Genomic DNA, 113426 nt, shown 5'->3' on the forward strand with positions numbered 1-113426 from the left:
AGTCAAAACCTCCATCTGCCGCTTTATAGAAATGAAAGAACAACAAACAGTTTTAGCTGATAAAGCCAATGATGTGAACCGAAAAGTCGAGGAACTGCTAGGCTTGACGATCGATGATTTCACAAGAGCTGTCGTTTTGCCGCAAGGAAAATTCGCCGAGTTTCTTTCCTTAAAAGGGGCAGACCGCAGACAGATGCTTCAGCGCCTTTTCAACCTTGAGCAATACGGTGATCGGCTGGTGAAAAAGCTCAAAAAACAGGCTCAAAAAGCATATGCGAAAAAAAACGAAATGCTCGCCGAACAGGCGGGGCTGGGCGAGGCCGGAGCAGAAGCGCTAAAACGCGCGGAAAAGCATCTTGAAGAAGCCGAACAGTCATTGCAAATGAAACAGCGTGAACGTGATATGCAAATCCAGTACTTTGAAGAATGCCAGGAAATCTGGAATCTGCAAAAGGAAAAAGAGAGCTATTCAAAAGATGAGGCAGAGCTTTTCAAGAAAAAGGATATGATTGCAGAAAAAGAGACTCGTCTGCACCTTGCCGAAACAGCAGGCATGCTGAAGCCGTATGCCGATGGCTTTCTTGAAGCTCAGCAAGATGCCGCACGGGCAGAGCATGAAGAAAAACAGGCCCGAGGGGAATTGGAAAAATATGAAGTTTTGCATGAAAAAGCGCAGCAAGGTTATGAAAACTTCAGAAAACTGAAGAACGAAAAAGAACCTGAGCTTCTGAAGCAGGAGGAACAGCTCACCGCTTTGAAAGAGATTGAGAAAAAGCGGGCTGCCGTTCAAAAAGAAGCCGATGCAAAACAGGAAGAAAAAAGAGTAAAAGAAGAAGAGATCAAACATGCGACTGATGAATTGGCTAAGGTGAAAAATCTGCTGGAGAGGGGCGCAAGCAGACAGAATCAGCTGAAGGCAGAACTGAAATCCGTTCAGGTGTCGAGTGAAGAACGAAAAAACTGCCGGCATGCCGGCCAGCTTGCCTTTCAGATTCAGCAGCTTCAAAGCGAGGCTGCGGCGGAAGAGGAACGATTGGACAAACACCAAGCCGTGATCAGAGAGCTTCAGCAAGAACAGCAAAAGCTGGACCGTATGATGAAAAGCGAGGAAGAGAATATTCAATCTGCGTTTGCCGCAGTCGAACGCGCTTATGCGATGGTTTGTGAAACGGATAGATCCCTCGCTGAGACTGTTCATCAAGCAGTCCAAAAGAGGGATGGCATTCTGGCAAATCGTGAACAGGCAAAAATGGATCAACTGACGAGAGAGCTTTCAAAAAAGCTTAAAAAAGGAGAGCCTTGCCCGGTTTGCGGTTCTACACATCATGAAAAACCCGCTCACAGCAATGTGCAAAGCATCTTATTCGAAGAAACGGAGGCTGATTTAAAGGACGCTGAAACTGTCATAGCAGAAGCATCCGCGTTAGCTCAGGAATTACTTTCTGCCAAAGTGACTCTTGAACAGCAGTCAGATCATTTCATCAGCGAGTGTCCGTTTTTAAGCAAAAGCGAACCAGAAATGGCAGAAACCGCTGCATCATTAGAACAAGAATCGATTCCGGAACGATTCAGGCAAATCGGCTTCGAATGGAAGGGGGTCAGGCAGGACCTCAATGAAATAAAAAGCCGTATGTCCAAGCTGCTTCACGCCTACAAAGAAGCATCCAAAAAACGCGAACAGATTCGCGAACGGATCAGCTATGAACGAAAAGAGCAAGAACGGCTGGAACAGCGTGTCCGCGGGCTGAACGATTCGCTAAACGAGCAGCAAAAGAGCTTTGCCGAACAATTTGAGGGCCTGTCTCACGAACAGGCTGAAAAATGGCAGAAATCAATTGAAGAAAAGGATCTTGCCGCAGAAGAATATGAAAAAAGGATTGAAACAAGCATCCATTTTCTAGAGGAGCATGAACAGCAGAAAGACAAGCTGACTGAGCGTCTGTTTACGCTCGATAAAGAAAAACTGGATCTCCATTATATGATTGAAAGCCTGAAAAAAGAAATAAGCGATTATCAAAAAGAGCTTAAGGATTATCCTGATACAGCTGCCATAGAAGAACGGCTGCAAGATGTGAAATCACAATTGGCAAAGCTGAATGATGAGGAGAAGGCGCTGTATGAACAGCTGAAGGAAACGGAGTCGCGCATCAGCCAATTAAGAGCCCAGACAAAAGGCTGTGAGCTTGCTTTGCGGGAAGCATCGGCAAGGCTGGAAAAAGCGGCAGACGTCTGGAGGGAAAAAGCCGGAGATACAATGTTTGAGCAGGCCGCTGAAGTCAAAAAACTTCTGCTAGACGCCGAAGAGCTCGCCCGGCTGAAACATGACATTCAATCATATTGGGATCAAACAAAACAGTTTGAATCAAATCTAAAACGGATTGCGGAAAAGCTTGGCGGCAGATCGATTTCTGCGGAAGAATGGGAAAAAGCAGCCGTGTTAAAAGAACAGGCGGAAGAAGCGTTCAGTAGTGCCTTAGAGGAAAGGGGGGCAGCAGGAAAAGCGCTGGCTGTCATCCGTGAAAACCATAAACGATTTAAAGAGCTTGAAGCATCCTTGAAAGAATGGCAGACTTACATCGATCGTCTCGATAAACTTCAAGCAGTATTTAAAGGGAACAGTTTTGTTGAATATTTGGCGGAAGAACAGCTTGAGAGCGTGACGAGAGACGCGTCAGCAAGACTCGGAGGGCTGACAAGACAGAGATATGCGATTGAAGTCGATTCAGAAGGCGGATTCGTGATGAGGGATGATGCCAATGGCGGAGTCAAACGTCCTGTGACAAGCTTGTCAGGGGGAGAGACTTTCCTGACATCCCTGGCGCTCGCGCTTGCCCTTTCAGCACAGATCCAGCTTCGGGGGGAATACCCGCTTCAATTCTTCTTTTTGGATGAAGGCTTCGGTACGCTTGATCAGGATTTGCTGGATACGGTCGTCACGGCTTTGGAAAAACTCCAGTCGGACAATCTGTCGGTCGGCGTCATCAGCCATGTTCAAGAGCTTCGTGCAAGACTGCCGAAAAAGCTGATTGTACACCCGGCAGAGCCGAGCGGAAAAGGAACATCTGTATCGCTTGAGATGATTTGATTTTCACAAGGATGTGATTGCCGGCGGTGCACAGGCAGCCGTTCCTTTGTACGGAGCTGATGCGTTTCCAAGCAAGCTCAGGAAAGCAGCCTCCTTCTTAACCGAAGAGGCTGCTTTATGCATTTCCGACAACATTCTGGTCGCTTACATCCGGGTCTATATAATTTGTCGCATTTATACCGCTGTTGACGATAAGGAAATCTCCTGTATTACCAGCACCAGAACCGAGTGCAGATTTTGAAGTGCTTTTTGGAGAAAGGTAAAAGGAATCACCGAAATTCACTACTCCTCCTGAGATCTCGTTGATCTTAATAGGTCCGACAATGGCTGGCATGATTGACCGACATCCTTTTTAGAAGTCTCGGAAACAGTATATGTCGGCCGTCATGCTATTGTGAGTTCATTGAAGGAAGCTTTCTGATATGCTTGACTCTCACATCGGAAATGATGCGGCGCGTCGAGCCTACCTGGACAACTGAAGAAGTGGAGATACCTGTAACCTTGACCGCCCTGACGCGAATAGCCGGGATTTCATTGAAAAAAGCTGAAGAGACGCCGGTTTCGGGAAGCAATTGGGGAATAGGCTGCCGATAAAGCTGAAAGTCTTCCTGATTCAATGAGCCTTCATTTCCGAAAAAAAGTGAAAGGTATCGTTGAACAGCGAGAATTTTTCCCTTGAGAACAAGCTCTTCGGCATCCCCGATTTGCAGTGTGCTGGTGATCCCGACTGACTGCACTTTTAAAAATTTAACTTTTGACGTTCTGATCATGGTGATTCAGGGGCCAGCGGTACAAAAGGACCGACAATAAGAGATTCAGGCGGCGTATCAAAAATCGATGACAGGGAGATGCACTCTGTATCTCCGATTAAAAACACAGAGGAGCTCGAAACCCCTGTGATGTTAATGCTGCCAACATCAAAACAGCGGTTCACAACGGTAAAATTCATTCGTTCTCATCCCCTTTCATTTCATCAGGTATCGATTGTAGAAAATGTTCGATTGCCCGGGCGATATCCTGCTTCACATAGTCAGCCAACCGTTCAGCATGCTCCCTCGGAGAAATAGAATCATTCGGCTTTACATGTTTGACATAATAGCGGATGCGGCTGTCGATCTGCTTTCGTATGTCTTCGATGATATGCTGTCGGTTTGTATCATCAAGTTTGCTGTCGTACCGATCTTCCAGCTGTTCCAGCAGAAGAGGGGTTTCTTCATTTAAGTAAGCGTCAACGATTTGTCTCGTTTGCTGCATCAGCTGGCTGCCAAGCTCCTGCTGAAGGGTCCCGATATCCGGCTGTTGCTGTGCGATTTCAAAGTTTTCCACATTATCCGGGTCTGCCGGATTGAGACCGATATTGAGCGTTCCGTCCAGCCGTTCGATCTTTAATTGATCAAATTTATATTCGATCCGGTCGATCCGGGTTCCGGGATTTTCTTTCAATTGGTTCAATTCCGACTGCAATATGGCAATCTGCCTTTCGAGCCGCTGAATCTGTGTAGCCTGCTGCTGCAAATACCCATACCAGTTCTGTGGATTGCTTTGCTTCATAAGATTATACACCCCCGTTTATCCTGTTGTAACAGAAGGAGCCTGAAGTGGAACGAAGATCGGTGAATCCCCATCTTCAAAAGCACCATCAAAAACCTCTCCGGTCACTGGCGGAGCGGCTTCTGTGTAGCTTCCGGTATTGTACAGGTTGGCAAGCGTTTTGATTGAACCGGCGCTCCCTATTTGCAAGACGGAAGAATTGCTGATTCCTTCCACTCTTAAATAGTTGATTTGTATCGTTTGATTGATATAAAAGTTCATGCCTTCACCCCTTACAGATTACCTGCGACCGGCTGATCGATCATATCATTGTCGTATGTGTTGGTGATGCTGTTTTGGTTGTATACGCTGACTCCGTCACCGGTATTAAAGCTTCCGGCACCCGCAAATGTTTTAACCTCAGCATAAGGAGAAATCGTGATGCAATCCCCGACATGAACAACTCCGCTCGTACCGACGGCATTTACTTTAAAAGCTCCGACAATGGCTGGCATTAAGGCACACCCTTTACAGTGATAAAACATTTTTTAATGGGCTATACACCATATCCTATGTGGAATAGGCGCATTTGTGATTAAAAAAGAAATCCTTTTGTCTTCTATTGAATCAACAAATGAAACGTTTTCAGGGAGAGAAACGTACGAAGTAAAAGAAGTTCAGCAATGGGGGAAGTCATATGTATTTTGAAGGTCATGTTCAATCAATAGCTGCGGCTCTGCTGTTTTTTTTCGCAGCTTATGCAGTGGGAATCAAAAAACAGACTTGGATTTTAAGAGGCTTTCGCCAGGAAAGAATCAGGGATAAAGATAAGCTGGCTAAAATCGCTGGATATTTCTTTTTGAACAGCGGATTTTTATTGCTGCTGAACGGCTTTGTTCATATCCCGTATCAAGAATCATTTACCCCTTCCGCCATCCTGGCTTACGGCGTTTGTACGATCATCTATGTTCAAAAAACATTGGTTGATTAGATCGCAATAGTCCACTGATGCAGGCTGATGTCAGCCCCGAAAAAAAACGGGAGGCGCCGTTGATCAGGATGTGGAACTGGCTGTCATGAAGTATGGCGGTTGCCGCTTTCGAAAGCTTTTTCTCTATGCAGGCTGTTTTCATGTGTCTGCATTCTTTGATTCAGCAAGTTGTCCAATTCCTGACTGCATTGAATGGCCTCTTTGGAATTGATTCCGAATTTTTGGGCGGTTTCAATTAAGGCCAGTCTTTTTGCTTCAATTTTATTGTTCATCATGGCAGTCTCCAACTTTCAATTATATTTTGAGCCGGGATTCAGCTTTGGATTTTTATGTTTCTTGATATTGATAGTATACCCTATTTTGTGTTAAAAGGATTTTTTTCGTCAATATGACAAAAAATGTGACATTTTTTTTGGTGTTTGCCGAGAAGATTAAAACCTGGAAAGCTCTAAAAGCAAAAAGCGTTTTCTCTTTTCAATATATTGAAAAATCTGTTTCTCCTCTTCTTCCAGCTGATGAAAAGTAGTATTTGTATATGGATCTTGTTCAAGAAATGGAGCAATGTCGGCATGCCATGTTGTAAGCGGGGGAGAAAGCCTGCTGATGGTGAATTCATGCTGCAATATGTTTTTCATTAACATAAAGTATTGAGATTTAAAGGCTGGAATGTCAAGGATTCTGGCAGATAATGTATTAAAGCCTGTCGCCGGAATGCGGTCATGTTCCATTTCCTCTCCGTGAATATTCCACCCCCATGTCGCATCATAATCCCAAGGAATGATTTGAAATGTCTTTGTCCGCTCATTTAAATAAAGAGCATAATTATGGACGAATCCGTCGAAGTTCTGGGTGCAGACGGCTCCGATGAGCCACAGCAAATATTGTTTGACATCCAAGTAGCGCTTGATTTCTTTTTCAAACATGTCATCTTTTGCAGTATTGATAAAGTAGATAAACTCTTGCAAGTAGCTGTCATGACGGTTCGAACCCAATTTTTTTTCATAGCCCTGCTGAAGGTTTTGTTTCGGCTGTTTGTCAAAAGAACTCAGAAGGGAAAAATTGGCATCGTCATCAACGGCATAATAAATAGCCCCTCCTTCTAAATGTCTCCTCTTTAAGAAAAGATCGTCAACAGATTCGATTTTTAAATAGATGCCTTCTTTTTTTTCATTTAAATAGAGAAAAACATGAGAAGCTGATGGTGAAAGAACGCCGATTTTTTCAAAAAAATAAAAGGAAAGTCTGTTGCGGATGAAAGAAGGATCGTAGAATTCGGCGTTTAAATGAAATTCTGTCTCCGATTTTTTTTCTGCCTGATTTCGATATTGAATAAAGTAAGATTTCTTTGGCAGCTTGCGGGTGTGCGCACCTCTGTATGAAATGGAGACCGGTGCTTTTCCTGAACCGGTTTGAAGCATCCCCGGAACCGCTTCATCATTCCAGACGTCTCTGTTTAAACCGAGCAGATTCTTCGGATGAATGTGCAGCCTGAAGGCCGGCAAGGCAGTGGCACTCATCATCATTTCCTCCTTTTTCAGCTGACTTATCATATGTGAAAAAAGCCTGTCCCGGAAGCGGCCTGCCTAGTTTTGAACAAAAACAGTCATTTGCCTCAGTACCCCTGTCTTTAGCTTGCGTATGATAAATCAGGACATAAAAATGTAAGAACAGGAGGTAAACTGATGAGCGATGTCCATGATCATGATATTAAAAAAGCTGTAGACCAGCTTAGGAGCGAAGGTAGAGACCATTATTTAGACCGTGAACCTGAATCCGCCGGCTCCAGCAATAGCAGGCGTTCACATAATATTTGGGATATGTGGTGGGGAATAAAACCAGACAGAAGCAAGAAACATGATAAAAGCGAGAAGCCGGATGACTGTGAAAAGCCGGATAAAAGCAAGAAGCCGGATGACTGTGAAAAGCCGGATAGAAGCAAGAAGCCGGATGACTGTGAAAAGCCGGATAAAAGCAAGAAGCCGGACGACTGCAAAAAACCGGACAGATGCAAAAAATCTGATAAATGCTGCCGCAAACGGCACGAGCATCGTCATTGCAAGAAAACTCACCACCACAGAAGAAGCAAAAGCGGCTATGAAACCATTACAAAATGGTCTGATGGAAATTTAGAAGAAATCAGACACAGAAAGCGATAATAAGAGCGGCTTGCTGCATGGTGAGCCGTTTTTTTTCGGGCGGACATAACCGGGACTTTAGAAGCGGTTTGCAGAAATCAGAAAGGGATTTTAAAATTTTTAGAGAATATGTGAAAAGGGGAAAAAGCTGAAATCATAACTGCGGGGGAATTTTTATGAAGTTTGCGACAGCCGAGCTGCACAGCCGTATATTTATTGGACTTGTCATGGATGATAGAATAATGGATTTGCAGAAGGCGGAAAAAAAGCTGTTTGAGCTTGAGACGATACCTGAAACACTCATCGAATGCGTCAGCGAGGGGGAGCGGTTTGTCCGTCATGTCAGACAGCTTGTTGAGTGGTCAGAGAAGAAAAACAATGAGGAAAGCGGTTCATTTATTTATCCGCTCTCAGACGTCAAATTGCTTGCACCTATTCCCGCGCCGCGGAAAAACGTGATTTGCATCGGAAAAAATTATCGGGATCATGCGATTGAAATGGGAAGTGAGGCGGATATTCCCGAACATATCATGGTTTTTACCAAAGCGCCGACTTCGGTGATCGGGCATTTGGAAGAAGTGGACGCCCACAAAGGCGTGACAGAAGCGCTTGATTATGAAGGGGAGCTTGCGGTCGTGATCGGAAAAACCGGGAAAAACATTCCGGAAGCTGAAGCGCTTGACTATGTGTTCGGCTACACGATCATCAATGATGTGACGGCGCGCGATCTGCAGAAGCGGCATAAACAATTTTTCATCGGCAAAAGTTTGGACGCAACCTGTCCGATGGGGCCTTATCTTGTACATAAATCAATGATCGAAGATCCTCAAAATCTAAAAGTGGAGACCCGGGTAAATGGCGAGCTCCGCCAGTCCGGCCTTACGAAAGACATGATATTTTCGGTAGCGGAAATGATTGAAACACTGTCCAAAGGAATGACGCTGGAAGCGGGTGACATCATTGCCACAGGAACGCCGTCGGGAGTGGGAAAGGGATTTCATCCGCCGAAGTTTCTTCATGAAGGGGATCAAGTTGATATCACAATAGAACCGGTCGGGACGCTTTCGAATAAAGTAAAATAAAACCTTGTGAAAAAATAGTTAATCATATATAATCAAGCTGTAAATTTTGAAGAAATGAGGGATGTGTGATGAGAAAGGATATTGTAATGTTTGTCGGACAATTGATCATTGCACAGCCCATGTAGCATATTAAACGGTTATCTTCAGATTGATCTGGTGATGTTCCATGGGCTGTATGCACGGCTCATGGAATTTTTTTGCTTGCACATGAAGCGCAAAAAAAGAGCCTTGTTTTCAGGCTCTTTTTTATTTTAAAGCATCAACAGATCATGAGGAGGAAATCGCATTGAATTTATCAGCATTAGGCATAAACTATATAAGCGGAGATGTAAAGGATGTAAAAGGAGCGGGACTAGTTTTAGGAAGAGTGGCTCTTGAGCATAAGAGGCTTTATCGGATATGGACGGAAGAAGGAGAATGGCTTGCCGAAATTTCCGGTAAACTCAGGTTTGAAGCGGAAAGCCGTGAAGATTATCCCGCTGTCGGCGATTGGGTGTATATGCGCCCGCGGGAGGATGAAAAGAAAGGACTGATCGTTGAGATTGCCCCCCGTTTCAGCAAATTTTCGCGAAAGGCGGCGGGTGATCCGGCAGAGGAGCAGATCACGGCCGCTAACATCAACACGATCTTTCTCGTGAATGCCCTCAACCAGGATTTTAACATTAGAAGAATTGAACGCTATTTGCTCCTCGCCTGGGAGAGCGGAGCAAATCCTGTCATCATTCTGAGCAAAGCCGACATCGGCAGTCAGATAGAAGAAAAAATAAGGCAGGCCGAATCAGCTGCAATCGGTGTGCCGATCCATGTCATCAGCGCCCATGAAGGAAAAGGGATGGATGAGCTAAAAGCGTATGTCAAAGAGGGAGAAACCGTTGCGCTTTTAGGCTCATCAGGCGTTGGAAAGTCAACAATGATCAACTTCTTTCTGGAGGAAGACAGGCAAGCCGTCCAGGAAGTCCGCGAAGATGATGATAAAGGGCGGCATACGACGACCCACAGGGAGATGTTTCTGCTGCCAGGAGGGGGCCTTTTAATCGATACGCCAGGAATGAGGGCCCTGGAACTGTGGGAATCAGAAGAAGGGTTCCGGCAGGGGTTTAGCGACATTGAACAGCTGGCGCAAACCTGTAAATTTTCCGACTGCCGCCATGATGAAGAGCCTGGCTGTGCGGTGCAGGCGGCACTTTCTTCCGGAAAGCTGGATGCCGGCAGATTTCGAAGCTACCTGAAGCTGAAAAAAGAGCTCGAATACCTTGCCAGAAAAACGGATAAACGAGCGATGCAGCAGGAAAAAAACCGCTGGAAACAGATTTCGAAAAACATGAAAAAACACAAAAAAAGATAAAATCGGAAAAGACGCTGATGTTTCATTTAAGCGTCTTTTTGACGTGAAAATGACAGCGTTCACATGCTTTGTTTAATGGACAGGTTCATGATAATATAAAAACGATACCTGATCTGATAGGGGGAAAAACGAATATGACGCATATGCATATTACAACTTGGGTCATCGCGCTCATTTTAGTAATCGTTTCTTACGGGCTTTATTCTGCCGGAAATCGCAAAGGCGCAAAAATCGCACATATGATTCTCCGCTTATTCTACATTTTGATTATCTTAACCGGAGCAGAGCTTTTGTTCAGGTTTACGGTATGGAATGGAGAATACATAGCAAAGGCCGTGCTTGGCCTTGTTACAGTCGGATTGATGGAGATGCTGCTGATTCGCAGGAAAAAGGAAAAATCGATCACCGGGATCTGGGTCGGCTTCATTGTCGTCCTGCTCTTAACGATCGCACTCGGACTCCGTCTTCCGCTAGGTTTTAAAGTGTTTTAATGACGGACACCAGTTCTCGCGTTTAAAGGACTGGTGTTTTTTTATGAAGGCGGTTTTGACGCTGAAATCGTTACGATCCGCTCGCCGTTGGAAGTCGTCCATTCAAATCTGTCCTTTCTCTCATCCTTTCGTTCATAATGGTGCTGAAGGGCGCAATGCTTCACATCGTTTGAAAACTGATAAAATGAAACACCTTCTGCATCCTTTTTCTCCGCTGAAAAGCATAAGCTGTTATAGGCGTAGACGCAATCAAACACGGAAAAACCAAGGTCGTTCAGCTGATCCAAAAAAGAGTAAAACTGTCCGTCTTCTAAATCATTTAAAAACGCTAAGAACGCCTGTTTTACGATTTTGAGGTAGCGGATCGGTTCACCGCCGCTTAATTTAACGGTCTCTGATCTTTCTATGATGGCAAACCGGTCGAACAGTTCCGCTTTCAGCCATTCGCCGTCTATGCTAATGAAGACGCCCGGGCTTTTTAAACTTTCAACTAAAAATAAATCTCCTTCTTCATTTTCGATCAGGCAGATCCCATCCTCCATTAAAATGTTGCCGTAAATCCATTTGCGCTTCTCTCTGTAGATTCGTTTTTCGCGTTCGATGTCCATGGCGGGTCTCCTTTCTTTCTTCGTTTTTTCCAAAACGGGCTTGTCTCATACAAGGATCTGATGGACAATTCAACTATTGTTTTTAAGTGCATAAAATAAGTAAAGTGACAAAGGAAGTGAAGCCTAAAAAGAGACAGATTATTAGAATTGGAGCTGATCGACAATGTGTGGAATTACGGGGTGGGTGGATTTTAAAAAACCGCTTGTCCGAGAACAGTCTGTCATGGAGAAAATGACTGAAACACTGTCAAAAAGAGGACCTGATGATACAAATATTTGGGGGAAGCACCATGTTTTATTCGGACATAAGCGTTTGGCCGTTGTGGATATAAAAGGCGGCAGACAGCCGATGACCCGCACACATCAAGGAAGCTGCTATACGATTTGCTATAACGGAGAGCTTTATAATACGGAGGATTTGCGAAAAGAGCTTCAAAAGCGGGGCCATCGATTCAAGGGCCATTCCGACACAGAGGTTTTGCTTCATTCATACATGGAATGGAAGGAAGAGTGCATCCACAGGCTGAACGGAATATTTGCCTTTGCAGTGTGGGATGAAGAGCGTGATCTTCTGTTTGCCGCTCGCGACCGGCTCGGAGTCAAACCGCTGTTTTATTCTGAGCAGGGCACGTCATTTCTGTTCGGATCGGAAATCAAAGCGATTCTTGCCCACCCTGAAGTAAAGGCGAGGGTGGACCGCCAAGGCTTGGCTGAGATTTTCGGACTCGGTCCGTCAAGGACGCCGGGGAACGGAGTCTTTAAAGGAATTAAGGAAGTGCGTCCAGGGCACGCCATGCGGTTCTCGAAAGACGGCTTAACGATTTGGCGCTATTGGAATGTCAAAAGTGAAGAGCACACGGACACCTTTGACGAAACGGTAGAGAATGTACGGTTCCTTTTTGAAGATGCTGTCACAAGGCAGCTAGTTTCCGATGTTCCCGTCTGTACGTTCCTGTCTGGCGGGGTCGATTCGAGCGCGATTACGGCGACAGCAGCCAAACATTTCGAAAAAGAAGGAAAAGCGCCGCTCCATACGTTTTCGATCGATTACGAAGACAATGAGCAATACTTTACATCAAGCTCGTTTCAGCCGAACGCCGACGGCCCGTGGATCAAAAAAATGTCCGAAGCATTCGGAACCGTCCATCATCATTGTGTCATTTCCCAAAAAGATCTGGCCGCCCACTTAGCGGAAGCTGTGATTGTCAGGGATTTGCCCGGGATGGCTGATGTTGATTCGTCACTGCTTTGGTTTTGCAGGGAAATCAAAAAGGATTTTGTCGTCAGTCTGTCCGGGGAATGTGCCGACGAAATTTTTGGCGGATATCCTTGGTTCCATTCGACTGAGGATGTGAAAGGTTTCCCATGGATGAGGTCGATGGAAGAACGGATCGGTCTTTTGCAGGATACTTGGCAGGAAAAGCTGAACCTCAAGGAATATGTGATGTCCAAGTATGAGGAAACGGTTCATGAAACACCGCTTCTCGACGGGGAAACAGGCGAGGAAAAAAGAAGGAGAGAGCTGTTTTACTTAAATATGCTCTGGTTTATGACGACGCTCTTAGACCGGAAAGACAGGATGAGCATGGGCGCAAGCCTCGAAGTCCGGGTTCCGTTTGCCGACCACAGGCTGGTTGAATATGTATGGAACATTCCATGGGATTTCAAAATGCACGAAAACCGCGAAAAAGGCGTCTTCCGCAAAGCGTTGGAAGGGATTTTGCCGAATGAGGTTTTATACCGCAAAAAAAGTCCATATCCGAAAACGCATCACCCTGGATATACAAAAGCCGTGAAACAATGGCTGGAATCTTTGCTGAATCAAAAAGACTCGGCGCTGCACGTCTTTTTAGACAAGAAAAAACTCGATCAGCTGATCGAGACAGAAGGTGCATCATTTCAAGTTCCTTGGTACGGACAATTGATGAAAGGACCGCAGCTCATCGCACATCTTGCTCAAATTCATACTTGGTTTGAAACATACAGGATTGATATTGAAGAATAGAACACCCGGCGGCTGCCGGGTGTTTTTGATTAGATCTGTTCCGTTTTGGATGATGGGCCAGGCTTTAAGTTGTTTAGCCGTGAGACGAGATCCGTTCCGAAATCAGAGCTGATTTCCGTGTCGCCCTGGTCGAGGTAGCTCTCTTTATACTCATAAGCAGAAGAGCCGTGCTCAGCGTAATCGAGTCCGGAAATTTCTTCTTCTTTGGAAACCCGGATTGGAGCAGCAGCTTTCATCACCGCGGCGACGACCGAAGTCGCTGCAAGGGTCCAGCCGGCAATGGCCAATACACCGACGGCTTGAATCCCGAGCTGGGAGATTCCGCCTCCGTAAAAGAGTCCGCTCGATGTATTGAAGAGCCCGACCGCAAGCGTTCCCCAAATACCGCATACACCGTGGACGGCAATGGCGCCGACTGGATCATCAAGCTTCAGAATCTGGTCGATGAACTGGACACCTGCCACTAAAATGACACCTGCGATTAGGCCGATCAAAATGGAACCTGTAAATGATACACCATCAGCCCCGGCCGTGATGCCGACAAGTCCGCCGAGCGCCCCGTTTAAAGTCAAGGAAGGATCGATCCTGCCGTAGCGGAAATAAGTGAACAGCGCTGAGCTGACAACTCCGCCTGAGGCGGCTAAAAGGGTTGTCGTAATGACGTGCGGCACTGCTGCGGGATCGGCCGCGAGCGTGCTGCCGCCGTTGAATCCGAACCAGCCGAACCAAAGGATAAAAACGCCGAGGGCGCCGAGCGGAATACTGTGGCCCGGTATGGCGTTCACTTTTCCGTTTGCATATTTGCCAATACGAGGACCGAGAAAGATGACGGCGGCGACCGCACCGGCAGCACCTGTCAAATGAACGATTGCAGACCCTGCAAAATCGATGAAACCAAGGTCATAAAGCCAGCCTTCCCCCCAAGTCCAATGGCCGACGACCGGATAGATGATGCCGGTCATAAACAGTGTTAAAATCATGTAGCTGCCAAGTTTCATCCTTTCGGCAACAGCTCCTGAAATAATCGTCGCGCACGTAGCGGCAAACACGGCCTGGAAAACGAAAAATCCGATATCTTGGTCACCCGCCAAAGCAAATCCGTTTGTGCCGATGAATCCGCCGGCGCTGTCTCCGAACATAAAAGCATAGCCGGCAAAGAAATATAGGATCGAGCCGATCGAGATCGTCAGGAAATTTTTCATCAAAATGTTTAAGGTGTTTTTCGCTCTTGTAAAACCTGACTCGACCATCGCGAAGCCGGCGTGCATAAAAAAGACGAGCAGGGTGCCGATCGCCACCCAGGCCATATGAACAGAGTCGTTGACCGACTGTACCGTCGGCTCTGCGGCGAATGCCGATGCTGTAAGAAAAAAGCTTAGAAAAAGTACGAAAGATATCTTTTTCTTCAAAAAAATCATCCTTTCTTAAAGTATTGACAGAGAAGCAGACGAGGCAGCTGTTTCTTGCTTTAGAACCGGTGTTTAAACGATCGCTTCTTTTCCGGATTCCCCTGTGCGGATCCGAATCGCGTTTTCTATAGGAAGCACAAATATTTTTCCGTCGCCGACCGTATTTGTTGAACATGTGCTTTCAATAATTTGGATGATTTCATCGACGTTTTCAGATTCAATGACCATTTCAACTTTTACTTTTGGCAGCAGTTTGATTTCATAGGCGGTGCCGCGGAAGAGCGCTTGTTTACCTCTCTGTTGGCCGCAGCCGGCGACTTCTGAAACCGTTAATCCGTTTATGCCAACCTCTTCAAGCTTTTTTCGGAGGCGAGGAAACTGTTCAGGACGTATAATCGTTTCGATTTTTTTCAAAATGTATATCCCCCTTTTTATTAATGTAAGGTTTTATCACGTGTATTGTTATGTTTATTATCATACGTAAAAATAAAGTGAAAATCAATATGAATTTTCAAAAAAATTAATCTATTAGACCTATTCATCATCAGGGATATTCTCATAGACTCATATTCGTGTTAACTTTTATAACAAGAAAACCGGCTTTCATTGAAAGCCGGTTAAGCTGCAAACCCTTTTTGAAGCCATATCTTTGATCTCCATCTTCTGTACATGAAAATCCCTCTGACCCATTCATCCGCAATAAATGAAAACCAAATGCCCGCCAGGCCGAAGCCAAGCTGAATTCCGAAAATATAAGCGATGGGAAGCCCGATCCCCCACATTGACACAATCGCCATATAGACGGGATACTTTGCGTCGCCGGCTGCTCTTAATGAGTTGATAATGACGACATTAAATGAGCGGCCTGGTTCCAGAATGATTGTCAAAACAATCAGTGCGCTGGCCGTGGCGATGATATCAGGGTTGCTGCTGAAGATGCCGATGAGCGGCTTTGAAAAAACGGCGAAAAGAACCGAAGTGATGGTCGTGATTGCCAGTGCCCACCACAGGCTTTTCAAGCAGCGGCTGTAGGCTTCGTCAAATTGCTTCGCCCCGATATGGCGTCCGATCAAAATTTGCGTTCCCTGGCTGATCGCAGTTCCAAAAAGCATGATAAACATCATCAAGTTTTGCGTATATACTTTTGTCGTCAGCGCCTGAGCGCCCATCAGCGTGATAAAATAGGTAACGATCATCTGTGACGCGTTATAGGAAAGCTGTTCACCGGCGGAAGGGATGCCGATTTTCAGCAGCTTCTTTAAATGGCTTTTTTGCATGAAAAACAGGCGTTTTGATAAAAGCGGCATACCGATTCGCTTTTTGACGAGCAAAGCGATCGCTAAAAGCCCGATGATGCGCGCCGCCGACGTAGACAGCGCAACACCTGCAACACCCAAGACCGGAAAGCCGAACGGTCCGAAAATCACAAGATAGTTGCCGGCGATGTTTAAAATATTCATCCCGATCGTTACGGCCATCGTATCTTTTGTATAGCCGTAACTTTTTAAAATGGCGCTGAACGTCATAATGAGCGCCTGGATAAAGGAAAGACCGCCGACGATCTGCAGAAAGATGCCAGCTTCGGCAAGCAGCTCAGCTGACAGCCCCATCATCAATAAAAGCGGTTTGGCAAAAAGATACATCACGGCACTGATGAACAGACTGATCATAAAATTGGTACTGATGGAAACATATCCGACTTCCATCGCTTCTGTTTTTTGCCGCGACCCTAGAAATTGTGAAATAATCACCGTTGTGCCTGTCGCAATGAAACCGAACATGACAATGACCAAGTTCAGCATTTGGTTGCTGACGCCGACGGCTGCCACGCTGTCATCGGAGTATTGGCTGAGCATCAGGGTATCAGCGTTTCCCATCAGCATATATAATGAAACCTCTATAAAAATAGGCCAAGTTAAAGAGAATAAGGAGAGGTTTTGAGTATTTGTTTTTTTCATGGCGCCTGACCACCTTTCTTTTCAAAAATCCGTTTAATAGTGTACCGTCATTTTTCTATAATAAGAAGAGACGAAACCGATACTTTTTGGAGAAATCCGACCAAATCAAAAGGGGGAGAGAACATGGAACATATCATCTTCACGATCCCGCCGCTCCCCGTTTTGATCGTCTGCGGCGAAGGGGTGTTCAAAAGAGGGGAAAAGCATGTGAAGCGCGAATACCCCGTCTTTGACCTCTTATATGTGATCAAAGGGGAATTGTTTTTGACAGAGGACGGCGTGCCTCACCGCGTTCGGCAGGGGGAATACATTATCCTCGTCCCCGGTCTCGACCATTACGGACATCAGGGCTGTGATGAGGAAACCCATTATTTTTGGCTCCACTTTCAAGAGGCATCCTATGAATTGGGGCAGAGCGGAGGAGAGAACTGGACAGAGCTCAAGCTTAAGCAGGGAACGTTTGAAACGCCGCCTCTATATCATTTGAAGCTTCCGAGGAAGGGGAAGGTCGATCAAAAGGCGTTCATTGAAAAGCAGTTTCGAAGTTTAATTGATGACACCGCCGAAAATTCAGATCTGCCCCTCAGAAAGCAGCTGCTGTTTGAAGAGCTGCTGATTCATTTGCAGAAGGAGGCGTTTCATATTCCTTCCGCAAATGAACGGGTCGCATCAGAGGCCCAGCGCTATATTGACCGGCATTTTAAAGAAAAGCTGAGCATGGATCAGCTTTCAGCGGCCCTTCATTACCACCAGGACTATATCACCCGCTGCATGCATAAAGTGTTTGGTATCACACCGGGGCAATACGCCAATAAAGCGCGGATTCTTGAAGCGAAACGGCTTCTTTCTGTGACAAACGACAAGCTGTCATCCATCGCAGAACAAGTCGGAATCGATGATCCAACCTATTTTTCCAAGCTTTTTAAACAAATAGAAGGAATTTCGCCGATTGAATACCGAAAGATGATAAAGAGGAATATTGAATAAAGCCTTTCATATCGACCATAGCCTAAAAGCGGATCGGAGGAGAAAAATTTGGCGTCCATCTATGGTGATAAAGTAACACTGCGGCCGATAATAATGGATGACCTGCCTGTATTATGGAAGATGATTTACGGAGTGAAAAAACCTGAGTGGAAAAAGTGGGATGCGCCTTATTTTCCGCTTCAGCCTGAGCCTTATCAATATTTCGCCGACTCATTTTTGCCGGCTTTAAAAGACAAGCCGCCGCGCTATGCGGCGATCGAGATCGGGGGAGAACTGAAAGGAACGGTTTCTTATTATTGGGAATGCCGGCCGACACGCTGGCTTGAATGCGGGATCGTCATCTATGATCCGCGATTTTGGAACGGAGGATACGGTACTGAAGCCGTTTCATTATGGGTCGGCTTCTTATTTGAAAACATCGATGTGCCAAGAATTGGGATGACGACGTGGTCCGGGAATCAGCGGATGATGAAATGCGCCGAAAAAGCCGGGTTTACGATGGAGGGGCGCATCCGCAAAGTCAGATATTATGACGGAATCTATTATGATTCAATCAGATACGGCATTTTAAGGGAAGAGTGGGAGCGGATTTGCTGCTCAAGCTGAGACGCTCTATAATATGATATTAGAAATCTTCCTAGTGGAATTAGATGAGGGGACGAAATGAAAAAAACCATTTATGATGTGGCAGAAGCGGCGGGGTTTCCATTTCCACTGTCTCACGGGTGATCAACAATACGGGGAGAATCAGCAAGACAAAAAGTATTTGCCGTCATGATCGTGACACCGACGAGCACGCATGCTGAAGTGATCAAAAAAGCGGCAGACCATGGAAAAAGCCGATCGTGACTGAAGTAGCCGCGGCGGATAATTTGGAGATCGCGATTGCGGCAACCGAATCTTCCTTAACCGGCAAGCCTGTAAAGCTTCAGTATCAAACAGGGCAGATTTAGAAAACGATGGGGGAATATGGATTAGGAGGCTCGGTTCTCTTCATGCGCAAGTCGGCTTTCAAAACATAAAGGTGAAAAAATGCTGCGCAGCATCGAAACAGGTTTTGATCGAATTTCCAACATCGCATCCTTCACGAGCCAAAGGAAACCGCCGCCTCCTGCGGACTCACAATATCATCTGCCAAATTGATTTTAGCTCCGGCTTAGCATAGAAGCGATGCCGAGATTGAAAGCAGTGGCATTGGCAAATCGCTGTATAGAAAAACGTTGGATGTGATCAAGCCCTTCCTTCTGCTCAAAGACTGGATCAGAAAATGCTTGCAGCAAACTGATAAACATAGCAAGGACTGCCAGTCATCCAGCTTGGCATCGAGCCGGTCCGCTTGGCCGATGATATTCTTAAACCTGTCCATTTGAACAGATCGTCTTGAGACATGTATGAATTTGTTCAGTATGTGTAAGTTCCAAGATGCAAAAAACGCCGGCTTCCTAACGTCTCTCAAGGTTCTTAAGGGGAGCTTCTTCTTTTTGATATACGTCAGGCACCCCCGGAGGAAACATCAAGGTTCAGCCGGGATAGACCGGCTTCCTGCTCATTCTTCGCAGCCGATGATCCAAGTTCAGTGCAATGTGCCGCGGAATTGTCCTTCAGCCATCCTTACCGCGAATTGACAACAGGCCTGAGATTCAGTTGATAATCGACATTAACGTCCATGTTCTCCCAATGCTTCAGCCAGTCTTTGTTGCTCATCGGCTTTGTAAACGGGAACAGGGCTTCACCGCCGATTTCAAGAGGATCAGCTTTGATCTCTTGGATTTCTTTAAGAAGCTCTGTTGTCTGTTTCTCCAATTCAGCTTCTACATCTTTGATGAGCGTTCGAAACTCCCTTTGATTTTGCAGATCTTTATCCCCGGTGTACTCTTCAATTCCGGCATCCACTTTCACTTTCATGGATAGCGACGTATTTTTTTTGTTCAAGTCCATATAGACCTTTGAACGAGCCTGACCGAGAACGACAGAAAGCCGGGGAAGCTCCAGAATTTTGAGGTACTTGTTATTGTGGATCAGCTGAAATATTTGATCATTCATCCCGGCAAGAATTTTCACCAGTTTGTCATCCTTAAAAAGGGCCGTGCCTTCGTATGTGAAATGATTTTCATTCGTTTGGAAAACGGGAACATAAGGATCGGAAAAAAGAGTGTACAGCTGGTTTTTGAATTGATGCAGGTTGACAATGCTCATTTCTCCTTGATTTGCTTTTTCGAAATGCCTTAATGTCTGATATAGATAGAAATCAAACTTTTCGCTTTGCTTCAGTTCGCTGAGCATGTATTTTTCAAAGTCACCCTTGACGATCATCAGGTAAAGGCGCTGAGGGGTTTTTGGATCGTTCAGCAGTGTGTTAATGATCGAAACGACCCCTTTTCTGGCCAGTTGTTCTTCAATCATCACCATCCGGAGCTGCCCGTTTTCCAGCTCATTGTAATAATTTAAATTAAAATGCTTGCCGGCTTGTTTGATCATGTTAACCTCTTTATTGAATATTCGTTTCTTCTCAAGTCCCACCGGCGGGACTAATGTGCTCATTGACAGTTTTTCTTTTTTCCCTTCCTGTATATACCAAAATGTAACAGGAGAAATCTCTTCAATCTCATGATTTTCAACAAATGGAGAACAGCCTTGTGCTATAAAAAGGCTGATCATTAGAGAGCATAGTAAAGATCGTTTTCCTTTCGTCATGATATACGCCTCTTTCGTTTAGCCGCTGCTGCAAGCAATGAAGGAACAAGGGCATAAGTAATGGCTCCTATCGAAACTTCCAGCAAAAACCACATGTCCTTCTGTTCACCGGATTCCCAAAACCATGTGCTTAATATGAGGGAGCATGCCAGAAGCAAGAGAAAACTGATGAGAAATCCTTTTCGGGTCACCGGTTTCGAGACTTTTTTGAAAAGGATCCGGACACCGCCGTACAAACATAATAGAAAGATGGCGATGACAAAAATAAAATGAAACATATGGGCAGACAGCAAAAAGGTGTCGATCCGCTCAAGTATCGGTGATTGCAAATAGCGGAGCATATTCAAGACCGGGAAAATGGTTTCACGCAAATAAGAGGAGCCGTAAAAGAATAACGAAGACACAAACAGAAACAGATATTCAAAAAGAGAAATCGAATTTCCGATTGATAAGTATTTCAGAACATGATCATGTTTTTTGAACCAGGGAGCCAGGCAAATCAGGTACTCGGGACCGGAAAATGCAGACCAAGTGACAAGCAGCGTTTTCCATGATTGTTTCGTCCACTCAAAAGGAATAAGCGGATATAAATCATTCAGTGAAGCGATCGGGGGAAAGTAAAACCGGATAAATAGAAAAACGATCCAAAACGAGGATAAAAACGCGATAATTGCAAACCTCATCGTATTTTCCATTCCGCGGGAAGCCGCATAGCCGCTGATCAAGACGACAAATAATACAAGCCAGTTTATATTGATGGCGGGAAAGATAAAATGGCGGACCGTTTCCGCATAACTCACGATCATAATAGCGGTTTTTATAAACAGCTGTATCAAGCTGATCAAAACGAAAAAACGGAGTTTACCTTCACCGATAAGTTCTTTGAAGCCCTCATATCCTTTGGCGGCATAAGGAGAGGAAAGCCATTTGGATAATATCAACAAGTTCAGCTGTGACAGTATGCCAATGACAAAAATTCCGAAAATCATATACGGATGAACCAAGTACATCGGCAGAACCAGGATGAAAAACAGAACCTGTGTGCGATTAAGGATAATGATCATGTATAAACCGTCAAGAGGTCTTGTTTTTTGAAATAACGTAAAAGGACTCACTTGATCATCTCCTTTTGCTGTACCGCCATTTTTGAAGAGGATGTAAAAATTCCGGGCGTTTTTTCAGCCATATTAACGGGCTCCGAATGACAAGATCGAGCCAATCCCGCAAATAAAAAGGGGTTAACGGGGCCAAATAAGGCTGTTTTAAAGAAGTAAGCCCATTTAAATGGACGAATAACCCAATGAACCCGAGCATCAAACCAAAAAAGCCTAGACAAGCTGAAAACAGAAGAAACGTAAAATGCATTAACGTATATCCTTTCGCCACAATGTAATTAGGAACCAAAAATGAAGTCACTGTTGAGATGCCGACTAAGACAATTAAAACTTTGCTGACAAAACCTGCTTGTACTGCCGCTTCCCCGATGACAATTCCGGAGATGACCCCCAAGGTTGAACTTGATTTTGTCGGCATTCGAACGCTTGCTTCCTTTATAAATTCGATAACGATAAGCATGAGAGCAGCTTCCCAAAACGGGTTAAACGGCACTTGGCTCCTTGACTGGATCAAAACAAAGAGTATCTGCAAAGGAATCATATGATAATGATGAGTCGATAGCGCTACATATATTGGTATCAAAGTGATTGACAGAAAAAAACTGAGGTAGCGAAGGCATCTGAAAAAACTCGATATCGGCCAGCGGATGGTATAGTCTTCAGATGAATGAAACAGATGAAAAAATGTAATAGGCGCATTCAGTGCAAATGGCGTATTATCGACCAAGATGGTGAGCTTGCCGATGCTCAAATTATAGACGCAAATATCAGGGCGCTCTGTCTGTTGAAATTGAGGGAAGATGGTATGCTGATGATCTTCCATCAATTCTGCAAGCTGAGAAGAATCAAACATCATATCAAAATTGATTTCAGCTATTCTTTTTTTCGCCTGCTCAACAAATTCAGGGTTGATCAGTCCGTCAATATAGACGAGGACAACCGATGTCTTACTTAATGCTCCGATCTCTAATCTTTCTGTTTTCAAGTTTGTTAAAGGAAGCCGTCTTCGTATTAAAGAGATATTGATGCCGATCTGTTCTGTAAAGCTGTCCTTTGGGCCGTACATAATCGTTTCCGTATCAGATGATTCAATCTGCCGTCCCAATTGATTTTCGAGCGGGATCGCATACCAGTGCTGGCGAATCGGGTCGTGGATGAGAACCGATCCGGACATTAACAGGTCTTTCGCTGTATCTAAAGATGTGAGATGCCAAACGTTTAAGATCAAACTTTTTAAATAGTCGTACACCGTATCTTCCGCACAGCTGACCATGGGCTTGATAATCAAATCTTGGAGGATTCCTTCATCAATAATCGTATTGATGTAATAAAACACAGCCTTTTGTCCGTTCTTCGTTTCATATTCTTCGGCTTTGGCATCACTCATCCCGGCAATCGTTTCTTTAATGGCTTCAGGATTAATATCCGCTATTGCGGTAGTGGTTGGTGATTGATCTTTCTTTCGAAACATGGACATCCCTCATCAACAAATAATCAAACCGGTTTTCCGGCGATTTACAGATGAGTTTATTGTGCACGCCCGCGCTTAATTTATGCAGAATGACAAAAACGCCCAAAAAGTGAGGCGGACGTTTTTTCAGGTGAAAAATGAGGCGCCGAGATAGATGGCAAGGCACCACATCACGGCTGCAGATCCTTTGTTGAACAAGACAAGCGTGACCCCTCCAGAATCGACCCGTTTCACGGCCCGTCCCGCCGCTGCCAGTCCTGTGAACCATACCCATGAGACAAAGATGCATGATCCGGTAAACAGCCATTTTTCCGGCCCGTCATATGCTAACGAGTTGGTGCCGATCACTCCGACAATATCGAGTATGGCATGCGGGTTCAATAATGATACAGCGGCAGCAATAACGATTTGTTTTTTGACCGTCATCGCATCTTGTTTTTCTTCTTCTTTGGGCTTGCTGTGCCATGTGATCCATCCCATATAAATCAAAAAACAAAAGCCGCCGATCAATAATATGATTTTCACCGCAGGGAGGCCGGCGACGGCTGCAGAAACACCTGTAACAGCCAATATGATGAGAAGCGAATCACATATCGCTGCGGAAATCACAAGCGGCAGAACCCGCCAAAAGCTGGGCAGTGCGGCTCCTTGCTGAAAGATCAAGACGTTTTGCGCACCCAGCGGCAGAATCAGTCCAAAAGCAAGCATCACCCCGTGTATTGCTGCGTTCATTGCTATTAAAACCCCTTTCATCAAAAACATCTGTTTTATTGTAGGGCAAGAGGCGGCCGATGTCTCCGGCCATTTGGCTGGCTTAAGAAACCAGCCAAATGCTATCCTTTTAAAAAAGGAGCTGAAACAAAAGTTGAAGATACGGCTGGAACGAAGCTCAGGGGTACCGCTATATCAGCAAATCGAACAAATCATTAAAGAGAAAATCTCACAGGGCGAATGGCCGCCCGGAACCAAAATTCCGTCCCAGCGGAAACTGGCAGACATTTTTGAAGTGAACAGAAGTACGGTGACCGCTGCACTTGACGAATTGACAGCCCAAGGACTTCTCGAAGGGAAACGGGGCGGCGGGACAATCGTGACAAATCTTACATGGAGCGGGCTGACTGAATGGCCTGTGCTCGACTGGACAGGCTATGTACGCTCAGGAATCCACCGCCCGAATTCGTTGACGATTCAGGAGATCAACCGGCAGGAATTTAAGAAGGACATCATCAGGCTCGGGACAGGTGAACTTGCGCCAGAGCTTTTGCCATATCAGCAGATGAAAAAGATTCTTCAAGATGCTGAAGCCGGAAAGCTGATGCTCGGATATGAAGAGCCGAAAGGAAATCGATATACAAGAGAAGTGCTGGCAGCACATTTGAAGGAAAAAGGCATACATGTTTCGCCTGATTCCATTCTGATCGTCTCCGGCGCTCTTCAAGCATTGCAGCTCATCTCGATCGGCCTTTTAAAACGGAAAGCCGCCGTTCTTACGGAAAAGCCGTCATATTTATACTCGCTGCACATTTTTCAATCGATGGAGATGAGGCTTTATGGGCTTCCGCTTGATAAAAGGGGATTAGACCCGGCTGTCATTTCCGCCTGCAAAAAACAGCATGGCGCCGATCTTTTGTATACGATTCCGTCCTTTCACAATCCGACGGGCTTTCAGATGGCGGAAGATAGAAGAAAAGAGCTGATTCAAGTCAGTAAACGCTTATCTCTCCCGATTATTGAAGATGATGCATATGGCGACTTATGGCTTGATATGCCGCCGCCGTCTCCGCTAAAAGCCTTGGACCAAGACGGAAACGTGCTTTATGTCGGTACATTGTCAAAAACGGTCAGTCCAGGACTTCGCATCGGCTGGGTGGCCGGTCCGGAACCCGTGATCGACAGGCTGGCAGATATCAAAATGCAGACGGACTATGGCTCAAGCTCCCTTTCTCAATGGGCTGCCGCGAAATGGATTTCGAGCGGACTTTATGCAGAAAACCTCAAGCTGATCAGAAATGAACTGAAAAAAAGGCGCGACACAGCGCTTCGCTGTCTAGAAGCCTATTTTGGCGGGATCGCCCGCTGGGAAAAACCGCGCGGCGGGTTTTACATATGGGTGACTTTTCTAAAGCCTCTAGCGATCAGCGCCTTGTTTGAAAAAGCACTAAAAAAGAACATCCTCATCAATCCCGGAACCCTTTACGATAAAGAGGCAAAGCAAAGCATCAGGCTGTCTTATTCTTACGCTTCTCGATCAGCCCTCGAAAACGGGATTCGAATCGTCGCTGAACTTGCCCGGGAACTCATGTAAATATCCGCGTAGGCTGAAACCTCACCTCGGTTTCAGCCTTATTTTTGCGTGACTCATGCCTCAGGACACTTAAAAACAAACCATTAAATTCCAACAATGCACACTTCAACAAACTATTGATTCATATTAAGAACTTTATAGACCGCGAAAAAGGGCGGTATTTTACCGATTGTGAGAAACGTCTCATTTTTCCGAATCTTATTGACATATACGCGTCACAAAATATACACTTTTTTTGTCATTGAAAATGATAATCTTTATCAATTGGAGGAATGCTTTCTATGTCTGTACAAACCCGTTCTAAAAATCAAGCGTTTTTGGAGCAGCAAAATAGAAGAGAATCAAATGCGCGTTCTTATCCGCGGAGGTTTCCGCTCGCCATGCAAACGGCGGAAGGCATCTTGGTAAAGGATGCGGATGGAAAGCAATATTATGACTGTCTGGCCGGAGCAGGTACGCTGGCGCTTGGTCATAATCATCCAGTTGTGATTGAAGCCATTCAAAAAATGATCGATGAAAAACGCCCGCTGCATACGCTTGATATCACATCAGAAATAAAAGAAGAGTTTATCAGCGAAGTGTTTGCAAGTCTTCCTGAAGCATTTGCCAAACGGGCGAAAATTCAGTTTTGCGGCCCTACCGGCGGTGATGCGATCGAAGCCGCGCTCAAACTTGTGAAAACGGCCACCGGCAAGAGAAGCATCCTTTCTTTCCACGGTGCATATCACGGAGCTACGCACGGAACGATGTCTCTAAGCGGCAATTTGTCTCCGAAAGAAAATGTCCAAGGGTTAATGCCTGACGTCCACTTCCTGCCGTACCCATATGAATACCGCTGTCCGTTCGGCATCGGTGGAGAAGACAGCCACCGACTGTCAAGCGCATATATTGAACATATGCTGGATGATCCGGAAAGCGGAATTTTGCAGCCGGCCGGAATGATCTTTGAAGCTGTTCAAGGTGAAGGAGGATCGGTCCCGGCGCGGGCAGACTGGATCAGGGAAATGAGAAGAATCACAAAAGAACGCGGAATTCCTTTGATTATTGATGAGGTGCAGACTGGAATCGGAAGAACCGGAAAAATGTTTGCGTTTGAACACGCCGGCATTATACCGGATGTCATCGTGCTCTCAAAAGCGATTGGCGGAAGCCTGCCATTGTCTGTCGTCATCTATGATCAAGATCTTGATAAATGGGGGCCTGGCGCGCATATCGGCACATTCAGGGGAAACCAGATGGCGATGGCGGCCGGAACCGCGACATTAAAATATATAAAAGACCATGATGTTCTTTCACACGTGGAAGTAGTCGGTGCGAAGCTTATGCGGGAATTAAAAGACATTCAGCAGCATGTTCCCGAAATCGGCGATGTCAGAGGGCGCGGGCTGATGGTCGGTGTTGAGATTGTCGCGCCACACCAAAAACAAAGCGGAAGCGGCAGTTTTCCGGCCGATCCCGAACTTGCAAGCCTGATTCAAAGAAAATGCTTTGAAAAAGGGCTGATTGTCGAAACGGGCGGCCGCCATGGAAGTGTTATCCGTTTCTTGCCGCCGCTTATCGTAACAGAAGCGCAAATCGACGATATCATCACCCTTTTCAAAGAGGCTGTCTATGAAGCTGTCAAGTAAACAGAAAAACGTTGATTCCCTGTTCATGCACAACGGTGAACAGGGGATCGAAGCCTACCGGAAAGCGGTGCATACCGTTGTTGAAACATTGTGGGCTGAATGGAAGGAAAAAACAAAGCCCTACAGCGGGAAGATGCCGCATGAATTAGACAAACACATCAAAAACTTGTTTTCATTTCAGGAAACAGGTGAGCCGCTTGAAGATGTTCTTGAAGAGCTGAAAGACACATATTTGCCGCACCGCATTCATGTCGAAGATCCAACATGCGCCGCTCATCTGCATTGCCCGCCGCTGATCCCCGCGCTTGCGGCAGACATGCTGATCAGCGTGCTGAATCAGTCGATGGATTCCTTTGATCAAAGCGGGGCCGCATCTTTAATCGAGGAAGAAATGGTCGAATGGCTCTGCCGGAAATTTGATTACGGCGAAAAAGCGGACGGCACTTTTACGAGCGGAGGTACACAATCAAATTATATGGGTCTTCTATTGGCGCGCGATGCATTTTGCGAAAAACAGTGGAATTGCAATGTGCAAAAAGACGGCCTTCCGTCTGAAGCGCGCCGTTTGCGGATTCTTTGTTCGAAGGATGCTCATTTTACCGTGAAAAAATCGGCTTCCCAGCTTGGATTGGGCGAGCGTTCTGTCGTCCTCGTCGACACGGATGAGCATAAGCGGATGTGCCTGTACGACTTAAAGAAAAAAACCGCCATGCTGAAAGAGTCGGGGTTTTATCCGTTTGCGATTGTCGCAACGTGCGGCACGACGGATTTTGGAAGCATTGACCCGCTTTCCGAACTTGCAGATGTCGCGCAAGCCGAGGGACTGTGGCTCCACGTGGATGCCGCTTATGGCGGGGCATTGATTTTGAGCAAAACCCGGCGCTATAAACTGGCCGGCATCCACAGGGCGGACTCGATCAGCGTTGATTTTCATAAGCAGTTTTATCAGCCGATCAGCTGCGGCGCTTTTCTTGTGAAAGACGGGCGGAATTTCCGCTTCATTGATTATCATGCCGATTATTTAAATCCCGAAGAAGATGAAGCGGACGGCATCGTCCATCTCGTCAATAAATCGATTCAGACGACGAGGCGTTTTGACGCTTTAAAGCTGTTTGTTTCACTGCGTGTGATCGGTGAAGATATATTCGCCGAGATGATTGACTGGACATTTTCCTTGGCTGAAGCAGCGGCGCAAACCATTTCTGAAAGCGGCCGGTTCGAGCTGCTGAACCCGCACCCGGAGCTGAATGCTGTCGTCTTCCGCTGTCTCGGCGGGGAAGATGATGCGGAAAATGACGGCTTGAATAAATACATTCACAGAGAACTGTTTCGAACAGGCCGGGCTGTCATCGCAAAGACCGCAGCCGATGGAAAAACATATTTAAAATTCACGCTGCTCAATCCGAGAACGACTCTTTCAGATCTTGAAGGAGTTCTCAGCGAGATTCAAAAGCTGGCAAGCCTTTATTTGAATAGCAGGAGGGTAACACGATGACTTCATTTAAAGAGATAGCAGAAAATGCTACGATTCAAAGCTTTTTAAATTGCTATTTGCGGGAAACCGGCATGAAAACATATGAGCTCACGGCCGGTTCAGAGAAAACGCTGGTTGCACCGCTCGACCGCCAGCAAATCGAGCTGATCATTCCGGTCAAATATTGGTCGAAAACGGGGAGGCATCTCTTTTCATTTCCGCTTTACTACAAAACAAAACAAGATGGAAAACAGCTTCCGCTCGACTATGTCACACTCGTCTCCCTCGCTTCAAAAGAACTGCTGCTTCAGCAGAACAACCGGGGTGCAGAAGATGAATTTATGCTCAGGGTCATTTTAAGCTGCCGCAATATCCGCCGCTATGTCGAAGAAAGGGCGGGGGATCAGACAGAGCTGAATACGGCCGACTTTACGTTTATCGAAGCGGAGCAGTCGCTGCTTTTGGGTCACCTGTTGCATCCGACGCCAAAAAGCAGGCAGGGAATGAAGGAGGAAGAGGAGAAAATCTTCTCTCCCGAATTAAAGGGAGAGTTTCAGCTTCACTATTTTAAAGCCCATGCGTCACTCGTGCTTCATGACTCGTGCACAGGGACAAAAGCGCCTTTTTTGATTGAAGAAGAGCTGAAAAACGACCCGATGATTGACAAAGAATGGCTTGCCAAAGAAACGGCCGATTCGGCATTTGTTCTGCTTCCTTCACACCCCCTTCAAGCGAAGGCGCTGCTTGAGGAGCCGTATGTCAAAAAGCTGATCGAAGAAGGTTTGCTTACATATCTAGGCGCAAAAGGTCAGAAGTTTACGGCGACTTCCTCGGTCCGTACGGTCTACAGCAAACGGTCGCGGTATATGTACAAATTCTCGGTTCCGATCAAAATCACGAATTCCCTCCGCGTGAACAAACAAAAAGAGCTTGACCGAGGAGTTGAAATGGCGCGGCTTCTTGAATCAGAGCTTGGCGAAAACTTAAAAGCCGCATTCCCGGGCTTTCGTGTGATCAAAGACCCGGCTTACATTTCGCTTAAAGGAGAAAACGGAGAGTCGGGATTTGAAGTCGTCATCAGGGAGAATCCGTTTTATGACGATGACCGTTCGGCAAGCCTGATCGCCGGTTTGTGCCAGGATCACGCCTATGGAAAAGAATCAAGACTGTCGGTCATCATCAAATCATTGGCATTAAAAGAGGGACGCTCAACAGAAGAAGTAAGCGCTGATTGGTTTGACAAGTATTTGTCACTATCGCTTGAGCCTGTATTGTGGCTGTTTGAAACATACGGGCTGGCGATCGAAGCGCACCAGCAAAACGCCGTTATTCAGCTGAAAAACGGCTATCCCGCCACTTTTTATTACAGGGATAACCAAGGCTATTATTACTGTGAATCAAAAGCGGATGTCCTGTCCAATCTGATCGAAGGCTTAAGCGAAAAAAGCGAAACGATCTGCTCCGACGGGGTGGCTGTCGAAAGGCTGCGCTATTATTTCTTCTTCAATCACTTGTTTGGACTTGTGGGCGCCTTCGGGTGTGAAGAGCTGATCAAAGAAGAGGCGCTGCTCGGGATGATCAGGGACAGACTTGAGAAGGCGGAGAAAAAGTATGGCATTACCGAACTGACGGACAGCCTGCTTCGTTTTCCGGCGCTTCCGTGCAAAGCCAATCTCTTGACGCGGTTTTATGACATGGATGAACTGACAGGCTCGCTTGAAACCCAATCGCGCTACACATCCGTGGAAAACCCTTTGCTGAAGGAGGCGGCCGTCGTCCATGAATGATCGGATCACATTTCAAAAGGCTGATTATGAAAGAGATGTGTCTCTCGTATACCGCTGGATGCAGGAAGAGCATGTCATCCCGTTCTGGCATTTGAATATGCCGTTCGCAAAATTTGAAGCCCATTTTCAGAAGGCGATCACAGACCCTCATCAGACGCTGTACATCGGTTTTATCAATGATGTGCCGATGAGCTACTGGGAATCGTACTGGGTCAAGGGGGACATCATCGAACACCATTATGGCAATGTGCCGTATGACCAGGGCATTCATCTGTTGATCGGCGAGAAAACTTTTTTGGGGAAAGGTCTGGCCCTTCCGCTTTTAAAAGCGATGGTCAGGATGCAATTTGAGACGCCAGAAACGGAAAAAGTCATTGCTGAGCCGGATATCCGCAATAAAAAAATGATTCACATCTTTGAAAAATGCGGATTCCGCCCCATCAAACCGGTGGCGCTTCCTGATAAAACCGGCTTATTGATGTTTTGCGAAAGAGAACGTTTTTTTAAAAAGGAGAAAAAAGATGAACTCACAGAGCAAACAAACTGAAATATATGATGTCATCGGCATCGGTATCGGTCCTTTCAATCTCGGTCTGGCTGCTTTGTCTGATGCGGTGCCTGAGATCAATGCGCTGTTTTTTGAACGAAACCGAAGCTTTAATTGGCACCCCGGGATGCTGATTGAAGGAACCACACTGCAGGTGCCGTTTTTGGCCGATTTGGTCAGTATGGCGGATGTGACAAGCAAATACAGCTTTCTAAACTACCTTCAGCAGCATAACCGTTTGTATTCGTTTTACTTTTTGGAAGATTTTCATATTCCGAGAAAAGAATATAACCATTATTGCCAATGGGTCGCCGAAAGCCTTGACTCCTGCCGCTTCGGAATGAATGTTGAAAGCATTTCGCTCCTTGAAACGGCAGAAGGCGCTCTATATGAAGTACGGGTTGCCGATCAAGAAGACGGTACAGAATCGGTCTATTTCAGCAGGCACATCGTTCTCGGCATCGGCACCGGCCCTTATGTTCCCGAGCCGTTGCGCGATGCGCTCGGTGACACGGTTTTCCATTCAGCCGAGTATGTCATGAAAAAGCCCTGCGGCTTTAAAGGAAAAACGGTTGCTGTGATCGGCTCGGGACAAAGCGCAGCTGAAGTGTTTTATGACTTAGTCGGCGGGAAGGAAGCGGAGCATGTCAGCTGGCTGACCCGCTCGAAAGGCTTCTTCCCGATGGAATATTCCAATCTCGGGCTCGAGTATTTCTCACCTGATTATATCGACTTTTTTTATCAGCTTCCGCAATGGAGAAAGGATGAACTGCTCGCACAGCAGGATTTGCTGTATAAAGGGATAAGCGCGAAGACGATCAGCGATATTTATCATTTGCTGTATGAACGGACAGCAGGAGGACAAGAAGCGGCATTCAACCTGCAGTCCATGACAGAAGTAGAGCAGATCGAACAAAATGCCGGAAAATGGATTCTTCATTGCGCGCAACGTGTGAATGAAGAACGGTTCGAACGGCAGGCTGATGTGGTCGTTCTGGCGACGGGCTATAAAGCAAGACTGCCTGAATGCCTCGCTACTCTAAACAGCCTGATTGAAAAAGATGACAGCGGGCGCTTCTTCATCACGCGCGATTACCGTCTGATGACGGCAGCAAACAAAGAGAACCATATTTTTGTTCAAAACGGAGAACTGCATACACACGGCGTGGGAGCGCCCGACTTAGGACTCGGCGCTTACCGCAATTCAGTGATCATCAATCAGCTTGCGGCAAGGGACGTATATCGTGTCAGCCATCAAACGGTCTTCCAGACGTTCGGTTCAGGGATCAAGGAAAAAACGGCCGTGCCAAACGGCTGATAGAGGAGGCATTTTCATGTTGTTTAAAGACGAATTGAAGCGGGTGCTCACCCATGACAGATGGAGAAAAGTCAATCAGCGGCTGCTGGCGAAGATGCTGTCTGAATATATGTATGAGGATATCATCCAGCCTGAACTTGTTGAGAAAGCAGATGGGATTATGCGATATGAGCTTTTTACGTCAGAGCATAAGGGATATCGGTTTGCAGCAAAGCCCCGCATGTTTGACAGCTTTGACACGGTGCCGGAGACCATCGAAGTGTTAAAAGACGGACAATGGACGAAAAATGCAAGTGCGATTGAATTTCTTCTCGATATTCAGCCGAACATTCCGATGAGCCCTGAAACAGCGGGGCATTTGATTAAAGAATTCAATCATACCATGCTTGCAGACGCTCACCTTTTAGCAAAGGATGCGCTCACAGCGGATGAACTGACAGAGGCGGATTATGCGGTAATTGAAGGCGAGATGACCGGCCATCCGTGGATTGTATACAACAAAGGGAGAATCGGCTTCAGCTATAATGACTATCTCCGCTTTGCGCCTGAACACCAGAAAACTGTACGGCTGCTGTGGATTGCCGTTCACAAGGAAAACGCGACATTCCACTCGGTTGAAGGTCTTGAATATGAAGCCCTGATCAATCAAGAGCTTGATGAGCTGACGTTAAGGCATTTTGCCAGAATGATAGAAAAACATGGCGGCACACAGGCGGATTATTACTACTTGCCTGTTCATGAATGGCAGTGGACAAATACGATCATTCAGCAATTTCCTGAAGAACTTGCTGCAAAGGCGATCATTCCTTTGGGAGAAGGAAGCGATCAGTATTTGCCGCAGCAATCCATCAGAACCTTTACAAATATCACAAATAAACAAAAGCATCATATTAAACTGCCGATGAGCATTTTAAATACGCTTGTATACAGAGGATTGCCTTCCGAACGGACGGTGATCGCGCCGGAAATCACCGAGCATATAAAAGGAATTGCCCGCGGGGACGCATTTTTAAAAGACAAATGCCGCGTGATTCTGCCTGGTGAAAATGCCAGTCTAAACGTCAATCATCCATACTATCACTCTCTTGAAAAAGCGCCATATCAATATCTTGAAATGCTCGGCGTCATTTTCAGAGAAAGCATTTACACGTACCTTGAGGACGGGGAGCATCCTGTAACACTTGCATCGTTAACTTATATTGATCAAAACGGTGTACCGTTGATTAGACGCCTTATTGAAAAGTCGGGACTGACGGCGGAGGAATGGATCGGGCAGCTGTTTAAAACGGTGATGCCGCCTCTGCTTCACTTCATGTACCAGTACGGCACCGTCTTCTCGCCGCACGGGCAAAATACGATTCTCGTATTAAAGAATCATCAGCCGCACAGGCTGGCGATCAAAGATTTCGTTGATGACGTCAATATCAGCGACCAGCCGCTCCCTGAATTGAGCGGTTTAACGGAGGATTTAAAAGCCGTTTTAAGAAGCGAGCCGCCGGAAGGACTTGTGCAGTTCATTTTTACAGGGCTGTTCATCTGTCATTTGCGATATGTGGCAAACATTTTGGAAAACGATGATCTCCTTTCTGAAAAGCGCTTTTGGAAAGCTCTAGCCGATGCCATTTTGGATTATCAGCAGTCATTTCCTGAGCTGCGGGAGCGTTTCGAGCTGTTTGATTTATTTAAACCAGAATTGACTAAGCTGTGCCTGAACAGGAACCGTATGGTTGACTATGGATACAAGGACGGCGATGACCGTCCGCATGCATCTGAATTCGGAAAGGTGGCAAATGCGCTCACCCAATTTAAAACAGAGGCCGCAAAGCTGTAAAGCTAATGCGGCCTCGAGCTCCCGCTTTTTTTGCGGGGGTGTTTTTTTATGTTAATTTTTTAAACATCAAGAGATGTGGTCCGATCGGCGGAATCTCATATACACCGCCTTTTTCTTGGAAGCCGAGTTTTTGATAATAGCCGTGTACTGATGTCCGTGCATTGCACCATAAAAGATCTGCGCCTTTTTTCCGGAGCATCTCTTCGGCGTGACGGATTAGCGTGCTTCCCGCATTTTGCCCGCGGTCAGGTGTCGCCATTCCTCTTAATTGATACTGAAGCTCACCCTCAAGATCGGGATGTGCCGCTTTGTGAAAAGAAGCGATGCTGGTTAAGGCGTCTTGAAAAAAACCGCCGAGGTGAAACGTTCCTTCCAGCAAATCTGTTTCATAACGGCAAGCTTCGATCGGCTGATTCGGCCTCAGAATGCGATGTCTGATCTCGTGTGTATCTTCTGCCTTGATCTGTTTCACTTCGATCATATGCCTGCCTCCTTTTGCTGCTGTCAATGGTTTTGTAAATCACCAAGAGTTCCTTAATGGACGTTGAAATACCTTGCTTCAGGATGTGAGACGACAATCGCGGATACGGATGCTTCAGGCTCCATCATAAAACCGTCTGTCAAATGGATGCCGATCCCCTCGGGCTGAATGAGTCTGAAAAGCTTTTCCTGGTCTTCGAGGTTCGGACAAGCCGGATATCCAAAAGAATAGCGCTGCCCCTGGTATTTTGCTTGAAAACGCTGCTCCATCGTAAAGTCAGGTGCATCCGGAAAGCCCCAGCGGTCGCGGATGATTTGGTGCGTCCGTTCGGCGAGCCCTTCCGCAAGTTCAAGGGCAAGTGCTTGTACCGCGTGGCTTTTTAAATAGTCGCCTTCGGCTTTAAAGCGGTTTGCCACTTCCCGCACATGTCTGCCTGCTGTGACGGCGAAGAATGATACATAATCGAGTTCTCCCTTCGGCCGAATGTAGTCAGAGATGCAGCGGAACGGAAGTTTTTCTTGTCTTGGAAAAACAAACGTTTCAAGAATGCTGTCCCTGTTTTGCGGGTCTAGAATATGGAGCGAATCTCCGTCGCTATAGGCCGGGAAAAATTGATAGACGACAGCAGGGTCGAACCAGCCGTGTTTTTTACCGTCTCTGAGTAATTCGTCGACTAAGCCTTTCAGTTCAAGCGCTTTCGCGTTTTTTTCGGCCAAAAGCTTTTTAACTTTTCCTTTTAAGCCGAGGTGATGGCCGAGCAGCATTTGCTGATTTACATATGGCACAATATAGGCAAGGTCAATGTTTTTTAAGTAATGCCGTTTTAAATCTTCCGGAAGGAAGACGGGAGCTTTCGGGATGTGCACCCGTTTTTCAAGCATTTCAACAACCGCGGCTGACGGTTTTTTTGCAGCGGCGACTGCGGGTGCGTCCTGTTCTTTTTGGACAAGAAACTGTCCGGGGTCCGTCCTCAGCTGATTCGCGAGCGCTAAGCCATCCATCGCGTCTTTGGCGTATAGTACGGCTCCTTTATATTCAGGCGAAATTTTCATGTTCGTGAATTTTCTCGAAAGCGCCGCACCGCCGACCATAATCGGTACAGAAATATCGGCTTTATCCAGGTCCTGCGCTGTGACGACCATTTGCTGCGCCGATTTGACAAGCAGTCCAGATAAACCGATAATGTCTGGATTTTCTTTGCGGATCGCTTCAATCAATTCCTGAGGTGTCACTTTAATCCCGAGATCGACGACTTTGTAGCCGTTGTTGCTTAAAATGATATCGACCAGGTTTTTTCCGATATCATGCACATCGCCTTTAACGGTCGCCAAAATGATTTTGCCTTTGCCGCTGTCGTCTTTTTTCTCCATATAATTTTCGAGGAAGGAAACAGCAGCTTTCATGACTTCAGCAGACTGGAGCACTTCGGCGACGATCAGCTCATTATTATTGAAAAGCCGTCCGACCTCTGCCATGCCGTCCATCAGCGGACCGTTGATCACGTCAAGCGGTGTGTCATATTTTTTCAAGGCTTCTTCCAGATCAGGGATCAGTCCTTCTTTTGTGCCTTCTATGACATACTCGGCAAGGCGTTCATCAAGCGGAAGCGATGTCTTCGGCTGTTTGTCCGTTTTTTTCTTTCCGCGGTAAAAGCCGGTAAATACCGCAAGCGTTTTGTCATCTGTATGAAACAGCAGCTTTTCAGCCATCTCGATTTCTTCTTTTGGAATGGAAGCGAACCGTTCAAGCTTTTCCGTATTCACGATGGCATAATCAAGTCCGGCCTGTGTTGCATGGTATAAAAAGACGGCGTTCAAAATTTCCCTGCCGACGGGAGGGAGGCCGAAGGAAACGTTGCTGACGCCGAGAATCGTCAAACATTCCGGGAGTCTCTCTTTAATGAGGCGTATGCCTTCAATCGTTTCCTTTGCAGAGCCGATATACTGTTCATCACCCGTTCCGACGGGGAAGACAAGCGGGTCAAAGATGATGTCGCATGCCGGAATCCCGTATTTTTCGGTGAGCAGTTGGTGCGAACGGACTGCTATGTCAAGCTTCTTTTCAGCGGTGACGGCCATTCCTTCTTCATCGATCGTTCCGACGACGAGTGCGCCGCCGAATCGTTTGACGAGAGGGAGAATGTCCGCAAACCGCTCTTCGCCGTCTTCCAAGTTGATCGAGTTGATGATCGCTTTTCCCTGCGAATATTGAAGCGCCTTTTCGATCACCGTTTTGTCCGTCGAATCGATGACAAAAGGGGCTTTTACTTTTTTCATCGCTTCCTTCAAGAAGCCTTCCATATCTTCAGCTTCATCTCGGTCAGGATCGGCGAGGCAGATATCGATGACATGGGCGCCGTTTTTCACTTGAGCTCTCGCGATTTCGGCGGCTTCTTCAAATTTCTGCTCGGCAATCAGCCGCTTGAATTTTCGCGATCCGATCACATTTGTCCGTTCGCCGACAAAAAGAGGACGCATCGTTTCTTCATAAATCAATCCGTCAATCCCTGAGACGGTGTGCGGTCTTGCTCCCGAAGGGACAGGCCGCGGCTGCAGTGAAGCCACTTCATCGGCTAATGCTTTAATATGGACGGGCGTCGTTCCGCAGCAGCCCCCGACAATGTTCAGCCAGCCTTCTTCAGCAAAAGCCTTGATTTTTTTCGCCAATGACTGTGGAGATTCGTGATATTGTCCTTCTTCATCAGGAAGTCCGGCATTTGGATAACAGCTCACGGCCGTCTGGGCAAGCGAAGAAAGGGTCCTGATGTGATCCGTCATAAATTCAGGGCCTGTCGCGCAATTTAAGCCGACGCTGATCGGCTTCATATGTTCAAGGGAGATGTAAAAGGATTCGATATCCTGACCGGCAAGCGTCGTGCCCATAGGTTCTATCGTTCCCGACACCATAAGGGGAAGGGGGGTGCCGGTCTTTTCAAAGGCTTGCCGGATGCCGATAAAACCGGCTTTTACATTCAGCATATCCTGGCTCGTTTCAAGCAGCAAAAGGTCCGCTCCGCCCGTAATCAGCGCTCTCGCCTGTTCCTCGTAATTGGCGATCAGCTCGTCAAATGTCGTACCGCCTGTGACGGACAGGGTTTTCGTCGTCGGACCCATTGCGCCTGCGACGAACCTTGGCCATTCAGGTGTCGAATATTTTTCAGCGGCGGCTTTTGCGAGCCTGACAGAGGCGAGGTTTACCTCATAGGCGAGATGTCCGAGATCATACTCATCCAAAACAAGCCGGGTCGCTCCGAATGTATTGGTCTCAATGATATCGGCTTTAGCGGCGAGATACGCTTCATGGATTCCCTGGATGATGTGGGGCGCCGTTATGCTCAAGTGTTCATTACATCCTTCATAGGCCTCGCCTCCGAAGTCTGCGGCGGACAGATTGGCGTTTTGAATCATCGTTCCCATCGCCCCGTCAAGGACGAGGATTTTTTTCTTCAGCTGGTCATTGATGTTAGGCATTTGTCGTCTCCTTTTCTTTCTTGTGAATATAAGCCGTCAGTTCTGCGGTTAAATCAGATCGTAAAAACGGTGTGATCAAATAAATGCCGTTAAACAAATCGCATGCTGTATCAAGCAGAGAGCGCGCGATCGCAAGCCCTTCCTCAGCCTGTTTTTGCTTATCATTTCCCGCAAGCGCCATTTTTTCGCGGATCGCGTCTGACAGCTTGATGCCGGGAATTTCATTATGGATAAACTCCGCATTTCGGCTGCTTGTCAAAGGCATAACGCCGATATAGATCGGGGTTTTGAGATGCTTTGTTTCTTCATGAATCTTGATGAGCTGCTCCTCTGAGTAGACAGGCTGGGAAATAAAATAGTCAGCCCCGCAGTCGATTTTCTTCTCGATCCGTTTGACCGCTTTGTCAATATGTCTGACGTTCGGATTGAAGGCGGCCGCCACAGAAAAGTTCGTTTTCTTGCCGAGCGGTTTTCCCGAATAGGACAATCCTTCATTAAACTGTTTAATCAGGCTGATCAAATCGAATGATGTCAAGTCATAGACGGAGGTGGCTCCCGGGAAATCGCCGATCTTCGACGGATCTCCGGTAATCGCCAGTACATCTGACAGTCCGAGCGTATCAAGACCCATTAAATGAGACTGAAGGCCGATCAGGTTGCGGTCCCTGCATGTAATATGCACGAGCGATCTCATATCAAGCTGCTGTTTTAAAAGCGAGCCACAGGCAACATTGCTGATTCTCGGGGTGGCGAGAGAATTGTCCGCCAAAGTCAGGGCATCGATGCCGGCTGACTTCAATTCTTGGGCGGAGCGTAAAAACTTTTCAAAGTTTAATTGTTTAGGAGGGTCCAATTCGACGATGATGGACCGTTTTTCTTTTGCCAGCTCGTCTAAAGCAGGCTCTGTTCTTTCATGTCGGACGGCGGCCGCTGCTTTCTTTCTCGTTTTCACATGTTTTTCGGTGACCGGCGGAAGTCCTTTGACCGCTTCAGCCATCGCTCTGATGTGGTTCGGCGTCGTTCCGCAGCAGCCCCCGATGATGCGCGCGCCTTGATTGCGAAATTCCATCGCACTGTCTCTGAAATATTGATCATCTGTTTCATAGACGAGGCGCCCTTCGACTAGGGATGGGAGGCTGCTGTTTGGATAGACGGAAAGGTAGGCGTCTTCTAAAAGCGGCACTTCCTCAAGCGCATTGATCATGTGATATGGGCCGAGGCGGCAGTTGATGCCGACCACATCTGCTCCGAGGTCTGCCAAAAGCTTCAGGCCCTCGCTGAGCGAGGTTCCGTCTTGAAGAACGCCCTCTTCATGCATCGAAACGTTCAGAACGATCGGGAGTTCCGTTTCTTTTCTGGCAATCTTCAATACTTCGCGCGCTTCTTCAAGATCATAATAGGTTTCAAGAAGAAGACCGTCTGGCTGTTCATTTAGTAGAAGATAAAGCTGTTCGCGAAAGCTTCTTTTAATGTCTTCGAGTGAATACGCGTTTTTATTAAACGTCCGGATGCCGCCGAGCGTTCCGAGAACATGAGCGGAGCCCGCGGCAGAACGGGCGATGCGGACGGCTTTTTCATTGATTTGTTTCGTTTCGTCTTCAAGTCCGTATCTGGACAGCTTAATGAAGTTTGCACCATACGTGTTCGTTTGGATGATGTCGGCGCCTGCCTGCACGTACGCTTCATGGATGCGTTTCACCTCATCGGGCTTTGAGATATTCAATTCTTCAAAACAGCGGTCGATTCCGTAAGAATAGAGCAGCGTACCCATGGCGCCGTCAGCGATTAAAATTTTGCTTTTTATATCTTCAAATAAACCCATTGTTTTCCCCCTTGAAAATTTTGATAAATAAAAAAGTCTTCTGAAGAAGAAGACTTTTAAGCGACAAATGTCCGTCTTCTTATCTTCCAAGCAGTCTGCTTGCTGGATTTAGCACCTTGGTCATGAATATTCATTCACCGGTTGCTGAGGCTTCATAGGGCCAGTCCCTCTGCCTCTCTTGATAAGAACAGCTATTCAATTTGTATTGTTTACTTTTACTCAATTTACCGAAAATCGGGGGAATAATCAACAGTAAATTAAGAATTTATCGAAAATTTATAAATTGGACGTCAATCGGAAGGTCGGCTTCTCTGACAAGGCCGATGATTTGCTGGAGCTCGTCTTTATTTTTTCCGGTTACACGGATTTGATCATCCTGCACTTGGGATTTGACCTTAAGCCCCGATTTTTTGATCAAATTGTTGATTTTCTTTGCGTTTTCTTTATCGATGCCCTGCACCAATTTGCCGCGCTGTCTGACGGTGCCGCCGGAAGCGTTTTCCAGTTTGGCGTATTCGATGTTTTTTGTCGGGACATTGCGCTTGATCAGTTTGCCGACAAGGACGTCTTTGAGCTGGTTCATTTTAAATTCGTCGTCTGAGACAAGCACAAGCTCGTCACCGTCAAGTGTGATGTTGCTTTTTGATCCTTTGAAATCATAGCGTGTGCCGATTTCTTTAAGAGCGGTTTGAATTGCGTTTTGAACTTCAGGCATCTCAACCTTTGACACGATGTCAAATGAGCTTTCTTTTGCCATGTGAAAACCTCCATCCATTTTACTTATGAGTCAATTATAGTAGAATAAGGTGAAACTTCCAATATGGTACGGTTTTGCCTGGCCGTTATCTGGCAATAATTTGAACATTGGAGGAATACATCAATAGGACAGGTGCATGAAGAAAGGAAGAATCAATATGAGACCGGGACAGCAATTAACTTTGCAAATAGATCACAAAGCCGACTACGGGTACTTTTTGACGGACGGAGATGAATCGATTCTCCTCCATCACAGCGAGATCATTGAGGATATAGATGGTCTGGAAGAAGTCGACGTCTTTGTGTATGTCGATCATGAGGGGCGCTTGGCGGCTACGATGAGAAAACCGATCATCAGCGCTGATCACTACGATTGGGTAGAAGTCGTGGATGCCGTCAGCGGCATGGGGGTGTTCGTCGATGTCGGGCTCACAAAGGATGCGCTTGTCGCCATCGAGCATCTACCGCCTTATGAATCAGTCTGGCCTAAAAAAGGGGACAGGCTGTACTGCATGCTGAAAATCACGAGCCATGGACGGATGTTTGCCAAGCCGGCTCCGGAGGATAAGATCAGCGAGCTTTTTCACGATGCTTCGCCTGATTTCATGAATAAAGAGCTTTCAGGAACTGTATACCGTCTCATCGCTTCGGGATCTTTTATGATTTCCGACGGCGGCATCAGGGGGTTTATCCATTCATCGGAAAGAAAAGAAGAGCCGAGGCTGGGTGAGAAGCTGACGGCAAGGGTGATTAAAGTCAAAGAAGACGGTTCGGTTAATTTGTCGCTTCTGCCGAGAAAGCAGGATGCCTTGTCTGTAGATGCCGAAGAAATTCTGTCCTATATAAGATCGAGAAACGGCGCGATGCCGTACTGGGATAAGAGCGATCCTGAAGACATCAAAACGCGGTTCAATATGAGCAAAGCGGCGTTTAAAAGGGCGCTCGGCCACCTGATGAAACAGGATAAGGTCTATCAGGAAGAAGGCTGGACATACGAGAAAAAATAGAGGAAGCGGCGGCGTTCTGTTTGGACGCCGCCAATTTTTTATAGATGATGCGGTTTTTTCGAATCTTGGTGTTTTCCGGCTTGTCTGTTCTTTTCGGCGAGCCGGTTTTTTTGCTGGTTGACGGCGTTGTTGTCAACCGGTTTTTTATCGTCATCTTTCATGAGGCGGCACCTCCCGTCAAAATGTTGCTTTTAGAATGCTCACCTAGGATGGAAACTATGTACTCTCTTTAGCCTGATGTTTTTTTGCCGGGAAGTTTATGCCTTCTAGTATCAACAGCATAAATATATTTATATGACCCAAAAAAAGGAGAAATGGTATGAAACATTGCTGTTCGGTTTACATTCATCATGTTGGAGACGGAGGAATTGTGAATTTTGGCGGGGCGTACAGGATTAGTCCGATCACGATGGAGAAAGTCGTCGAGGGTGCCGGAGGTCCAAATATCGGCCTTGCGGCTGCCGACTTTTTTGGCAGCCAGCTTTCACCGGCAGTCGGCGAAGAAACAATTACCGAAGAAAGCTGAATGATGAAGGCCTGCTTTTATAAAAGCAGGCCTGACTTCATTATCTTTTTTCTTTCCCTGGGAAAAAGATGGCCAAGGTTCCCGGACCCGCATGGGCGCCGACGGCTGAACCGATCATGTTGACGACGATCTCTTTCGGCTGAAATTCAGCTTCTATCAGCCCTTTGATTTCTTCGGCTGTTTCGGCGTCATCCCCATGGCTGATGCCGATCGTCTGATCGCTTAAATCCAGGCTTCTTTCTTTCATCAGCTCAATGATTCGTCTCAGCAATTTCTTTTTGCCTCTGATTTTTTCCAAGGGGACAAGCTTTCCGTCTTCAACATGCAGAAGCGGCTTAATATTCAAAAGCCCCCCGACAAATGCCGATGCTTTGCTGATTCTGCCGCCTCTGGCCAAGTAGGTCAAATCGTCGACGGTAAAAATATGTTCAAGATGTTCGCAAAAGTTCTTTACAGACGGCTCAATTTCTTGTATTGTATTGCCGTTAGTTGCGAGCGTGAGAGCGTGCTTTACAGCAAGCCCATAGCCTAATGAAGCGCATTTCGAATCAATGATTCGCAAATCGAAGTCCGGGAATTCTTCCTTGACCTCGTTTGCTGCCATTACAGCCGTCTGATATGTTCCCGAAAGCTCTGAGGAAAAGGCGATATATAAAGCGGGTTTGTTTTGTTCCGCCAGTTCACTGAAGGTGTCTTTCAAAAGCTTGAGAGACGGCTGGGAGGTTTTTGGCGCTTTGCCATTGCGCATCGCTTCATAGACGTCTAGAGGCTGAATCGTCAGGAGATCATCATATTCTTTTTCATCGAGAAGCACTCGTAAAGGAATGAACGAGATGTGATGCTCATCATAAAATGATTTAGGCAAATCAGCCGCACTGTCGGCTAAAAGGTGAACGGTCATTTGAACCCCTTCTTTCTGAAAATGGTTGATATAAAAAGGTTGCCGGCCTTCGGAGGCTTGGTTTCGTTTCAGATCAACTATATCATATATTTTAATATTGACGTTTTCAAAATATTGTTTTATGGGTAAACCAAATATATACGGAATAAGCGGAGGAACTCAAAAAATGGTCATAGCTGAAGCAAAAAAATTGTTCATTGTCATCATCGGCGCCTTGCTGAATGCCATCGGCTTAAATTTATTTCTCATTCCAGCAGATGTCTATGCCAGCGGATTTACAGGTGTAGCGCAGCTTTTATCGAGTGCGCTTGACCAGTACAGCCCCATCTATTTTTCAACGGGAACGCTGTTGTTTATTTTGAATATTCCAGTCGGCATTTTAGGCTGGCTGAAGGTCGGGCGTTCTTTTACGATTTACAGCATTTTAAGCGTTGCACTGACAACGGTGTTTCTAGGAATGCTTCCTGAAACCAGTCTGTCAAACGATATTTTGCTGAACGCCGTTTTTGGCGGGGTGATCGCTGCGATCGGCATCGGTCTGACGCTGAAATACGGGGCTTCAACGGGCGGTTTGGATATCATCGCCATGATACTGGCGAAATGGAAAGATAAACCGATCGGAACCTATTTCTTTATTTTAAACGGAGCGATCATTTTAACAGCAGGATTATTGAACGGTTGGGAGAAAGCATTATATACGCTCGTTACACTATATGTGACAACAAGGGTGATTGATGCGATTCACACCCGCCATGCCAAACTTACCGTCATGATCGTCACAAAGAAAGCGGAGGAGATCAAGGAAGCAATCTACGGAAAAATGGTCCGCGGCATTACAACCGTACCGGCAAAAGGCGCTTTTACCAATGAGCAAAAAGATATGATGGTCATTGTCATCACCAGGTATGAATTATACGATTTAGAAAAAATTATTAATGAAGTTGATCCAAACGCTTTTACAAATGTCGTACAAACAACTCAGGTTTTAGGGTTTTTCCGCAAAGATTAATGAAAGGGTTGAATGAATGCGGCTGATTTCAATGATTGTGATGCTGCTGTTTGTCGGTGGATGCGGTCAAAACGGGGAATACGGCCCTGACAAGGAGGTATCTGGAGAAGTGGAGAACAGGAGTGTTGCGTTAACGGTCGAACCGGTGCAAAAACCGGGGGAAATCGAATTTAAAATGTCAGTTGTGAACAATACGGACGAAGCGGTTGATTTTGAATTCAGCAGCGGTCAGAAATTCGAGCTAGTCGTTACAGATCAGGAAGGAAATGAGAGGTACCGCTATTCAAAAGGAAAGATGTTTACCCAGGCTTTTCAGACGATGACATTGAATCCAAAAGAGACATACGATTTGACAGATGTCTGGAAAGAAGTGCCCGAACCGGGTCAATATGAAGTGAACGTTATGTTCAAGGGAAGGACGGAACAGCTTGCTTCAGCATTGAGGGCAAGCAAAACATTTGAAGTGAAGTGAGAAGAAGCTGGTCTGGCCGATGAGATGACAGCATACAGCTGGGAGACTGGAACCTGATGAATGGTATTGAAAAGAGGCATCTTCACCAGATGCCTCTTTTGCATTTTTAATATTGATCTCCATTAAAGATGGAATTTTTGACGACTACATAATCTACATTACGGATCGCGTCAAGTTTTTTTCCTCCCGCATAGGAGATAGAGGATTGAAGATCCTGTTCCATTTCAGTCAGCGTATCCATCATCGCACCTTTATGTTCGACATACATCTTCTTGCCTTCTACGTTTTTCTTTTCGCCTTTTTGAAATTCTGAAGCTGAGCCAAAGTACTCTTTATAGAGCTTTCCGTCCTTTTCAATCGTTTGCCCTGGGGACTCTTCGTGTCCGGCAAATAATGAGCCGATCATCACCATGGTTGCGCCGAATCTGATTGACTTTGCAATGTCTCCATGGGTGCGGATGCCTCCATCGGCGATGATCGGTTTGCTTGCGGCTTTGGCGCACCAGCGCAGCGCAGCCAATTGCCAACCGCCGGTTCCAAAACCCGTTTTAATTTTAGTGATGCATACTTTTCCGGGTCCGATCCCGACCTTTGTCGCGTCCGCTCCGGCGTTTTCGAGCTCTCTCACCGCTTCCGGCGTTCCGACATTTCCGGCGATAACAAAACTATTCGGCAAATGTTTCTTAATATGCTGGATCATTTGAATGACGGCATTAGAATGTCCGTGTGCGATGTCAATCGTTATATATTCAGGTGTTATATTTTCTTCTGACAACTGTTGTACAAATTGATATTCCTCATCTTTGACCCCTACGCTGATGGAAGAAAATAAGCCGCGCGAGCGCATGTCCTTTATAAAACCGAGCCGTTTCTCGGGTTCAAAGCGGTGCATCACATAAAAGTAACCGTTTTCGGCCAATGAAACCGCCAGTTTCTCATCGATAATGGTCTGCATATTGGCCGGCACTACAGGCAGCTTAAATGTCCGTCCGCCAAGACTGACGGATGTATCGCATTCAGAACGGCTGCTGACAATGCATTTTGCAGGAATTAATTGAATGTCTTCATAATCAAACACGTTTTCCATGATATTCACCTCTAAAAACGAATAATAATTTTAATTTTATATAAAATGTTCGCCTTTTATAATGTACTCTCTTTTGCTTCAGATGTCAAATTTTTTGTATAACGATGAGGGGTGCTAAAGACAAAATCTTGATTTCATGATGAAAAAAAGAGTCTGTGCCGCCGGCACAGACTCTTTTTAGCTTGCAAGGACATGGTTTTCCTGCAAGTCTGTTTTTATGATAGTTTGTCTAGCTGTTCCTGAAGAGTGTGAAGCTCGCGGCGCTCTGCATCAGTGGAATTGGCATATGCGGAAGAAACGGCATTTTTCGCTCTTTCAATCGCTTTCATTTGTTCGCTCGCTTCCGCTGTGTTTGCCAATGTTTCAGCTTCCTGAACGGCTGTCTTTGCCATTTGAAACAATTCGTTTCTCATGTTACAGTCCTCCGCATTCCGTCGGACCGGTGCGCTGTTCAGCTTCTTCTAATGTGGAACGATAAGGGAACCTTTCGGCATGCTGTTTAAGCGAGTCTTTGCCTTGCTGAATAAACCGTTTCGATTTGCTTCGTTTACCCATCTTGACTGCCCCCTTAAAAAGAGTTGGACGGTCTTTTACGACCGTCTTCTCCTAGTATTGCCGTTTTAAAAACCTGTTTATGAATGGCAAATTATAAAATTATAAAGCGAAGTAATCCTTCAAAAAGTGAGCGATGCCGTCTTCTTCATTCGATTTTGCAACCTGGTCGGCAATGCTTTTGACACCTGTGATTCCATTGCCCATCGCCACGCCGCAGCCTGCGAATTCAAGCATTTCGAGGTCGTTGTCTTCATCACCGAAGGCGATGACGCGCTCAGGCGGAATACCGTAGTAATCCGTAATCTTTTGCAGGCCGACCGCTTTATTAATGCCGCTTTTGATCAGTTCGATGACATGCCATGGAGCGGCCCATCTTCTGTGGTCGACCATTTCCGCATGAACGTCTGACAGATAGGAACGGATCGCTGGAACATCCTCTTCTTTGGCATGGATGAGAACGCTTGTTACATCTTGGCCGAGATTTGTTCTTAAATCACCGACTGTGATATTCGGGCTTCCCATTGTAAAGACGTCAATCAATTTTTCATCATGGTAGTGGAAGTACACATCATCAACGATTTCAGCAAGTATATTATGTACGTTGTATGACTCGCTGACTTCAACTATTCGTTTGACCACATCGAGATCGAGCGATGTGTGAAATCTTCCCCAGCTCTCATCCTTCGGGTGATGGACGAACGCTCCGTTGAAATTGACGATCGGCGTATCGAGCTGAAGCTGATCATAATACAATGAGCTTGCCCGAAACGGCCTGCCCGTAGAGATGCACACTTTATGGCCGTCTTCCCGAAGCTGGCGAATGACTTGGGCAGAGCCTTCAGATATGGTCTTGTCATCTTTTAATAATGTACCGTCTAAGTCTAATGCGATTAAATATGGTTTTGTTTCCATAAGTGCTCCTTTAACCGTAAATTTAAAAGTTCTGACTTATCTATAGTGTATCTTTTTACCTTCTTTATTGTCTACATGTTAAACTGATGATGATGGACATCCTAAAGGAGGAAGAAACAATCGTGATCATAATCGAAAATCAAAATATGTCAAACATCCCTTTTTTACATATCGTAAAAGAGGATCAAAAAGATAAGGCTCTTCCTCTTGTTTTTTTTATACACGGTTTTACAAGCGCGAAAGAACATAATCTTCATTATGCATACCTGCTTGCTGAAAAAGGAATGCGCGTCATTTTGCCTGAGGCGGCCTACCATGGCGAGAGAGAGGGACAGCTTGCCCAAGAAGACCTAGCTTCCAGGTTTTGGGGTATTGTCGTGAATGAAATTAAAGAGCTGGACGTGCTGAAAAACCATTTTGAACAGGAGAACCTGATCGAAAACGGCCGCATTGGTGTAGCAGGAACCTCGATGGGCGGAATCGTCACACTGGGCGCTCTGACCCAATACGATTGGATCACCGCTGCTGTCAGTTTGATGGGCTGTCCTTCTTATGTAGAATTCTTCGACAAACAGCTCGAATTTATCCGTAAAAAACAAATTGAACTCCCTGTATCTAAAGAGAAAATTGAACAGCAGCGCGATGAATTGAAGCAGTTTGACCTCGCACTTCAGCCGGAAAAACTTAAAGGCAGACCGCTTCTTTTTTGGCACGGCAAGCAGGATAGCACAGTTCCGTTTGCACCGGCGCACCGATTCTATGAATCGGTCATTGACCAATATGAATCAAAGCCCGGACGGCTTCACTTTATTGCAGATGAACGCGCCGGCCATAAAGTGTCAAGGGAAGGCCTTTTGAAGACGGTTGAATGGTTTGACAAGCATCTCTAGAAGTACTTTCGTTTTAGAAAATATCCAAAGTGCGTTATACTGATGAAAAAAGGAGTGAAGAACTGTGGATGAAGCATTAAAAGAAAACATCATGGGCGCTCTTGAACAGGTCGTGGACCCTGAGCTGGGCGTCGATATCGTGAACCTCGGCCTCGTTTACGACGTCGATATGGATGAGGATGGAAAAACCGATGTCACCATGACTTTGACATCTATGGGCTGCCCGCTGGCGCCGGTTATCGTAGATGAAGTCAAAAAAGCGCTGGCAGATATTCCTGAAGTCAAAGAGGTTGATGTTAACATTGTCTGGAACCCGCCTTGGACACGGGATAAAATGTCTCGCTATGCGAAAATTGCACTTGGAATACAGTAAACACCTAAGAGCCTGCTCAACCTTTGACAGGCTCTTTTTGATGAAAGGGTGATGAGGATGACAAAGGTTACGCCATTTTTAATGTTTCAAGGACATGCAGAAAAAGTCATGAACACATACATATCTTTAATCGAGGATTCGGAAATGAAGAGTCTGGTTCGCTATGGTGCAGATGAACAAGGGAAAAAGGGGAGTGTTAAGCATGGTGTCTTTTCCTTGAAAGGACAGGAATTTATGTGTATTGACAGTCCTGTAGAACACGATTTTACGTTTACCCCTTCATTTTCGATGTTTTTGACATGTGATACAGAAGCGGAAATCGACAGGTTTTATCAGGAGCTGGCTCGCGGCGGAGAAGTGCTGATGCCGCTCGGCGATTACGGCTTCAGCCAAAAGTTCGGCTGGATTGTCGATCAGTTCGGCATATCATGGCAGATTGACCTTTCATCATCGAGATCAAAAAAGAACGCTTGAAAAAGCGTTCTTTTTTTCGCTGAAAAATGGGGGCCGCACTTTCCTCGGTTTTGAAAAGTGATAGATCGGGAAGTTAAACTTACGATTCGCTTTTTTAACCGCAAAATTGGGGTGAGCAAATTGTCAAATATGCTGTATGGAAATACTCCGTGCTTTTTGGGCGCGCGAAACGCGAGCCATCTGGCTGGAAATAGGCAATGCTGACGTGGTTTTCTGCGGAGAGTTCCAAGAGAAGGAGCGGTGGGATCATTCTCCAAGATGAATAAAAAAATATTAAATATACAATTGAATTAATTTTTATTCATGTTATAATGTTAAATAATTTCACAAAGACCAAGAAGGTGAACTTGTTTTGAAAATAGGTATTATAGGTGCTACTGGCTATGGGGGAGCAGAGATTACAAGAATCATCAGGTCGCATCCTCATGTGGGCGAATGTATATTATATTCATCGAGTGATGAAGGACTTCCATACCATCAGTCATATCCGCATCTTGTAAAACTGACGAATCAAATCCTTAAACCGATTGAGATTGAGCAGATTGCAGATGAGATCGATTTTTTGTTTATGGCGGCCCCTCCGGGTGTATCAAGCCGTCTGACGCCTCAGCTTGATTCATATGACATACCGGTTATTGACCTGTCCGGCGATCTAAGAATCAAAGATCCGTCTGTATATGAAAGCTGGTATAAAAGGGAGCCGGCTCCGGAACACGTGCTTGAAAAAGCGGTATATGGACTGTCCGAACTTCATCGGGAGGAAATCAAAACGGCGAAGTACATAGCCAACCCCGGCTGTTTTCCGACAGCGGTTCTTCTCGGTTTGGCTCCGCTCGTCAAAAACGGATTAATCGGCGAATCGTTTGTCATCGTTGATGCCAAAACAGGGGTATCGGGAGCCGGCAGAAAAGCTTCAATGGGAACTCATTTTTCAGAGATCAATGACAATTTTAAAATATATAAGGTCAATGAGCATCAGCATACACCTGAAATAGAACAGGCTGCAATGCGGTGGAACCCCGCTTTTAAACCGATCACGTTCAGCACGCATTTAGCGCCGATGACAAGGGGAATTATGGCAACCATTTATACAGAGCTGAAAGAAAGCCTGTCAGGTGATGAGCTGCAGCGATTTTTTTCTGATTTTTACCAAGATTCTTATTTTGTCAGAATGAGAGAATCGGGACAATTTCCGGCTACAAAAGAAGTATACGGCAGCAATTTCTGTGATATCGGTGTTGCTTTAGATGAACGGACGAACAGGGTCACGATCGTATCAGTGATTGATAATTTAATGAAGGGAGCCGCAGGGCAGGCGGTTCAGAACTTTAACATCATGAACGGCTGGAGCGAAACGGCAGGACTCGATTTTACGCCAATTTATCCATAAGACGGGAGAGAACAAATCATGATTCAGGTGAGTCAAGACAGCATAAAAAAAATAGATGGAAGCATAGCTTCTCCTAAGGGCTACGAGGCAAAAGGGATTCACTGCGGACTCCGCTATTCAAAAAAGGATTTGGGGCTGCTCATCAGCTCGGTTCCGGCGGTGAGCGCCGCGGTTTATACACAAAGCTACTTCCAGGCTGCACCGATCAAGGTGACGCAAGACAGCCTCAAAAAGGGTGCACACTTGCAAGCAGTGATTGTTAATAGTGCCAATGCCAACGCATGTACAGGTGAACAGGGGCTCTTGGATGCATATGAGATGCGTCAGAAAACAGCTGAAATCCTCGGCATTGAACCGGCGCTTGTGGCCGTTTCCTCAACAGGCGTCATCGGCGAATACCTCGACATGGAGAAGATTCAGAAAGGAATCGTCCTTCTCGGCGATACAAAGCCCGGCGAAGGTGATTTCGAGGAAGCGATTTTGACGACGGACACGGTGACAAAACAAACCTGTTATCAACTGATGATCGGCGGTAAACAAGTGACGATCGGCGGAGCTGCCAAAGGCTCTGGCATGATCCACCCGAATATGGCGACAATGCTCGGATTTGTCACAACAGATGCATGTATTGAAGAAGGTGCGCTGGAAAGGGCTTTAAGAGAGATCACAGATGTTTCATTCAACCAGATTACGGTCGACGGTGATACATCCACAAACGATATGGTTCTCGTCATGGCGAACGGCTGCGCCGAAAATGAATGCCTCCACGAAGGGCATGAAGAATGGCCGGTATTTAAAAAAGGCCTGCAGCTGGTTTGCACGGATCTCGCCAAAAAAATCGCGAAAGATGGTGAAGGGGCGACAAAATTAATCGAAGCCCAAGTCAAAGGGGCAAAAACCAATCTTGAAGCGCAAATCATCGCAAAGAAAATCGTCGGCTCCAATCTTGTTAAAACAGCGGTGTACGGGACGGATGCCAACTGGGGCAGAATCATCGCCGCGATCGGAGACAGCATGGCTTCTGTTACACCTGAAAAGGTGGAAATCTATCTCGGCGGACAGTGCCTCTTTAAAAACAATGAACCACAGCCGTTTTCCGAAGAGCATGCGAAGCAATATTTAGAAAATAGCGAAGTGGAAATCGCCGTTTATATGAATGAAAGCGAAGGAACAGGAACGGCCTGGGGCTGTGATTTAACTTATGAATACGTCAAAATTAACGCGAGCTATCGTACGTAAAGGGGAAAACAATGAGCAAAACAATCGTTTTTAAATGCGGCGGAAGCGTCATTCGTGAACTTTCTGACGAGTTTTTTCAAAATCTAAAAGAGCTGTTTGAAGAGGGATGGAAAATCGCAGTCGTCCATGGAGGCGGACCTGATATTACAAGGATGCTGGAAAAATTAAATATCCAAACAGAGTTTGTCAACGGACAGCGGAAAACGACTAAACCGGTATTGGAAGTCGCAGAGATGGTGCTGTCCGGTTCAATCAATAAGTATTTCGTTTCAGAGCTTGCCAAACATGGGCTTCCGGCGGTCGGAGTTTCGGGAAAAGACGGAGGGCTTCTCCTTGCTGATTATTTAAACGAAAAGGAATACGGCCAAGTCGGGCGCATAAAAAAGGTAAACGGACAGATGGCGGAAACGCTCATGGAAAAAGGATTCATTCCGGTCATTGCACCGCTGTCAATGACAGATGGCTGTGAGACGCTGAATGTAAACGCCGATTTGGCGGCATCCGCTGTAGCCGGGGCTTTACATGCCGATCAATTGATGTTTGTGACAGATGTAAAAGGGATCATGAAAAACGACGAAATGCTTTCAGCATTAACACCTGAAGAGATAGAGGACCTTATTGCAGAAGGCGTGATTTCCGGCGGAATGATACCGAAGGTGAACTCTGCGGCAGCCGCTCTTATAGGTCAAGTCAATGAAGTGATGATCGTCAGCGGAAAAGGTTCCTTTCTGCGGGAAGATGCATTTATCGGCACAAAAATTATGAAACAAAAGGAGGCCGTATTGTGAGTCATTTATTTCAGACGTACAGCCGCTGGAATATCAATATAAAAAAAGCGAAAGGCACCATCGCCGAAGATGAAAACGGAAAAACCTATCTGGATTTCGTTCAGGGAATCGCAGTCTGCAATCTCGGGCACTGTCCGGATGCGGTGGCAGACGCCATCAAAAAACAGCTCGATGATGTCTGGCATGTTTCAAATTTATTCAAAAACGACCTTCAGGAAAAAGTAGCAGAGCAATTGACAAACCACAGTGCCGGCGATCTTGTCTTTTTCTGTAACAGCGGAGCTGAAGCAAATGAAGCGGCTGTTAAGCTGGCGCGAAAATATACGCAGAAAACGAAAATCATAACGTTCAAGCAATCTTTTCACGGCCGGACATATGCTGGAATGGCGGCGACCGGACAGGAAAAAATTAAACACGGATTCGGACCGATGCTGACCGGATTTCATTACCTTCCTTATAATGAGCCGGAGGCATTCCAAACATTAAGCGGCCAAGATGACATTGCCGCGGTTATGCTTGAGACCATCCAAGGAGAAGGCGGCGTCATTCCGGCGGACAGAGAGTTTTTGCAAGAAGTTCAGGCTTTTTGCCGAGAAAAACAAGCTCTTCTCATTGTTGACGAAGTCCAGACGGGTATCGGCCGGACGGGAAAAGCCTTCGGATACGAGCATGGAGGGCTTTCTCCAGATATTATCACCGTCGCAAAAGGGCTCGGCAGCGGATTTCCGGTCGGAGCGGTTATCGGAAAAAAAGAGCTTTCAGAAGCGTTCTCACCTGGTTCACACGGTACGACCTTTGGCGGAAATATGCTGGCCATGGCTGCGGCCAACGCGACATTGAACATTATTTTTGAAAAAAGCTTTCTTGAAGAAGTCAGTGCAAAAGGAGAATTTTTGCAGAAAGAGCTTAAAGAAAAACTCCAATTTCCATGTATTAAAGAAATCAGAGGAAAAGGCCTGATCGCCGGCATCGAATGCGAAGCCCCCGTTCAGCCGCTGATCGAAGACCTTCAGAAAGAAGGGCTCCTCGTGCTTCCTGCAGGTCTGAACGTGATCAGGCTGCTGCCGCCGCTTTCGGTCGCGAAAAATGAAATCAGTGAAGCTGTCGAGAAGCTGAACCGTGTTTTTGCACATCATTCGTCGGTAAAACAGTAATTTTTTTTCGGATAAAAGGTATAAAAATTCATAAATATTATTATTTATTCATCAGAGGTGGGCATAAAATGGAAGGATACTTAGTTCTTGAAGATGGAACATCCTTCAGCGGAGAATTAGACGGTTTTGAAGGCTGTACCGGTGAAGTCGTCTTTTTTACAGGCATGACCGGCTATCAGGAAGTATTGACAGATCCTTCATATAAAGGCCAGATCATTGTCTTCACATATCCGCTGATCGGAAACTACGGCATCAATGAAAGCGATGATGAAAGCAAGCGTCCGCAAGTGAAAGGGGTTGTCGTCTATGAAGCGTGCGACCGATTTTCCCACCATCAGGCGACTAAAAGCCTGCGGGAGTACTTGGAAAAATGGGAAGTTCCGCTGCTGTCACACGTTGATACAAGATCGGTCGTCCAGCATATCAGGGCCAAAGGGACGCTCAATGCCAAACTGACCAATCAAAAAGACAGCCGGCCTGCTCCGCGCGAATCGGAAAATTTCGCGGCACAGGTGGCCGGACAAAATGAGAACGGCACATTTGGAGAGGGAGCGACACATATCGTCCTGATAGATTTCGGCTATAAAAAATCGATCGCTGCATCCCTCGCGAAACAAGGCTGTAAAGTCACGGTTGTTCCATATCAAGAGATGGACGGCATCTCCAAGCTGAATCCGGATGGGATCGTTCTTTCAAACGGTCCGGGGGACCCGAAAGCCATCCTTTCGTATATGGAAACGCTTCGGGAATTGATCAAATCTTACCCGACCCTCGGCATTTGTCTTGGACATCAGCTCATCGCCCTCGCCTTTGGCGGTGACACGTATAAACTTCCATTCGGCCACAGGGGAGCCAATCATCCGGTGATTGACAGAGAAACCGGACGCGTTTTCATGACGAGCCAAAATCATAGCTATGTCGTTGATGAAACGACGATCAGCACAAAGGAATTCTCAGTCAGGTTTCATCATGTAAATGACGGTTCGGTAGAAGGGCTGATGCATAAAACATTGCCTGTCATATCTGTGCAGTTTCATCCTGAAGCCCATCCGGGACCGGTCGAAAGCGAGTGGATTTTCAACGAATATTTGCAGAAATTGAACGAAGCAAGGAGAGAAGTCATCCATGCCTAAAGATCACAGCATAGAAAACATACTGGTTATCGGATCAGGACCGATTATCATCGGGCAGGCCGCAGAATTTGACTACTCGGGAACCCAAGGATGCATGGCGCTGAAAAGCGAAGGCTTTCGGGTCATTCTCGTCAACAACAATCCGGCGACGATCATGACAGATGAATCGTTTGCCGATGAGATCTATTTTGAACCATTGACGCTGGAAAGTCTCACTCAAATCATCAAGCGGGAAAAACCTGACGGCCTGCTGGCAAATTTGGGCGGCCAAACAGCGCTGAATTTGGCTGTCGAGCTTGAAAAAGCCGGCATTCTAAACAAATACGGGGTGAAGCTGCTCGGGACATCTGTAGATACGATTGAAAAGGGCGAGGACAGAGAAAAATTCCGCGCATTGATGAAAGAACTGAATGAACCGGTGCCGGATTCAGAAATCGTCGATAACAAAGAAGATGCGCTTCGTTTTGCGCTTTCCATCGGTTTTCCGATCATCGTACGGCCGGCCTACACATTGGGCGGAAAAGGAGGCGGCATTGCGAAGACAAAGGAGGAGTTTATGCCTTTGATCGAAAGTGCTCTTCTGGCAAGTCCGATTCACCAATGTCTTGTCGAAAAAAGCATTGCCGGCTTTAAAGAAATCGAATATGAAGTCATGCGTGACAACAACAATACATGCATCACCGTCTGCAACATGGAAAACATTGATCCCGTTGGCATTCACACAGGGGACTCGATCGTGGTCGCCCCTTCGCAGACATTAACAGATACAGACTATCAAATGCTGCGTTCGGCAAGCTTGAAGATTATTTCCGCGCTGGATGTGGTCGGCGGCTGCAATATTCAATTTGCGTTAGACCCCGAAAGCAAAAACTATTACGTGATCGAAGTGAATCCGAGGGTCAGCCGATCTTCCGCCCTCGCTTCAAAAGCGACCGGCTATCCGATTGCGAAAATGGCTGCCAAACTTGCTGTCGGCTATACGCTTGACGAGCTGAAAAACCCGCTGACAGATTCGACATATGCCAGCTTTGAGCCAGCGCTTGATTATGTTGTCGTTAAATTTCCGCGCTGGCCGTTTGACAAGTTTAAACATGCCGACCGTAAGCTCGGCACGAAAATGAAAGCGACAGGGGAAGTCATGGCGATCGATCGCAATCTTGAAGCGGCTCTGCAAAAAGCGGTCGCATCCCTTGAGCTGAAAACGGCCGGAACCCATTTACCGGAGCTTGGCGGCGTCTCTTCAGATGCTTTATGGAAGCTGCTTGAGACGCCTGATGACCGCCGCTTCTTTGCGGTCATGGAACTGTTAAGCCGCGGAATTTCAATCGAAGACATCCATGAGAAAACGAAGATTGACTACTATTTCCTTTATGTGTTTTCAAACATGATTCAACTTGAAAACACGCTGATGGAAGAGGGCTGCGTCCTTTCTTGCGATCTTTTGAAAAAGGCGAAGGAAAAGGGATTCACCGACTCGACGATCGCTTCTTTAATCGGAAAAACGGAGGAAGAAGTCCGCGCGCTCCGCAAGCAAAAAGGCATAACGGCTTCCTTTAAAATCGTCGATACGTGCGCCGCGGAATTTGATGCGAAGACGAATTATTTTTACTCAACCTATTTTGGAGCAAGCGATGGAGACTTCTCCAAAAAAACGAAAAAGCGGGTGTTGATCATCGGCTCCGGACCGATTCGGATCGGCCAGGGAGTGGAGTTTGACTACAGCGCCGTGCACGGCGTCATGACGATGAAAAGCCTCGGGTTTGAAACGATCATGCTGAACAACAACCCGGAAACGGTCAGCACGGACTATGAAATGGCAGACCGCCTGTACTTTGAACCGATTACGCCCGAACATATTTTAAATGTGGCTGAAGCTGAAGACATTGATTTTGCAATTGTTCAATTCGGCGGCCAATCCGCCATCAATGTGGCGGAAGCGATCGAAAAAGCGGGCGTCACTCTTTTGGGAACCTCTTCAGACACACTTGATGTCCTTGAAGACCGCGATCAATTTTATCAGCTGCTTGATGATCTTGGCATCACTCATGCCAAAGGGGAAACGGCATCGTCAAAAACAGAAGCGGTGCAAAAAGCAAATGAGATCGGCTATCCGGTCCTGATCAGACCGTCCTATGTCATCGGCGGGATGGGCATGATGATCGTTCATTCTGAAGATGGGCTCCTCGAGCTGCTTGAAGGTGCAGCGGCGATGCCATATCCGATTCTGATCGATCAATACATTTCCGGAAAGGAATTTGAAATCGACCTTGTCAGCGACGGACAGGACATTTATATCCCAACCTATATCGAACATATTGAAAAGGCCGGTGTGCATTCTGGCGACAGTTATGCGATCCTGCCGGGGCCGTCCGTGACAGATAAGATGAAGCGCTCTGCAGAATCGGCAGCGGCAAAAATCGTCCGCAAGCTCGACTTTAAAGGGATTATGAATATTCAATTCATCGCTGATGCAGATGAGCTGCTCATCCTCGAAGTCAACCCGAGAGCAAGCCGGACTGTACCCGTCGTCAGCAAAGTGATGGGTGTACCGCTGATTCCGCTGGCATCTAAGCTTTTGGCCGGTTTGACATTAAAAGAGCTGAAACCAGATTCACAAAACAGCCGCGGTGTAGCCGTGAAGTTTCCGGTTTTTTCATCACATGCCATTCAGGATGTCGATTTGAAGCTCGGACCTGAAATGAAGTCGACCGGGGAAGGCATGTATGTCGGGTACAGTCCTGAAAGCGCCCTGAAGAAAATTTTTGCGGGCGTCTGGAAGACGAAAGGCTGCATCTACCTTGAAGAAGCCGGCGACCTGAAGTCTCTCGCAGAGCAAGCGGGATTCACCGTTCAGTCTGCCGATTTTGCAAGCTGGATCAAAAGGGAGGACAAAGCGCTTCACATCAATTTGACCGATTCGAACGAGGCGAAACTGCAGCGGATGGAAGCCATTACCCACGGTGTGGCGGTAATGACGGAAGAAGAGACGGTGCGGGCATTTTTAGCAAGCGGAAATGGATCGACACAATCGGTCTCACTAAAAGACTTATATAAAAAGGAAGTGGAAACATGTCTACAGTAAACATCGGGGTGTCCCCGCAGACCAATTTGTCCGGCAAGGATTTTTTAAGCCTGAAGGACTTTACAAAAGAAGAGATCCTTTATTTGCTGCAGGAAGCAGCCGCCATGAAACAAAAGAAAATTCAAAACGTCTTTAAAGGAAAGACATTGGCGATGATTTTTGAAAAATCATCGACGAGAACGCGTGTCTCGTTTGAAGCGGGAATGGCTCAGCTTGGCGGAAGCGCCTTATTTTTAAGCAGCAAAGACATGCAGCTCGGCAGAGGCGAAACAATCGCTGATACGGCAAAAGTGCTGTCAGGCTATGTTGATGCGATCATGATCCGCACATTTGAACACGAAAAAGTTGAAGAGCTTGCACTGCACGCGGAAGTCCCAGTTATCAACGGTTTGACCGACCTTTTTCATCCGTGCCAGGCGCTCGCAGATCTTTTGACAATTCAAGAAACGAAAGGAACCTTGGACGGACTGAAAGCCGTCTATGTGGGAGATGGAAACAATGTCGCGCATTCGCTTTTAATCGCCTGTGCAAAAGTCGGCTGCAGCATTACGATTGCATCGCCTAAAGGCTATGAACCGGATCAGGAAGTTGTTCAGCTTGCCAAGACATTTGCCGAAGAATCAGGTGCGGAAGTGAACATTACACATGATCCCGAATCAGCTGTCAAGAATGCTGATGTCATTTATTCCGATGTTTTCACAAGCATGGGACAGGAAGCAGAGGCAAACGAACGGCTGAATGTCTTTAAACCATATCAAGTCAACGGCTCACTCGTCTCCCACGCCAAACCAGATTACATCTTTCTGCACTGTCTTCCGGCGCACCGGGAAGAAGAAGTCACGGCGGAGATCATTGACGGGCCGAATTCAGCCGTATTCCAGCAGGCTGAAAACCGTCTTCATGTGCAAAAAGCCTTGCTGAAAGCATTGCTTGCTTAAACGAAAAACTGCTGATCAAAAAGATCAGCAGTTTTATTTATGCGAAGATGAATACCGCGATACCGATGATAAAGCAGTAGATTGAGAAATAAATCAAATTCCCTTTCGCCATAATATTCATGAACCAGCGCAATGAAAAATATGTGGCAATAATGGATGCGATGAACGCAAACAAATAAGGAAGGAAAAGCTCTGATAAACGCGGATCTTGAAAAATGTCGGTAATGCTTAAAATGGTTCCGCCCAGACTGATTGGTATGTACAATAAAAATGAAAAGCGCAGCGCAGTATCTGATTTGAGTCCGAGCGCCATGGCCGGTACAATCGTCGCTCCTGAACGGCTGATGCCGGGTACGAGTGCAATCATTTGCGAAAGTCCGATGATCACGGCGTCTTTCAATCTCATTTCCCCATCGTTTTTCCGTCCGCGCAGATTTCGAATCAAAAACAATGCCAAACCTGTGATCAGCAGTGTGACAGCGGTGATCCGCACACCGTCTTTGAAGAAAGCGGAAATTTCGTCGTCAAATAAAACGCCGACGACACCTGCGGGAATCGTTGCAATGATCAAATAAACGATAAATCTGAAATCGGCTTTTCCTTTTTCATTTTTTGCCGCCACATAGGACAATCCGTTTGTTGCCAGTCGAATGATATCATTTTTATAAACGAGCAAAACGGCAATCAAAGAGCCTGCATTCATCAAAAGTTCAAAGCTGAACCCTTCAATTTCCAAGCCTAAAAAATGCTGTGCCAGCACGAGGTGTCCGCTTGATGAGACTGGGATCGGTTCGGTAAACCCCTGCAGCAGCCCCAAAAGGATATACTTTATCATCATTAAAAAATCCATTTTTCTCCTCCGTTTCTAAAGTGAATCTGACGCCCTTTTAACAGACGGTAAGAAAAGGCGGTTAGTTTCAATATTCAAGCGCTTTTTACATTAAACTACATAAAACAAATGAATGTAAAGATAAAATAAACATGTTTTTCTCCGGAACAGGGCAATCTAATCTCTAAAAAGGGGTGAAACATATGGGACAGCAGCATCAATTCCGCCCGGGCCAAAAAGCGCCTAACAATGGTGTATATGTTGAAATCGGAGAAACAGGGAGCATGGTGAAAAATCCGCAGCAAATCAAATTGTCAGCCGGTGAATTTTTCCCTGAGAACTCCAACCATAACCGACTTTGGACATATAAAAGAAAGCCTTAAAAAACAGCCGTCCTTTTTTGGACGGCTGTACATCAAAGTTCGAGAAAACAAAAACCCCGCTTTAAAGCAGGGTTTTTAATGTTGACTCGCATCCTGTTTAACAGGCATAATTTCTCCAAGAACAATAACGGCTACAGTGATGATCACGCCCATAATTGAACTGGTCTGAAAGTCATATGCAGCACCGTTCATGGCGCCGACAATGTAGCAGGCCATTTGCGTCAAAACAAATGTCCAAATAAAAGTCATGACAAAACGCACGTTTCACACCTCGTCCTTCGCATTCAATTCTAAAACTTATCATACCACACATAAAGTAAACGAGAAAGGGCATTTTAGTGAACAAGATAAGGCTTTCAACACTTTTTTTCAGAAATATCAGAATGGGAGATTTATTAAAAATTCATTTTCATCTTGCGACTGGGACTTTTCCTTATTCGTTTGATCCGTTCTCTACATAAAATAATGAGCAGATTACGGCAGGAAGGAGGCAGGCAAGCGATGAAAATAACTGAACGTTTTTTCAAAGTCGGCTCAGAATGGAACGTGATTCATCTTCCATACAGACCAAACGGTTTTGCGGTTTTTATTTTCGGCGACCGCAACCATTTCGTCGGGGAAGAATCGAGCTTTTGGATGCAGCATCACGGCAGAAATCAGCTTCTGACAAGTTTAAGAAACCAGGGCTACACGCTTGTGAACAGCAATTTATTCGGCAGGCACTGGGGCTCAGAAAAAGCGGTTCATTACGCGAAGCAGCTGATTCACTATGTGTTCAGGCAGGAGATTTTAAATGAAAAAATTCATCTGCTGGCAGAGGGAACAGGCGCTCTCGTAGCTGATGAACTTCTCCGCTCGATTCCGGATCAAATACGTTCTGCAGCGATGCTTAATCCTTGCCTCGATCTTCAGGCTCAACATCAAAGGGAAAAAGACAATAAATTTTTTTATAAGCAGTTTATTAAAGAGATTGCAGACAGCTACGGTATTTCTGAACGAGAGGCCGCCGATTACCCGTTCAAAAGCATATCCCCTTATCACAATCTTGTGCCTGTCCATATTTGGCAAAGGCTGAACGGTTCTTCATATCCGTATATGATCCATGCAAAAACGTTTGAGGAGCGTCAGAAAAAAGGCGATTATCAAGTGGGGCTGACCCTGCACTTATTTGATCATCCGCAGCGCATCTATTCAGCGATCGCTCATTTTTTCAAAAGGCATGAAAAAGTATTATAGAGAATAGAATGATAGCAGCCCGTTTTTGATCAGGGCTGTTTTTACTTGGCAGAACAGCTGAATCGAAAGGTGGTCTGGCACATGAAATCCGCGCTGGTGTATGGAGCAGATGAATTCTTCGGCCTTTCATTTTGCGAATGTCTTCTTGAAGAGGGCGTAGACATTGGGGTCAAATTAGATGATCCGAGTGATGAAACCAAACGGCTTTACCTTGAAGAGCGGCTGATGTGGCTGGTGAGAAACCAACATTTCCGCATGATTGAAAAAGAGCCTGAAACCGAGTATGATAAGGTTTTTATCCAATATACAGGCTGCATGCTTGATGAAGAGCTCGATGACTTGATTCAAAACAAGCCTGTTTTTCTATTTGTCTATGAGCATCAAATGGTAGAGGATTTAAGAGAGCGTTTTGAACAAAAAGGCGCGGACATCATCGTTCTCCCGGACATGTACGGTCCGTGGGACGTCCGGGAAGATGACGGTGTACAAAGGGAATCGTGTTTTTTTGTGGATGACATAGCAGCTCAGCTCGCCGTTTACACAGCTCAAAACGATCCTTCGGGGTTGCAGTTCAAACAGCAAACGACAGCAGAAGAGGCGGATGCCATAATTGAGGAATGGAAAAGACAAATGTCTACATTTTTCGACAAAAAATAAGAAAGATCTTCCTTATTTGCACTTGAAAGGATACAATAAAGATAGATTAGATTTGCTTGTTTGTTTTGAAAGGGAGTTGAACATGGCATGGTGTACAGGCTTGGCGTGATTTTTTTGATTCTCTTTGTTCTGGGCGGCTGCGGATCATCGCCGCTGACAGGGAAAATTGAAAAAGTCGGGTTGCTTGTCCCTGATACAATAAGTGATCAAGTATGGGGAACGAAAGGATATAAAGGCTTATTAAGAATACAGTCTGTTTTCAATGTCGATGTCTACTATAAAGAAGGGATTGACAATGAAGCAGCAATCAAAATGGCTGTGGAGGATTTTCGTAAAAAAGGCGTCAATTTAATCTATGGACATGGAAGCGAATATGAAAAAATATTTAATGACATATGCAAGGACTATCCCGATATTCATTTTGTCTTAATGAACAGCAAGGCTGAGCATGACAATGTGACAAGCATCTCCCTTGAAGGAAAAGCGATGGGGTTTTTCGGCGGAATGACGGCCGCCCACGAATCAAAGTCAAAGAAAATCGGCGTGCTTGCGACGCAAAAGTGGCAGCCTGAAGTGAAAGGATTCATTGAAGGCGCGCAATACGTTGATCCGAACATCGAGGTTATCACAGAGTATGTAGGACAGTGGGATGATGCTGAAAAAGCCGTGGAACTGTATGAAAAAATGAAAAAGACCGGCGCGGATGTTGTGTATCCCGCCGGAGACGGGTATAATGTCCCTGTCATTGAACAAATCAAAAAAGACGGTTTGTACGCCATAGGCTATGTAAGCGACCAGTCGGAGTTGGGGGAAAACGTCGTTTTGACAAGCACCATCCAGCATGTTGACGAGGCTTACGAACTCACCGCCGACGAATTTAATAGAGGAGCGCTTAAAGGAGGCCAGCGAACCTTCGACATGCAGGAGGGCGTCATAGAAATGGGCGCGTTCAGCCCGGTCGTCGATCCATCATTTCAAGAAGAGATCAAAGGGCTGATCGAACAATACAAAAACACAAACAAACTGCCAAATGAATAATGAGGTGATTCAGATGCACGAAAAATCAATGGAATTTTTACAAATTGCCATGAAATACATTCCAGAAGCGAAAGAAGAAATGGAGAAGGCGGGAATTGAGCTTTCACCGGAGATGCTTCAGCCGTTTATGGATTTATTTACAAAAGTCATGGCGGAAGCATATGAACTCGGGAAAGCAGATGCTGGGTCAGACGCTTAAAACAGACTAAAAAACACATGGGTGAAAAGCCACTTTTTATGGGAAGTGGCTTTTCACATGGAGATCTTATTTTTTATAGCGCTGACCACTGATCCGATTTCTTTAAAAAACGGTTTCAGCTCATCAATCGAATCCATAATTTGTCCGACCTGGTTCATGACATGCATGTAATCATGCTGTGCGGATTCAGCTTCTTCATCAGCTGTCACGCCATCCTGTGTCGCGTCATCCTGTTCTTCACGGCTGTTTGGCACATTTGTGCCGAACATCATCTTCGTGAAAAAATCGTCATTCGCCATCCTTCAAAGCCTCCTTTACTCTATATACCACTACTATATGAAGGTCTTGGTCTAATAGATTAGACGGATATATTGCCAACAGAAAAAAAATAGGGTAGGATTAGTACCAGATACTAATAATTACTCATAACATTAGTTGGAAAAAATCATGAATAAAGGAGTCTTTCCTATGAAAGCTGGAATTATTGGAATTGGCCGGTATATCCCTGAAAAAGTGCTGACTAATTTCGACTTGGAAAAAATGGTTGAAACTTCTGACGAGTGGATTCGTACAAGAACAGGAATAGAAGAAAGAAGAATCGCAGCCGAAGACGAAATGACGTCTGATATGGCTGTCGCCGCCGCAAAAAAAGCGATGGAAGATGCACGCATTGAGGCGGAAGATCTTGATATGATTCTCGTCGCCACCGTTACTCCTGATCAGGCATTTCCGACAGTGTCCTGCATGATTCAAGAAAAGCTCGGCGCATTCAACGCGTGTGCGATGGATATCAGTGCAGCCTGCGCCGGTTTTATGTACGGCCTTGTCACTGGAAAACAGTTTATTGAGGCCGAAACATATAAGCATGTGCTTGTCATCGGGGTCGAAAAGCTCTCAAGCATTACGGACTGGGATGACCGCAACACGGCCGTTTTATTCGGAGACGGAGCGGGAGCAGCGGTTGTCGGGCCTGTCAGCGACGACAAAGGCATTCTTTCTTTTGAGCTTGGTGCAGACGGTAGAGGCGGAAAGCACTTGTACTTGGATGAAAAAGATCATACAATCATGCATGGCAGAGAAGTGTTCAAATTTGCCGTCCGCCAAATGGGAGAATCCAGTGTAAACGTCATTGAAAAAGCGGGTTTGTTAAAAGAGGATGTCGACTTTTTGGTGCCCCATCAGGCCAACATCCGGATCATGGAGGCGGCGCGCGAACGTTTAGAGCTTCCGATTGAAAAAATGTCTAAAACGGTTCATAAATATGGAAACACATCAGCTGCTTCGATTCCGATTTCACTTGTGGAAGAGCTGGAAGCTGGTAAAATTAAAGACGGTGACGTCATTGTTATGGTCGGTTTCGGCGGAGGCTTGACATGGGGAGCCATTGCCATGCGCTGGGGCCGCTAGAAGAAAGGTGAGGTGCAACTTATGAATAGTAAAAGAGTAGTCATTACCGGATTAGGAGCTTTATCACCTCTTGGTAATGACGTCAAGACGAGCTGGAACAATGCGGTTGACGGAGTTTCCGGCGTCGGGCCGATTACACGGGTAAATGCGGATGAGTATCCTGCCAAAGTGGCCGCAGAATTGAAAGATTTTAAAATAGAAGATTACATGGATAAAAAAGAAGCAAGAAAAATGGACCGGTTCACGCAATATGCCGTGGTGTCAGCAAAAATGGCTGTCGAAGACGCCAAGCTTGACATCAACGATAAAATTGCCGACAGAGTCGGCGTCTGGGTCGGTTCCGGCATCGGCGGCCTTGAAACGCTTGAACAGCAGTTTGAAACATTTTTAACAAAAGGGCCGAGACGGGTCAGCCCGTTTTTTGTACCGATGATGATTCCTGATATGGCAACAGGCCAAATTTCAATCGCACTCGGTGCAAAAGGCGTCAACTCATGTACGGTTACGGCGTGCGCGACAGGTACGAATTCCATTGGAGATGCTTTCAAAGTGATCCAGCGCGGCGACGCTGATGTGATGATCTCGGGCGGAACGGAAGCACCGCTGACAAGAATGTCATTCGCAGGCTTTTCCGCCAATAAAGCGCTCTCTACCAATCCAGATCCGAAAACGGCAAGCCGTCCATTTGACAAAAACCGCGATGGCTTCGTCATGGGAGAAGGTGCGGGAATCGTTGTTCTTGAGGAACTTGAGCATGCATTAAACAGGGGCGCCCACATTTATGCGGAAGTGGTCGGCTACGGTTCAACCGGAGATGCATATCATATCACCGCGCCTGCGCCAAACGGAGAAGGCGGCGTCAGAGCCATGAAAGAGGCAATTAAAGATTCGGGTCTGGCTCCTGAAGCGGTAGATTATATCAATGCGCACGGAACAAGTACGCCGTACAACGATAAATTTGAAACGATCGCCATTAAAGAAGTTTTTGGAGAGCACGCGTACAAGCTTGCCGTCAGCTCGACAAAATCGATGACAGGCCATCTGCTCGGCGCTGCGGGAGGAATCGAAGCGATTTTCTCAGTGCTCGCCATTAAAGAAGGAATCATACCTCCGACAATCAATATTGAAACGCCTGATGAAGATTGTGATTTGGATTATGTTCCCGATCAAGCACGCCGTCAGGACGTAAATGTTGTGCTCAGCAATTCGCTTGGTTTCGGCGGGCACAATGCAACACTGATCTTTAAAAAATACGAATAGCTCTTTGAAAGCGGCTGCCACATAGTTGGTAGCCGTTTTTTTGCGCCTGCATATCATACAGGTGAATGAAAAGGAGTGATCTGAGATGAGCGTCGAAAAGACATATGAGTGGCTGGAAAAAGCATCATCAATGCAGGAGTTATCCAGCTGTCTTCTTCCGTATTTTAAGGAAGCGCTAAAAGCGGATATCATGTCTCTCGTCAGCCATCTGCAAGCCCACGGCATGTTTCGTTCTTGGGCGGAAGGCCGGCGTACGATGAAAGAGCTCAAAAAAAAGGGGATATTTCATCATGTAAAACGGGAAGAGCGGCTGCTGCGAAAAAGATGGAACGGCCCCGACGTTCCGATTATCGTTTTTCCCGTCAATGAAAGAAACCGGAGAATTCGCGTCGATTTCGGATCTAAATCAGGCCTTGCTTTCCAAGATAAACTGTTCTTATTTCTTTCCTCCCATATTTCTCAAGCTGCCATTTCTGCCATCATGACGCATGAATATAATCATGTTTGCCGGTTAGAAAATATGCCGAAAGAGGAAAAAGATATGACGCTTCTTGATACAATCATACTCGAAGGACTTGCAGAAAATGCTGTTTATGAACGTTTCGGAGAGTCAGAAATCGCCGGATGGACGTCAATTTATTCAGAAAAACAGCTCGACCATTTTCAGAACCGCCTGATCAAGCCGCATTTCGAGCTGAAACGACACGAAGGAAGACTATTCTCCAATATTTTATTCGGAAAAGGTTATTATCCAGATATGCTCGGATATGCTGTCGGTTACAATATTGTGAAAAAATATTTGTCGAAAAAAAAATTAAAAGTTTCCGATGTCATATCCCTTCCATCAGAAGCCTTTATAGAGCCAGTGCTTTAAAACATTAAAATTATGGTATTAAATTAATATTATTACAGTAAATCTAAAAATTCCTTGCTTTTGTAATGATTATGTAATAATATACAACTATAAAATTTTAAGATAATTCAGTCTTATTATATGATTCTTTAATAATATTTAACTTCTGGTCTATGGAAGGGGAATCTGGATGAGCGCATTGCTGGAAATCAATGATCTAAAAACTTATTTTTTCAGAAAAAAACAGCCGATACCTGCAGTTGACGGAGTTGATTTTTCGATTAAAAAAGGAGAGACCGTTGCATTGGTAGGAGAATCAGGATCGGGAAAAAGCATCACATCCCTCTCGATCATGGGACTTGTCGAGGGCTCCGGCGGCAGGATCATCAATGGTTCTATTAAACTGGAAGGCCGGGACCTCGTTACATACAAGGAACAAGATTTATGCAAGATCCGCGGAAATGATATCTCTATGATTTTTCAGGAGCCGATGACATCGCTCAATCCGGTTTTAACGATCGGCGAACAAATCACAGAGGTATTGATCTATCATAAAAAGCTTTCGAAAAAAGAAGCCGGAAAGAAAGCGGTCGAGCTGCTGAAGCTTGTCGGCTTTTCAAGAGCTGAACAGCTGATGAAGGACTTCCCGCACCGTTTGTCAGGCGGCATGAGACAAAGGGTGATGATCGCGATCGCCCTCAGCTGCAATCCGAAGCTGCTCATCGCCGATGAACCGACGACAGCGCTTGATGTTACGATTCAAGCCCAAGTATTAGAGCTGATGAAAGACTTGTGCGACAAATTGGATACATCGATTCTTCTCATTACCCATGATCTTGGCGTAGTGTCTGAAATCGCAGACCGCGTGATCGTCATGTATTGCGGACAAGTTGTTGAAAACGCGGCAGTAGATGAACTATTTGATGAACCCCTGCATCCGTACACAAAAGGACTGCTGAATTCCATTCCGGTAATAGACGGCTCGATTGAAACATTAACTGCCATTAAAGGAAACGTGCCCACGCCTGACAATCTTCCGGCGGGCTGCCGTTTTGCTCCGAGATGTCCGAGCGCAATCGATAAATGCTGGGGGTCGCAGCCGAGCCTTAAAACATTGCCGGACGGCCGGTCTGTCAGATGTTTCTTATATAAGGAGGGGGAGTAAAGCGATGGCATCATCAGCAGAACAATTACAATCTGCACAGCAGATCAACCATGACGGGCCCCTTCTGGAGCTGAAAGAGGTCAAAAAATACTTTCCGATCCGTTCAGGGATTTTTCAGAAAAAGATCGGCGATGTCAAAGCGGTTGACGGCCTCAGCTTTTCATTAAAGCGCGGCGAAACGCTCGGAATCGTCGGAGAATCGGGCTGCGGAAAATCAACTGCAGGCCGGACGATGATCAGACTGTATAAGCCGACGTCAGGACAAATTCTTTTCAAAGGCCGGGATATTTCCGATTTGCCGGAAGAAGCTTTGAGAAAAACCGTCCGCAAAAATATCCAAATGGTTTTTCAAGACCCGTTTGCCTCACTGAATCCGAGAAAAACTTTGCGTTCCATCATCAAAGAGCCCTTCACCACACACCATATGTACAATTTCAAAGAGAGAAATGAAAAAGCCGAAGAACTTTTGGAAAGGGTCGGACTGCATCCGTCCTTTGCCAACCGCTATCCTCATGAATTTTCCGGAGGACAGCGCCAGCGGATCGGCATCGCCCGTGCGCTTGCCCTGAATCCTGAGCTGATCATCGCCGATGAACCGGTTTCTGCATTGGATGTTTCGATTCAGGCTCAAGTCATCAATTTGATGGAAGAGCTTCAGGAAGAATTTAATCTGACGTATCTGTTTATCTCCCATGATTTGAGTGTCGTCCGCCATATCAGCGACAGAGTGGGCGTCATGTATCTCGGCAAAATGATGGAGCTGACAGATAAGCATGAGCTGTATGACAATCCGCTTCATCCATATACACAGGCGCTGCTTTCCGCTGTCCCTGTCACAAGAAAAAAAGGCCGGGCAAAACGGGAAAGGATCGTTTTGAAAGGAGAGCTGCCGAACCCTGCCAATCCTCCGAAAGGCTGTGTCTTCCATACGAGGTGTCCGGCCGCAAAAGCGATATGCGGGGAAAAAGCGCCAGCTTTCAGGGAAGTGGAAACAAACCATTTTGTGGCATGCCACCTTTACGAATAAAGGGTGAGGCCGTCACATATTAAATCCTTGAGAGGGGGAATGTCTTCTTAAAAAACGGGGGTCAATTAGGCAGAAAGAAGGACAACAGTTTAATAAGGGGGAATTCGTAAAAATGAACATTCGCAAAACGGGATTTTCAATTTTAAGCTTGCTGCTGATCTTATCGATTTTTCTTACGGCCTGTAACAGCGGTGAAGTCGGAGGGGACGAAAAAGAAAGCAAATCCGACGGGAAGCCGCAGCAAGGCGGGGATTTGATCGCCGGTTCCACAGGTGAGCCGACACTGTTTAACTCGCTGTATTCAACAGATACGGCAAGTTCAGATATTGAAAGGCTCATCTACAATACCCTTTTGGATGTCAATGAAAAGCTTGAAGTGGAAAATCAGCTCGCCGAAGATGTGAAAGAGTCTGAGGACGGCAAGACATTCAACGTGAAGCTCAAAGAAGGCGTCAAGTTTCATGACGGCGAAGAAATGACCGCTGATGACGTTGTGTTTACGTACAGCATTCCGATGAGCGACGACTATGTCGGAGAGCGCGGCTCAAACTTTGAAGTCATTGAATCCGTCACGAAAAAAAGCAAATATGAAGTGGAATTTAAATTGAAGAATCCCGATCCTTACTTTTATAATGTCACGCTTACAAGCTACGGCATCCTGCCGAAGCATATTTTAAAGGACGTTCCGATCAGCGAGCTCGGTGAACACGAATTCAACCGCAAAAATCCGATCGGAACCGGACCGTTTAAGTTTAAAGAGTGGAAAGAAGGACAATACGTCAAAGTGGAGGCGTTTGACGATTATTTCGCAGAACGCGCCCGCTTGGATTCGATTACGTATAAAATCATTCCGGATTCAAATGCGGCGATGTCACAGCTTCAAGCCGGAGATATTGATTATTTAGTCGTTACGCCTGGTCCGGATAACAAAACAGCGGAGAAATTTAACAATGTGAAAATGGAAACAGATTTGGGCTTGAACTATACGTACATCGGCTGGAATGAAAGGAATGAGCTCTTCAAAGACAAAAAGGTGCGACAGGCGCTGACATATGCGCTTGATCGCCAGGCCATGGTTGACCAGGTTCTTGACGGGGACGGCGAAATCGCAAACATTCCAGAGAGCCCGCTGTCATGGAACTACCCGGAAAACAAGGATGACATCAAAACGTTCAGCCATGATCCTGAAAAAGCGAAGAAAATGCTGAAGGAAGCCGGATGGGATGACACAGACGGTGACGGCATTTTAGACAAAGACGGCAAGAAATTCTCTTTCGTGATCAAAACAAACCAAGGCAATAAAACGAGAGAAGATCTGGCTGTCGTCGTTCAGCAGCAATTAAAAGAAGTCGGCATTGAGGCGAAACCGCAAATCGTCGAATGGAGCGCTTTAATCGAACAGATGAACCCGCCGAATTGGGATTTTGATGCGATGATCATGGGTTGGAGCCTGGCTACGTTCCCTGATCAGAGCAACATTTTCCACTCAAAAGAAGCGGAAAAAGGGCTTAACTATGTATGGTATCAAAATAAAGAGCTCGATAAATTATTGGACAAAGCAAAAACACTGAAAGATCGGGAAGATTATAAAAAGGCCTATGAAGACATCTATGAAATATTGGCGGAAGATCAGCCGTATACGTTCCTGTATTATACGAATTACCACAGAGCGATGCCGACCAATATGAAAGGCTACGTATTCCATCCGAAAGAGGACTTTTACAAAGCCGAAAACTGGTGGTTAGATCAAAAATAAAGGAAATTCCCTTGAGGGGAGGGAAGTTTTCAACTTGAGCTTCCTTCCCCTTCATTCTTAAGAATTTGATAAAAAAGGGGATAAAAAAATGATTACATATATCATTCGCAGGACGCTCATGTCTATTCCGATTTTATTTGGCATTACCATTTTGTCATTTGCGATTATGAAAGCCGCACCGGGAGATCCAATGGCATTGATGATGGACCCGACCATCAGTGCGGGAGACCGCGAAAAATTCATTGAAAAATACGGATTGAATGAACCCGAGCATATTCAATATTTAAAGTGGCTCGGCAATATGGTTCAGGGTGACTTCGGAACGTCAATCGTCAGAAAAGGAACACCGGTGACCGACCTGATTGTTGCAAGACTGCCGAACACGCTCTTATTGATGCTCGTTTCAACCATATTGGCGCTTCTTATATCGATTCCGCTCGGGGTGCTTTCGGCAAGGCGGCCTTATTCAAAATTGGACTACGGCATCACGTTTACCTCGTTTATCGGCCTTGCCGTTCCGAATTTTTGGCTGGGATTGATTCTGATCATGTTTCTTGCGGTCAATTTAGGCTGGTTTCCAACCGGCGGGGTGATGACGCTCAATGCCGGTTTTAGTTTATGGGACCGCATCCATCACTTGATTTTGCCTGCTTTTGTACTTGCCACCGCGGATATGGCGGGGCTCACGCGTTATACGAGGTCAAGCATGCTTGATGTGCTCAGACAGGATTACATGCGGACGGCGCGGGCGAAGGGTTTTAAAGAAAATCGGGTTGTGTACAAGCATGGCCTTCGAAACGGCCTGCTGCCGGTCATTACGATTTTCGGATTGATGATTCCTTCTTTTATCGGCGGGGCTGTCGTGACCGAACAGATCTTCAGCTGGCCTGGGCTTGGAAAACTGTTTGTCGATTCCGCTTTTCAAAGGGACTATCCCGTTATTATGGCCATGACCGTCATCTCTGCGACTCTTGTTGTCATTGGGAATTTAATTGCGGATATTCTCTATGCGATGGTCGATCCGCGGATTGAGTATTAATGAAGGAGGGAGATTATTCATGACACAGCCAAATCCATCGACACCTTCGCCGGAGATCACACTGCAGGAAAATATCGGGCCAAAGCCCGAAACAATGACAAAAATCTTTTTTGAGAAGTTTTTCAAAAATAAGCTGGCGGTCATCGGAGGCATCCTATTATCTATCATTATACTGTCAGCCATTTTTGCACCGGTGATCGCTCCGTATCCGCCTGAACAGCAAAACCTGCTCAATAAATTAAAGCCTCCCAGCGCTGAGCATCTGATGGGGACGGACAAATTCGGCCGCGATATTTTCAGCCGGCTGCTGTATGGCGCACGTGTTTCTTTGCTTGTCGGTTTCGCTTCAGTACTCGGCTCGATCACGATCGGAACTGTGATCGGAGCTGTTGCCGGCTATTTCGGCGGAATGATCGACGCCATCATGATGCGGTTGGTTGATATCGTGTTATCCATACCCGACATTTTCCTTTTGATTACACTCGTCACCATTTTCCAGCCCGGCGTTGACAAGCTGATTTTAATTTTCGCTTTGACAAGGTGGACGACAACGGCACGGCTCGTGCGAAGCGAGTTTTTATCTTTGAGGTCGCGGGAATTCGTATTAGCCGCGAAAACGATCGGCACAAGAAGCCACAAGATTATTTTTTCGCATATTCTGCCGAATGCGATGGGACCGATCATCGTGGCGGCAACGCTGTCTGTCGGGACGGTGATCCTCGCGGAATCTGCCTTAAGCTATCTCGGCTTCGGCGTTCAGCCGCCGATGGCAAGCTGGGGCAACATGCTTCAAGACGCGCAGAACTTTACGATCATGATTCAGGCGTGGTGGTATCCGCTGTTTCCTGGATTGATGATTTTACTCACCGTTTTGTGTTTTAACTTTGTCGGAGACGGGCTTCGTGATGCGCTTGATCCGAAAAATATTAAATAAAAAAGCCGGGGCGCCGCCGCCCTTGGCTTTTTTTGAGGAAGCACTGCCATAATCTTTGTCAGATGGAATAAATTCCTTTCCCCTTGCCTATACTGTGGACAACAGTTTTTATAAAAGTGAGGGGTTAGAAATGTTATTTCTTCATGATGTGTGGGTGAATTGGTTTGAGGGAGAAGAAAATGGCTATAATGTCTGCCACTTTCATGAATGGCGGAAGGAAGACAGTGTTGAACTGCTCGATCAGGTGCCTTTACTAAGGGTTCCGTCCGTTTTATTTCACTACATAGAAAATGATTTATCAGAGCTTCCGTCCGAATTATTAAAGGATGTTCATCAAAAAGCGTATATTCGAAAAAATCATGAACGTACACAGCTTGATCATTGCTTTGTCGTAACGGACGGGATCGGAATTCTTGCGGTCGATACGGCCGGATACTCGATCCCTGTCAGAAAAAGCCGCCTCATTCCAAGACAGGAACAGCTTGTTTATGAAATGGTAAAGGACGTTGAGGCAGAAGAATATGAATTTTCACCAGAAAAGCTGCAGTCTTCCAAAGAATACCACATTTTGTCATTATCACCGGAGCATGTCAGAGGATTAACAAGAAAAGAACGTCAGCTGAAACAGCTGCTGTTCATGGCGCTTGATCAGCTGAAAGGGCTCAAAAATCGCGCAGAGATCACTTATTGGTACACGGAATGGAACCCATATATGTATGAGCAGATTAAACGGATGACATTTGAGGAAATCTGGGACATGCTTTTCAATGAAACAATTGACGGCTGGTCGGACAAACACCGGGACTTTTGCGAAAATTTAATTAAAGGACAGCCGTTTTTTGAGAAGCTTTGGGAAATCGAAAATGAGTCAAAAGTAAACTAAATTCAGCATGAAGGCTGTCGATCTAGTCGACGGCCTTTTTTTATCGGCTTCCTGAAAAATCCAAAACTCTATATTAAAAAAGAAAAAAACAGAGATATTCATATGACCAAACGGCTAATTCAGGACCAGAGCTATATTTTTCAAAGCGTTCATTATAGGAATATCGCGTCTTGCAAGTGCGGCAGATTCGGTGAATACTTGTTCTTTATGAAAAACACCTTCTGATTGTCAACAGACCATCGAGAAGGTGTTTTTGTTTATCGTCTTTTTTTCCGGCCGAGGCCCATCGCATTCTCCATTTTTTTCAGCATCTTGCCGGCTGTCTGGTTTGCCCGTTCGGCGCCTTCGTCCAAAATCCGGTCCAGCTCATCTGATTCGATTAATTCGTGATACCGGTCTTGAATCGGCTTCAGCGCGCCAATGACGACTTCGGCAAGATCGCTTTTAAATTCGCCGTAGCCTTTGCCTTCGTATTTCTCCTCAAGCTCATCGATTGAGACTTGTCCGAGAATCGAATAGATGGTCAGGAGGTTGGATACGCCCGGCTTGTTTTCTTTATCATACTTAACGATTCCGTCAGAATCTGTGACGGCGCTTTTGATTTTTTTCTCGAGCTGTTTTGGTTCGTCAAGCAAGGTGATGAACGCTTTTTGGTTCGGATCCGATTTGCTCATTTTTTTGAGCGGATCAGCAAGCGACATAATGCGGGCGCCGACCTTGGGAATTTTTACTTCGGGCACGGTGAAGATGTCATTGTATTTTTTGTTGAAGCGCTCAGCCAAATTTCTGGTCAATTCAAGATGCTGCTTCTGATCTTCCCCGACAGGGACGACATCTGTTCCATAAAGCAGGATATCTGCCGCCATTAAAGGAGGATATGTCAATAATCCCGAGACGACAGCTTCGTTCCCGGCGGATTTATCCTTGTACTGCGTCATGCGCTCAAGTTCGCCGATATAGGCGACACACTGAAGCATCCATCCCGCCTGGGCGTGCGCGGGCACTTCAGATTGGATAAAGAGCGTCGCTTTTTCCGGATCAAGGCCGATGGCCAAATAAAGCGCGGCCAGGTTTCGGATGTTTTTTCTCAGCGCAAGGCGGTCCTGCGGGACGGTGATCGCATGCTGGTCAACGATGCAGAAATAGCAGTTGTAGTCATTCTGTAATTCAACAAATTGTTTCATGGCTCCGATATAGTTGCCAAGCGTAACAGAGCCGCTCGGCTGAATGCCGGAAAATATTGTTTTCTTCATTTAGAATCCCTCTTTTCATATCAAAATAAAAAGGCCCACTCTTCCCTTAAAGAAAAGGGACGAATGAACCGTGGTGCCACCCTGATTATTTCATTATGGTCAAAATGAAATCACTCTAGACGTTTTTAACGAAGTCTTCTCCGGCTGAGCCTACTTATACGAGTTCGGTCAGCTGCTCCAAAGCCCATTCCACATTCGCCATTATCCGCTCCCAGCACCGCGGACTCTCTTTAAATGGGGAGAAATGTGTACTCTTCTTTTTCAAAGCATTTTATTCATAATTTTATTATATATAAATTTAAAATGAATGTCACGAGTCTCCAAAAAAGAAAGCTCAGATCAGGTTGACCAAAGTTTGCTGGACAGCGGAATGTTCTTTATAAAGAATGACTATTGTTATATGTGTAAAACGTTTTGCACAGTTGGACATCAACTTTCATTTTAACGTAGTCATGCTTTAAAAGAGAGAAGGATATTCGTTTATTTGGCAGAAAACCTGACAAACCTAAATAGTTTGAATAAAAAAATAATTGAAAATTAATATTGCAATAAATTATTCTATTAATTATAATGAATTTGTTCACCTTGGTGTTACAGGTTCTTTACATAATAAATATTCAGAAAAGACGAAACAGAGAAAAAAGTGTGGCAAGTAGGCCTATTACTTTTTTATGATAAATCTGAATATTCAGGAGTAAGGGACTAAAAAAATATGAAACAGGGGGGTTTCTCTTTGAAGAAGCGTTGGTCATTAATCAGTTTACTGCTCATTTTTACTCTCGTCCTCAGCGCCTGCGGTTTTGGCTCAAGCTCTGGTGACGGCGGTAAAAAAGACAGTAAAGGGAAAGACACAGTGAACGTCAATATTAAAACTGAGCCGTTTTCACTCCATCCAGGACTTGCAAACGATTCAGTTTCCTCAAACGTGCTTCGCCAGACTTTCGAAGGGTTGACGACAATCGGCAAAGACGGAAAGCCGGTTGAAGCGACAGCCTCAAAAATCGAAGTCAGCGACGACCAGAAGACATACACATTTACAATTCGCGATGGTGTGAAATGGTCAAACGGAGATCCTGTAACAGCAGAGGATTTTGAATACGCCTGGAAATGGGCGCTTGATCCGAAAAATGAATCACAATATGCCTACCAGCTTTACTACTTAAAAGGCGGTGAAGCGGCGAACACAGGCAAAGGAAAACTTGAAGACGTCGGCGTTAAAGCGGTGAATGACAAGACTTTGAAAGTCGAGCTTGAAAAACCGACACCGTATTTTACTGAACTTACGGCATTCTACACCTATTTACCTGTGAATAAAAAGGTCGCTGAGAAAAATCCGAAATGGTATACAAAAGCTGATGAGAACTACGTATCCAACGGACCTTTCAAAATGACGAAATGGAAGCACAACGGAAGCATCGTGCTGGAGAAAAACGACCAGTACTGGGATAAAGATGCTGTCAAACTGAAGAAAATCAATATGGCGATGGTCAACGACGCCAACACCGGCCTCAATATGTATAAAAAAGGTGAGCTTGATTATGTAGGACTTCCTCTTGACGAGATTCCGACGGATGCAATCCCAACCTTGAAAAAAGAAGGGTTGAATGTTGATCCGTTCGCAGCCGTTTATCTCTACAAATTCAATACAGAAGCGGCTCCGCTGAACAACGTCAACATTCGCAAAGCTTTGACATACGCGATCAACCGCGAAGCGATCGTCAAAAACATCACGCAAGCGGAACAGATTCCTGCGATGGGATTAGTGCCGCCGGCAGTCCATGGGTTTGAGTCCAACGAAGGATATTTCAAAGATCATGATGTTGAGAAAGCGAAAGAATATTTGCAAAAAGGCTTGAAAGAACTCGGTTTGAAAAAAGCGTCAGATCTTCCGAAAATCACGCTTTCTTACAATACCGATGAAGGCCACCAAAAAATCGCCCAGGCCGTCCAGGAAATGTGGAGCAGAGATCTAGGCGTTGATGTTGAATTAGGCAATGAAGAATGGAACGTATACATTGATAAGCTCCATACCGGAAACTATCAAATCGGCCGCTTGGGCTGGATTGCCGATTTTAACGACGCGATGAACTTCCTTGAAACATACCGTGACAAAGAAGGCGGAAACAACGATACAAACTGGGAGAATGCAAAATATAAAGAATTGCTTTCAAAAGCTGCTACAGAAGCGGATGCCGATAAACGCGTCGAGCTGATGAAAGAAGCCGAAGGCATCATCATGGATGAACTGCCAATCGCTCCGATTTACTTCTACACAATGCCTTATCTTCAGGATGAAAGCTTAAAAGGCGTTGTTCTGACAGGTACTGGAGAGATCTATTTTAAAACTGCGTATTTTGAATAAAACTGCAGAAAAAGTATATGGGGCTTTTGAGTTTCCCCCCATATACTTTTATTTATGATAAGAAGTTAATAGACTGAATATTCGGAGGTGTGTAAGATTGATTAAATTTTTAGGCCGTCGTCTTGTATATATGCTGATTTCTCTCTGGGTTATTGTCACAGCTACCTTCTTCCTGATGAGAGCAATTCCTGGCGGACCCTTTTCAGGCGAGAAGAAACTTCCTCCTGCAATTGAAGCCAGCCTCAATTCTTACTATGGTTTAGACCAGCCCCTATTTAAACAATATCTCGATTACTTGGTATCGGTTATGAAGTGGGATTTTGGGCCTTCATTTAAATATAAGGGACAAACTGTGAATGACTTAATCGGCTCCGGTTTTCCGATTTCTTTTACACTTGGATTGGAAGCGATTTGTCTCGCCCTGGCATTTGGCGTGTTATTCGGCGTCATTGCAGCCTTGAAGAGGAACAGCTGGCAGGATTATTCTGCGATGATGATCGCTGTTGTCGGCATTTCTGTGCCGAACTTCATCATGGCCGCGCTTCTGCAGTATGTGCTCGCGATGAAGCTTGGCTTGTTCCCTGTCGCACAATGGGAGTCTTGGGGACATACCGTGCTGCCGGCAATCGCCGTTGCCTCAATGCCGATGGCGTTTATCGCCCGTCTGACCCGTTCAAGCATGCTTGAAGTGTTAAGCAGCGACTACATCCGCACGGCGCGTGCGAAAGGTTTAAGCACGTCAGCTGTTACGTTTAAGCATGCGATACGAAATGCAATCATGCCCGTTGTTACATATATGGGGCCGATGGCGGCATCTATTTTAACAGGAACGTTTGTCGTTGAGAAAATCTTCGGCATACCTGGACTCGGCATGCACTTTGTCACGAGCATTACGAACCGCGACTATACGGTTATCATGGGTGTTACCGTGTTTTTCGGGGCGATCTTATTACTTTGCGTCTTGATTGTTGATCTTTTGTACGGCTTAATTGATCCGCGCATTAAACTGTTTGGCGCTAAGAAAGGGGAGTAAAAGGATGCAGCAAATACCTAAAGACATGTTTGAACCTGCAGCTGTTGACCATAGCGAAGCCGAAAAGATCTCTAAGAAAAACCTTTCTTTTTGGACGGATGTATTCTTAAGATTTAAAGAAAACAAGCTGGCGCTGTTCGGCCTGGTGCTTCTGATCCTGATTGCTCTAATGGCTATCTTTGCGCCTATGTTTTCAAGCTTTCAATACGAAGAGACCGATTTAACGAATACGAATCAGCCGCCAAGTGCTGAGCACTGGTTTGGTACAGACGACCTTGGAAGAGACGTGTTTGTCCGGACATGGGTCGGCGCTCGTATCTCGCTGACTATCGGCCTCGCCGCGGCGCTGATCGACGTTTTGATCGGTGTGATATGGGGAGCGATTTCCGGTATCAAAGGCGGACGCACAGATGAAATCATGATGAGAGTTGCAGATGTTTTATGGGCGATTCCTTCACTATTAATGACGATTCTGCTCCTCGTTGTCATGGGCAAAGGTTTGATCACGATGATCGTTGCGATGGTCATTACAGGCTGGATCAATATGGCGAGAATTGTGCGCGGACAAGTGCTGCAGCTTAAAAATCAGGAATTCGTCCTTGCATCGAGAACATTAGGGGCGAAAAACTCACGCATTATCAGAAAACACCTGCTTCCAAACATTATGAGCCCGATTTTGGTGACGATGACATTAACCGTCCCTACGGCGATTTTCTATGAAGCATTTTTAAGCTATCTAGGTCTTGGCGTGCCGCAGCCGCTGGCAAGCTGGGGAACGATGGCAACCGACGGTGTGCAGGGCATGGAATATTACCCTTGGCGCTTGTTCTTCCCGGCTACATTTATCTGCCTGACCATGTTTGCATTTAACGTTATCGGCGACGGATTGCGCGATGCTTTAGATCCGAAGCTTCGTAAATAAAGGAGTGAGAAAGATGAAACACTTACTGGAAGTGAAAGATTTAGCCATTTCTTTTAAAACTTACGCCGGAGAAGTTCAGGCTATCCGCGGCGTCAATTTTCACGTTGACAAAGGGGAAACGCTTGCGATCGTCGGCGAATCCGGATCAGGCAAAAGCGTCACTTCACAGGCGATTATGAAACTGATTCCAATGCCGCCGGGCTACTTTAAGAACGGACAAATTTTATTTGACGGACAAGACTTGGTGCCGAAAACGGAAAAAGAAATGCAGTCGATTCGCGGCAAAGATATCGGCATGATATTTCAAGATCCGATGACTTCTTTGAACCCGACAATGAAAGTCGGCCGCCAAATCACAGAAGTGTTGTTTAAGCATGAGAAAATTTCAAAAGAAGACGCCCATAAGCGGGCGGTTGAGCTGCTAAGCCTGGTAGGGATTCCGATGCCTGAACGGCGCGTCAATCAATATCCTCATGAATTCAGCGGAGGAATGAGACAGCGGGTGGTCATCGCGATGGCGCTTGCCGCCAATCCAAAGCTCTTGATCGCCGATGAACCGACAACGGCTCTTGATGTGACGATCCAGGCGCAGATTTTGGAACTGATGAAAGATTTGCAGAAAAAGATTGAAACATCGATTATTTTTATCACGCACGATCTCGGCGTCGTCGCCAATGTGGCGGACAGAGTCGCCGTGATGTACGCCGGACAGATTGTTGAAATTGGAGCGGTTGACGAAATTTTCTATAATCCGAAGCATCCATACACTTGGGGGCTCCTCGCTTCAATGCCGAGCCTTGATAATGACGGTGATGAAGAATTGATGGCAATCCCGGGATCACCGCCTGATTTGACCAATCCGCCAAAGGGAGATGCATTTGCATTAAGGAGCCCTTATGCAATGAAAATCGATTTTGAACAAGAGCCGCCGATGTTTAAAATATCCGACACTCACTATGTGAAATCATGGCTTTTGCATCCAGATGCACCGAAGGTCGAGCCGCCGGCTGCTGTCAAAAGCAAAATGCGGGAGTTTAAAGATCAATATGAAAAACCGGTTCAAGTGAAAGAAGGTGAATGACATGGCAGAAAAACTTCTCGAAATTAAGAACTTAAAACAGCACTTTTCAACGCCGAAAGGAACTGTTAAAGCTGTAGATGGCATCTCTTTTGACATCTACAAAGGAGAAACGCTTGGCCTTGTCGGCGAATCGGGCTGCGGAAAATCGACGACAGGCCGGTCAATCATTCGTTTATATCAAGCGACATCCGGTGAGGTCTTATTTAAAGGAAAGAATGTGCACGACAAAAAGTCTGCCAAAGATCTTCTCGAATTCAACCGGAAGATGCAGATGATCTTTCAGGACCCGTATGCCTCATTAAATCCGCGGATGACGGTTGCCGACATCATCGCCGAAGGAATCGACATTCACGGTTTGGCAAAAACGAAAAAAGAACGGGTTGAACGGGTGAACGAGCTGCTGAATCTTGTCGGTCTAAACAAAGAACACGCAAACCGCTATCCTCACGAGTTTTCCGGAGGACAGCGCCAGCGGATCGGAATCGCAAGAGCGCTTGCGGTCGAACCGGAATTCATCATTGCCGATGAGCCGATTTCGGCGCTTGACGTGTCCATTCAGGCGCAGGTCGTCAATTTAATGAAGGATCTGCAAAAGGAACGGGGACTGACATACCTGTTCATCGCCCATGATCTGTCCATGGTGAAATACATCAGCGACCGGATCGGTGTCATGTATTTCGGAAAGCTCGTTGAATTGGCGCCGGCCGATGAATTATATGAAAATCCGCTTCATCCGTATACACAATCACTGCTTTCGGCCATTCCGCTTCCGGATCCGGATTACGAACGCACTCGTGTGCGGAAAACGTATGATCCGTCGGTCCATAAGCTGAAAGACGGCGAACAGATGGAGCTTCGCGAAGTGAAGCCTGGACATTTTGTCATGTGTTCTGAAGAAGAGTTTCAAGCATTTCAAATCTAAATAAACATTTGAAAGGCAGCCTGACCGCTGCCTTTTTTGGTGAAAGCGAAGCATCCGCTTCGTTTTTTTGTGAAAAAAATTGAAACCTTCGGCGATGACGTTCGTCTTAGTATATATAGGTAACATGCTCAGCTTGATAAGCTCCTTGTTCTTTTCCGAAAGATCTTGTTTAAACTAATGAGAAAGCGGGTATATCTAAGGTGTGAATCATAAGAAAATTCATAAGGAGCAAATCTATGAACTGGTATGAAAAGCTTAGCGAGTATTTTCCGGTTGAAGAAATGAAATCAAAAGAGCACATGGAAGCGCTATTAAAGGAACAAAACGATATTTACCATAAAGAAGAAGGCCGCCATCATATTTTGATGTATGCCGAGTTTGATTCCTTTATTTTCATCGACTATCTTTTCGTTTCTAAAGACGCCAGAGGTCAGGGACTCGGTTCCAAACTGATCGAGAAGCTCAAAGAGAAAAACAAACCGATACTCCTTGAGGTCGAGCCAGTAGATGAAGATGATGCAGATACAGCAAAACGTCTTAAATTTTATCAAAAGAAAAACTTTAAACATGCTGAGTCAATCGGTTACCGCCGCCGGTCGCTGGCTACCGGCAAAGTCAGCAAAATGGAGATTTTATACTGGTCCCCGAAATCAAACACGGAAGAAGAAGTGTTTGAAGCAATGAAAGAAACATATGAAAAAATCCATACATATCAAGATGAAAAATGGTATGGAGAATCATTTGAAGATGTCGATGATGTGCTGGAAATCGTTGATGATCAAAAGCAAAAAAACATTTTCGATGAACTAAACTAACTGAGAATGATAATAGGCGAAAAGAACAAAAGTTGCAGGATTGTCAAAAAATTTCTGTTGCAGACTGTTCACACTTACTTTTTTATAGTATAATACTCTATAAAGATTACTTTTTTAGATTTATTTCAATTTAAGAATACGCTATTTCATTCTACTTTTTAAGGAGTGAAGCATGATGGTTACATTATATACATCACCAAGCTGTACGTCTTGCAGAAAGGCGCGCGCATGGTTGGAAGAGCACGATATTCCATTTACGGAAAGAAACATTTTTTCTGAGCCTTTATCAATTGATGAGATAAAAGAAATTTTACGGATGACGGAAGACGGAACAGACGAGATCATTTCAACTCGTTCAAAAGTGTTCCAAAAGCTGAACGTCAACCTTGAAACAATGCCTCTTCAGGAGCTTTACCAGCTCATCAATGAACATCCAGGCCTCTTGCGTCGCCCGATTATCATCGATGAAAAACGCTTGCAGGTTGGATACAATGAGGATGAAATCCGCCGATTCCTTCCTCGCAAAGTGCGCACATTCCAATTAAGAGAAGCGCAGCGCTTGGCAAACTGATGATGAAGAAAAAGAAGGCTGAATTTTTCAGCCTTCTTTTTTAATGTTTTTCACCCATTTGTTCATAATAAATACTGGCTAAAACAACAAAAATAACCGTGAGGATTGGAAGGAGCATTTCAAGGATGCTGTGCCTTGCCATAAAGGAAGACAGCTCCTGTTCCCTGACAATCATTTCGCCGCCTGTATAAGCGAGCAGCCCGCTTCCTGCATAGATCAGAAGCGGAAATTTGGCCATGGCGGTCTGGATCAGCCTGCTGCCCCAAATGATCACCGGAACCGAAATCATAAGGCCGGCCACAACAAGCATCAGGCGTCCGTGCGAGGCTCCGGCAACAGCAATGACATTATCGAGGGACATGAACAAATCGGCAACCACAATAATACGAATCGCTTTCCATAAGGATGTCCCGCTTTTGACATGCTGGGCGTCTTTCTTTTCAATCAGGAGCTGATATCCTAAGTACAGAAGAAAAATTCCTCCGGTAAATTGCAGGTAGGGAACCGCCAGCAGATATACTGCTGCTGTGGTCAGCATGATTCTCATCAAGATGGCAATACATGTGCCGATGATGATTGCTTTTTGTCTTTGCTGTGGAGGCAAATTGCGGCTCGCCATCGCAATGACAACAGCATTGTCACCGCCGAGAATGAGGTCGATTCCTATGATGACAAGGAATGACATCAGTAATTCGTGTTCCATCAACTGGCACCTCACTTTGCTGGCGGGCTGCCTCTTTGGCGAAGCCCGCATCTTCAGCTGCTGCTTGTACAACTAATATATGAAGCGGGCCGGAATTTATGTTAGCCTGTCTTTTCATGCATTTTTATTTCTTTTGCGCCTTTTTTATCATAAAATAGAAAATAAAGATTGATCAGGGATAAGGTTAAGAAGTGGACGTAATGGGTAAAGTGTAGTAAAGTACAATTAATTGGGAGCTTAGTTATCCCTTCAACATCTTACAAAGAAGGGAAGGTTGGCAAATGGAAATCGAAAGAATAAACGAACATACGGTTAAATTTTATATTTCCTACGGTGATATAGAAGACCGAGGGTTTGACAGAGAAGAAATTTGGTACAATCGAGAACGCAGTGAAGAGCTTTTTTGGGAAATGATGGACGAAGTGCACGAAGAAGAAGAGTTTGCCGTTGAAGGCCCCCTTTGGATTCAAGTGCAGGCCCTTGATAAGGGATTGGAAATCATTGTGACAAGAGCTCAGCTCTCCAAAGACGGACAAAAGCTTGAACTGCCGATTCCTGAAGATAAAAAGCAAGATGCAGCAGAAGAAAGCCTTGACGCTTTGCTGGAAGATTTTCAAAAGGAAGAAGCGGAAGAGCAGAAGCTGCAATTTGTATTAAAATTTGCTGATTTTGAGGATTTAATCTCATTATCAAAAATGACGATAAGCGGCTGCCAAACGACATTGTACTCTCATGAAAACCGCTATTATTTATTCGTGGATTTCAATGAACTGCCTGATGAAGAGGTTGAAAATCAGCTGAGTATTTTGCTGGAATATGCCTCAGAATCAAAAATGACGATTCATATGCTGAAAGAGTATGGAAAACTGGTTGCAGCGGATCATGCTCTTCATACAATAAAAAAACACTTTGCATAAAAGCCGGTTTCTTTTGAAATCGGCTTTTAACCTTTCCTGCGTGTCGGGAAAGGTTTTTTTTGTGAACTTTATGAACAAAAAGAACATTATGCCGTTAAACTGTGCAAGAGAAGCAGACGAAGCTATAATGAAAGCGATTACAAAAAAGGGGGAACACAGCATGGCAAAAAGGGGTACACTTTGCGGCTTTTTCATTTTACTTGTGTTTGTGCTCATTTTGGGAGGATGCGGCGGAAGCACGGCTTCAAAAAATAAAGCTGCCGAAGAAAAAGGCTTTAAACCTTCAAAACCGATTGAGGTTGTTGCGCCTGCCGGTGCCGGCGGGGGATGGGATACAACGGCAAGAACCGTATCGAAAATTTTAGGTGAAGAAAAACTGATCGACAAGATGGCTGTCGTCAACAAACCTGGCGGCGGCGGAGCAACCGGCTGGTCATACGTTCACCGCAAAAAAGGCGATGATCATACGCTGTTCGTCACGTCACCGCCGATCTTGTTCGTGCCTTTAAACGGACAATCCCAATATGGTTATGAGGACTTTACACCGATTGCAAGCGTGATTGCCGATTACGGAGCGTTTGTCGTTCATAAAGACTCGCCATATCAAACAATGAAAGATCTTGTGGATGCACTCAAAAAAGATCCGAAGGCCGTTTCCATTGTGGGCACATCTTCTCCTGGAAGCATGGATCACATGCAGTTTGTAAGCGCTGTTCAAAAAGCGGGTGTTGACGCAAAACAGCTTAAGTATATAACGGCGCAAGACGGTGCCGGCATGAGTATGCTGCTTGGCAAAAAAGCCGATGTCTACTCGACCGGTGTCGGTGAAGCCGCCGAACAGGCGCGGGCCGGCAAGGTCAGAGTATTGGCCATTACCGCCCCGGAACGCATGAAAGGGGAGACCGTCAAAGATTTTCCGACTTTAAAAGAACAGGGAATCGATAATGAATTCACGGTTTGGAGAGGTTTTATGGGCCCTCCGGGAATGAGCGAATCAGCCGTTCAGTTTTATGAGGAAAAAATCAAAGAGATGATGGAGAAAGACAGCTGGAAATCAATTCGGGACAGCTATGGCTGGACCGATAACTATATGGATCATCAAGAATTCAAAAAATATCTTGATGATCAATATAACGAGATGGAAAGTCTGCTGAATGAGATCGGACTTGGGGAAAAGGCCAAATAAACAGACCAGAATGTGAAGATCGCGGAGCCGGCATGTCAGGCTAAAGGTCAAGCCGTTTGGCTGACGCTTGCCGGCTTAGGAGGAAATCGAGAAAGGCTGGTGTAAACCATGAGGATCACAAACCGGGTCGTATCCGTTGTGATTTTAGCTGTGGCCGCCATTTATTTGGCGCTCAGCTTCAATTTAGACAGCTATCCGTATGCCGTCATTGACGCGGATGTGCTTCCGAAAAGCTTGGGTATATTGCTCCTTATTCTCGGGATATTTTTGTTTTTTGAAAAAGATCAAAAAGACACGAATGTGAAAAAGCTGTTTCAATTAAAGAAAAAAGATGTAAAGGTCATGACCCTTTGCGTTGTTTCGTTGCTCATCTATATTACGATCTTAGAAATGGCCGGATTTCTGCTGTCAACCATTATACTGCTTATCGCCCTGCCGGCGATATTGGGATATAGAAAGTGGAAAACAGCTATTGTCGTTTCGCTGATTTTCACTAGCACGATTTATTTTTCATTTCATTATTTGCTGAACATTATGCTTCCGCAGGGGGTTTTGCCTTTTTAATCAACGATAAGGAGGGATGAGCATGTTAGACAGCATTTTATACGGATTCCAGGTGGCATTGACCCCGCAAAATATTATGTTTGCCTTTATTGGCGTACTGATCGGGACGGTTATCGGCATGCTTCCGGGACTCGGGCCGATTACCGCAATTGCTATCATGATTCCGTTAAGCTATGGGATGGATCCAGCCTCAGCCTTGATTTTAATGGCCGGTGTCTATTATGGAGCGGTATTTGGCGGATCGACTTCTTCCATCCTTTTAAATGCCCCTGGTATAGCCGGGACTGTTGCCACGTCGTTTGACGGCTATCCAATGGCAAAGCAGGGGAAAGCGGGAAAAGCGCTGGCCGTGGCTGCCATCTGTTCGTTTGCAGGCGGAACGATCACCGTCGTCGCACTGATGCTCGTGGCTCCGACAATGGCAAACGTGGCCGTTACATTTGGACCCACTGAGTATTTTGCCTTGATGCTGCTGGGCTTGGTGGCGATTGCCAGCCTTTCAGAAGGGTCGACGGTTAAGGCATTGATCTCGGCTACATTAGGCTTTATGACCGCCACCATCGGAATTGATCCGCAGACGGGAACAGAGCGGTTTACATTTGGTGCTGCAAGCCTTCTAGAAGGAATCGACTTTCTGATCGTGGCTCTTGGACTGTTTGCATTAGCTGAAGTTGCATTTTTAATTAAAACGCGAAACAAACCGATGACAGAGGGAACATCCCAAGTCGGCAGCCTGAAGGTGACAAAAAGCGAAATGAAAGAGATTTCCGGACCGATCGCAAGGCATTCGGTGATCGGATTCCTGCTCGGAATACTGCCGGGGGCTGGAGCAACGATTGCGTCTTTTATTTCTTATATTACAGAAAAGAGAATCTCAAAAAATCCCGAGTCGTTTGGCAAGGGGAATATTAAAGGCATTGCAGCGCCTGAAACGTCGAATAACGCGGCAACGAGCGGCGCCTTTGTACCCCTGCTGACACTTGGAATTCCCGGATCAGGGACAACCGCCGTTTTGCTTGGCGCACTCCTGGTTGTCGGTGTTCAGCCTGGTCCGCTTATGCTGACGGATCATCCCGATGTTTTTTGGGGCGTCATCGCCAGCATGTATATCGGCAATTTGTTTCTGCTGATTTTAAATTTGCCGCTTATTCCTTTTCTGTCAAAGATTTTGCTGATTCCTAAGCAGCTTTTGATTTCGCTCATTTTTGTTTTCTGTCTGATCGGAGTCTATGCCGTGACCTTTAATATTGTTCACCTCTATATTTTGGTTTTCTTCGGCATTCTCGGGTATTTTATGAGGGTTTTGTCTTTTCCGGCCGCGCCGTTTATTTTGGCATTTATTTTAGGCGGCCTGATGGAAGAATCGTTCAGACAGGCCATGACGCTGTCCTCCGGCAGTCTGACCGTATTTTTCGAAAGCCCTGTCACGATCGGGCTGATGATGGCGGCGCTCCTGTCCCTCATCTTGCCATCGATTTCCCGGGCAATGAAGAACAGGCATAAAAAATCGATTGATTTAGAAGGATAAGCTTTTGAGGTCCGGAACGCTATGTTTCCGGACTTTCATCGGCTTTGACCTGCTTATAGCGCCGCTCAGGACGTCCGACGGTCCCGTAGTAAAGTTCTGTTTTGACGTATTTCTCTGCTGCTAAAAATTCTAAATAGCGCCTTGCGGTCGTCCTGCTGACACCGATGGTGCGGCCCAGATTTTCTGCAGTAATGCCCTCCGTGTTTTCGCCGTTATGTAAAACAGCGGCTACTTTTTTTAATGTCAGGCCGTCAATGCCTTTCGGATAATCGGCATCTGCCATTTGCTTTTCTTTCATCAAATTTCTTCTTTTTGCCATTAACGTATCGACATCTGTCTGATCAATTGATGACAATGTATTCACCTTGAGCCGGTAAGACCGGTAGTTTAAAAGGGTTTCTTTCAATCTGGAAAACATGATCGGCTTAATCAAATAGTCGACGGCTCCTGCGCGTATCGCCTGTTCAACATATTCAACTTCTTTGGCCGCCGTGATCATCATGACATCTGTATGCCTGAGCTTCTGCCTGATCAGCCAGAGAAGCTCCATACCGGAGCCATCCGGCAGGAAAATATCCAACAAGACAAGGTCAGGCTTTACGGCCGGAAGCAAGTCTTTGGCATCTTGAAAATGTTCGGCGATCCCGATGACGGAAAATCCTTCAATTTTACTGATCAATTTTTGATGAATATCGGCGTTTTTGATATCATCCTCGACAATAAATACTTGCAATTCTTTCATCTTTGGTCCCCCAGCGTATCTCTTGATTTTGGTATAACGACAGTAAACAATGCCCCGCCAAGGTCGCTTTTTTCCGCTTTAATTTCTCCGTTTAATGCTTTGACAGATTCTTTCACTAAATGGAGCCCAAGACCGCGGTGGTTTTCCGACTTTGTCGAATAAAACTTTTGAAATATTTTTTCTGTGTCAGCGTCGGGAATACCGTCTCCTGAATCTTCGACTTCGATCAACAAGTGATCTCCCCCGTCAGATAAAAACACAAGAATGTCCCGCTCTTTTTTTTGCAAAACGGCATCAAATGCGTTCTCAATCAGATTTCCCAGTATCGTAATGAACTTTCCCTGATCCATTTCAGGAGGCAATGCGTCGATTTTGGAGCTTTCATCGATTTCTAACTCGACATGGAGCTCTTTCGCACGATTGACCTTACCAAGTAAAAGCCCGGAAAGGAGAGGGTCTGGAATGGAATGAATCAAAAATTGCAGCATATCCTGATGGCTTTTGTTTTCTTTCTGAATGAGTTCAAGCGCTTCTGAATAGCTTTCAAGCTGAATCAGGCCTGCGATTGTGTTCAGCTTGTTTGAATATTCGTGGGTCTGGGCTCTCAGACCTTCTGCGTATTGCGATGTTTGCGCTAATTTTTTCGATAGCTCGTCAATATCCGTCTTTTTTCTGAAGCTCGCGACAGCCCCGCGGATGATTTCATTCTCAAAAATCGGCACCCTGTTGACGATCAATTCTTCGTTTCCAATCGTTAGTTCTTGGTCTTTCTGGGCGGTTTTCGTTTTCAGGACTTCAGGAAGCAGTGTGTTAGGGAGAAGCTGGGAAATCGGCTTGCCGAGCCAGTGATCTTCACTTTCCACATCAAGCAGTTCACAGGCTTTTTTATTTAAAAGGGTGATTTTTTCATATTTGTTGATGGCGATTAAAGCTTCATGCACAGACTCGGTGATCGCCTGTTTTTCCGTATATAATTGATTAATTTCAAAAGGTTCAAGGCCGAAAATGGATTTCTTTACATTGCGGGAAATATAGACAGCCCCTGAAACCCCCATCAGCACGACGAATCCCAATAAAAATATGAATTTCGTCTGATATTGATAGACGACATCCTGAATATTTTCTTTTAAAAAACCAACCGAGATGATCCCGACGATTTCTCCATTTGCGGCTCGGACCGGCGCTTTGCCTCTGATGGCGGCCCCTAGTGTGCCGACGGCTTCGGAAACATATGCTTCGCCTTTTTCAAGGGCGCGCTCATTGTCTCCGCCGACCATCGGTTTGCCGATTTTGTTCGGATCTGGGTGGGCATAGCGGATTGAATCGGTCGAGCCGATGACCACGTATTGTGCACCGGACTGTTTTCTTGCTTTTTCTGCAATCGGCTGGAGCGCTTCAGACGGATTTGAGGTTTCGAATGCTTCGCTGATGGAAGGCATTTGTGAGAGCGTTTTTGCCATATCAAGCGCTCTGGCCTGAATTTGTGTTTTTAAAGAATTTTCTAAAATCAATAGATAAAGGCCGCTCATGACAGAAAGTAAGATAAACAGCAATGTTAATATCAGCAATGTCAGTTTTGTGGTCAATTTCTGTTTTATATCAAAAACTCCTTTTCTGAAAATTTCGTGCTCTATAATACTACTTTATATAAAATCAGCTTAAATTTGAAGCGTTTTCAAAAAAAGGAGAGAGCAGATACCTGTTGAATACCTAGTGGTACAGAAAGGAGGAATGCAATATGTTCAGCGCACAAAGCAAAGAAGGGCGGCTGATTTGTCTGGCTGACGGATACAGAGCAGATGAGCTCAAACGGATGAGGGAGAGGCATACTTTTTATTGCCCGGCCTGTCATCATAAGCTCGATCTCAAAATCGGCGCCAAAAAGCTTCATCATTTTGCCCATAAGCCGGGTTCAGCGTGCCCCGTTCCGCATGAACCGGAAAGCCTTTATCATTTGAAAGGGAAGCGGCTCTTGTATGAATGGCTTGGCGGACAAGGGCTGAGGCCAGAACTCGAACCGTATTTGCGGACGATCAGACAGAGGCCTGATTTGCTTGTGAACAGCGGGACGCTCAAAATGGCGGTTGAATTTCAATGCGCGAATCTCAATCTAAAAGAGTATCAAAAAAGGACGGCTGGCTTCCTGAAACTCGGGATCGAGCCGCTCTGGATTGTCGGCGGAAATCGTCTGAAGCGCTCAGCAGGCTGCTTTTTTCAGCTTTCCGGCTTCCATTGGCAGTTCAGCATGAGAAATGAAAAACTTCCGAAGCTCTTGTTTTTTTGCCCCGATCAAAAAGCTTTTCTCGTCCTTGAACATTTAATCCCGTTTTTGACAAATAAAACATCCGCATCGGTAAGGTTTCTCCCTCTGCAGCAGACAAAATGGCACGATTTAACCTCCTCTAAAAGCCGCTCCTCGTATCAGCTTGATGCATGGAAAAGGAATCTCCTCAAATTTCGGACGACACCCAGCCGTTTTTTATCAAAAGAGTCAAAGCAGATAGCCGCGCTGTTTTATGAAAGGTTTCAAATTCCGCTTCCATTTTTCCCATCGGAAGTCTTTCTTCCCGTGCCCAGCGGCTATATTTTTGCTCATCCGGTTTATGTGTGGCAAGGCCATCTTTACTTGTACTTGACGAAGCGGTCTTCTTTTCACATGCAATCGGCCGTTCTTTATATGGACAAACTGGTTCAATCAAAAAAGCTGAAGCTGAGGCGGAATCAGCGGGAGACGGTTGTGAACGCCGTATGTGAATATATTCAGTTTTTACACGAAAAAGGATTTTTAAAGAAGGAGGAAGAAGTTTATTATCCCGCCGGTCCGATTTTTTTAAAGCCAAGGCTGGCGGAGCTGCTGAAAAGAGATGAACGATATTTTTCCGAATGATCACCAAGCCTTTCGTCCAACCTAAGGAAAGGAAGGTGGTGTCCGGACTGTTTCAGCTCAAAAGGTATGTATGTTGTATTTTGGTTGCCGCATCAAGCATGATTTTTTCCGCAAATGATTTGACAAAAGACGGTGAAAAAACAGAAGATAAACACAATACAAGTTTATTGAACATCAATGGACTTGGAGTAAAGAAAGCGAGGGGATTTACAGTGGCTGAAGAAAAGCAAACAAAGAAACTGCCTTCAAGAGATGAGGTGAAGAAAGAAGAGACGTGGAAACTCGAGGATATCTTCCCATCAGACGATGCTTGGAATGAGGAATTCCAAGCGGTGAAAGAGCTGCTGCCTAAGCTCTCCGAATTCAAGGGCAAGCTCGGCCATTCAGCTGATGATTTATATGAGGCGCTGACGTATCAGGATAAGGTAATGGAAAGGCTGGGCAAGCTGTATACTTACGCACATATGCGCTATGATCAAGATACGGGAAACTCGTTTTATCAAGGTCTCAATGATAAAGCGGCCAACCTCTATACACAGGCAGCGAGCGCCACAGCTTATATGGTGCCGGAAATTTTATCGATTCAGGAGGAAAAACTTCAGCAGTTCCTTTTGGAAAAAGAGGAATTGAAGCTCTACTCACATGCTCTCGAAGAAATTAACAAAGAGCGTCCCCACGTGCTGAGCGAGGAAGAAGAAGGGATTTTGGCCGAGGCTTCAGATGTGCTTTCATCCCCGTCAAACACATTTGGGATGCTGAATAACGCCGATATGGAATTCCCGGAGATCACCGATGAAAACGGAGAAAAACGGCAGATCACCCACGGCAATTATATTACCTTTTTAGAAAGTGAGAACCGCGATGTCCGCCGCGCTGCATTCAAGGCGGTTTACGAGACGTACGGACGCTTTAAAAATACGCTTGCTTCAACGCTCAGCGGAGCGGTGAAAAAAGATAACTTTTATGCGAAAGTCAAACATTATAAGTCGGCGAGGGAAGCGGCGCTTTCGCGAAACAGCATTCCAGAAGAGGTCTATGATAATCTCGTCGGCACGATCAATAAACATCTGCCGCTTCTGCATCGGTATGTGGAGCTTAGAAAAAAAGTGCTCGATCTTGATAAGGTCCACATGTATGATCTGTATACTCCGCTTGTAAAAGATTCCGGCATGAAGGTGACATACGAACAGGCGAAGGATTATATGGTGAAGGGTCTGGCACCTTTGGGCGAAGAGTATTCCTCCATCTTGAAGGAAGGCTTAAACAACCGCTGGGTCGATGTTTATGAAAACAAAGGAAAACGAAGCGGAGCTTATTCTTCCGGAACATATGGGACAAACCCGTATATTTTGATGAACTGGCACGACAATGTCAACAACCTGTTTACGCTCGTTCATGAATTCGGCCATTCTGTGCACAGCTATTATACGAGAAAATATCAGCCGTATCCGTATGGAAACTACAGCATTTTCGTCGCCGAAGTGGCTTCAACGACAAATGAAGCGCTTTTAGGGGAATACCTGCTGAATACGATAGATGATGAAAAACAGCGGCTTTATATTTTGAACCACATGCTCGAAGGGTTTAAGGGAACAGTATTCAGACAGACGATGTTTGCCGAATTTGAGCATGAAATCCATGTCAAGGCCCAGGAAGGAGAGCCGCTGACTCCTGAGCTGTTAACGAGCATCTATTATGATTTGAATAAAAAATACTTCGGAGACAATATTGAGATTGACAAAGAAATCGGTCTTGAATGGTCAAGAATCCCGCATTTCTACTACAATTACTATGTCTATCAATATGCGACCGGCTTCAGCGCAGCCCAGGCTTTGAGCCAGCAGATTTTAAAAGAGGGCAAACCAGCTGTTGACCGCTATATTGATTTTTTAAAAGCGGGAAGCTCGGATTATCCGATTGAAGTGCTGAAAAAAGCGGGCGTCGATATGACGTCATCAGAACCGATCGAAGCTGCATGCAAAACATTTGAAGAGCGGCTCAATGAAATGGAGGAGCTTCTGCTTAAAAATCAATAAGCGAATTCAGGGCTTTGGAGGCTGCCGGTAAATAGCGGCAGCCTTTTTGCACAAGCTTAAGACACACTGCCTAAAAACCTTTAAATGTTTTCCGATGATTGAAGCGGCTGATCGTAAAAAGGATGGATATAAACAGCAGAGGAGACGTAATATAAAGAGGAAGCATCTGCATCCAGCCTAAAATGTTCAATACGAAAAAAAACAAAATCGATGCAAGTCCCAAAATCATTTGTAACATAAAAACCCTCCTATGGACTGATAAAATGTCAAAAAGCGAAAAATGACGCTTTACAGTGCGTGAACCCGCATTCTTTCCCGCATTTTGCCGTGTGAATCAGCCGTTTTCTTTCCTACTTTCATCATATGATGGACATCTATCTTTTATGTTTTGTGACAAAAATGTGAAAAGTAATAAAATCAGTTGTCAAAACTCGACATGATTTGATATTATAAAGATGTGAAATTGATCACAAACAAACATTTACCCCTTTGTTTGACCGTGAAAAATTTCTCCCATCCCCTTTGTTGTCGTTAAGACATAATAGAAACCGCGCTTATCCCGGCGCGGTTTCTTACTGCTCTAAAAAAGAACATAAGTTCGGTAATAAGCATAAAAAAGAAGCACGGAAAAACCCGTGCTATTTCTCGCACTGATAGAGCGGTCCTGCACCATCATTTTCGTTCACATAACGCCAGAACATGCCGTGTTTCGCTTCCACTCTTTCGGCTTTTCCGGCGAAAGCGAGCTTTTTCATTTCGCGTTCGACTTCATCAAGCGTCCAGTCATAAACGACTGCAATTTCTTTATCCGCTACAAATTGAAAGTATTCAAAAAATAGCTCGAGCGGCGGAGTTTGCGATGGCTTTGGCTCATCGCCGAGCATTTCAAACAACACCTCTTCGTATATTTCATATGAATAATTTCCCGTTACTTTTAAGCCTTCTCCTTCGCGGAGATTATTAAAAAAAGTGAGGGTCGGAACCGATGAGACTTCCATTTCAGCAGCGATTTTCATATCGCATTGCAGCGCTTTTACGGCGCTTTGTGAATGAAGATCCTTTTGAAATTCGTCCAGATCGAGCTGTGTATGTTCCGCAATATCAAACAGCACCTGTTCTTCTGTAATATCCTGCTGATTAAGAAACAAGCTCTCCTGCATACATCTCAAAAATTGCATTCCGGCTTTTCTGCCTTGCAGCTCTGCCGCTTTTAGCGCAAGGGAGGCGAGGTATGGAGCGGAAAGCGCTTTGTCATACCAAAGCGTTCCGTCGCAGGACATCCCTGAACGGCAGGCGATTTTTTCCCAAGCCTCTGCGAGACGGTGCTTCTTTCGCTTTTGAACATTTAATGCTGTAAGGCTGCAGGCGGCGATCATGCGCATTGTGAAAAATCGGCCATAGCGGATTTTTAATTTTTTTATCGCTGGCTCCAGAGCCCAGCATTCCGGAGATAAAGGGTCAACAAACATGTAAATTTCCATCGGCTTTTGCGGGTGTCCATGGCAATGGGAGAAAAATTGGTCACGCTGATAAATTGTCAATGTGAACCATCCTCCATTTTAGGCTGGTTGACCATATGTCTTGCTGTCAATGTCAGCCTTTCAAAAAGAAATTCCCTGATATCGCCCGTCAAACCGACATGATCCATTGCCTCTTTCATACACGAAAGCCATGCATCCGCTCGTTCAGGTGTGATCGGAAATGGAAGATGCCGAGCCCTCAGCATCGGATGCCCGTGTTCCTCTGTATAAAGCGGGGGACCGCCCAAATATTGCGTTAAAAATTGTTTCTGCTTTCTGGCCGTTTCCGTCAAATCATCCGGAAAAATCGGGGAGAGCAGCGGATGCCGTCCCACTCGTTCATAAAAAGTATCAACAAGTTGCGATAGAAGTTCTTCTCCAATCGCTTCATAAGGTGCGTTAAACGATTGTCCCATGTTGACTACTCCTTTTAATATGGCTAATAGGAAAAAATAACGATTCCTATCGCAAAAAAATATTTATCTTGTGCATCATTTATTATTTCAAGATTGTATATACTTATTTTATCAACCCTGTTCCATTTCTACAAACAAACCGACTTTTAGCCTGCAGATTGGAATCGCTGTTTTTGTATGAAATATCATATCATATCCGATTATTAAATGTGTATTTTTTATATCAGGAGGATAAATTTGGAGGTTTTTTGAACGGCAAAAAGCCAGAAAGGGAAACTTTCTGGCTTAAGCGTAGTAATTTGCGCTGACTTTTTTTACATAATTTTGCGTTTCTTTAAAAGGCGGAATGCCTCCGTATTTTTGGACATTTCCGGGCCCCGCATTATATGCTGCCAATGCGAGTTGGACATTTCCGCTGTATTTGTCCAGCATTTGCTTCAAATATTTCGTCCCGCCTTCAATATTTTGAACGGGATCAAAAGCGTTGCTGACGCCGAGCGCTTTTGCTGTTGAAGGCATGAGCTGCATCAGCCCCATGGCTCCGGCCTGGCTGACCGCTTTCTGCTGGTAGCGCGACTCTTGTTTGACGACAGCATGAATCAACTTTTCATCAACGCCGTATTTTTGAGCAGCTTGTTTGATGATTTCATCAATATGTTGATTCTGGCCGCCGAATGAGACGGTTTTCTTGGTGACAGACGGTGCAGACGCAGCCACCGGCGCCGGCGCGGTTATTTCCGCTGTCAGAGACTGAGCTTCTGTCCGAACCGGCGGAAGCGTTCCCGTCTGCTGCTGCAAGCCGCCGGTATTGCTTAAATACTGATTTAAAATAGAGCTGAAATCAAAATCCGTATCTTCGGAACCGCTGCCGGATGTTTGATAAAACGACCGAATGGCCTGAAGTTCCAAAAGGGCGGCCAAATGATTGATGTTCATTGTTTCCCCACCTTATTTATCCTTAAGTTTTTGCTCGTAAAAACGGACGATTTTGTTTTTGGTATCGCGCGGCGGGATGCCGAAAGACTTCAGAATGGCTGTGAAATCCTGCTTTCCCTGTTCATAATCTGTGACTTCAAATTCAACTTCGTAGTCCTCTACCATTAAGTATCGGCTGCGATCCAAAACAATTAAGCCCTGGGGCAGTTTTTTTTCGGCGCGGTCTGTTGTCAGCGTGCCGAAATATTGAAGGCTCTCAGATTCAATGCCAAGGTCCCTCAGGCGGCCCAATACGGGGCCGTCCGGGATGTGAAATGATTCGACATCCGGCTGAAAGGGCAGGCTCTGGTGGGTTTCCGTCAAACCGACAGGAGCAGGCTCTTTTAATGTCAGCACATGCCGATCTTGTTTTTCGCGAATTCTTAACGCCGCTCCTTTTTCTTTTAACGAGAAGGACGATGTATCGTAATAATGGTTTTTTTGCGTGACAAATTGCTCGGGAGAAAATTGATAATATAATTTCATTTGGTCAAATTCTTTTTTTGTGAGCAGATTTTTAAATTCTATTTCGAGTTCTTGGCTCATTCTTTCATTTTTCATCCTTTCAGCTGGCAAAATGACATTTTCTATATTATCTCTTGAGAAGGAACGTTTATCAATATTGAACCTGATATGATAAAATGAATCTGTACTTTTTATGTAAAGGAGAGCATTATGCAGAACAGAATTGAGATTACAGAAGCGAATCTGCGGGATGACCGGCTTATATTAGCCAGCGAAATCAATGACGGAGCGGAGCGAAAACCGGCCGGACGCATGCTGGCAGACTCTGATCATTTTGCATTTGTATACATACTTGAACAAGGCGAATCCTTCCAATACGTCATTTTAAATGACAGCATCTGGCCCGATGTTAAAGCGGCATTTGATCAAAAGCTTCCGGTGTTTTTAACTACTGAAAACCAGCAATTGGAGCTTAGCGGGTTCCATGATGAGCTTGCATATTTAGTAGAAAATATTAAAGATAATGCAAATTACGGTGAAGAAATGGAAGAGCGAGTAAAACGGGTATTCCTCTAGAAAAAAAGGCGATGAAATTGGGGGAAGATTTATGGATGAAAAACAATGGGAGCAGTTTTTAGCGCCGTACAGGCAGGCCGTTGAAGAGCTGAAAGTAAAACTGAAAGGGATGAGAGGCCTTTACGAATACGAGGATGGGCATTCACCGATTGAGTTTGTGACAGGACGTGTCAAACCTGTTCCGAGTATTTTGGAAAAAGCCAAACGAAAAAACATCCCATTACATCATATTGAGGACATACAGGATATTGCGGGTCTCAGAATCATGTGCCAATTTTTTGACGATATTCGCATTGTCGTAGAGATGCTATTGGCCAGAAAGGACTTCACCGTTGTGGATAAACGCGATTATATCGCAGAACATAAAGAGAGCGGCTACCGTTCCTACCATCTGGTTGTGTTATATCCTTTACAGACGGTAAATGGAGAGAAACAGATTCTGGTTGAAATTCAAATTCGAACGCTGGCGATGAATTTTTGGGCGACGATTGAGCATTCTTTAAATTATAAATACAGCGGCAATATCCCGGAAAAAGTGAAATTAAGGCTTCAGAGAGCTTCAGAAGCGGCTTCACGACTTGATAAAGAAATGTCTGAGATCAGGGTGGAAATTCAGGAAGCCCAAGCGGCTTTCTCGCGAAAGAAAAAGGACGAGGATGACGGCTAGGGGAAAGGAGATGGAATGATGAAGTTTGCGGTATCGTCTAAAGGAAATCCGGTTTCAGATTCATTGAAAAGCAGAATTCAGACGTACCTGCTCGACTTCGGTCTTGAGTGTGATGAGGAAGAGCCGGATATCGTCATTTCCGTCGGCGGTGATGGCACGCTGTTATACGCGTTTCACAAATACAGCAGCCGCCTCGATAAAACGGCGTTTGTCGGAGTTCATACCGGACACCTTGGGTTTTATGCCGACTGGGTGCCGGATGAAATTGAAAAACTGGTGATCGCGATTGCCAAAACCCCGTTTCAAATCGTCGAGTATCCGGTTTTAGAGGTGATCGTCCGCTACAATAACGGCGGTGATGAAGCAAGGTACTTGGCGCTTAATGAATGTACAATCAAAAGCATTGAAGGCACGCTTGTAACAGATGTCGAGATTAAAGGGGAGCTTTTTGAAACGTTCCGCGGAGACGGACTTTGCCTCTCAACTCCGTCAGGAAGCACCGCATATAACAAAGCGCTGGGCGGGGCGATCATCCACCCGTCCATCAGGGCCATTCAGCTGGCCGAAATGGCGTCCATCAACAACCGAGTGTTTCGGACGGTCGGTTCGCCGCTCATTTTGCCTGAGCATCATACATGCCTGATCAAACCCATTAATGATGTTACTTTCCAGGTCGCAGTTGATCATTTAACATTGCTGCATAAAGACGTTAAATCGATTCAATGCCGCGTCGCGAACGAGAATGTCAGGTTTGCCCGTTTCCGGCCGTTTCCGTTTTGGAAAAGGGTGCAGGATTCCTTTATTGGCGCGGGAGAATAGGAAGGATTGCTGTGAACGACTTTTCGATGAAACAAATCATAACAGAGAAAGAGCATGGCATGCTGTTGAAAGAATATGCACAGCGTCTGGGCATTTCAAAGAGAATGCTCGCAGATATCAAATTCGGGGGCGGAGACCTTTTGGCAAACGGAGAGCATGTCACGGTAAGATATGTTCTTCAAAAAGGAGACGAGCTCCTCATTCAGTTTCCGCCGGAAAAAGTGAGCGAATCTTTGCTGCCGGAGGACATTCCGCTTGATATTTTATTTGAGGATGATCATGTTCTCGTTGTGAAAAAACAGCCCTATCTATCTTCAATCCCGTCGCGGGAGCACCCGGCAGGCAGTCTTGCAAACGGGCTCATCCATTACTATCAAAAGACAGGCTGCCAGGCGACCGTTCATCTGGTAAGCAGGCTTGACCGCGATACATCGGGTGTGATGCTTGTCGCCAAGCACGGCTTTGCCCATTCGCTTTTATCGGGATTGCAAAAAAAGGGATATGTCAAACGGCAGTACCGTGCCGTCGTTCATGGCCTGATCTGTGAAGAAAGCGGAACAATCGATGCACCGATCGGCAGAAAAACGTCAAGCATCATTGAGCGCGCGGTGATTCCGGACGGCCAAAAGGCGGTCACGCATTTTCAGGTAAACAGCAGAATCGGCCGGCTGACAGATGTTTCCCTCAGTCTGGAAACCGGAAGAACCCATCAAATCCGCGTCCATATGAGTCATATCGGACATCCCTTGTGCGGGGATACACTTTACGGGGGAAACCGTGACTTCATCAAAAGACAGGCGCTTCATAGCGAGAAGCTGACATTCATCCACCCGCTGACGAAGGAGGAGATGGCGTTTCAAGCGCCGGTTCCGCACGATATCAAACAATTGTTGGAGAGCTGAAAAAGCTCTCTTTTTTTATGGATTCAGGCGAAATCTTGATTCATCATAAGGCATTGAGGATGGGACGGATTCCGTCTTCAGTTCTGGAAATCGGAAGGCGGTGAGCTGGTTGCCGAATACACATCCCGTATCAATATTAATCGTATGATGAATCATCCTCGGGCTTTTGACGGGCGTATGGCCGTATACGACCCACGGCTCGCCCTGATAATGAGCGGCCCAGTCCCGCCTGACAGGCCTTCCGTCAGGCAGCGTTTCCCCGGTTATATCTCCGTAAAGCACAAATTGCTTTACCTTTCCAACGGGCTTCTTCCCAATGTCTTCAGCTTTTATGCCGGCATGGGCGACAACAAGCTCGCCTTTATGGAGAATCTCATAAAGCGGAGCGCGTTCATATAAGCGCATAAAGAGCTCTTTGACCTGTGTTTGCTTATGTTGAGGCAGCTGTCTGTATTCGGCAGCCGTCGTTTCAAGACCGTGCATCAGCTTAACCGGATTTCCTTTGAAGAAGCGGTAGAGCTTATTGCAATGATTGCCAGGAACATAACGCACAGCTCCTTCTTCATAGGCGCGTGCTACAAATTCAACAACTTCAATCGATTTTGGCCCTCTGTCTGTCAAATCTCCGAGAAAGACAAGCATTCTGTGTTCAGGGTGAACAGGTAAACCTGATTTGAAAGAATAGCCGAGCTTTTTAATTAATGCGATCATCTCGTCATAGCAGCCATGAATATCACCAACCACATCATATTTCATGTTACTTCACCTCCTACTCGGACCTTGTCCGGCAAAAATTCAAAGGATGCTGCTGATTTTCGTATGTTTATCATTACCCGGCGCCATTCATTCATGAGCTTTGTTTATTGGAAATCATAGCTTTTTTTAGCTTCTTAAATTTTTAGAGAAGAAAATCAGGCATATCACTTTTTTTTCTTGGCGAGCATTGTTAAAATCGATTTTTACACCTGTGAAAAAAGGAAGGTTTGCATCTCTTTTCTCACATGAATTTCTAAAATATGGACCTTTTTTATGTTAAAAAAGGGAACGCTAATTATACCCGGAAACCGGTTTTGAGGAGGTACCAGTTTATGGAGCATACATCTGTTTCATCTTTAGTCGTCGTACTCATTTTTGCATTTTTGACTCCCATTTTGCTGCATCGATTTAGGCTCAGTATACCTGTTGTCGTCGCGGAAATCATCATGGGTCTTATCATCGGAAAAAGCGGATTAAACCTTGTAACAGCCCACGATACATGGCTGGAAACATTATCGATGCTTGGATTTATATTTCTAATGTTTTTAAGCGGACTTGAAATTGATTTTTCCGCATTTGAAAAAGGAAAGAAAAAGCAGCTGCTTCCAAACGGAAAAGCGGCGCCGAATACATTTAAAACGGCTGCCATCATATTTATCGGAATTTTTATTTTGTCGCTCGGGCTATCATACAGCTTCGTGCTGGCCGGCTTTATCGACAACGCCTTTTTAATGACGCTGATTATTTCCACCATTTCCCTCGGCGTGGTCGTTCCGACTTTGAAGGAAGAGCGGCTCATGAAGACAAATATCGGCCAGGTTATTTTGCTTGTAGCGGTGATTGCCGATCTTGCGACGATGATTCTGCTGGCGGTGTTCGCATCAATCTATGGTGATGAAAACAGCAATATGTGGCTGTTGATCATATTATTTGCCGCAGGCGTCGTTCTGTATCTTTTCGGGAGAATCTTTAAAAAGCGGTCTTTTGTCGAAGTGATGTCAAAAGGGACGATTCAAATCGGCACAAGGGCGATTTTTACTTTGATCATTGTACTGGTCGCACTCTCGGAGTCGCTCGGCGCGGAAAACATTCTCGGCGCATTTTTAGCCGGGGTGCTCGTATCGCTTCTTTCTCCGAACAAAGAGCTTGTTCAGCAGCTTGATTCGTTCGGCTATGGATTTTTGATCCCGATCTTTTTTGTCATGACGGGGGTCAAATTGGATATTTGGTCGCTTTTTGAGAATCCGAAAATTTTAATCATGATTCCGCTGCTGTTTGTTGCGTTATTAATAAGCAAGGTTCTTCCCGCATTGCTTTTGAAAAAATGGTATGACACAAAAACGGTCCTGGCTTCAGGTTTTCTCCTGACATCGACGCTGTCCCTTGTCATTGCTGCGACAACGATCGGTGAACGCATTGGCGTTATCGATGCGCAAATGTCTGGAGCGCTGATTTTGGTGGCTGTGATCACATGTATCATTACACCGATCGGCTTTAAAAAATTGATGCCGAAAGCGGAAAGCGAAACAGAGAAAAAGACGATCAGCTTTATCGGCGCCAATCAAATGACGCTGCCGGTCACGCTTGAGCTCTCTTCTGAAGAATATCATGTCAGAATTCTGCATGTGCATCAGGAAAAGAAAGAAGAAAAGCTGGCTGATTCCGTTTTTGATGTGGAAATGCTGCCGGATTATGAATATAGCACACTTCAATCGTTTAACGTTTTTGAAACGGATATTCTTGTCGTGGCGACAGGAAATGAAGAGCGAAACACCGGGATTGCCCTTTTTGCAAAGGAGCAAAAGGTCGACAGAATTATCGCCAGCGCAGATTCGCCTAAAGCCGAAGCTGAATTAAAAGAAAACGGAATCGATACAATCTCCATTCTGCTGTCAACGAAAACATTGCTTCGCGCACTTATTGAGGCGCCTGGCGTCATGAAATTGCTGACCAACCAGGATGCATCATTGTACCAGATCAACATGAACAACGAACGGTTTGACGGTGTGCTGTTAAGGGAGTTTCCTTTTACCGGGGATGTCATTTTTGTACGGATTTTCCGAGGCATCGACAGCCTTGTGCCTCATGGAGATACAAGGCTGCAAATGGGTGACAGGCTGATCGCCACCGGTTCGCGCGGATATATCACAGAACTGAAAAAAACGCTTGAAGACTGATGCTTGACCATTTTCTATTTCGTGTTAAGATAAAAGTATAACTGAATGAAAAAGAAATGTTTTCCACTAGGGGAGTCCTTGATAAGGGCTGAGATAAAAGTGTGACTTTTAGACCCTCATAACCTGAACAGGTTCATACCTGCGTAGGGAAGTGGCAAGGTATTTGATTATGTATATATGCAAATTCCAAACCACTTTTCCTGCGGGGAAAGTGGTTTTTTCATTTTCAGAATTAAAGGAGGAGCCTCGATATGAAATTTTCAGAAGAATGCCGAAAAAGCGCTGCAGAATGGTGGGAAGGCAGTTTTGTCCATCCATTTATTAAAGGAATCGGTGACGGCTCTTTGCCTGTTGACTGTTTTAAATACTATGTTCTGCAGGATTCCTACTACTTGACCCATTTTGCCAAGGTTCAATCCTTTGCTGCGGCATATGCAGATGATCTGTATACGACAAGCCGGATGGCAGAACATGCAAAGGGCACTTATGAAGCAGAGCTGTCTCTCCATAGGAAGTTCACGGATTTATTGGGGATTACAGAAGAAGAAATTGAAGCGTTTCAGCCGTCGCCTACGGCTTATGCCTATACTTCCCACATGTACCGTTCCGTGATGAGCGGCAATTTTGCAGAAATTCTCGCTGCTTTGCTTCCTTGCTATTGGCTTTATTATGAAGTCGGAGAAACTTTGCAAACATGCATACCTGAGAACGGGGTTTATCAAGAATGGATTGCCACATACGGTGGAGACTGGTTTAAAGAGCTTGTGACTGAACAGATTGATCGTTTTGATGAGCTGGCTGAAAAAAGCACTGCTGAAACCCGCGCGAAAATGAAGAAAAACTTCGTGATCTCAAGCTATTATGAGTATCAATTTTGGAATATGGCCCACCGGCAGGAAGGCTGGTCAAAAAGCGGGGTGGAACAGCTTGCGCATTCACGTGATCACCAATGACAGGCACTCTCAGGAAGAGCTTGCTGCGAAAATCATTTCAATCAAGGATATAGTCGATTTTATCCATATCAGAGAACGGTCAAAAAACGTCAGCGACATATCAGATTTAATCAGCCGCCTGCTCATCGGCGGGGTCGATAAACGGAAGCTTATCATCAATGACAGGGTGGATATCGCTTTGTTTTACAATATACACCGCGTTCAGCTGCCTTCTCACAGCTTTTCTGTCAAGTGTGTGAGAAGTCGTTTTCCTCACTTGAAAATTGGCAAATCCGTGCACTCCGTTCAAGAAGCGGTTCAGGCTGAAAAAGAAGGTGCAGATTACGTGTTGTTTGGCCATATTTTTGAAACGGACAGCAAAAAAGGCCGGACAGGAAGAGGGATCGGCTGCCTGGCTGATGTTAAAGCGGCTGTCCATATTCCAGTCATTGCGATCGGGGGAATCACCGAAAAGCGGCTGCCTGAGGTGCAGACGGCAAACCCTGACGGCATCGCCGTCATGTCAGGGATCATTTCAAGCGACCATCCGGCTGAAGCAGCGGCGCGGTTTGCCTGTTACGTAAAGGGAGATTCATATGAAAAAGCGTTATGAGACCGTTGTGGTCGGAGGAGGCATCATTGGCGCTTCGATTGCTTACCATCTTGCAAAGGCAGGAATCAAAACGGCTGTTTTTGAAAGCGGAGAAATCGGACAAAAAGCGACCAGGGCGGCAGCGGGCATGCTCGGCGCCCATGCCGAATGCGATAAACCCGGAACATTTTTTGAATTTGCCAGAGCCAGCCAAAAGGCATATCAGCGGCTGGAAGCTGAATTAAAACAGATAAGCGGCATTGACATCAGAAGACGCGACGGCGGAATTTTAAAGCTCGCTTTTTCTGAAAGCGACCGGGAGCGCCTCATGCAGATGGCTGTATTGGATTCTGCGGAATGGCTGACGCCCGGAGAGGTATATGAGAAAGAGCCTTATGCGGCAAAAGGGATACTCGGCGCAAACTTCATCCAAGATGATGTTCAAGTCGAACCCGTTTCTGTTTGCAGGGCGTTTGCCAAGGGAGCCAAACTGTCGGGCGCCGATATTTTTGAATACACTCCTGTCACTTCGATCGAAACCGGGCCAGGCGCAGTCACGGTCAAAACGGCTTCAGGAGAGGTGGAAGCCGAGCACGCGGTGATTGCAAGCGGTGTATGGAGCGGCGTTTTCTTCAAACAGCTCGGCTTAAATAAAAGATTTTATCCTGTAAAAGGCGAGTGCCTGTCTGTTTGGAATGAGGGCATTCCTTTAACCCGGACGCTGTATCATGATCATTGCTATATTGTTCCCCGCCATAGCGGGAAGCTTGTTGTCGGGGCAACGATGAAGCCGGGAGACTGGAATGAGCAGCCTGAGCTCGGCGGAATCGAGGCCGTCATCAAAAAGGCGAAAACGATGCTGCCAGAGATCGAAAAAATGAAAATTGATCAATGCTGGGCCGGATTGAGGCCGGAAACCGAAGACGGCAATCCGTATATCGGCAGGCATCCTGAAAACGGCCGGATTTTGTTTGCGGCCGGCCACTTCAGAAACGGCATTCTTCTGGCGCCTGCAACCGGCGCGATGATCACCGACATGATTCTGGGCCGCCCCGTTAAAAAAACGTGGGAAGAGGCGTTTCAAGCGGAGCGAAAGGAGGCTGTTAACAGGTGAACATTCAGCTCAACGGAAAGAAAATAGAATGGAACGATGACGGTGGAACGATTTATGATTTGCTCGCATCCTACAAGCTGGAAAACCGGGTTGTCGTCGTCGAAAGAAACAGACAGATTATTGGAAAAGATCAATATCAAACAGTCGAATTGGAAGAAAATGATGTGATCGAAATCGTTCATTTTGTCGGAGGGGGATAAACATGTTTAAAATCGCTGATCAACAATTTTCATCAAGACTTTTGCTTGGTACAGGAAAATATCCGTCATTTAAGATCCAAAAGGAAGCCGTCCGTGTATCGGAGTCAGACATTTTGACCTTTGCCGTCAGACGGATGAATATTTTTGAAGAGTCACAGCCTAACTTTTTGGAACAGCTTGATTTAAGCCGCTATACGCTGCTGCCGAATACGGCTGGCGCAAAAACCGCTGAAGAAGCGGTGCGTATTGCCAGGCTTGCGAAAGCGTCCGGCCTTTGCGACATGATTAAAGTAGAAGTCATCGGCTGTGACCGTTCGCTTCTGCCTGACCCTGTCGAAACATTAAAGGCGTCTGAAGCTTTGCTTGAAGAAGGCTTTATCGTGCTGCCGTATACATCAGATGATGTCGTGCTGGCGAAAAAGCTTGAAGATCTTGGCGTGCATGCGATTATGCCGGGGGCTTCTCCGATCGGTTCAGGTCAGGGAATCGCAAATCCGCTCAATCTTTCTTTTATCATCGAACAGGCTCAAGTCCCGGTCATCGTGGACGCCGGCATCGGTTCTCCTAAAGATGCGGCATATGCAATGGAATTGGGAGCTGACGGGGTACTCTTGAACACCGCTGTCAGCGGTGCGAAAGATCCGGTGAAAATGGCGCTGGCGATGAAGCTCGCCGTTGAAGCGGGAAGGCTCGGATATCTGGCCGGAAGAATTCCTGAAAAAAATTACGGCATCGCCAGCAGTCCTGAAGAAGGGAAGTTGACAATTTGACCGGCAGATATTCAAGGCAGGAGCTGTTCAGACCGATCGGACCGGACGGCCAGAAAAAACTGCACAGCGCTCATGTGCTTCTCATCGGAGCCGGGGCTTTGGGGGCGGCAAGCGCCGAAATGCTGGTGAGGGCAGGAATCGGCTCGCTTACAATTGCAGACAGAGATTATGTGGAATGGAGCAATCTCCAGCGCCAGCAGCTCTATACGGAGCAGGATGTGGCAGACCACCTGCCAAAGGCGGCAGCTGCTGAAAACAGGCTGCGCCTCATTAACAGCTCTGTCCGCGTTAAAGGAATTGTCACTGATGTAACAGCCGAGAAAGTGCTCAGTCTTGCTGAAGGCGCCTCTCTGATCATCGATGCGACAGATAACTTTGAGACCCGGCTGATCATAAACGATGCAGCCGTCAAATTGGGCATTCCTTTTCTGTACGGGGCGTGTGTGTCAAGCTATGGCATTACCTATACCGTCATTCCGGATCAAACACCTTGTCTTCATTGTCTTTTGGGGCATCTGCCGGCAGGCAGTCTGACATGCGACACAGCCGGTGTGATCAGTCCGATCGTCCAGCAGGTCGCCGCGTTTCAAGTAACAGATGCCCTCAAGCTGCTGACTGGACATGAGACATCAGGAATGCTCCGCTCCTTTGATATATGGACAAATGAAAGGTCTGAAGTCCGGGCCGATGCTATTAAAAATCAAGCTTGCCCGACTTGCGGCACCCGAAAGTTTCCGTTTCTTTCAGCTGAAAATGAAACAAAAGCCGCCGTTCTTTGCGGCCGGGAAACGGTACAGATCAGACCGGCCGGCAGCGAGCCGCCGGAATTGCAAGAGCTGGCCGCCAGGTTAAAAGATGCAGGCTTGGATGTGACGGGTAATCCTTATTTGGTATCCTGCCAATCAAAAGACTTCAAATTCGTCATTTTCCGGGACGGCCGTGCTTTCATCCACGGAACAAACGATGTGAACAAGGCAAAAATGTTATATCACAGATGGATTGGCTAAAGGCCGAAGGGAGTGCAGACAACATGAGTATATTTAAAGCGTTGACGATCGCCGGATCTGATTCAGGCGGCGGAGCCGGCATCCAGGCCGACCTTAAAACATTTCAGGAGCTTGAAGTGTTTGGGATGACTGCTTTGACGGCGATTACCGCGCAGAACACGACAGGGGTTCACGGCGTTTATCCGCTGTCTCCTGAAACGCTTGGCAAACAGATCGAAGCAGTTGCCGAAGACTTAAGACCTGATGCCATAAAGACAGGAATGCTCTGGAGTGCGGAGATGATAGAAGTCATTGCTGAAAAAATAGCAGCATACGATTTGGAAAACGTCATTGTCGATCCAGTCATGATAGCCAAAGGCGGAGCTTCTTTATTAAATGATGAGGCTGTTGAAAAATTGACACGCCGTCTTCTGCCGCTGGCATATGCGGTGACCCCGAACATTCCGGAAGCGGAAGTGCTGACCGGAAGAAGCCTTAAGACGATGGATGACCGAAAAAAAGCTGCGCAGGATTTGTGTAAAATGGGTGTCCGCTACTCGATTATCAAAGGCGGACATCAGCCGGAAAACGAAAAAGTGACCGATCTCCTCTTTGACGGCGAAACATTCATCGAAATCTCGAACCCTTATATTGAGACGAAAAACACGCATGGAACAGGCTGTACATTTGCCGCCGCCCTCACGGCGCAAACAGCGAAAGGGAATGATATTCATGAAGCTTTCCAGGTCGCTGAGGCGTTCGTTCACGAAGCGGTTGCACACAGTCTGGATATCGGGGCTGGACACGGACCGACCAATCATTTTGCATTTAAAAAATCTTTCAAAGGCAGTCTGCGGGTGTAGCCGCTATAAGAGGATATGGCAAACGGCAGTGTGTTTTAAAGAACGCCTGCCGTTTTTGATTGAAGAAAAAAACGCGCTCATCCATTCGGAAATTGTCAGCCTGATATAAATTGTGATAGTATATATTATGATCAGGTACTAATAAAATGTTAATCATTAGGAGGATTTATACATATGAATTTGTCACTTGAAGGCCGGAATATTGTCGTCATGGGTGTTGCAAATAAACGAAGCATCGCTTGGGGAATTGCCCGTTCCCTTCACAATGCGGGAGCAAGGCTGATTTTTACATATGCCGGAGAGCGGCTTGAAAAATCGGTTAAGGAATTGGCTGATTCTTTGGAGCGTAATGATTCACTTGTTCTGCCCTGTGATGTCACAAATGATCAGGAGATTGAAGAATGCTTTGCCAAAATCAAAGACGAAGTCCAAGTGATTCATGGAATTGCTCACTGCATCGCTTTTGCCAACAAAGAAGACCTGACAGGTGAATATTTGAATACGACTCGCGACGGTTTTCTTCTCGCACACAATATCAGCTCTTATTCACTGACAGCGGTCGCCAAAGCGGCGCGCGGCATCATGACTGAAGGCGGAAGCATTGTCACGCTTACGTATCTTGGCGGAGAGCGCGTCGTTTCAAACTATAATGTCATGGGCGTTGCGAAAGCCTCCCTTGATGCAAGCGTCAAATATTTAGCGAGCGATCTCGGAAAAGATGGAATCCGCGTCAACAGCATTTCTGCGGGTCCTATCCGGACATTGTCCGCTAAAGGGATCAGCGACTTCAATTCAATCTTAAAAGAAATTGAAGAGCGGGCACCGCTGCGCCGCACGACAACACCGGAAGAAGTCGGCGACACAGCTACCTTCTTATTCAGCGACCTTTCCCGCGGCATGACCGGTGAAAACCTGCATGTTGACTCAGGATATCATATCATCGCGCGATAAAAAGATTCACTAAAAAAGCAATCCGATCAGGATTGCTTTTTCTTTTCTTCTGATTTTTCCTTTCCCGTCATATAGATATACCATGAACAGATCGGAGGGATAAAGATGTCTCATAAGAAAAGCGACGCGGAGCAAAAGCCGCTCATGTATATCGTACAGCCGGACTATGATACGGCAGAAGTAAACATGCAGGATATTGTCATCAAAAGAAAGAAAAAATCAAAGCCAAATGCTCCCGAAAAAAAGGAAAAACAAAAAGAAGAGCATTCAGAAGCGCAACAGTCCAAGGAGAAAGACGGAGCTGAAGCGGTGCTTAACGAGGTGGGGGACAGACCTGAAAAAGGGATAAAACCGATTAAGAAGCCGCTCAGCAAAATGTCAATAACCGAAAAAATTGATTTTTTAACAAGCCTGCCGGGAAATATGCCGAAAACTCTTTGCCTGATTGAAGCGGGCGGAAAAACATACAGAGGCACGATCGTTGAAAAAAAAGGCGATTCCGTTTTTGTTCGGACATCGAGCAAAGGCTCGCCGGCAGAGCTGAAGGTCGAGAACATTACCTCGCTGCACCCGCTCGGCTTTTAAGCTAAACAGCACAAAAAAAGTCCCGGTTCAGGGACTTTTTATTGCGCGCGGTTGATCAATTGCGGATTCAAACATTCGATCGCACAGAAGCATTCTAAATCCACTTCAATACAAAAGCTTGTTTTTTCCAATCGGAACACATCACAAATTTTATCTTTATCATCTGTGAAATCGAGCACGCGGCGGTGTTCATCAAAGGCGATCAACAGTCTCAGCGTAGCGCAGCAGTTGTCGATGTTTTCAACTCTGAAAAAAACGGTGCTGAAGCAAGGACCGGCTTGAAGTTCTCCCACATTTCCGAACGCTACAAACGGCTTTGACTTTGATGTGTACAAAATAAACGGAATGGTATCCCCTAAATGTCGGGTAGGAGACAGCAGATTGCTGAAACAGCTTGTCGGGCAGCCTTCCTCTTCGATGGCGTTTTGCAGGTCATGGATGTTTTCGACTGCTTCACAAACGCAATTGTCGGCTGAAATTTTAGTCACGTTATGATCCCTCCTAAATCAGGATTTTAAATTTCGTTTCGAAACGGCCGGGTTTTTATTGGTAAAAGGAGCTGCCGAGAGCCGGCAGCCTTCGTGAAAGAGTGCACCAAGCCATCCTTTAGCCGAATCGGCTTGATGCAGTCCAACATCTTTTAACCGTTGTGATGGTGTTTTTTGTCTGCTGCGCGATCAACTAGATCAGGTGACAGACATTGAATCGCGCAGAAACAAGTCAAGTCAACCTCAATGCAAAAGTCCGTTTTTTCAAGCCCGAAAAAGTCAGGGTCACAAGGGTGGCAGACACTTAACGTGTCGCCGTTTATGTCCACAGGCCTCAGGATTGAAAGAGTTGCACAGCAATCTTCTAGACTTTCTGCCCGGAAGAAAATAGATTCGAAACACTGCATATCATCTAAAAATCCGCCGACATTTCCAAATGTTGAAAACAAACCGCCTTTTTTGTCGTACAAGAGGAACGGAATCGTGTCTTTACCGGAAACAGTCGGACTCAGCAGGTTGCCGAAGCAGCTCGTCGAGCATGCTGTTGTTTCCTCGACTGCATCCTGCTCTTTTATAATCTGCTCAACTGCTTCGCATACACAATTTTCATGCCGGCCATGGTTTTTTCCGCAGCTCATGGATTTCAGCTCCTTTGTATAGGATATTTGACTTTAGTCTTTAACAACATATGTATCCGTGCCCTTGTTGGTGTGGGTAATCGTCTATAAAAATGAAGAAAAGCAGAGCTGGCTGGCTCTGCTTTTTGTATTAAAGGATGCCGACAATAAGCGTTGCGATGACAACTGTAAGCGTTTGGACCGCTGTGCTGACCAATGTCGCAACATCTGTATCTTCCGTTGTCACTGTTACATCGCGGGAATTGTCGATCACGAGTTTTTGGCGGTTTGCTTGTTTATTGGCTGTTACCTGAAGCAGGTCTTGCGATACAAGCTCTGCAAGATCAGCATCATCGATGATCGCCAGAACAACTGTGACAATCGCTGTCTGAATTGATGTCAGCACAGATGTAACGACTTGAGTGTCCTCAGTAGAGACTCTGATGTCGCAAGAGTCTTTGATGATGATCGTTTCATCTGAAAGCTGTTTGTTAAGGTTGAGCTGATCCAGCTCCTGATTAATAAAAGCCTCATCTTTGCCGCATTTGCAGCTGTAATCATCACAAAGCTGTTTCTTAGGGAATCTTGGATAATGCTCAGTTCCCGGATGCTCGCATTCAGGATCAAGCGCAACCCATGAATATGGTCTTGGTTCCATTTGATTTCCTCCTTCCATTTACTATTATTAAATGTTGAAACTCCTGAACTTGTATATGGCAGATACCCTACTCCAAATCCCCATTTTTTTCTTCAGTATCAGCTGGAGTCTCCTGTTGCCTTCTCTGTCTCAGCTTTTCTCTTAGTTTATTTTTATTTGAACGGTTTCTTCTTCGCCTTGGCCTGTCTTCAGACTGTGAGGATGCTTCAGACTGGTGCTGTTTTTCTTGCTGTTTTTGAATGACGGCTTCAGATTGTGCTTTCAAATCTTCGAGCATTTTTAAAATGTTTTCTTTTTCTCCCTCAGAAAGCGTCCGTACACTATCTTTTGAGACGCCGTGTTTTCTGAGGATATTCGTCACAAGCGTATTCATTAATGGATTGACATCTGCTTTTAGTTTTTCTTTGTCTGACAATTAATTCTCACCTCATTTTCTAAAAAATATTAGAAAGAAAGAAGGTTTTAAAGTATGTCAAGTTCTGTTAACAGCACGATCAGCACTTCGGTTAAGATCTGGACGGAAGCTACGATTTCCAATGAAGAAAGTGTAATGGTGACATTTCGGCTGCCTATGACTTGGATGATTGTCCTTTTTCTATTTTGCAGTCTGTGTACGGCCAAAACGTGTTCTGAGACGATGTCTGCCGTATCCTGATCATCGATCGCAAGCTGCGCGGACATGATAATCAATGTGATCACTATAGCTTGTAAAGAGAGAGCGGCTGTTATGTTTGCTGTGTTTACTGTGACATGTTCCGAATCAATTACTTCAATGAGCTGGTCAAATTCCCGGGATAATTCATTGAACGTTTTCTCGTATAGCGCTTCGGCATTTTCATGAAATGACATAACTTTCACTCCTTTCTTATCCACACTTTATTAAATGCAGCCTGGTTCCTTAGCGGAATGAGGAAAACATACAATTCAGCACCCAAATTTGCATGAGGGGGAGGGGCTTGTGAATCATCTTCACTATTGAAACGGCATATATTGGGAAGCAGACTTTTTTAAAGGAGGAGCCCGGTGATACAAAGCTGGCTATTGTTCATTTTATTGTCGATTGCGGTGTTTCGGCTGACGCGCCTGATTGTTTTTGATACGATCACGGCCCCGCTGCGCAGCCTTTTTCACGAGGAGATTGAAGAAAAAAATGAAAAAACGGGAGAAATGGAAACCTATATTGTCATGAAAGGAAAAGGCGTAAGAGCCTGGATCGGTGAGCTTTTGAGCTGCTATTGGTGCACAGGGGTGTGGTGTACGGCCTTTTTGCTGATCTTTTACGCATTGATTCCGGACGTCGCCCAATGGCTGATCCTTCTGCTTGCAATCGCAGGCTTTGCCGGAATGCTTGAGACGATCGTGTCAAAATGGCTGGACTGAATGGGGGTTTATCACTAGCAACTTATGAAAAGGAGATTCATATAATGGCACATAAGAATGAGAAAGGAAGGAATGGCAATGAGACATGTGAAAAGACGGCAGCAGGGCCGATTAAAAAATGCTTCCAGTAACAATCAGTCCACTTTCTCAAAAAAAGTGAAGAAAAAAGGCTGCGGATGCGGCAAGAAGAGAAGAACTCAATGATTTTTCAAAAAAGCCGGAAATGATCCGGTTTTTTTGTTTCCATTTTTCCTCCGCATGCATACATCATTGGTGAGGAGGAAAATCTGCATGAATCTTTTTGAGAAGCTGATCGAGTCGATATACGAGAAGCATCATCATCAACAAGCCGGGCATGAGTGGGTCATGCACGGGCAAGAGACAGAATTAAAGCAATTTGACCGCTCCGCGGAACAGTTTGGAAAACAGTTCGAACAATTCGCGGAAAATGCTGAAAAATGGCTTGGAGAGGACGGGAGTCTGCCAGGCATTTTTAAATAATCCACACAGGCCCTATGCATCTATCCAAGCGAAACCTATTTGTTTTCATATTGTGTAGGGAGAAAAGGAGGTGCTTTAGATGGGCTTCTGTTATGGAGGAGGCTATGGCGGCGGCTATGGTGGCGGCTACGGCGGCGGTTATGGCTCAACATTTGTGCTGATCGTTGTTTTGTTTATTCTTTTGATTATTGTCGGCGCTTCTTTTAAATACTAGTTTTCAATTTAAGAGAAGGGGGCGGCGGTTAGAGGTTCCGTGCTCTCTTCTTTTTAAATGGAAAAGCACAGCGCTGATCAGGTACGCATAAGATAGCGTATCACTCCCAAAAAAGGAGGCATAGGTATGGACAATCAATTTTTCAAAAACATTGAAAAGAAAACGGGCGTCAGTATGACGGATGTGATGCAGCTCGCAAACTCTCTGCAAAATGCCAACTTCAAGGATGAAAATACGGTCCGCAGCGTGATTAAGCGCGTTGCTAAATTAGCGAACAAACGGGTTCCGAAGGAAATGGAAGATAAGATTGTCGAATCGATTGTAAGCGGAAAGGAAAAAATGGATTTTAATACAATTTCTAAAATGATGAACAGCAAAAAATAAACACCGAGCCTTCCGATAAAGGGAGGCCCGGTGTTTTTTAACGCAGCTGAACTTCAGGCTGCGGCCTTAAAATCGGCTGCAAAAATCTTGAGCGGTATGCCGTTCTGTTCCTTCTGACCGAAGGGACGCTGATATATAAATGTTGTTCAGCGCGGGTCATCGCAACATAAAGGAGCCTTCGTTCTTCTTCAAGGGCGGTTTCGTCCCCTTTTCTTGCCGTCTCCAATGCAAAATCATGGGGAATGGAACCGTCCGCCGCTCCTAAAATATAGACCGTGTTGAATTCAAGTCCTTTCGCGCGGTGGATCGTCAAAAGCTGAACACCTCTGCCGTCAGGTTTATTTTTCTCAGCGGCTCTCATATGATCGACATGCTCGAGAAAATCCGGAATCGTCTTGAATTTTTTCGCTGCTGTTTTGAGATCGCGCAGATCATCTGACCCTTTTTCAAGCTTGTTTCCTTCGTTTCCGCGCTT

The 113426-nt window shown here is 45.7% G+C and carries 121 protein-coding genes, 2 pseudogenes, 2 riboswitches and 1 other annotated feature (2 of these 126 cut by a window edge); of the genes and pseudogenes, 77 read left to right on the plus strand and 46 right to left on the minus strand.

Translation table 11 applies throughout. The annotated features are described in order from the left end of the window. Nucleotides 1–3085, plus strand: the 3' portion of a protein-coding gene (sbcC, locus tag RBH91_RS06290) for an exonuclease subunit SbcC (RefSeq protein WP_307893847.1). Its footprint begins 308 nt before the window's first position; 3085 of the gene's 3393 nt are visible here — the last part of the coding sequence; the start codon falls outside the window, past its left edge; the stop codon is at nt 3083–3085. A gap of 115 nt (nt 3086–3200) precedes the next feature. Here sbcC and RBH91_RS06295 read toward each other — a convergent pair whose 3' ends face one another. Genes RBH91_RS06295 through RBH91_RS06320 form a run of 6 tightly spaced genes read right to left on the minus strand, consistent with a single transcriptional unit; the run spans nt 3201 to nt 5130 of the window. Further along, nucleotides 3201–3419, minus strand: a complete 219-nt coding sequence (locus tag RBH91_RS06295; RefSeq protein WP_026586331.1) for a spore germination protein — start codon at nt 3417–3419, stop codon at nt 3201–3203. A gap of 55 nt (nt 3420–3474) precedes the next feature. Further along, nucleotides 3475–3855 (minus strand): spore germination protein GerPE, encoded by a 381-nt coding sequence (locus RBH91_RS06300; protein WP_307893848.1) that lies wholly within the window; start codon nt 3853–3855, stop codon nt 3475–3477. Further along, complete coding sequence (locus RBH91_RS06305) at nt 3852–4034, minus strand: spore gernimation protein GerPD (RefSeq protein WP_307893849.1); 183 nt, start codon at nt 4032–4034, stop codon at nt 3852–3854. Before RBH91_RS06305 ends, RBH91_RS06300 begins: the two co-directional genes overlap by 4 nt. Then, a complete protein-coding gene (gene gerPC, locus RBH91_RS06310) occupies nt 4031–4636 on the minus strand; it encodes a spore germination protein GerPC (protein ID WP_307893850.1) in 606 nt (201 codons plus the stop codon). Before gerPC ends, RBH91_RS06305 begins: the two co-directional genes overlap by 4 nt. A gap of 18 nt (nt 4637–4654) precedes the next feature. Beyond that, entirely contained in the window at nt 4655–4897 is a 243-nt protein-coding gene (locus RBH91_RS06315; RefSeq protein WP_076760355.1) for a spore germination protein GerPB, read from the minus strand. A gap of 11 nt (nt 4898–4908) precedes the next feature. Beyond that, nucleotides 4909–5130: a spore germination protein gene (locus tag RBH91_RS06320; RefSeq protein ID WP_076760354.1), complete on the minus strand. Its 222-nt coding sequence runs from the start codon at nt 5128–5130 to the stop codon at nt 4909–4911. A gap of 182 nt (nt 5131–5312) precedes the next feature. On the opposite strand from RBH91_RS06320, the gene RBH91_RS06325 reads away from it, so the two are divergent. Then, nucleotides 5313–5606, plus strand: a complete 294-nt coding sequence (locus RBH91_RS06325) for a DUF3784 domain-containing protein (RefSeq protein WP_307893851.1) — start codon at nt 5313–5315, stop codon at nt 5604–5606. 83 nt (nt 5607–5689) lie between these two features. Here the strand turns inward: RBH91_RS06325 and RBH91_RS06330 are convergent, their stop codons facing one another. Together RBH91_RS06330 and RBH91_RS06335 are read right to left on the minus strand one after the other, a co-directional pair. Then, complete coding sequence (locus tag RBH91_RS06330; RefSeq protein WP_076760352.1) at nt 5690–5878, minus strand: aspartyl-phosphate phosphatase Spo0E family protein; 189 nt, start codon at nt 5876–5878, stop codon at nt 5690–5692. A 159-nt stretch (nt 5879–6037) separates the two neighbouring features. Further along, nucleotides 6038–7123 carry a CotH kinase family protein gene (locus tag RBH91_RS06335; protein WP_307893852.1) on the minus strand — a complete coding sequence of 362 codons (1086 nt, stop codon included), beginning with the start codon at nt 7121–7123 and terminating at the stop codon, nt 6038–6040. Nucleotides 7124–7288: 165 nt separating this feature from the next. On the opposite strand from RBH91_RS06335, the gene cotG reads away from it, so the two are divergent. The 4 genes from cotG to RBH91_RS06355 all read left to right on the plus strand — a co-directional run bounded on the left by cotG (nt 7289) and on the right by RBH91_RS06355 (nt 10659). Further along, nucleotides 7289–7762 carry a CotG/ExsB N-terminal domain-containing protein gene (gene cotG, locus RBH91_RS06340; RefSeq protein WP_307893853.1) on the plus strand — a complete coding sequence of 158 codons (474 nt, stop codon included), beginning with the start codon at nt 7289–7291 and terminating at the stop codon, nt 7760–7762. Between the two features lie 155 nt (nt 7763–7917). Then, entirely contained in the window at nt 7918–8823 is a 906-nt protein-coding gene (locus RBH91_RS06345) for a fumarylacetoacetate hydrolase family protein (RefSeq protein ID WP_307893854.1), read from the plus strand. A gap of 286 nt (nt 8824–9109) precedes the next feature. Then, entirely contained in the window at nt 9110–10168 is a 1059-nt protein-coding gene (gene rsgA, locus RBH91_RS06350) for a ribosome small subunit-dependent GTPase A (protein WP_307893855.1), read from the plus strand. A gap of 134 nt (nt 10169–10302) precedes the next feature. Next, complete coding sequence (locus RBH91_RS06355) at nt 10303–10659, plus strand: YisL family protein (protein ID WP_076760347.1); 357 nt, start codon at nt 10303–10305, stop codon at nt 10657–10659. A 41-nt stretch (nt 10660–10700) separates the two neighbouring features. On the opposite strand, the gene RBH91_RS06360 is transcribed toward RBH91_RS06355, so the two are convergent. Next, nucleotides 10701–11267, minus strand: coding sequence for a DUF2777 domain-containing protein (locus RBH91_RS06360; protein ID WP_307893856.1), 567 nt, complete (start codon nt 11265–11267; stop codon nt 10701–10703). A 163-nt stretch (nt 11268–11430) separates the two neighbouring features. On the opposite strand from RBH91_RS06360, the gene asnB reads away from it, so the two are divergent. Further along, a complete protein-coding gene (gene asnB, locus RBH91_RS06365; RefSeq protein WP_307893857.1) occupies nt 11431–13272 on the plus strand; it encodes an asparagine synthase (glutamine-hydrolyzing) in 1842 nt (613 codons plus the stop codon). A gap of 29 nt (nt 13273–13301) precedes the next feature. Here the strand turns inward: asnB and RBH91_RS06370 are convergent, their stop codons facing one another. From RBH91_RS06370 to RBH91_RS06380, 3 genes are all read right to left on the minus strand, one after another. After that, entirely contained in the window at nt 13302–14681 is a 1380-nt protein-coding gene (locus tag RBH91_RS06370) for an ammonium transporter (protein ID WP_307893858.1), read from the minus strand. Between the two features lie 72 nt (nt 14682–14753). Next, nucleotides 14754–15095, minus strand: a complete 342-nt coding sequence (locus tag RBH91_RS06375; protein WP_150194569.1) for a P-II family nitrogen regulator — start codon at nt 15093–15095, stop codon at nt 14754–14756. 203 nt (nt 15096–15298) lie between these two features. Then, nucleotides 15299–16639, minus strand: a complete 1341-nt coding sequence (locus RBH91_RS06380; RefSeq protein WP_076760342.1) for an MATE family efflux transporter — start codon at nt 16637–16639, stop codon at nt 15299–15301. 123 nt (nt 16640–16762) lie between these two features. On the opposite strand from RBH91_RS06380, the gene RBH91_RS06385 reads away from it, so the two are divergent. The 3 genes and pseudogenes from RBH91_RS06385 to RBH91_RS06395 form a co-directional block, all read left to right on the plus strand. Further along, nucleotides 16763–17626: a helix-turn-helix transcriptional regulator gene (locus RBH91_RS06385; RefSeq protein ID WP_307893859.1), complete on the plus strand. Its 864-nt coding sequence runs from the start codon at nt 16763–16765 to the stop codon at nt 17624–17626. Between the two features lie 48 nt (nt 17627–17674). Further along, complete coding sequence (locus RBH91_RS06390; RefSeq protein ID WP_307893860.1) at nt 17675–18232, plus strand: GNAT family N-acetyltransferase; 558 nt, start codon at nt 17675–17677, stop codon at nt 18230–18232. A 57-nt stretch (nt 18233–18289) separates the two neighbouring features. After that, a pseudogene (locus RBH91_RS06395) lies at nt 18290–18378 on the plus strand (LacI family DNA-binding transcriptional regulator); the annotation flags it as partial. Between the two features lie 393 nt (nt 18379–18771). Here the strand turns inward: RBH91_RS06395 and RBH91_RS06400 are convergent. From RBH91_RS06400 to RBH91_RS06420, 5 genes are all read right to left on the minus strand, one after another. Continuing rightward, nucleotides 18772–18918, minus strand: coding sequence for a hypothetical protein (locus RBH91_RS06400; protein WP_307893861.1), 147 nt, complete (start codon nt 18916–18918; stop codon nt 18772–18774). Nucleotides 18919–19237: 319 nt separating this feature from the next. Next, on the minus strand, nt 19238–20320 hold the full coding sequence (locus RBH91_RS06405; protein WP_307893862.1) for a Ger(x)C family spore germination protein: 1083 nt from the start codon (nt 20318–20320) through the stop codon (nt 19238–19240). Beyond that, complete coding sequence (locus RBH91_RS06410) at nt 20317–21435, minus strand: GerAB/ArcD/ProY family transporter (RefSeq protein ID WP_307893863.1); 1119 nt, start codon at nt 21433–21435, stop codon at nt 20317–20319. The genes RBH91_RS06405 and RBH91_RS06410 overlap by 4 nt, the downstream gene beginning before the upstream one ends. 4 nt (nt 21436–21439) lie before the next feature. Next, entirely contained in the window at nt 21440–22906 is a 1467-nt protein-coding gene (locus RBH91_RS06415; RefSeq protein ID WP_307893864.1) for a spore germination protein, read from the minus strand. A 126-nt stretch (nt 22907–23032) separates the two neighbouring features. Continuing rightward, on the minus strand, nt 23033–23638 hold the full coding sequence (locus RBH91_RS06420) for a LysE/ArgO family amino acid transporter (protein ID WP_307893865.1): 606 nt from the start codon (nt 23636–23638) through the stop codon (nt 23033–23035). A gap of 133 nt (nt 23639–23771) precedes the next feature. On the opposite strand from RBH91_RS06420, the gene RBH91_RS06425 reads away from it, so the two are divergent. The 7 genes from RBH91_RS06425 to RBH91_RS06455 all read left to right on the plus strand — a co-directional run bounded on the left by RBH91_RS06425 (nt 23772) and on the right by RBH91_RS06455 (nt 33796). After that, the gene (locus RBH91_RS06425; protein WP_307893866.1) at nt 23772–25211 is read left to right on the plus strand and encodes an aminotransferase-like domain-containing protein; all 1440 of its coding nucleotides are present in this window, start codon (nt 23772–23774) and stop codon (nt 25209–25211) included. 281 nt (nt 25212–25492) lie between these two features. Continuing rightward, nucleotides 25493–26839 (plus strand): aspartate aminotransferase family protein, encoded by a 1347-nt coding sequence (locus RBH91_RS06430; protein ID WP_307893867.1) that lies wholly within the window; start codon nt 25493–25495, stop codon nt 26837–26839. Continuing rightward, nucleotides 26823–28334, plus strand: coding sequence for a pyridoxal phosphate-dependent decarboxylase family protein (locus RBH91_RS06435; protein ID WP_307893868.1), 1512 nt, complete (start codon nt 26823–26825; stop codon nt 28332–28334). The genes RBH91_RS06430 and RBH91_RS06435 overlap by 17 nt, the downstream gene beginning before the upstream one ends. Then, on the plus strand, nt 28331–30100 hold the full coding sequence (locus tag RBH91_RS06440) for an IucA/IucC family protein (RefSeq protein ID WP_307893869.1): 1770 nt from the start codon (nt 28331–28333) through the stop codon (nt 30098–30100). Before RBH91_RS06435 ends, RBH91_RS06440 begins: the two co-directional genes overlap by 4 nt. Next, nucleotides 30093–30647: a GNAT family N-acetyltransferase gene (locus tag RBH91_RS06445; protein ID WP_307893870.1), complete on the plus strand. Its 555-nt coding sequence runs from the start codon at nt 30093–30095 to the stop codon at nt 30645–30647. The genes RBH91_RS06440 and RBH91_RS06445 overlap by 8 nt, the downstream gene beginning before the upstream one ends. Next, nucleotides 30622–31965: a lysine N(6)-hydroxylase/L-ornithine N(5)-oxygenase family protein gene (locus RBH91_RS06450; protein WP_307893871.1), complete on the plus strand. Its 1344-nt coding sequence runs from the start codon at nt 30622–30624 to the stop codon at nt 31963–31965. The genes RBH91_RS06445 and RBH91_RS06450 overlap by 26 nt, the downstream gene beginning before the upstream one ends. 16 nt (nt 31966–31981) lie before the next feature. After that, nucleotides 31982–33796, plus strand: a complete 1815-nt coding sequence (locus RBH91_RS06455) for an IucA/IucC family protein (protein WP_307893872.1) — start codon at nt 31982–31984, stop codon at nt 33794–33796. Nucleotides 33797–33842: 46 nt separating this feature from the next. Here RBH91_RS06455 and RBH91_RS06460 read toward each other — a convergent pair whose 3' ends face one another. The 4 genes from RBH91_RS06460 to RBH91_RS06475 all read right to left on the minus strand — a co-directional run bounded on the left by RBH91_RS06460 (nt 33843) and on the right by RBH91_RS06475 (nt 40326). Beyond that, nucleotides 33843–34277: a GNAT family N-acetyltransferase gene (locus RBH91_RS06460; RefSeq protein WP_307893873.1), complete on the minus strand. Its 435-nt coding sequence runs from the start codon at nt 34275–34277 to the stop codon at nt 33843–33845. 53 nt (nt 34278–34330) lie between these two features. Continuing rightward, nucleotides 34331–37747: a methionine synthase gene (gene metH, locus RBH91_RS06465; protein WP_307893874.1), complete on the minus strand. Its 3417-nt coding sequence runs from the start codon at nt 37745–37747 to the stop codon at nt 34331–34333. Beyond that, nucleotides 37740–39569 (minus strand): bifunctional homocysteine S-methyltransferase/methylenetetrahydrofolate reductase, encoded by a 1830-nt coding sequence (locus RBH91_RS06470; RefSeq protein ID WP_307893875.1) that lies wholly within the window; start codon nt 39567–39569, stop codon nt 37740–37742. The genes metH and RBH91_RS06470 overlap by 8 nt, the downstream gene beginning before the upstream one ends. 76 nt (nt 39570–39645) lie before the next feature. After that, a riboswitch (SAM riboswitch) is annotated at nt 39646–39757 on the minus strand. Between the two features lie 77 nt (nt 39758–39834). Beyond that, a complete protein-coding gene (locus RBH91_RS06475; RefSeq protein WP_307893876.1) occupies nt 39835–40326 on the minus strand; it encodes a YajQ family cyclic di-GMP-binding protein in 492 nt (163 codons plus the stop codon). A 157-nt stretch (nt 40327–40483) separates the two neighbouring features. On the opposite strand from RBH91_RS06475, the gene RBH91_RS06480 reads away from it, so the two are divergent. Then, nucleotides 40484–41332: a CvfB family protein gene (locus tag RBH91_RS06480; protein ID WP_307893877.1), complete on the plus strand. Its 849-nt coding sequence runs from the start codon at nt 40484–40486 to the stop codon at nt 41330–41332. A 38-nt stretch (nt 41333–41370) separates the two neighbouring features. Here RBH91_RS06480 and RBH91_RS06485 read toward each other — a convergent pair whose 3' ends face one another. Continuing rightward, nucleotides 41371–41493 carry a DUF3941 domain-containing protein gene (locus tag RBH91_RS06485; RefSeq protein WP_094777300.1) on the minus strand — a complete coding sequence of 41 codons (123 nt, stop codon included), beginning with the start codon at nt 41491–41493 and terminating at the stop codon, nt 41371–41373. 158 nt (nt 41494–41651) lie between these two features. On the opposite strand from RBH91_RS06485, the gene RBH91_RS06490 reads away from it, so the two are divergent. Beyond that, nucleotides 41652–41858, plus strand: coding sequence for a spore germination protein (locus tag RBH91_RS06490; protein WP_076760326.1), 207 nt, complete (start codon nt 41652–41654; stop codon nt 41856–41858). Nucleotides 41859–41898: 40 nt separating this feature from the next. Here the strand turns inward: RBH91_RS06490 and RBH91_RS06495 are convergent, their stop codons facing one another. Next, nucleotides 41899–42759 (minus strand): DegV family protein, encoded by an 861-nt coding sequence (locus RBH91_RS06495; RefSeq protein WP_307893878.1) that lies wholly within the window; start codon nt 42757–42759, stop codon nt 41899–41901. Between the two features lie 166 nt (nt 42760–42925). Between RBH91_RS06495 and RBH91_RS06500 the strand changes: the two genes are divergently transcribed. Both RBH91_RS06500 and RBH91_RS06505 read left to right on the plus strand, forming a co-directional pair. Further along, nucleotides 42926–43768, plus strand: coding sequence for a YitT family protein (locus RBH91_RS06500; RefSeq protein ID WP_076760324.1), 843 nt, complete (start codon nt 42926–42928; stop codon nt 43766–43768). 16 nt (nt 43769–43784) lie between these two features. Further along, entirely contained in the window at nt 43785–44240 is a 456-nt protein-coding gene (locus tag RBH91_RS06505; protein ID WP_307893879.1) for a BsuPI-related putative proteinase inhibitor, read from the plus strand. Between the two features lie 106 nt (nt 44241–44346). On the opposite strand, the gene guaC is transcribed toward RBH91_RS06505, so the two are convergent. From guaC to RBH91_RS06525, 4 genes are all read right to left on the minus strand, one after another. Then, nucleotides 44347–45327 carry a GMP reductase gene (gene guaC / locus RBH91_RS06510; protein WP_307893880.1) on the minus strand — a complete coding sequence of 327 codons (981 nt, stop codon included), beginning with the start codon at nt 45325–45327 and terminating at the stop codon, nt 44347–44349. A gap of 215 nt (nt 45328–45542) precedes the next feature. Continuing rightward, the gene (locus RBH91_RS06515; protein ID WP_076760321.1) at nt 45543–45740 is read right to left on the minus strand and encodes a DUF3813 domain-containing protein; all 198 of its coding nucleotides are present in this window, start codon (nt 45738–45740) and stop codon (nt 45543–45545) included. A 1-nt stretch (nt 45741) separates the two neighbouring features. Then, entirely contained in the window at nt 45742–45882 is a 141-nt protein-coding gene (locus tag RBH91_RS06520) for a hypothetical protein (protein WP_164470220.1), read from the minus strand. 99 nt (nt 45883–45981) lie between these two features. After that, entirely contained in the window at nt 45982–46794 is an 813-nt protein-coding gene (locus RBH91_RS06525; RefSeq protein WP_076760320.1) for a Cof-type HAD-IIB family hydrolase, read from the minus strand. A gap of 122 nt (nt 46795–46916) precedes the next feature. Here RBH91_RS06525 and RBH91_RS06530 point away from each other — a divergent pair, with 122 nt between their 5' ends. From RBH91_RS06530 to argF, 10 genes are all read left to right on the plus strand, one after another. After that, entirely contained in the window at nt 46917–47684 is a 768-nt protein-coding gene (locus RBH91_RS06530; protein ID WP_307893881.1) for a prolyl oligopeptidase family serine peptidase, read from the plus strand. Between the two features lie 64 nt (nt 47685–47748). After that, on the plus strand, nt 47749–48057 hold the full coding sequence (locus RBH91_RS06535; protein ID WP_076760318.1) for a metal-sulfur cluster assembly factor: 309 nt from the start codon (nt 47749–47751) through the stop codon (nt 48055–48057). Between the two features lie 57 nt (nt 48058–48114). After that, on the plus strand, nt 48115–48531 hold the full coding sequence (locus RBH91_RS06540) for a VOC family protein (RefSeq protein WP_307893882.1): 417 nt from the start codon (nt 48115–48117) through the stop codon (nt 48529–48531). 352 nt (nt 48532–48883) lie between these two features. Next, nucleotides 48884–49921 (plus strand): N-acetyl-gamma-glutamyl-phosphate reductase, encoded by a 1038-nt coding sequence (gene argC, locus RBH91_RS06545; protein ID WP_307893883.1) that lies wholly within the window; start codon nt 48884–48886, stop codon nt 49919–49921. A gap of 18 nt (nt 49922–49939) precedes the next feature. Next, a complete protein-coding gene (gene argJ, locus RBH91_RS06550) occupies nt 49940–51160 on the plus strand; it encodes a bifunctional ornithine acetyltransferase/N-acetylglutamate synthase (protein WP_307893884.1) in 1221 nt (406 codons plus the stop codon). 11 nt (nt 51161–51171) lie between these two features. Next, nucleotides 51172–51948: an acetylglutamate kinase gene (gene argB / locus RBH91_RS06555; RefSeq protein WP_307893885.1), complete on the plus strand. Its 777-nt coding sequence runs from the start codon at nt 51172–51174 to the stop codon at nt 51946–51948. Further along, on the plus strand, nt 51945–53102 hold the full coding sequence (locus RBH91_RS06560) for an acetylornithine transaminase (protein WP_307893886.1): 1158 nt from the start codon (nt 51945–51947) through the stop codon (nt 53100–53102). Before argB ends, RBH91_RS06560 begins: the two co-directional genes overlap by 4 nt. A 68-nt stretch (nt 53103–53170) precedes the next feature. After that, complete coding sequence (locus RBH91_RS06565) at nt 53171–54235, plus strand: carbamoyl phosphate synthase small subunit (protein WP_307893887.1); 1065 nt, start codon at nt 53171–53173, stop codon at nt 54233–54235. Next, nucleotides 54228–57317, plus strand: a complete 3090-nt coding sequence (locus RBH91_RS06570) for a carbamoyl-phosphate synthase (glutamine-hydrolyzing) large subunit (protein ID WP_307893888.1) — start codon at nt 54228–54230, stop codon at nt 57315–57317. The genes RBH91_RS06565 and RBH91_RS06570 overlap by 8 nt, the downstream gene beginning before the upstream one ends. Continuing rightward, nucleotides 57305–58255, plus strand: a complete 951-nt coding sequence (gene argF, locus RBH91_RS06575; protein WP_307893889.1) for an ornithine carbamoyltransferase — start codon at nt 57305–57307, stop codon at nt 58253–58255. Before RBH91_RS06570 ends, argF begins: the two co-directional genes overlap by 13 nt. Before the next feature lie 37 nt (nt 58256–58292). Here argF and RBH91_RS06580 read toward each other — a convergent pair whose 3' ends face one another. Further along, nucleotides 58293–59105 carry an undecaprenyl-diphosphate phosphatase gene (locus tag RBH91_RS06580; protein WP_076760308.1) on the minus strand — a complete coding sequence of 271 codons (813 nt, stop codon included), beginning with the start codon at nt 59103–59105 and terminating at the stop codon, nt 58293–58295. A gap of 182 nt (nt 59106–59287) precedes the next feature. On the opposite strand from RBH91_RS06580, the gene RBH91_RS06585 reads away from it, so the two are divergent. After that, nucleotides 59288–59467, plus strand: a complete 180-nt coding sequence (locus tag RBH91_RS06585; RefSeq protein WP_076760307.1) for a YjzC family protein — start codon at nt 59288–59290, stop codon at nt 59465–59467. A 75-nt stretch (nt 59468–59542) separates the two neighbouring features. Here the strand turns inward: RBH91_RS06585 and RBH91_RS06590 are convergent, their stop codons facing one another. Then, nucleotides 59543–59728, minus strand: coding sequence for a YjzD family protein (locus RBH91_RS06590; protein WP_076760306.1), 186 nt, complete (start codon nt 59726–59728; stop codon nt 59543–59545). A gap of 240 nt (nt 59729–59968) precedes the next feature. Between RBH91_RS06590 and RBH91_RS06595 the strand changes: the two genes are divergently transcribed. From RBH91_RS06595 to RBH91_RS06610, 4 genes are all read left to right on the plus strand, one after another. Next, a complete protein-coding gene (locus RBH91_RS06595; RefSeq protein ID WP_076760305.1) occupies nt 59969–60703 on the plus strand; it encodes a hypothetical protein in 735 nt (244 codons plus the stop codon). 81 nt (nt 60704–60784) lie between these two features. Next, on the plus strand, nt 60785–61360 hold the full coding sequence (locus RBH91_RS06600) for a hypothetical protein (RefSeq protein ID WP_307893890.1): 576 nt from the start codon (nt 60785–60787) through the stop codon (nt 61358–61360). A gap of 87 nt (nt 61361–61447) precedes the next feature. After that, nucleotides 61448–62398, plus strand: coding sequence for a BMP family ABC transporter substrate-binding protein (locus tag RBH91_RS06605; RefSeq protein ID WP_307893891.1), 951 nt, complete (start codon nt 61448–61450; stop codon nt 62396–62398). A gap of 13 nt (nt 62399–62411) precedes the next feature. After that, nucleotides 62412–62597 carry a ComZ family protein gene (locus RBH91_RS06610; protein ID WP_076760302.1) on the plus strand — a complete coding sequence of 62 codons (186 nt, stop codon included), beginning with the start codon at nt 62412–62414 and terminating at the stop codon, nt 62595–62597. A gap of 53 nt (nt 62598–62650) precedes the next feature. Here the strand turns inward: RBH91_RS06610 and RBH91_RS06615 are convergent, their stop codons facing one another. Then, nucleotides 62651–62896 carry a hypothetical protein gene (locus RBH91_RS06615; protein ID WP_307893892.1) on the minus strand — a complete coding sequence of 82 codons (246 nt, stop codon included), beginning with the start codon at nt 62894–62896 and terminating at the stop codon, nt 62651–62653. Nucleotides 62897–63065: 169 nt separating this feature from the next. On the opposite strand from RBH91_RS06615, the gene RBH91_RS06620 reads away from it, so the two are divergent. From RBH91_RS06620 to RBH91_RS06660, 9 genes are all read left to right on the plus strand, one after another. Beyond that, nucleotides 63066–64004, plus strand: coding sequence for a beta-ketoacyl-ACP synthase III (locus RBH91_RS06620; protein WP_076760300.1), 939 nt, complete (start codon nt 63066–63068; stop codon nt 64002–64004). Nucleotides 64005–64025: 21 nt separating this feature from the next. Further along, nucleotides 64026–65264: a beta-ketoacyl-ACP synthase II gene (gene fabF / locus RBH91_RS06625; RefSeq protein ID WP_076760299.1), complete on the plus strand. Its 1239-nt coding sequence runs from the start codon at nt 64026–64028 to the stop codon at nt 65262–65264. 85 nt (nt 65265–65349) lie between these two features. Next, nucleotides 65350–66138, plus strand: a complete 789-nt coding sequence (locus tag RBH91_RS06630) for a DUF2268 domain-containing putative Zn-dependent protease (protein WP_307893893.1) — start codon at nt 65350–65352, stop codon at nt 66136–66138. A gap of 169 nt (nt 66139–66307) precedes the next feature. Next, nucleotides 66308–67282, plus strand: a complete 975-nt coding sequence (locus RBH91_RS06635; protein WP_307893894.1) for an ABC transporter ATP-binding protein — start codon at nt 66308–66310, stop codon at nt 67280–67282. A gap of 4 nt (nt 67283–67286) precedes the next feature. Continuing rightward, the gene (locus RBH91_RS06640) at nt 67287–68309 is read left to right on the plus strand and encodes an ABC transporter ATP-binding protein (protein ID WP_307893896.1); all 1023 of its coding nucleotides are present in this window, start codon (nt 67287–67289) and stop codon (nt 68307–68309) included. A gap of 112 nt (nt 68310–68421) precedes the next feature. Further along, a complete protein-coding gene (locus tag RBH91_RS06645; protein WP_307893897.1) occupies nt 68422–70065 on the plus strand; it encodes a peptide-binding protein in 1644 nt (547 codons plus the stop codon). Between the two features lie 88 nt (nt 70066–70153). Further along, nucleotides 70154–71104, plus strand: a complete 951-nt coding sequence (locus tag RBH91_RS06650; RefSeq protein WP_076760294.1) for an ABC transporter permease — start codon at nt 70154–70156, stop codon at nt 71102–71104. Nucleotides 71105–71123: 19 nt separating this feature from the next. Beyond that, on the plus strand, nt 71124–72038 hold the full coding sequence (opp4C, locus tag RBH91_RS06655) for an oligopeptide ABC transporter permease (RefSeq protein ID WP_076760293.1): 915 nt from the start codon (nt 71124–71126) through the stop codon (nt 72036–72038). A gap of 130 nt (nt 72039–72168) precedes the next feature. After that, a complete protein-coding gene (locus RBH91_RS06660; RefSeq protein WP_076760292.1) occupies nt 72169–72921 on the plus strand; it encodes a YjbA family protein in 753 nt (250 codons plus the stop codon). A gap of 257 nt (nt 72922–73178) precedes the next feature. Here the strand turns inward: RBH91_RS06660 and trpS are convergent, their stop codons facing one another. Then, the gene (gene trpS / locus RBH91_RS06665) at nt 73179–74174 is read right to left on the minus strand and encodes a tryptophan--tRNA ligase (RefSeq protein WP_307893898.1); all 996 of its coding nucleotides are present in this window, start codon (nt 74172–74174) and stop codon (nt 73179–73181) included. Between the two features lie 52 nt (nt 74175–74226). Further along, nucleotides 74227–74448, minus strand: a binding site (T-box leader). A gap of 459 nt (nt 74449–74907) precedes the next feature. Here trpS and RBH91_RS06670 point away from each other — a divergent pair. The 7 genes from RBH91_RS06670 (at nt 74908) to spxA (ending at nt 81880) form a co-directional block, all read left to right on the plus strand. After that, on the plus strand, nt 74908–76536 hold the full coding sequence (locus RBH91_RS06670) for a peptide ABC transporter substrate-binding protein (RefSeq protein WP_307893899.1): 1629 nt from the start codon (nt 74908–74910) through the stop codon (nt 76534–76536). Between the two features lie 97 nt (nt 76537–76633). Further along, nucleotides 76634–77569: an ABC transporter permease gene (locus RBH91_RS06675; protein WP_076760289.1), complete on the plus strand. Its 936-nt coding sequence runs from the start codon at nt 76634–76636 to the stop codon at nt 77567–77569. Between the two features lie 4 nt (nt 77570–77573). Beyond that, the gene (locus RBH91_RS06680; protein WP_307893900.1) at nt 77574–78491 is read left to right on the plus strand and encodes an ABC transporter permease; all 918 of its coding nucleotides are present in this window, start codon (nt 77574–77576) and stop codon (nt 78489–78491) included. Nucleotides 78492–78504: 13 nt separating this feature from the next. Continuing rightward, a complete protein-coding gene (locus RBH91_RS06685) occupies nt 78505–79572 on the plus strand; it encodes an ABC transporter ATP-binding protein (protein ID WP_076760287.1) in 1068 nt (355 codons plus the stop codon). Between the two features lies 1 nt (nt 79573). Continuing rightward, the gene (locus RBH91_RS06690; RefSeq protein ID WP_307893901.1) at nt 79574–80494 is read left to right on the plus strand and encodes an ABC transporter ATP-binding protein; all 921 of its coding nucleotides are present in this window, start codon (nt 79574–79576) and stop codon (nt 80492–80494) included. 236 nt (nt 80495–80730) lie between these two features. Continuing rightward, a complete protein-coding gene (locus tag RBH91_RS06695; RefSeq protein WP_076760285.1) occupies nt 80731–81309 on the plus strand; it encodes a GNAT family N-acetyltransferase in 579 nt (192 codons plus the stop codon). A gap of 175 nt (nt 81310–81484) precedes the next feature. After that, the gene (gene spxA, locus RBH91_RS06700) at nt 81485–81880 is read left to right on the plus strand and encodes a transcriptional regulator SpxA (RefSeq protein ID WP_009328833.1); all 396 of its coding nucleotides are present in this window, start codon (nt 81485–81487) and stop codon (nt 81878–81880) included. A 40-nt stretch (nt 81881–81920) separates the two neighbouring features. Here spxA and RBH91_RS06705 read toward each other — a convergent pair whose 3' ends face one another. Next, nucleotides 81921–82583, minus strand: coding sequence for a TerC family protein (locus tag RBH91_RS06705; RefSeq protein WP_307893902.1), 663 nt, complete (start codon nt 82581–82583; stop codon nt 81921–81923). A gap of 171 nt (nt 82584–82754) precedes the next feature. On the opposite strand from RBH91_RS06705, the pseudogene RBH91_RS06710 reads away from it, so the two are divergent. The 5 genes and pseudogenes from RBH91_RS06710 (at nt 82755) to RBH91_RS06730 (ending at nt 86778) form a co-directional block, all read left to right on the plus strand. After that, nucleotides 82755–82883: pseudogene (locus RBH91_RS06710) on the plus strand (hypothetical protein). Next, entirely contained in the window at nt 82865–83500 is a 636-nt protein-coding gene (mecA, locus tag RBH91_RS06715) for an adaptor protein MecA (protein ID WP_076760283.1), read from the plus strand. The pseudogene RBH91_RS06710 and the gene mecA overlap by 19 nt, the downstream one beginning before the upstream one ends. Before the next feature lie 160 nt (nt 83501–83660). Continuing rightward, nucleotides 83661–84686: a tripartite tricarboxylate transporter substrate binding protein gene (locus RBH91_RS06720; protein WP_307893903.1), complete on the plus strand. Its 1026-nt coding sequence runs from the start codon at nt 83661–83663 to the stop codon at nt 84684–84686. A 108-nt stretch (nt 84687–84794) separates the two neighbouring features. Then, nucleotides 84795–85250 carry a tripartite tricarboxylate transporter TctB family protein gene (locus RBH91_RS06725; RefSeq protein ID WP_307893904.1) on the plus strand — a complete coding sequence of 152 codons (456 nt, stop codon included), beginning with the start codon at nt 84795–84797 and terminating at the stop codon, nt 85248–85250. Nucleotides 85251–85272: 22 nt separating this feature from the next. Continuing rightward, the gene (locus RBH91_RS06730; protein WP_307893905.1) at nt 85273–86778 is read left to right on the plus strand and encodes a tripartite tricarboxylate transporter permease; all 1506 of its coding nucleotides are present in this window, start codon (nt 85273–85275) and stop codon (nt 86776–86778) included. 19 nt (nt 86779–86797) lie between these two features. Here the strand turns inward: RBH91_RS06730 and RBH91_RS06735 are convergent, their stop codons facing one another. Both RBH91_RS06735 and RBH91_RS06740 read right to left on the minus strand, forming a co-directional pair. Next, the gene (locus RBH91_RS06735; RefSeq protein ID WP_076760280.1) at nt 86798–87520 is read right to left on the minus strand and encodes a response regulator; all 723 of its coding nucleotides are present in this window, start codon (nt 87518–87520) and stop codon (nt 86798–86800) included. Further along, nucleotides 87517–89073, minus strand: coding sequence for an ATP-binding protein (locus tag RBH91_RS06740; RefSeq protein ID WP_307893906.1), 1557 nt, complete (start codon nt 89071–89073; stop codon nt 87517–87519). Before RBH91_RS06740 ends, RBH91_RS06735 begins: the two co-directional genes overlap by 4 nt. Nucleotides 89074–89258: 185 nt before the next feature. Here RBH91_RS06740 and RBH91_RS06745 point away from each other — a divergent pair, with 185 nt between their 5' ends. Continuing rightward, the gene (locus tag RBH91_RS06745) at nt 89259–90407 is read left to right on the plus strand and encodes a competence protein CoiA family protein (RefSeq protein WP_307893907.1); all 1149 of its coding nucleotides are present in this window, start codon (nt 89259–89261) and stop codon (nt 90405–90407) included. Continuing rightward, on the plus strand, nt 90404–92443 hold the full coding sequence (pepF, locus tag RBH91_RS06750) for an oligoendopeptidase F (protein ID WP_404802480.1): 2040 nt from the start codon (nt 90404–90406) through the stop codon (nt 92441–92443). Before RBH91_RS06745 ends, pepF begins: the two co-directional genes overlap by 4 nt. 70 nt (nt 92444–92513) lie before the next feature. On the opposite strand, the gene RBH91_RS06755 is transcribed toward pepF, so the two are convergent. The 5 genes from RBH91_RS06755 to RBH91_RS06775 all read right to left on the minus strand — a co-directional run bounded on the left by RBH91_RS06755 (nt 92514) and on the right by RBH91_RS06775 (nt 95900). Further along, nucleotides 92514–92681 carry a hypothetical protein gene (locus RBH91_RS06755; protein WP_094777299.1) on the minus strand — a complete coding sequence of 56 codons (168 nt, stop codon included), beginning with the start codon at nt 92679–92681 and terminating at the stop codon, nt 92514–92516. 400 nt (nt 92682–93081) lie between these two features. After that, nucleotides 93082–93984, minus strand: a complete 903-nt coding sequence (gene spxH / locus RBH91_RS06760) for a protease adaptor protein SpxH (protein ID WP_307893908.1) — start codon at nt 93982–93984, stop codon at nt 93082–93084. Continuing rightward, nucleotides 93981–94379, minus strand: coding sequence for a globin domain-containing protein (locus RBH91_RS06765; protein ID WP_076760275.1), 399 nt, complete (start codon nt 94377–94379; stop codon nt 93981–93983). Before RBH91_RS06765 ends, spxH begins: the two co-directional genes overlap by 4 nt. 285 nt (nt 94380–94664) lie before the next feature. Next, nucleotides 94665–95315: a lytic transglycosylase domain-containing protein gene (locus tag RBH91_RS06770; RefSeq protein ID WP_076762642.1), complete on the minus strand. Its 651-nt coding sequence runs from the start codon at nt 95313–95315 to the stop codon at nt 94665–94667. Between the two features lie 12 nt (nt 95316–95327). Continuing rightward, nucleotides 95328–95900 carry a CYTH domain-containing protein gene (locus RBH91_RS06775; RefSeq protein ID WP_307893909.1) on the minus strand — a complete coding sequence of 191 codons (573 nt, stop codon included), beginning with the start codon at nt 95898–95900 and terminating at the stop codon, nt 95328–95330. Nucleotides 95901–96029: 129 nt separating this feature from the next. Here RBH91_RS06775 and RBH91_RS06780 point away from each other — a divergent pair, with 129 nt between their 5' ends. The 4 genes from RBH91_RS06780 to RBH91_RS06795 are packed head-to-tail and all read left to right on the plus strand — an operon-like array spanning nt 96030 to nt 98783. Then, nucleotides 96030–96395: a UPF0738 family protein gene (locus RBH91_RS06780; RefSeq protein ID WP_307893910.1), complete on the plus strand. Its 366-nt coding sequence runs from the start codon at nt 96030–96032 to the stop codon at nt 96393–96395. 31 nt (nt 96396–96426) lie between these two features. Beyond that, a complete protein-coding gene (locus RBH91_RS06785; RefSeq protein WP_076762640.1) occupies nt 96427–97062 on the plus strand; it encodes a GTP diphosphokinase in 636 nt (211 codons plus the stop codon). An 18-nt stretch (nt 97063–97080) separates the two neighbouring features. Then, on the plus strand, nt 97081–97881 hold the full coding sequence (locus RBH91_RS06790) for an NAD kinase (RefSeq protein WP_076762639.1): 801 nt from the start codon (nt 97081–97083) through the stop codon (nt 97879–97881). A gap of 26 nt (nt 97882–97907) precedes the next feature. After that, nucleotides 97908–98783, plus strand: coding sequence for an RluA family pseudouridine synthase (locus tag RBH91_RS06795; RefSeq protein ID WP_404802498.1), 876 nt, complete (start codon nt 97908–97910; stop codon nt 98781–98783). A 15-nt stretch (nt 98784–98798) separates the two neighbouring features. Here the strand turns inward: RBH91_RS06795 and prpE are convergent, their stop codons facing one another. Next, nucleotides 98799–99539, minus strand: a complete 741-nt coding sequence (gene prpE / locus RBH91_RS06800; RefSeq protein WP_307893912.1) for a bis(5'-nucleosyl)-tetraphosphatase PrpE — start codon at nt 99537–99539, stop codon at nt 98799–98801. A 332-nt stretch (nt 99540–99871) separates the two neighbouring features. Between prpE and RBH91_RS06805 the strand changes: the two genes are divergently transcribed. From RBH91_RS06805 to RBH91_RS06850, 10 genes are all read left to right on the plus strand, one after another. Continuing rightward, on the plus strand, nt 99872–101716 hold the full coding sequence (locus RBH91_RS06805; RefSeq protein WP_307893913.1) for a monovalent cation:proton antiporter family protein: 1845 nt from the start codon (nt 99872–99874) through the stop codon (nt 101714–101716). Between the two features lie 58 nt (nt 101717–101774). Further along, a riboswitch (TPP riboswitch) is annotated at nt 101775–101883 on the plus strand. 84 nt (nt 101884–101967) lie between these two features. Further along, a complete protein-coding gene (tenA, locus tag RBH91_RS06810) occupies nt 101968–102669 on the plus strand; it encodes a thiaminase II (protein WP_307893914.1) in 702 nt (233 codons plus the stop codon). Further along, entirely contained in the window at nt 102644–103261 is a 618-nt protein-coding gene (gene tenI / locus RBH91_RS06815; RefSeq protein ID WP_307893915.1) for a thiazole tautomerase TenI, read from the plus strand. Before tenA ends, tenI begins: the two co-directional genes overlap by 26 nt. Then, complete coding sequence (thiO, locus tag RBH91_RS06820; protein ID WP_307893916.1) at nt 103245–104354, plus strand: glycine oxidase ThiO; 1110 nt, start codon at nt 103245–103247, stop codon at nt 104352–104354. The genes tenI and thiO overlap by 17 nt, the downstream gene beginning before the upstream one ends. Beyond that, nucleotides 104351–104554, plus strand: coding sequence for a sulfur carrier protein ThiS (gene thiS / locus RBH91_RS06825; protein ID WP_307893917.1), 204 nt, complete (start codon nt 104351–104353; stop codon nt 104552–104554). The genes thiO and thiS overlap by 4 nt, the downstream gene beginning before the upstream one ends. A 2-nt stretch (nt 104555–104556) precedes the next feature. After that, the gene (locus tag RBH91_RS06830) at nt 104557–105324 is read left to right on the plus strand and encodes a thiazole synthase (protein ID WP_404802481.1); all 768 of its coding nucleotides are present in this window, start codon (nt 104557–104559) and stop codon (nt 105322–105324) included. Beyond that, nucleotides 105321–106331, plus strand: a complete 1011-nt coding sequence (locus RBH91_RS06835; protein WP_307893918.1) for a thiazole biosynthesis adenylyltransferase ThiF — start codon at nt 105321–105323, stop codon at nt 106329–106331. The genes RBH91_RS06830 and RBH91_RS06835 overlap by 4 nt, the downstream gene beginning before the upstream one ends. Before the next feature lie 23 nt (nt 106332–106354). Beyond that, the gene (gene thiD, locus RBH91_RS06840) at nt 106355–107173 is read left to right on the plus strand and encodes a bifunctional hydroxymethylpyrimidine kinase/phosphomethylpyrimidine kinase (protein WP_307893919.1); all 819 of its coding nucleotides are present in this window, start codon (nt 106355–106357) and stop codon (nt 107171–107173) included. A 174-nt stretch (nt 107174–107347) separates the two neighbouring features. After that, the gene (fabI, locus tag RBH91_RS06845) at nt 107348–108124 is read left to right on the plus strand and encodes an enoyl-ACP reductase FabI (protein WP_307893920.1); all 777 of its coding nucleotides are present in this window, start codon (nt 107348–107350) and stop codon (nt 108122–108124) included. 105 nt (nt 108125–108229) lie between these two features. Next, entirely contained in the window at nt 108230–108709 is a 480-nt protein-coding gene (locus RBH91_RS06850; protein WP_076762628.1) for a CotO family spore coat protein, read from the plus strand. 38 nt (nt 108710–108747) lie between these two features. On the opposite strand, the gene RBH91_RS06855 is transcribed toward RBH91_RS06850, so the two are convergent. The 5 genes from RBH91_RS06855 to RBH91_RS06875 all read right to left on the minus strand — a co-directional run bounded on the left by RBH91_RS06855 (nt 108748) and on the right by RBH91_RS06875 (nt 111321). Beyond that, nucleotides 108748–109197, minus strand: a complete 450-nt coding sequence (locus RBH91_RS06855) for a CotY/CotZ family spore coat protein (protein WP_307893921.1) — start codon at nt 109195–109197, stop codon at nt 108748–108750. 152 nt (nt 109198–109349) lie between these two features. Beyond that, the gene (locus RBH91_RS06860; RefSeq protein WP_076762626.1) at nt 109350–109835 is read right to left on the minus strand and encodes a CotY/CotZ family spore coat protein; all 486 of its coding nucleotides are present in this window, start codon (nt 109833–109835) and stop codon (nt 109350–109352) included. Nucleotides 109836–109965: 130 nt separating this feature from the next. After that, complete coding sequence (locus RBH91_RS06865; protein WP_076762625.1) at nt 109966–110472, minus strand: spore coat protein; 507 nt, start codon at nt 110470–110472, stop codon at nt 109966–109968. A gap of 67 nt (nt 110473–110539) precedes the next feature. Next, on the minus strand, nt 110540–110887 hold the full coding sequence (locus RBH91_RS06870) for a spore coat protein (RefSeq protein WP_076762624.1): 348 nt from the start codon (nt 110885–110887) through the stop codon (nt 110540–110542). 47 nt (nt 110888–110934) lie between these two features. Further along, nucleotides 110935–111321 (minus strand): spore coat protein, encoded by a 387-nt coding sequence (locus tag RBH91_RS06875; protein ID WP_076762623.1) that lies wholly within the window; start codon nt 111319–111321, stop codon nt 110935–110937. 174 nt (nt 111322–111495) lie between these two features. Between RBH91_RS06875 and RBH91_RS06880 the strand changes: the two genes are divergently transcribed. The 4 genes from RBH91_RS06880 to RBH91_RS06895 all read left to right on the plus strand — a co-directional run bounded on the left by RBH91_RS06880 (nt 111496) and on the right by RBH91_RS06895 (nt 112951). After that, entirely contained in the window at nt 111496–111852 is a 357-nt protein-coding gene (locus RBH91_RS06880; protein WP_307893922.1) for a DUF1360 domain-containing protein, read from the plus strand. A 291-nt stretch (nt 111853–112143) separates the two neighbouring features. Continuing rightward, nucleotides 112144–112353: a hypothetical protein gene (locus RBH91_RS06885; protein WP_076762621.1), complete on the plus strand. Its 210-nt coding sequence runs from the start codon at nt 112144–112146 to the stop codon at nt 112351–112353. A 79-nt stretch (nt 112354–112432) separates the two neighbouring features. Further along, complete coding sequence (locus tag RBH91_RS06890) at nt 112433–112567, plus strand: YjcZ family sporulation protein (RefSeq protein ID WP_076762620.1); 135 nt, start codon at nt 112433–112435, stop codon at nt 112565–112567. A 126-nt stretch (nt 112568–112693) separates the two neighbouring features. Further along, entirely contained in the window at nt 112694–112951 is a 258-nt protein-coding gene (locus RBH91_RS06895; RefSeq protein WP_076762619.1) for a sporulation-specific transcription regulator SpoVIF, read from the plus strand. Between the two features lie 37 nt (nt 112952–112988). On the opposite strand, the gene RBH91_RS06900 is transcribed toward RBH91_RS06895, so the two are convergent. Beyond that, a protein-coding gene (locus RBH91_RS06900; RefSeq protein WP_307893923.1) for a UvrD-helicase domain-containing protein crosses the window boundary here: on the minus strand, nt 112989–113426 show its 3' end. Its footprint extends 1842 nt past the window's final position; 438 of the gene's 2280 nt are visible here — the last part of the coding sequence; its start codon lies off the right edge, out of view; the stop codon is at nt 112989–112991.

The organism is Bacillus swezeyi (genome assembly GCF_030908325.1).
GTDB lineage: Bacteria > Bacillota > Bacilli > Bacillales > Bacillaceae > Bacillus > Bacillus swezeyi.

Excerpts from the sequence above, each read along its gene's own strand:
- RBH91_RS06725 (WP_307893904.1), top strand. The coding sequence starts at position 84,795 with ATGAGGATCACAAACCGGGTCGTATCCGTTGTGATTTTAGCTGTGGCC.
- RBH91_RS06680 (WP_307893900.1), top strand. The coding sequence starts at position 77,574 with ATGCAGCAAATACCTAAAGACATGTTTGAACCTGCAGCTGTTGACCAT.
- RBH91_RS06440 (WP_307893869.1), top strand. The coding sequence starts at position 28,331 with ATGACTTCATTTAAAGAGATAGCAGAAAATGCTACGATTCAAAGCTTT.
- RBH91_RS06705 (WP_307893902.1), bottom strand. The coding sequence starts at position 82,583 with ATGGAACACGAATTACTGATGTCATTCCTTGTCATCATAGGAATCGAC.
- RBH91_RS06615 (WP_307893892.1), bottom strand. The coding sequence starts at position 62,896 with ATGGCGAATGACGATTTTTTCACGAAGATGATGTTCGGCACAAATGTG.
- RBH91_RS06430 (WP_307893867.1), top strand. The coding sequence starts at position 25,493 with ATGTCTGTACAAACCCGTTCTAAAAATCAAGCGTTTTTGGAGCAGCAA.
- RBH91_RS06485 (WP_094777300.1), bottom strand. The coding sequence starts at position 41,493 with ATGAAAGATGACGATAAAAAACCGGTTGACAACAACGCCGTCAACCAG.
- gerPC (WP_307893850.1), bottom strand. The coding sequence starts at position 4,636 with ATGAAGCAAAGCAATCCACAGAACTGGTATGGGTATTTGCAGCAGCAG.
- RBH91_RS06875 (WP_076762623.1), bottom strand. The coding sequence starts at position 111,321 with ATGTCATTTCATGAAAATGCCGAAGCGCTATACGAGAAAACGTTCAAT.
- RBH91_RS06300 (WP_307893848.1), bottom strand. The coding sequence starts at position 3,855 with ATGATCAGAACGTCAAAAGTTAAATTTTTAAAAGTGCAGTCAGTCGGG.
- RBH91_RS06360 (WP_307893856.1), bottom strand. The coding sequence starts at position 11,267 with ATGGACATCGAACGCGAAAAACGAATCTACAGAGAGAAGCGCAAATGG.
- thiD (WP_307893919.1), top strand. The coding sequence starts at position 106,355 with ATGAGTATATTTAAAGCGTTGACGATCGCCGGATCTGATTCAGGCGGC.
- RBH91_RS06790 (WP_076762639.1), top strand. The coding sequence starts at position 97,081 with ATGAAGTTTGCGGTATCGTCTAAAGGAAATCCGGTTTCAGATTCATTG.
- RBH91_RS06325 (WP_307893851.1), top strand. The coding sequence starts at position 5,313 with ATGTATTTTGAAGGTCATGTTCAATCAATAGCTGCGGCTCTGCTGTTT.
- RBH91_RS06775 (WP_307893909.1), bottom strand. The coding sequence starts at position 95,900 with ATGAGCCAAGAACTCGAAATAGAATTTAAAAATCTGCTCACAAAAAAA.
- mecA (WP_076760283.1), top strand. The coding sequence starts at position 82,865 with ATGGAAATCGAAAGAATAAACGAACATACGGTTAAATTTTATATTTCC.
- RBH91_RS06755 (WP_094777299.1), bottom strand. The coding sequence starts at position 92,681 with ATGTTACAAATGATTTTGGGACTTGCATCGATTTTGTTTTTTTTCGTA.
- RBH91_RS06400 (WP_307893861.1), bottom strand. The coding sequence starts at position 18,918 with ATGTTTATCAGTTTGCTGCAAGCATTTTCTGATCCAGTCTTTGAGCAG.
- RBH91_RS06735 (WP_076760280.1), bottom strand. The coding sequence starts at position 87,520 with ATGAAAGAATTGCAAGTATTTATTGTCGAGGATGATATCAAAAACGCC.
- RBH91_RS06620 (WP_076760300.1), top strand. The coding sequence starts at position 63,066 with ATGAAAGCTGGAATTATTGGAATTGGCCGGTATATCCCTGAAAAAGTG.
- RBH91_RS06435 (WP_307893868.1), top strand. The coding sequence starts at position 26,823 with ATGAAGCTGTCAAGTAAACAGAAAAACGTTGATTCCCTGTTCATGCAC.
- RBH91_RS06380 (WP_076760342.1), bottom strand. The coding sequence starts at position 16,639 with ATGAAAAAAACAAATACTCAAAACCTCTCCTTATTCTCTTTAACTTGG.
- RBH91_RS06505 (WP_307893879.1), top strand. The coding sequence starts at position 43,785 with ATGCGGCTGATTTCAATGATTGTGATGCTGCTGTTTGTCGGTGGATGC.
- RBH91_RS06570 (WP_307893888.1), top strand. The coding sequence starts at position 54,228 with ATGCCTAAAGATCACAGCATAGAAAACATACTGGTTATCGGATCAGGA.
- RBH91_RS06415 (WP_307893864.1), bottom strand. The coding sequence starts at position 22,906 with ATGTTTCGAAAGAAAGATCAATCACCAACCACTACCGCAATAGCGGAT.
- RBH91_RS06635 (WP_307893894.1), top strand. The coding sequence starts at position 66,308 with ATGAGCGCATTGCTGGAAATCAATGATCTAAAAACTTATTTTTTCAGA.
- RBH91_RS06865 (WP_076762625.1), bottom strand. The coding sequence starts at position 110,472 with ATGGAACCAAGACCATATTCATGGGTTGCGCTTGATCCTGAATGCGAG.
- RBH91_RS06895 (WP_076762619.1), top strand. The coding sequence starts at position 112,694 with ATGGACAATCAATTTTTCAAAAACATTGAAAAGAAAACGGGCGTCAGT.
- RBH91_RS06315 (WP_076760355.1), bottom strand. The coding sequence starts at position 4,897 with ATGAACTTTTATATCAATCAAACGATACAAATCAACTATTTAAGAGTG.
- fabF (WP_076760299.1), top strand. The coding sequence starts at position 64,026 with ATGAATAGTAAAAGAGTAGTCATTACCGGATTAGGAGCTTTATCACCT.
- RBH91_RS06685 (WP_076760287.1), top strand. The coding sequence starts at position 78,505 with ATGAAACACTTACTGGAAGTGAAAGATTTAGCCATTTCTTTTAAAACT.
- RBH91_RS06335 (WP_307893852.1), bottom strand. The coding sequence starts at position 7,123 with ATGAGTGCCACTGCCTTGCCGGCCTTCAGGCTGCACATTCATCCGAAG.
- RBH91_RS06595 (WP_076760305.1), top strand. The coding sequence starts at position 59,969 with ATGAAAATAACTGAACGTTTTTTCAAAGTCGGCTCAGAATGGAACGTG.
- RBH91_RS06770 (WP_076762642.1), bottom strand. The coding sequence starts at position 95,315 with ATGAACATCAATCATTTGGCCGCCCTTTTGGAACTTCAGGCCATTCGG.
- RBH91_RS06475 (WP_307893876.1), bottom strand. The coding sequence starts at position 40,326 with ATGGCAAAAGAAAGCTCATTTGACATCGTGTCAAAGGTTGAGATGCCT.
- tenA (WP_307893914.1), top strand. The coding sequence starts at position 101,968 with ATGAAATTTTCAGAAGAATGCCGAAAAAGCGCTGCAGAATGGTGGGAA.
- argJ (WP_307893884.1), top strand. The coding sequence starts at position 49,940 with ATGATTCAGGTGAGTCAAGACAGCATAAAAAAAATAGATGGAAGCATA.
- RBH91_RS06600 (WP_307893890.1), top strand. The coding sequence starts at position 60,785 with ATGAAATCCGCGCTGGTGTATGGAGCAGATGAATTCTTCGGCCTTTCA.
- RBH91_RS06795 (WP_404802498.1), top strand. The coding sequence starts at position 97,908 with ATGAAACAAATCATAACAGAGAAAGAGCATGGCATGCTGTTGAAAGAA.
- RBH91_RS06355 (WP_076760347.1), top strand. The coding sequence starts at position 10,303 with ATGACGCATATGCATATTACAACTTGGGTCATCGCGCTCATTTTAGTA.
- fabI (WP_307893920.1), top strand. The coding sequence starts at position 107,348 with ATGAATTTGTCACTTGAAGGCCGGAATATTGTCGTCATGGGTGTTGCA.
- RBH91_RS06515 (WP_076760321.1), bottom strand. The coding sequence starts at position 45,740 with ATGAGAAACGAATTGTTTCAAATGGCAAAGACAGCCGTTCAGGAAGCT.
- RBH91_RS06295 (WP_026586331.1), bottom strand. The coding sequence starts at position 3,419 with ATGCCAGCCATTGTCGGACCTATTAAGATCAACGAGATCTCAGGAGGA.
- RBH91_RS06695 (WP_076760285.1), top strand. The coding sequence starts at position 80,731 with ATGAACTGGTATGAAAAGCTTAGCGAGTATTTTCCGGTTGAAGAAATG.
- RBH91_RS06480 (WP_307893877.1), top strand. The coding sequence starts at position 40,484 with ATGAGACCGGGACAGCAATTAACTTTGCAAATAGATCACAAAGCCGAC.
- trpS (WP_307893898.1), bottom strand. The coding sequence starts at position 74,174 with ATGAAGAAAACAATATTTTCCGGCATTCAGCCGAGCGGCTCTGTTACG.
- RBH91_RS06630 (WP_307893893.1), top strand. The coding sequence starts at position 65,350 with ATGAGCGTCGAAAAGACATATGAGTGGCTGGAAAAAGCATCATCAATG.
- guaC (WP_307893880.1), bottom strand. The coding sequence starts at position 45,327 with ATGGAAAACGTGTTTGATTATGAAGACATTCAATTAATTCCTGCAAAA.
- RBH91_RS06460 (WP_307893873.1), bottom strand. The coding sequence starts at position 34,277 with ATGATCGAAGTGAAACAGATCAAGGCAGAAGATACACACGAGATCAGA.
- RBH91_RS06520 (WP_164470220.1), bottom strand. The coding sequence starts at position 45,882 with ATGGGTAAACGAAGCAAATCGAAACGGTTTATTCAGCAAGGCAAAGAC.
- metH (WP_307893874.1), bottom strand. The coding sequence starts at position 37,747 with ATGCCTAACATCAATGACCAGCTGAAGAAAAAAATCCTCGTCCTTGAC.
- RBH91_RS06450 (WP_307893871.1), top strand. The coding sequence starts at position 30,622 with ATGAACTCACAGAGCAAACAAACTGAAATATATGATGTCATCGGCATC.
- RBH91_RS06720 (WP_307893903.1), top strand. The coding sequence starts at position 83,661 with ATGGCAAAAAGGGGTACACTTTGCGGCTTTTTCATTTTACTTGTGTTT.
- RBH91_RS06445 (WP_307893870.1), top strand. The coding sequence starts at position 30,093 with ATGAATGATCGGATCACATTTCAAAAGGCTGATTATGAAAGAGATGTG.
- RBH91_RS06785 (WP_076762640.1), top strand. The coding sequence starts at position 96,427 with ATGGATGAAAAACAATGGGAGCAGTTTTTAGCGCCGTACAGGCAGGCC.
- RBH91_RS06405 (WP_307893862.1), bottom strand. The coding sequence starts at position 20,320 with ATGACGAAAGGAAAACGATCTTTACTATGCTCTCTAATGATCAGCCTT.
- cotG (WP_307893853.1), top strand. The coding sequence starts at position 7,289 with ATGAGCGATGTCCATGATCATGATATTAAAAAAGCTGTAGACCAGCTT.
- RBH91_RS06330 (WP_076760352.1), bottom strand. The coding sequence starts at position 5,878 with ATGAACAATAAAATTGAAGCAAAAAGACTGGCCTTAATTGAAACCGCC.
- RBH91_RS06585 (WP_076760307.1), top strand. The coding sequence starts at position 59,288 with ATGGGACAGCAGCATCAATTCCGCCCGGGCCAAAAAGCGCCTAACAAT.
- RBH91_RS06495 (WP_307893878.1), bottom strand. The coding sequence starts at position 42,759 with ATGACCGTTCACCTTTTAGCCGACAGTGCGGCTGATTTGCCTAAATCA.
- argF (WP_307893889.1), top strand. The coding sequence starts at position 57,305 with ATGTCTACAGTAAACATCGGGGTGTCCCCGCAGACCAATTTGTCCGGC.
- RBH91_RS06305 (WP_307893849.1), bottom strand. The coding sequence starts at position 4,034 with ATGAATTTTACCGTTGTGAACCGCTGTTTTGATGTTGGCAGCATTAAC.
- opp4C (WP_076760293.1), top strand. The coding sequence starts at position 71,124 with ATGACACAGCCAAATCCATCGACACCTTCGCCGGAGATCACACTGCAG.
- RBH91_RS06765 (WP_076760275.1), bottom strand. The coding sequence starts at position 94,379 with ATGGGACAATCGTTTAACGCACCTTATGAAGCGATTGGAGAAGAACTT.
- RBH91_RS06345 (WP_307893854.1), top strand. The coding sequence starts at position 7,918 with ATGAAGTTTGCGACAGCCGAGCTGCACAGCCGTATATTTATTGGACTT.
- pepF (WP_404802480.1), top strand. The coding sequence starts at position 90,404 with ATGATCACCAAGCCTTTCGTCCAACCTAAGGAAAGGAAGGTGGTGTCC.
- RBH91_RS06500 (WP_076760324.1), top strand. The coding sequence starts at position 42,926 with ATGGTCATAGCTGAAGCAAAAAAATTGTTCATTGTCATCATCGGCGCC.
- RBH91_RS06525 (WP_076760320.1), bottom strand. The coding sequence starts at position 46,794 with ATGGAAACAAAACCATATTTAATCGCATTAGACTTAGACGGTACATTA.
- RBH91_RS06640 (WP_307893896.1), top strand. The coding sequence starts at position 67,287 with ATGGCATCATCAGCAGAACAATTACAATCTGCACAGCAGATCAACCAT.
- RBH91_RS06605 (WP_307893891.1), top strand. The coding sequence starts at position 61,448 with ATGGTGTACAGGCTTGGCGTGATTTTTTTGATTCTCTTTGTTCTGGGC.
- RBH91_RS06420 (WP_307893865.1), bottom strand. The coding sequence starts at position 23,638 with ATGAACGCAGCAATACACGGGGTGATGCTTGCTTTTGGACTGATTCTG.
- RBH91_RS06455 (WP_307893872.1), top strand. The coding sequence starts at position 31,982 with ATGTTGTTTAAAGACGAATTGAAGCGGGTGCTCACCCATGACAGATGG.
- spxA (WP_009328833.1), top strand. The coding sequence starts at position 81,485 with ATGGTTACATTATATACATCACCAAGCTGTACGTCTTGCAGAAAGGCG.
- RBH91_RS06660 (WP_076760292.1), top strand. The coding sequence starts at position 72,169 with ATGTTATTTCTTCATGATGTGTGGGTGAATTGGTTTGAGGGAGAAGAA.
- RBH91_RS06830 (WP_404802481.1), top strand. The coding sequence starts at position 104,557 with ATGTTTAAAATCGCTGATCAACAATTTTCATCAAGACTTTTGCTTGGT.
- RBH91_RS06650 (WP_076760294.1), top strand. The coding sequence starts at position 70,154 with ATGATTACATATATCATTCGCAGGACGCTCATGTCTATTCCGATTTTA.
- thiO (WP_307893916.1), top strand. The coding sequence starts at position 103,245 with ATGAAAAAGCGTTATGAGACCGTTGTGGTCGGAGGAGGCATCATTGGC.
- RBH91_RS06745 (WP_307893907.1), top strand. The coding sequence starts at position 89,259 with ATGTTCAGCGCACAAAGCAAAGAAGGGCGGCTGATTTGTCTGGCTGAC.
- RBH91_RS06645 (WP_307893897.1), top strand. The coding sequence starts at position 68,422 with ATGAACATTCGCAAAACGGGATTTTCAATTTTAAGCTTGCTGCTGATC.
- RBH91_RS06805 (WP_307893913.1), top strand. The coding sequence starts at position 99,872 with ATGGAGCATACATCTGTTTCATCTTTAGTCGTCGTACTCATTTTTGCA.
- RBH91_RS06690 (WP_307893901.1), top strand. The coding sequence starts at position 79,574 with ATGGCAGAAAAACTTCTCGAAATTAAGAACTTAAAACAGCACTTTTCA.
- RBH91_RS06385 (WP_307893859.1), top strand. The coding sequence starts at position 16,763 with ATGGAACATATCATCTTCACGATCCCGCCGCTCCCCGTTTTGATCGTC.
- RBH91_RS06885 (WP_076762621.1), top strand. The coding sequence starts at position 112,144 with ATGAATCTTTTTGAGAAGCTGATCGAGTCGATATACGAGAAGCATCAT.
- prpE (WP_307893912.1), bottom strand. The coding sequence starts at position 99,539 with ATGAAATATGATGTGGTTGGTGATATTCATGGCTGCTATGACGAGATG.
- RBH91_RS06470 (WP_307893875.1), bottom strand. The coding sequence starts at position 39,569 with ATGGGTTTATTTGAAGATATAAAAAGCAAAATTTTAATCGCTGACGGC.
- RBH91_RS06780 (WP_307893910.1), top strand. The coding sequence starts at position 96,030 with ATGCAGAACAGAATTGAGATTACAGAAGCGAATCTGCGGGATGACCGG.
- RBH91_RS06540 (WP_307893882.1), top strand. The coding sequence starts at position 48,115 with ATGACAAAGGTTACGCCATTTTTAATGTTTCAAGGACATGCAGAAAAA.
- RBH91_RS06850 (WP_076762628.1), top strand. The coding sequence starts at position 108,230 with ATGTCTCATAAGAAAAGCGACGCGGAGCAAAAGCCGCTCATGTATATC.
- RBH91_RS06490 (WP_076760326.1), top strand. The coding sequence starts at position 41,652 with ATGAAACATTGCTGTTCGGTTTACATTCATCATGTTGGAGACGGAGGA.
- argB (WP_307893885.1), top strand. The coding sequence starts at position 51,172 with ATGAGCAAAACAATCGTTTTTAAATGCGGCGGAAGCGTCATTCGTGAA.
- RBH91_RS06320 (WP_076760354.1), bottom strand. The coding sequence starts at position 5,130 with ATGCCAGCCATTGTCGGAGCTTTTAAAGTAAATGCCGTCGGTACGAGC.
- RBH91_RS06890 (WP_076762620.1), top strand. The coding sequence starts at position 112,433 with ATGGGCTTCTGTTATGGAGGAGGCTATGGCGGCGGCTATGGTGGCGGC.
- RBH91_RS06565 (WP_307893887.1), top strand. The coding sequence starts at position 53,171 with ATGGAAGGATACTTAGTTCTTGAAGATGGAACATCCTTCAGCGGAGAA.
- RBH91_RS06610 (WP_076760302.1), top strand. The coding sequence starts at position 62,412 with ATGCACGAAAAATCAATGGAATTTTTACAAATTGCCATGAAATACATT.
- RBH91_RS06730 (WP_307893905.1), top strand. The coding sequence starts at position 85,273 with ATGTTAGACAGCATTTTATACGGATTCCAGGTGGCATTGACCCCGCAA.
- asnB (WP_307893857.1), top strand. The coding sequence starts at position 11,431 with ATGTGTGGAATTACGGGGTGGGTGGATTTTAAAAAACCGCTTGTCCGA.
- RBH91_RS06860 (WP_076762626.1), bottom strand. The coding sequence starts at position 109,835 with ATGAGCTGCGGAAAAAACCATGGCCGGCATGAAAATTGTGTATGCGAA.
- RBH91_RS06580 (WP_076760308.1), bottom strand. The coding sequence starts at position 59,105 with ATGGATTTTTTAATGATGATAAAGTATATCCTTTTGGGGCTGCTGCAG.